The sequence below is a fragment of the Ekhidna sp. genome (assembly GCF_039960695.1).
GTDB lineage: Bacteria > Bacteroidota > Bacteroidia > Cytophagales > Cyclobacteriaceae > Ekhidna.
Map to the genome: position 1 here is coordinate 518,682 of NZ_JBDVKP010000018.1, position 115,343 is coordinate 634,024.

Here is a 115,343-nt window from a genome sequence, read left to right on the forward strand (position 1 = left end):
GGATTTCTTTGATCCTAAGCATATTAATTTCGAAATAATTTTCACCACCGCATACAGTGAATATGCTATTAATGCTTTCAAACTAAATGCTATTGATTACCTGTTAAAGCCACTGAGGGATGATCAAGTGGCAAATGCTGTGGCAAAAGTGGAACAGCAAATTGGCAAGTCCAATTTGAACGAACGACTTGAGGAACTAAAGGCAACATTGAGCGCATCCAATGTGAAAAAAATAGGCTTACCGGTTGCTGATGGAATATTATTCGTGAAGTTTGATGATATCATAATGCTCAAAGCTGATCGAATGTATACGCATGTTCATACCATTAACAACGGCAAGATACTAGTAAGTAAACCCATGAAATTTTTTGAAGACATCCTTCAGGAACTTAGAGAATTCTACAGACCTCATCGATCATACTTAATCAACTTGAAGCACATCAAACAGTATGTAAATCAAGATGGAGGTTATATCATAATGGATAACGAAGAAACAGTAAGCATTTCTCGAGAAAAGAAAGATGAGTTTTTTGAAGTGATGCAAAGCGTCTGATTTTATCGAACTAGGGTATGACTAGTCGACAACTCTAACAATGTTGTTTTTTTTCGGAAAGTCAGATTACCGATTCGGAAGCTGAGACGATCAATGATTTACTATAAGCACCACATTCGTGATAGGAAAACAAAATACTATCATGAAAAAGTTATTACTGCCTTTAGTTTTTTTCGCCAGCCTGATATCGCACGGACAAGTACCAGCGACGAGTCAGGAGCATTTATTTACCAGCGGAGATTTAACTGGAATCACCCAAACCGGGACAGCACTTACTCCAGAAACGGACAGAATGAATGTAAGCACAGATGCCATCAGCTTAAACGGTGATCACCTAAGCAGAGCATCAGTTAATTCACCTTATATATCCGTAAGCTTTTGGATAAAAACAACCACTAATGATGCAGTTGTAAGAACCATTGTTGATCATACTGAACGGACCTCTTCGGCAAATAATACTAGTGAAAGAGGTTGGTATACCTATTTGGAAGACGGGAACATAAGCATGGGAGGAAACTTCTATTATGCCTACTACTACGGCGTAGCTCCCAACGGGGAATACAGAACATTTCACAGTGGATACAGATTTGCCACGAGTACAACTGATGTTTCTGATGGAGAATGGCATCATGTAACAGCTACTGCTGAGCCGACATATTCTGGAGGTACATCTCTAAAGTATGATTATAAAATCTACATCGATGGAGTTTTAGAAGACACGGAAAGAGCTGAAGTATTGGTGTCTCCTAATACACTCAGCTATACACTTACCCCATCGAACTCAATTGCAATTGGAAATAATAGCAACGCCAATTTAGTAGACAAATATGAAGATGGATTTGACGATATCAGGTTTTATGGCAGAAAGCTAACCGCAAATGAAATTGAGGAGCTAGCCAAAGAGGGAGTTTGTTCATTTCCCCGAACAATAAATGTGACTAATGTTCAGGAAACTTCTGCTTCAGTAGATTGGATTTCTAATGACCTACCATCCTCGTGGGAAATAAGCTATGTTGAAAGCGGTGGACTGCCCAATAATGGTACAATCATTTCAAATATTTCAGAGAAAGATTATGAAGTAACGGGATTAAGTTCAAATGTTACCTACGACTTATATGTTAGGAGCATTTGCGATGGATCAGCTACAGACTGGTCGGCGGCAACCTCATTTACTACTTCGAATATCGTATATGTGGACAAAGATGCTATCGGCACCAACGATGGATCTTCCTGGGTTAATGCATACACGGATTTATCTACGGCGATATTTTACGCATCCGCAAGCGATTTTATCTGGGTTGCTGAAGGCACTTATCTACCCAATCAAAACGGGAGAAATGCAGCCTTCATATTAACAGATGATAAGCTATTTGGTGGATTTGATGGAACTGAAACTTCGCGAACCCAAAGAGACCCTGTAAATAACAAAACAATTTTAAGTGGCGATGTACAAGGCAACGATTCTGGAATCATTACAGATACAGAAACATCACGTCAGGATAATTTATATCATGTTGTGATATTTTATGGAACTACAACCAATGTAGTTGTAGATGGATTTACTATTAAAGGAGGAAATGCAAACGGCCCAATCAATAGTAATTGTGGAAGCACAGGCTTTAGTCAATACTATGGGACAAGAGGTGGGGCTATTTACGCGCAACCAACCCAAATTAACCAAACTCTCACCGCAACTTTTCGTAATTGCACGATAGAAGAAAATTCTGGAACTAGCGTAGGCGCATACACCACTTTTGTACCATGCGGGATCACTGGCACCACAGTAGATGTTGATTTCGAGAGTTGTGTGATAAGAAACAACTATTCTAACCAATTAACTGCCTTCTTTTTTGCGGGCTCCAGTGGCTACGCTAATTTCAGCAAAGGCAGCATTGTCAATAGTTTATTTCACGACAATGTTTCAAATACAGGATCTTCATGTTTGTATCTGGGCACAAGTACAGCGAATGGAGGCAACGCTTCAGGGATTGATGTTGATATATTTAATTCAACGTTTGCAGATAACACCGGAGCAAGTGGTAATGTAATGACGATGATAGGAGCATCTAATTCGACCATTAGAAACTCAATCATTTATGATAATGGAAGCGCTACTCCTTTTGTTATTACTGGCTCCGGATCTACTGTTTCAAACAGTATTGTGGAGGGAGGGCAGCAAAGCGGCACAAATTCCGACCCTTCTTTTAGCGATGTGAGTGCGGATGACTTTACACTAACATGTGCTTCTGTTGCCATAGACGCTGGAGACGCTAGCGGTCTTACTTTACCTACAAAGGATATAGCAGGAAATGACCGAGAAAATGGAACAATTGATATGGGGGCTTTTGAGTACAATGATCCCATTTATGCTTCTATAACGGCAATAGCAAAGAATTTAACAGTTGCTTTAGACCCCACCGGAAATGTCGTAATTGCACCCGAAGACGTTGACGATGGCTCTGGATCTACATGTGGTACCGAAATATCTCTTTCACTGGATATAACTTCTTTTTCCTGCACTGACATAGGACCCAATACTGTAACACTGACAGCTACAGAAATAATAGGTGGAGCATCAGCGAATGTAACAGCTACAGTTACTGTCATAGATGATAGTGCACCAATCGTAAATACTCAAGATATCACAGTATCCCTAGACGCAAATGGAAATGCAACCATTACTCCTTCTCAAATTAATGATGGGAGTAGTGATAATTGCACTTCTCTTGCAAATCTGATAATGGGCCTCGATCAAACGGCTTTTGACTGTGGAGATATTGGTCCCAATCAAGTGAACCTTACACTTGAAGATGAAAACGGGAATACTGCTTCAGCTACCGCTACAGTTAATATTATTGATGCAGCTGCACCGACTCTGATTGGCCAAAACATTACATTGACACTTGATGCAAACGGAACAGTTGGTTTGACAGCTGGCCAATTAAATAATGGCTCCTATGACAATTGCACATCGGCAGGGAATTTGATCCTATCAACAAATACATCAAGCTTTTCATGTGCTGACATAGGAACCAATCAGGTAGAGCTGACAATCGCTGATGAGTCTGGTAACCAAGCCTTTACTATGTTACAAGTAACCATCGAGGACAATTCTGCTCCAACAGTTTTAGCCCAAAACATAGTAGTTCCGCTCGATGCAAGTGGCGAAATAGTAATTGATCCGCAATCTTTGGACAATGGATCCACCGATAATTGTGAAATTAATTTTTCATTGGATAAGAGCGCCTTTAATTGTTCAAATATTGGAGTCAACAACGTAATACTTACTGGTACTGATAATGCCGGAAACCAAGCCTCCGTCTCCGCAACCATCACGATTGAGGATGATATTGCTCCAATTGTCATTACGCAAAATCTAACAGTACAGCTTGATGCATATGGACAGGCAAGTGTGAACCCAGGATCAATGGACAATGGCTCGACAGATAATTGCAGTGGGGCACTAATTTTTTCATTGAGCCAAACTGATTTCACATGCTCAGATATTGGAGTAAATACTGAGGTCTTGACAGTGACCGATGACTATGGAAACCAGTCTTCAGCACAGGTTAACATCACAGTTGAAGATGTAACCCAACCAATTGTTGTCACTCAGAATATTTCTGTCCAGCTCGATTCGAACGGTGAAGTTCAGGTAGCGCCACTTTCTTTAGATAATGGATCTTCGGATAACTGTACAGGTCAGAGTTCGCTCATTTTTGGCCTGGATCAGAGCAATTTTGACTGTAATGACTTGGGTGAAAATTCAGTGACTCTTACTGTTACTGATGCCAATGGAAATAGCAGCACTACGAATGCTACAATCACTGTTATAGATGTGAATAATCCAGTTGTTTCAGCGCAAAATGTAACTATAAAACTGAATCAAAATAATGAAGCTACAGTTTATGCAGACGACCTGGACAATGGATCATTTGATAACTGCGGTTTAACCTTGAGTTTAGAGCGAGTATTTAACAACTCAAGTGCGTCAAGACTTGTTGCTCCGACTGGACCGTCTTTGACTTTCACAAATGCGGATATTGGGAGCAATACTGTTGAATTATCCGCAACAGACCTGTCTGGAAATAGCACTTCAGTCACAGTGACAGTGACAGTAGAACCTTATAAAATGGATCAAACGATCAGTTTCGGTACCATTGCTGATCAGGTATATGGTAATGCAGATATTACTTTATCCGCAGATGCTAGCTCTGGACTATCTGTGCAATATTCTATTGTGACTGGGACTGCAGTGCAACTTAGTGGAAATGTGTTGTCAATAGTAGGAAGTGGTGAGGTGACAATTGAGGCATCTCAAGCTGGAGATGATGATTACTTCGAGGCGAATTCTGTTCAGCAAATATTTACTGTCAGTAAAGCAATGTTAAGTGTAGCAGCTGGCAACCAGACAATTACTTATGGAGAAAACATCCCGGCGCTTACAGTAAGTTATAGTGGCTTTGTAAATGGAGAAAATGCAGAAAATCTTGACGGTGAGCCTTCGGTCACGGCTGATTTTGGAGGTCAAGTTGAGGCACCAAACGCTGGCGTGTATGATTTGATTGTTTCAGGGGGCTCCTCAGATAATTATGAATTTCAATTGATCGATGGGATTTTAACCATAGATAAGGCTGATCAGGTTATTAGTATTGATCCTATTTCTGATAAGCAACCATCAGATGATCCGTTTAGTATAATAGCAAGCGTAGATTCAGATTTACCACTTATTTATTCAGTAACCGGGCCGGCAACAATTTCGGAAGAAATAATCACTTTGGATGGAACAGAAGGGACAGTGACGGTTTCTGTAGAACAAATTGGTGACATCAATTACAATGCCGTCTTAGACACTGAAACTTTTGAAGTTGCTGTCCCTCTAGCAGCTGAAGATATTGAAGATGAAATAAGCGTTTACCCAAATCCAACGTCGGACTTCCTGAATTTTACTGTGCCAAACGTCTCTTCGGTGAGAATATTTTCTTTGAATGGAAGTGTGGAGAGGTCTGAATTAAATGTGAGAAGTAAAATTGACATATCAGACCTATCACCAGGGAGCTATTTGATTGAACTTATTATCGATGAGAAGAAAGTCATTAGAAGAATATTAAAAGCAAACTAAGGCAGCATAAGCTTAGGCTCATGCAAAGGCGGCTCCAAGGGAGTCGCTTTTTTTGTTGGGAAACTCAAAAACGTTATTCGGAAGATTATTGTACAAGAATGATTAATAACGGCGCAGTTTTGATAAAAACAACTAAATAATCATTATGAACACATTTAAAAAAGCATGGACACTAATTATTGTACTTGCAGCTTTCTCATGTCAAGAGCAGGAGATTAAAAAAGAACCAAGAGATGCAACGCATGAAATCATTCATAATTATGAATATGGATCGGAGTTCTTTACTATAATTTTCGAAGTGGATGATCACTATCAGGTCCTAAACAAAAAAGGAGACTTAGCGCAATACGAAATTTTACAAGAACTAATGGTAAATGAAGAGGGAATATTGAGCATAGATGAGGTGAGTACAGACGGACTTGAAATAACATTTACTGTAATTGATTCAGAGGACAGACGTACTTATGAAACTGGGCGTGTTGAACAGCAGTGTACCAACTGGCACAGTCCTGGGGGAACAGCTTCATATTTCTTCTACAGGGACATCAATTACAATCAGGAGTTTGTCGACCTGAGACAACCAAATTGCTCGTACTTCCAGGATCAATGGTTGGATGGTGCAAATGATCAAATTTCCTCTTTCCAAATTGTAAGTACTGGCGGTAATGGAGCTCTTCTGGCGATTTTTACTGATTCATGTTTTTATGGATGGGAGTTTCAGTTTACCACAAGTGTGCCGAACCTACATGCGGTTTTTATCGATTGGAGAAATAATTCGTTTCTAAATCCTCGAGAATGGGGAATCAATAATCTGGGAGATGTCACTTCTTCCTTAAAGGGTTGGTCACTTTAATCCATTAGAATATTTTTAATTGCAGCCCACTTCTTAAGGGAGTGGGCTTTCATTTTTTAATAATTAGAATTAGCTAACTTTAGTTTTCAAAGATATTCTTATGCCTAAAATTAGAATCAAATCGGTACAATGTACTACTCCAGACGAGATAGATAAAGATGAAATGTATCTCAAAAAAGATGGTCACAAAATATGGCCTGAGGGTGAGCTTTATCATAGGGTGGATACTGGTGACGTTGAGAAAATAGATTTAGACATTGAGGTGAAAGAAGGCTGGAATGAGATTGAGGTTTGGGACTTTGATTTTGTGACCTTAAATGATAAACTAGGCGTTTTCAAGTTTAAAGTGGATGACAATCCGGGTAAGTATTCCACAACAATGACATTACTTGAAAGAGACAGTACAGCTAGTTACATGTTGTTTTGGGAGATTCTAGATAAGGACGGAAAATCAATTGATGATTAAACCGGAAGGCGATAACCTTTTATTGTCTTATATAGTCTTACTGCGTGTGAATCTGTAAGTCCGCTTACAAAATCAATGACAATTTGAAGTGCTTCATACACGGTTTCTGCACCTTTTAACTGAACTTCATATTCTTCAGGGAGAAGTCTCAGTATGGATTTATGCTTCGGGAGTGGGTGATCAAATTTATCTGCATAAACAGAAGTAGCAAATGCCTCGATCAAATTATCAATAACTTCATACCCGCCTGCTTCCTTTTCCAAAACGAGTTTTGAACGATAAATTTTTTCTATTGAAAGATCAATGATTTTTTTCATCGCAGCAGCCGATGGAATCATGCTGGTAAGATCTGAATCAAAGCTACCATCTAGCATAGCTTCTTCATTTGTGATAAAAGCATCGGAACATTCAAGAATGAGCTGACCTATAGCCATTGCTCTTAAGGTCCCTAACCGCTCATTTTGAGATTCGATTTTTTGAACCTTTTCTTCTGAATAAGAATCTCCAATGATCTCGGCAAGCAGACTTTTAACTTGCTCAAATGGGACTAACCCCAACCTGCACCCATCTTCTAAATCAATGATATGATAGCAGATATCATCAGCCGCCTCTACCAAAAAAGCTAGTGGGTGCCTTGACCATGTAGAAGATCCAAGAGAGACTAGACCCATTTCTGTAGCCATTTCTGCAAACAAGTCAGCATTACATTGATAATACCCAAATTTCTTTTGACTTTTCCTTCTATTCTCTTTTTCACTTGAAGAGGAGAGGGGGTATTTTGTAAATGCTCCTAGAGTGGCGAAAGTCAACTTTAAACCTCCGTTTCCTTTGCTGTTCAAAATCCTAAGTCCTTGGGCATTGCCTTCAAATGTGGTGAGATCTTTCCATTCTTGCTCTGTCACTTTATTCTTGAAAAACTGACCCTTCGCATTGGTTAAAAAGAACGATGAAATACTGTCTTCCCCTGAGTGACCAAATGGAGGATTACCCAGGTCATGAGCAAGGCATGCCGCCCCTACAATTCCACCAAAGTCATGGGTTGTATATCCAGCGGCTCGAAGCTCAGGGTACTTGCCTAATAGATGAGTTCCTGCGTTTTTTGCGAGCGATCGTCCAACCACTGAAACTTCTAGACTGTGAGTTAATCGCGTGTGAACAAAGTCATCCTCTGGCAGTGGAAAAACTTGAGTTTTGTCCTGAAGTTTTCTGAATGGATGCGAGAAAATGATTCGATCAAAATCTTGCTCAAACCGACTTCTGGTTTGATCATGAGCTACAGTGTTAGTTTCTCCCGGACGTTTATGTGATAACAGTTGAAGCCAGTTCATTACGAAAAATTAGGTGTTTTCCAGCAATAGCGGATCTTGTCGAAGCAATTGGCACATGGTTCGAAAGGTTTTTGGGTGCTTCTGATTGAATTCACTTGGTCGTTCGAAGAAGTTCTCAACAGCAACTGCAAAGAATTCTTCATTATTAACCGCACCATATTTTCTAAAAAAGGTCTCAGAACCTTCTGTAATTTCACCCATGGTTTTTTTTGCTCTATGTTCCTATTCTTCCAATATTTCCTGATCCAGAAAATTATATTCCTCATTCATGATTCTGTTTTCAAGTCTTAATGCATGGGCCATTTCATGCAATCCCAAGTTTCTACCATCAGGTTTTAAATACCCTTCAACAAAGTATTTCCATGAAAGTACAATCGTTTTTGCTTTAGGATTGACTTCACCCTTGTGATGTTGCTGGTTTGCTCGACTAAAGAATGTATCTGGAAATACAAGAATGTACTTAAACCAACTGAGGTTAACCTTAGGGAAGCCAAATGTGAGTTGAATTGCGGCAGCTGAAATAAGCACTTTCATTTCTGAGGTTACATGATCCATCTGTCTGGGGATAAATTTCTTAGAACTTATGAAAAGCGCCAATCTACGCTCAAAGATTTGTTTTGATTTAGGCGGTAACCTTTGATAGAACTCAAAGTTCTTTGCTAAAAAGGCTTTATGTTTCGTACTTAAGAAAAAGGCAGGGAATAGACTTCCGGTTTGATGAAAGCGAAATATCCACCTGGCGATAAATGGTATTAATAGGAGTAGAAGTAATTCCAAATCAAATCTTTTTCAGAAGATGTTTCATGTCTACCTTATCATGAAGTTTTTGGATCAGCTCACCTACTGATACTCGTTCTTGACTCATGGTATCTCGCTCGCGGATAGTAACTGTATTATCTTCTAATGTTTGATGATCAATAGTCACGCAATAAGGAGTACCTATAGCGTCTTGCCTTCTATACCGCCTTCCAATGGCATCTTTGGCATCGTATTGGAATGAAAAATCGTAACGAATTTCATTCAAAACTTCTTCTGCCTTTTCTGGAAGACCATCTTTATTGACAAGTGGAAGTATAGCTACTTTATTTGGAGCAAGAGCTGGAGGTATTCGAAGTACTGTTCGCTCGCTTTCGTCTTCTAGTTTTTCCTCGGTGTAAGCGGAAGCCATAATAGCCAAGAACATTCGATCCAATCCAATAGATGTTTCTACAACATAAGGTACATAACTTTCATTTGTATGCTGATCAAAGAATTGCAGCTTTTTGCCTGAATGCTCTTCATGAGCTTTGAGGTCAAAGTCCGTCCTGGAATGGATTCCTTCAAGCTCTTTGAATCCCATCGGGAAGTTAAATTCTATATCTGTAGCAGCATTTGCGTAGTGAGCCAGATTAATATGATCGTGGAATCGATAATTCTCCTCTCCTAACCCCAATGCTTTGTGCCAGTTAATTCGCTTTTGCTTCCAGTGGTTATACCATTCCATCTCTTCTCCTGGCTTTACAAAAAACTGCATTTCCATTTGCTCAAACTCCCGCATACGGAAAATGAATTGACGTGCAATGATTTCATTTCTGAATGCCTTGCCTATTTGGGCAATACCAAATGGTGGTTTCATCCTGGAGGTTTTTTGGACATTCAGATAATTCACGAAAATACCCTGTGCTGTCTCAGGCCGAAGGTAGATTTTATCAGCCCCATCTGCCAATGATCCCATTTCTGTAGAAAACATTAGGTTGAATTGACGCACGTCTGTCCAGTTCTTGGAGCCAGATACTGGATCGGCAATCTCAAGTTCTTCAATGAGGGCCTTTACATCAGCAAGATTTCCAGACCCAAGTGCACCACCAAGACGGTCTTCAATGGCTTTGATTTTTTCCTTATATCCTACTACTCTGGGGTTTGTCGAAACAAATTGATGGCTATCAAAAGTATCTCCAAAGCGTTTCGCTGCTTTGGTAACCTCCTTATCTATCTTTCCTTCCACCTTGGCGATGTATTCTTCTACTAATACATCTGCCCGGTATCGTTTCTTTGAGTCTTTATTGTCAATCAAGGGATCGTTAAAAGCATCCACATGACCAGAGGCTTTCCAAGTGGTTGGGTGCATAAAAATAGCGGCATCAATACCTACAATATTCTCATGCATCCGCACCATCGCCTGCCACCAATATTCTTTGATATTATTTTTTAGCTCAGATCCATTAGGACCGTAATCATAGGTAGCGCCAAGCCCATCATAAATGTCGCTCGATGGATATATAAATCCATATTCTTTGCAGTGAGAAACAATGTTTTTAAGGGATCCTCCGTCAGGTGTATTGCTCATAGTCCGCAAAGATATGTTTAGCACTTTTCTTTTGCCTTTACCGACAAGAATTTTTGTTCCGTATCAATTTTGAATTACAACTTAATCAAGCTTGATTGATCCTTAAACCGGATGGGTATTTCGGTGTGCTGAGTTCATGATTCTTATTCTAAACAGTTCTTCAGCTCTTTTCTAATAGTTGCGAATATTCACTATTTTATATGAATCGGTTATTATTTTACAATCCATAGGATACTTAGTAAATGGAAACTGTACCTAAAAAAGGCTTTCAAGGATTGATTGAAAATTGGCAGAGTGATTTGATCGCTGCGGTCAGTGTCGCACTTATTGCTTTACCACTTTCATTGGGTATTGCTTTAGCCGCAGGGGCGCCTGCCATGGCGGGTATCATTTCAGCAATTGTTGGTGGTATGGTCACCACCTTTTATCGGGGTGGTCATGTATCCGTTAACGGACCCGCAAAGGGAGTCATTGGGGTGATCCTATTGGGTATTGTATTGATGGACGATGGTTCAGGCCAGGCCTTTAATTATATATTGGCTGCAGTAGTTGTTTCAGGTGCAATTCAAGCTGTTTTGGGGCTATTGAAATTGGGACGACTAGCGGATATCTTCCATACTTCCGTCATTCACGGCATTTTGGCGGCCATTGGGATCATCATAGTTGCAAAACAGATCCATGTGGCGATGGGTACTCAATCTGATAGCCCAAATATTATCCAAAACCTCATTGATGCCATTGTATACTTACCTCAAGTCAATCCTTTTGTGTTGATTATTTCTTTGGTGGGCTTATTTCTATTATTGTTTCATTCCAAAATTAGTAACCGGTTTTTCCATTTTTTGCCTGCCCCGATGTGGGTTATCGCTCTATCCATTCCATTTGCTTATGCTTTCAATTTCTTTGACCCACACACGCTTTCATTCCTTGGTAAGGCTTATGAGGTTGGCCCTCATCTGCTGCTGGACATTCCCGATTCTTTCAAGGATTCAATCATGCACCCCAACTTCAGCAAAGTTGATACGCTGGAATTCTGGACAACCGTCTTTTCCATTTTAATTATCACAAGTATTGAATCCTTAGCCATTGCGAAAGCCGTTGACAAAATTGATCCTTATAAGCGAAAGACGGATTTGAATAAGGATCTGACAGGCATTGGATTGAGCACAATGGCAGCTGGTTTCATTGGAGGTTTGCCAATCATTGCTGTGATTATTCGAAGTACGGTCAATATCCATAATGGCGCAAAAACCAAGTGGTCTAATTTGTATCAGGGACTATTACTGCTGCTTTTTATTGTGGTATTGAGCCCAATCATGAGCCAGGTCCCATTATGTGCTTTTGCTATTCTACTTGTTTATACCGGATTTAAATTGGCATCCCCTGCGGTCTTCAAACAAGCGTATGACCAGGGAACTGAGCAACTCATCTTCTTTATTGGCACGATGATCATGACCTTATATACCAATTTATTAATTGGTTTGCTTGGTGGATCATTATTGGCACTCGTTACCCATATGTTATTGGCGAGGATGTCCATAGCTCAATTTTTTAGAATGATTTATCAATCACGTACAAAATTGATAAAGCGACCAGATGGCGGTTTTGATTTGAAAATTAGAGGAATTGCAAATTTCTTAGGCATATTGAAGATCGACAAATTAGTTGCTCAAATTCCTTCCGGTACAGACGTCAATATTGATTTATCAGAAACAAGATTGGTAGGTATGACCTATATGGACTACCTGGTGGAATTCTTAAAGATGCAAAGGGAATCGGGAGGCAAAGTTTTTATCATAGGATTGGATTCGCATGTTTCATCTTCCTCATATAATAGGGCTTTAAAACTTAGCTTGACCAGTTCTGCTAAGTTATCGCAAAGGCAAAAACGATTACGAAATCTAGCAACTAAGAAAGATTATCAATTCAGTAGTCAAATGGATTGGAATACGATTTATCTGCAGAAATTCCACTTTTTTGAAATTAGGCCGATTGAAGGAAAAACCAATACGCTCAAAGGGACCTTTGATGATTTGGATGTGTCATGGGAGATTGCCGATGTAACCTTTAATGAGGGCCATGCTTTTACAGCTGAGACGTTTAATACGACACTAATGATCTTAAAATTGAATAGGAAAATACCTGTTTTCACCATTGAAAAGGAGGGAGTATTTGAGAGAATATTTGATCGTGTGATGGCTTTTACCGGCTATAAAGACATTGATTTTAAGATGTATCCAGATTTTTCTAAGAAATTCCTTCTTATGGGGAATAACGTAGCTGAGATTCGGGCATTTTTTACAGATGAAATCATTCGCTTTTTTGAGAACCATCATATTTATCATTTAGAAAGCAATGGTGAGGCGCTTCTCATTTTTAATAAAATTAAACTAGCACGGACTGATGAAACCCTTGTGTTTATAGATTATGGCAAAGAATTGGCCACTCTATTAAATGCAAAAACATCCTAACAATTCCGTTCTAGCATGCAAATAGCAATCACAAAAAGTCTGCAATGAGCATTATTAATTCTTTTGTTGGCGGTGTTGAATTCAAATGTTTGTCATTTGGCCTACATCTTGCAATCTTCTTTTTGAATATGGAATCCATTATCTTAATTATGTCGTTGTTTAAGCATTATAAATGAAAGAAATGAAATACTTGTTGACAATAATTTTCGCTTTGATGATAACTTCCATTGCAATTGCTCAAGATGAAGTGACTCACGATTCGTATGATCAGTTACTACAAAAATATGTTGATGATGATGGCATGGTTAACTATAAGGGGCTTAAATCTGATAGATCCAGGCTTAAATCATATTTATCAATTTTAGAAAATAATTCACCTAAAAAGTCTTGGACAAGAGATCAAAAGCTTGCTTACTGGATCAATGCGTATAATGCATACACGTTAGATTTGATATTGGAGCACTACCCAGTAGCGAGTATTAAAGATATTGGCTCAGCTATCAAAATTCCATTCGTAAGCACTGCATGGGATATAAAATTCATTAAAATTGACGGAAAAGAATACGATCTTAATAATATAGAGCATGGGATTATTAGAAAGGACTTTGATGAACCCAGAATCCATTTTGCATTGGTTTGTGCAGCAGTTTCGTGCCCAAAACTCCAAAACAGAGCATATACTCCAGGAAAACTAGATGAACAATTGACTAAGGCAGCAAAAGAATTTTTATCAAATCCCGCAAAGAACAATTTTAAAAATTCTAATCAAGCAACTTTATCTAAATTATTTAATTGGTATGGGGGAGACTTTAAGAAAGAAGGATCACTTATCGATTACATTAATCGTTATGCACCGACTAAACTTAATAAGAATGCGGACATTGATTGGATGGAGTATATCTGGAAATTGAACGAACAACAATAAAAAAGGCCTGGTTAAATTCAACCAGGCCTTTTTTGAGGATTAAAGATGGATTCTATTTGATAATCCGCCTCCCTACGCTGTGATACTCAAAGCCAAGCTCTACCATTTGATCAATATCATAAAGATTTCTCCCATCGAAGATCACTTTATTTTTTAATACTGATGTGATCTTTTCAAATTCTGGTGTTCTAAATATAGGCCACTCAGTCATAATCATTAGTGCGTCAGCATCTTTGAGTGCATCATATTGATCTTTTGCGAAATAAATGGATTCCCCAAATATTCCTTTCACATTGTCCATTGCTTCAGGATCGTATGCTTTCACTTTTGCACCTTCATTAAGTAAAATTTGAATATTCTCTAAAGCTGGTGCCTCTCGTATATCATCCGTGTAAGGCTTAAACGCAAGGCCCCAGATGGCAATCGTTTTTCCTGATAGATCTCCACCAAAATATTCCTTTAGTGGATTAATTAATTTTTGTTTTTGATGTTGATTGACATCCATTACAGAATTCAGAATTCTAAAGTTGTAATTAACTTCATTGGATGATTTTGCTAAGGCTTGAACATCTTTTGGAAAACAGCTCCCACCATATCCAATCCCAGCAAACAAAAATCTGTTTCCAATTCGTGAATCTGTTCCAATACCTTTCCTAACCTTATCCACATCTGCACCCATGAGTTCGCAGAGATTTGCGATCTCATTCATAAATGTGATTTTAGTAGCTAAAAATGAATTTGCGGCATATTTTGTAAGCTCAGCCGATCGGACGTCCATGAAAATTATTGGATTACCTTGACGAACAAACGGTGCATAAAGCTTTTCCATAAGCTTTACTGATCGGGGTTCTTCAGCTCCAATCACAACTCTGTCTGGTTTCATGAAATCGTCAACAGCTACGCCTTCTCTCAGAAATTCAGGGTTAGAAACAACCTCGAAATCCACTTCAGCTCCCATTTTCACTTTGGCTGTTACCTTCTCAGCTGTCCCGACGGGAACGGTGCTTTTATCTACGATCACCGTAAAATCTTTTAGCATAGGGCCAAGATCTTCTGCAACTTTTAGTACATATTGAAGGTCTGCAGAACCATCCTCTCCAGGTGGAGTGGGTAATGCCAGAAAGATGATTTGTGCATCCTTAATACCATCTTTCAAACTTGTTGTGAACTCAAGCCTTCCTTGTCTTATATTTCTTTCGAACAAAGCTTCTAGACCAGGCTCATATATGGTTATCTGCTTATTGTTAAGTTTTTTTACCTTTTCTTCATCTATATCAACACATTTAACATGGTTTCCGGTCTCTGCAAAACAAGTTCCTGTTACTAAACCAACATAGCCTGTTCCAACAACTGCAATTTTCATTTCTAAATAAATTTTATTCTAAAGGCGGCGCAAAGCTAAAGCTTGTTTTTTAATTCAAATTAGAGCTATTCTATTTTTTCGTGAACAAGATTAGTAATTTTGCGTTCCCAACAAGAGCAAACGATTTAAGTATGTCGACAACAGCAATATCCTCCCCTGAAGAAGTGACTGAAAATAAAGAAATGATCGCGAAGATGATTCGTGACTTTTGTGTTAAGGAAATTGAACCACATAAGATGAAATGGGATGAGTCTCAGGAGTTCCCTAAGGACTTATTTCACAAGATGGGTGAATTGGGGCTTATGGGAGTATTGGTGCCGCAGGAATATGGAGGAGCAGGATTTGGCTATCATGAATATGTTACGGCTATCGTCGAGTTATCTAAGGTGGACGGATCAATAGGGTTGTCCATGGCAGCTCACAACTCGCTCTGCACTGGTCATATCCTTCAACATGGCAGCGAAGAACAAAAGAAAAAATACTTACCTAAGTTGGCATCTGGAGAGTGGATAGGTGCCTGGGGACTTACTGAACCCAATACAGGATCTGATGCGGGTAACATGAAAACTGTTGCAGAAAAGGATGGAGATGAATGGGTTATCAACGGGGCTAAAAACTTTATTACGCACGGGAATACTGGCAATGTTGCAGTAGTAATTGCAAGAACAGGAGAAGCTGGTAAGTCTAGAAATGGGAGTGCTTTTATTGTAGAGAGAACTAACCCTGGATTTAAGCAAGGAAGAAAAGAAGATAAACTTGGAATGCGAGCTTCGGAAACATCAGAAATGATTTTTGAAGATTGCAGAATCCCTGCTGGGAATTTAATTGGGGAAATTGGCGATGGTTTCGTCCAAGCACTTAAAGTTTTGGATGGTGGGCGAATATCAATTGCCGCTTTAGGTTGTGGTATTGCTGAAGGAGCGCTCAATGCTGCGCTGGCATATTCCCAAGAACGTGAACAATTTGGTAAATCAATTTCAAAATTTCAAGGAATATCATTCAAGCTGGCTGATATGGCTGTAAAAGTTGAAGCTGCGAAATTGTTAACATATCAATCGGCAGAATTAAAAAATCAAGGAAAAAGTGTAAACAGAGAGTCTGCAATGGCAAAGCTATACTCCTCTGAAATAGCTGTAGAAGTAGCAAATGACGGGGTTCAAATCTTTGGTGGTTATGGATATACAAAAGATTATCCTGCTGAAAAATATTATAGGGATGCAAAGCTTTGCACCATTGGAGAGGGTACATCCGAAATTCAAAAGATTGTGATATCACGTACCTTATTGAATCAATAATTGTAATGAAATAAAATAGCTGCTATATTTGCGGCCCATTAAAAATTCTGAAATGTTAATAATAAACGTTAAAGAGAACGAGTCAATAGACAGAGCGCTTAAAAGATTTAAGAAGAAGTTCGAAAAAACAGGTGTACTTAGAGAATTGAGATCTCGCACTCACTTTAAAAAGCCTTCAGTGGCAAGAAGAGAAGAGGTCATTAAAGCAAAGTACATCCAGCATTTGAGAGACGAGGAAAATAAATAGTCCTATCTCCTTCTTCTTCACCTAAGATTTTAATAAGTTAGTATTCACCTCATTTCTAAGAGGTGAAGCTGCTTATGGTGGAAACCTTCCTTAAATATCTTTCCTTCGAAAAACGCTACAGTAAACACACTATTGAAGCTTACAGGAAAGACCTCCAACAGTTTACCGACTTTCTTATATCTGATTTTGAAACCAGTGAATTAGATACTGTAAGGCATATTCAAATAAGAAATTGGATTGTTGCCTTAATGGATGATGGACTTTCACCTAAGTCCGTAAATAGAAAAATTGCCACGCTCAAATCATTTTACAAGTTTCTGCTTGCCAGAGAATATGTGGATGCAAATCCTACTTCTCAAATAAAACCATTAAAAACAGAAAAGGATTTACCATCTTTTGTTAAAGAAGAAGAGATGACTGAATTGCTTGATAGAGTTGAATTCTCATCTGATTTTAGTGGTCAGCGAGATAAGCTATTGCTAGAGTTGTTATACTCAACCGGTATACGGCTTGCAGAATTACAAGGACTTGAAGAAACAGATATTAATATTTATGAAAAAACCATTCGTGTACTCGGAAAAAGGAACAAGGAGCGAATCATACCGATCGGAAATTCGTTAGTACAATTGATAGAAACCTATCGAAACCTGAAGCGAAGTATGGAGATGACAGAGCCGAATTTATTGCTAACCGATGGCGGTAAATCTTTATATCCTATGTTCATTTACCGCAAGGTTAAAAAGTATTTAACAGCGGTAACCACCCTGAGTAAAAAGAGCCCTCATGTGATGAGGCACACTTTTGCTACTCACTTATTAAATAAAGGGGCAGATTTAAATGCGGTAAAGGATTTACTGGGTCATACCAGCCTTGCTGCAACTCAAGTCTATACCCATAACTCGATTGAGAAGCTAAAGGCAGCCTTTGATCAGGCACATCCGAAAGCTTAATGTATAACCTTTAAACGTGACAAAGATGAAGTTACAGATGCATTCCATTCACTTCGACGCAGACGGCAAGCTGCTCGATTTTATCCAAAAGAAACTTGATAAGTTGGAAACCTTTTATGACAGGATCATCGATGGGGAAGTATTTCTCCGTGTAGAGAAAGATGATAATAATGAAAACAAGATTGTAGAGATTAAATTGAATGGACCTAAGAATCAGTTCTTCTCCAAGGAGAGGGCACGATCTTTTGAAGCGGGCGCGGATGCAGCTGTAGAAGCTTTGAGAAGGCAGCTAAAAAAGCATAAGGAAAAAGCACTTGCCCACTGAGGTACGCAAGTGGATATAAAAAAGCCCCGTGCTCATGGAGTACGGGGCTTTTTATTGAAAATCTTGATAGCTTTAGCCTACACTAACATTATATGCTATGAAAAAAATATTCACTTATTTAGTAATTTCGTGACAGCTCTAGCATGTCAAGAACAGGAAGAACATATTACAATATTTGATTTAGAATCACTTAAAGTTGACTTAATAGAGTTCTACAACTCTGAATCAACAAAGAACATGAGTGCTGTTGAAATGCATCAGGAAGTTGAGGCTATATTTCATCGAAATGGAGGAGAATTTAGAGATCCAACAGAACAGGAATTCCGATACTTCAACTCAATTCCACGAACCGAATCTTCATGCGTAACACCAGGGTCAACCATAGTTGATAGTGAAATGGTTGATCATGGTGATGGTACTTGGGGTTTCGTAACTAGGTGGAGTGATGGATCAATAACTTGGTATGTGGGTTCTAACGGAAGTTACGAAAGCTATTGCTTTGGGCCAAATGACTAACTCTTCCATTTAATGGTACACCCAATGGCTCTCTTTTCAGTTACAGTAGGCTTGTTGCCTGAAAGGAGGGCTTTAACTGCATCTTCAACATAGGCCTCTGATACATCGGAGGCATCATTTGGACTATCATCAATTCCTCCAATAAATTCAACTTTATACTTCCCAGTAGCTTCCTTATTTAAAACATAAGTGTGGGGTGTTTTAGTAGCACCAAATGCTTTAGCCACCTCTTGACTGTCATCTCTTACATACGGGAAGCTATAACCTTTGTCACTCGCTCTTTTCTTCATTTTTTGCATAGAGTCATCAGGTTGTTGAGTAATGTCATTTGGATTAATTGCGATAACAGGAAACCCTTTGCTGGCATATTTCTTGTCCAGTTCCAAAATTCTTGATTCATATGCGTTTGCAAAAGGACACGTATTGCAAGTAAATACAATAATTATTCCTTTAGCATTACTGAAATCAGACATAGATACCATTTTGCCATCGACATTGGGCAAGCTAAAATCTTTTGCATATTCACCTACCTGATATCCTTTCTGAGGTAGAGAAGAGTTGGTGAAAAGTGCGGTAATAACGGCTACTACACCGATCAATAAAATAAATGTTCGTTTCATGGTTTTGGACATTTTTAATTCAAATATTTTTCAATGGTTTTCTCTAATTCCTCCTTAGTAAACGCTTTTTCATGGAAATACGTTTTCCCAAGATCTGTAACAAATAACGTAGCGGGGATTGCACCTGACCAATCAGCACTAACTTTGCCCATATAATCGTCAGGATCTTTTTCATCTAAGAACAATACATCTGACTTTAATGCCTTTTTAACAACAAATTTTTTCACACGATCCAGTTCGCTTTGAAAGTCGATGCTAACAAGATAGACTTTTACATTCCTATTCTCAGATTCCAGTGTGTCGAAGTGAGGAAGTTCCTTTATACATGGCCCACACCAGGTGGCCCAAAAATTAAATACAGTAAGAGGGGCGTCCGTATAGAGCATCTTCTTTTGAAGGTCTGAAAATTTCACCACTTCCACCTCTTGGGCAGAAAGATGAAGTGAAACCAAGATGCACAAACCCAGGGCTATTTTTTTCATCATAGGAAATACGAAATTACATCAATCAGGGTTTATGCATTTATTTATCGTTTCGATGATTTTGTACAATTCATAGATTAGCTCTTGGAGTTGCATTCATTCCTACATATTACTGGTAATATTTAAATAAAATGAATATAAAAGAATGATTAATCAGTAGTACGACTTATTTATAAACTTGAATACTGTCGAGGGCATTTAGCTCCATGTCATAATTGAATCCAAATGATAAGAGTATTTTTTATCCACAAAAGAGGAAAGTTATCCACATTAAAAATGAAAACAACCCTATTGACCTGAAAATCAAAAGGTTATAAGAAATTTCCAATCAATTTAATTTGTTGATAACTATAAATAGAAGACTTTAAAGTGCTGTAAATCAGGGATTTATCATTTGATAATTATTCAGCTGTTTGACGAATGAGTTTTTTTCGATAAGCATTGAAAATTCTAGACTTTGATATAAATCCGACATATTTTCCATTGTCAATGACAGGCAAATTCCATGCTTGAGTGACTTCAAATTTATTCATCACGGATTGCATTTTTTCCTGAGGAGAGACACTTGCAGGAGGTTTTTGCATGATTGTCTTAATTATCACATTAGTGCGTGATTCATCATCAAACATCATTTCTCGAATGTCATCTAAAGTGACTATTCCTTGTAATTCCCTTTCATCATTTACAACTGGAAAAATGTTTCTCTTACTTTTCATCACAAGTTTCACCAGGTCATTTAAAGTTGCCTCGGGCTTAATAGTTAGTAGGTCCCGCTCTACTATTTTCTTTAAATCGATTAAGCTTAATACAATTTGGTCTTTATCATATTGGATCAGGTCCCCTGTTTCTATTAACCGTTTGGTATAAATACTGTGTTTTTCAAAATAAGAAATAGTGCTAAACGAAATGGCGGAGACTAGCATCAATGGTACGAAGAGTTCATAGCCACTGGTGATCTCTGCAATAAGGAAGATAGCAGTAAGTGGAGCATGTAGAACACCGCTCATGACTCCACACATTCCAACTAAAGTAAAGTTACTTGTACTGAGTGAAGTATTGAGAATTGAATTGGAAGTAGAACTGAAAACAAAGCCAGATAGTCCACCCATGAATAAAGATGGAGCAAAAATACCACCACTACCACCTGCACCAATTGTCAGTGCAGTAGCCATTGGTTTTACTAGGAGGATAAAGAAAAGAAATATTATTAAAGAGGCATGATTTTCTGAAAGACCATTGAAAAGTGTGTTTTGGAATACCTCCGCAGAACTTCCTTGAAGTAAACTTTTGATAGTTTCATAACCTTCGCCATAGATTGGAGGAAAGGTCAGAATGATTAGTGCTAGCGAGATTCCTCCAACTGCGGCTCTGCCAAAATCATTTTTAATCTTTTTTATGCTCCCCTCAAATACATACATAATTCGAGTGAAGTACAATGAAATTAAACCACAAACAGCTCCAAAAAGTAAGTAGTATCCAGTTTCTTTTGCGATGAAATTCTCCGTGAGACTAAAGGAAAAAAGAATATCCTCTCCGAGTAAAACTAATGCTACCAGCTGTCCACATACAGAAGCAATCAAAAGCGGGATGAACCTGCTAATTTTTACTTCTGTCAAGATCACTTCCATCGCAAAGATTACACCAGTAACTGGCGAATTGAAGATAGCAGAGATGGCTCCAGCGGCCCCACAACCTAGCAATACCGTTCTTTTCTTATAACCAAGATGAAATAAGCGTCCCAAGTTTGACCCAATGGCTGATCCAGTAACCACAATTGGTGCCTCCAATCCCACAGATCCTCCAAATCCAACTGTGATGGCACTGGTGACCATTCGTGAATACATCCGGGTTTTACGAATAACGCTCGAGTTCTTTGATATGGAATACAATATCTGGGTAATGCCATGACCCAGATTCTCTTTAAAAAGATATCGAGAGACGAGGACTGTAAGTAAGATTCCAAGAAGTGGATATCCAAGATAGAAATAGTTAAAGCTAAACAAGGTGTGATTTAGCTCGAGATACTGAATGATTATATGAACAGTACTCTTTAGTATAACCGCTGCTAGACCTGAAAATAGACCGATTAGCCCTGCAGTTATCAGTAAAAAATTATTGTCACTAATGTGCCTAATGCGCCACACCAGGAACTTCATCATGACCGTGCTAAATGTACTCTTACTTTGGTTTGCCATCTCAAAAAGTAAGGCAAAGGTATGTCTTTGTACCTGCTAGTAGAGTAAAAAGGACTAGACAATCACAGCGTTTTTCTTTTCTAGTGCTTCCTCTACGTATTTAAATGTAGATAGAACCTCTGGTTTACCATCCACAACAGCAACATCGTGCTCAAAGTGAGCAGATGGCTTCTTATCAGCAGTTACGATTGTCCAACCATCAGTAAGTTGAATGACCCTTCTGGTCCCCATGTTAATCATAGGTTCAATTGCTACAACAAGTCCTTCTTGAATTTTACTTCCTTTTCCTCGCTTTCCAAAGTTTGGAACTTCAGGAGATTCGTGCATTTTTCTCCCTAGTCCGTGCCCAACGAGTTCTCGCACCACTCCATATCCATGACTTTCTGCGTGCTGTTGTATGGCAAAGCTTAGATCTCCGATTCTGTTTCCAGTGATTAATTGTTCAATTCCTTTATCTAAACACTCTTTTGTAACACGCAAAAGCTTTTTGACATCATCATCAATTTCGCCTACAGGAAAAGTATAAGCATGGTCACCATAATATTCATTTTTTAAAACACCAATATCTACTCCAACCACATCACCTTCTTGCAAAGGACGATCTGTTGGGATACCGTGTACTACCTGCTCATTAACTGAAGTAATAATAGATTTTGGATAATCGTAGAGGCCTAGAAATGCTGGGACACCGCCATGGTCTCGAATAAATTCATCAGCAATTTTATCCAGCTCCAATGGAGTAACTCCCGGCTCAATTTTTTCAGCCATGAGACCTAAAGTCTTGGAAACGATGAGAGCACTCTCTCTCATGATCTCGATTTCTTCTGGTGTCTTATACTTTATCATTTGACTGCAAAAATACAAACAAAAAAACCCTGGTTCCTATTTAAGAAACCAGGGTTTTCATTAGAATGTTTTAAGCTTATGACTTCTTAGTCACGCCTTCAAGCACGTCCTTAATTGGCACTCGAACACCATCTTTGTAGGAAACAACCCAAGCGTCTTTAACGCCCATTTCTCTCAAATACTTTTTGAAAGTATCTGCTTCCCAGTAATCTCTGAATACCCCAATGGTGTATTTCTGCAGTCCATTGACGTCTTCAGCACTGAAGTTTGGAGAGTTGTCATATTTCTTGAGGTCTTTTTTCTGGAAGGCTCCAAGCTGTACTTTGAATACGACTCCTTTACTCTCATCGATACCGCTACCAGTATTGCTGGTAGTTACGTTCTCAGCTGGCTTAGCATTTTGCAGTCTTGAAAGCTCTTCTCTTAAATCACCAACCTGAGATTGGTACGTAAGAATTTGCTGATCTTTATCAGCAATTCTGTCATCAATGTTTCCAAGTTCTGTCTTGAGGCTGGTTACTTGCCCTTTAAGGGATTTGTTTTCATCCAGTAGCTGCTTGTATTGCTCCGGCTCAAGTTTTTTAATCCTTTTTTTCCACTCTTTTTTCTCTTTTTTATCCATTTGAGCGTTTGCCTCAAATGCAAAAACACAGCAGAGTGCCAGCGCGATAAGTGATATTGTTTTTTTCATCATCCTGTGAAATTGGTTTTTTACGCAATCTTTAATGTTACTAAAGTACAAAAATCTCTTGATAATGGATAATCAATCAACTTTTTAGCGACCCAATCATATCTTCAGGTTTAACCCATTCCGTGAACTGTTCATCCGTAACAAGTCCAAGTTCGATGGCAGCTTTTCGTAAAGTTGTACCTTCCTTATGTGCTTTTTTAGCAATTTTAGCCGCATTTTCATATCCAATGTGGGTATTCAAGGCTGTCACAAGCATCAATGAGTTTTCCAGTTTTTCTTTGATTACACCCTGATTTGGCTCTATTCCGATGGCGCAGTTATTGTTGAAAGATTCGCACGCATCACCAATTAATCGTGCTGAGTTAAGCAAATTGAAGACCATCATAGGTTTAAACACATTCAGTTCAAAGTGCCCAGTCATACCACCAGTAGAGATCGCCACATCATTTCCGACTACTTGTGCACATACCATAGTTAATGCTTCACATTGTGTTGGATTAACTTTACCTGGCATGATAGATGAACCTGGTTCATTTTCTGGAATGATGATCTCACCTATACCGCTTCGAGGACCAGAACATAGCATTCGAATGTCATTGGCAATTTTCATAAGACTTACAGCAAGTTGCTTTAATGCACCATGGGTTTCTACAATTGCATCATGTGCAGCCAGGGCTTCAAACTTATTCTCAGCTGTTCGCATTGGCATACCGGAATACTTCGATATTTTTTCTGCAACCAATTCAGCATATCCTCCCGGAGTATTTAGCCCCGTTCCAACTGCAGTCCCTCCAAGAGCCAATTCAGATAAATGGTCTAGCGTATTACTCAATGCCTTTAATCCATGGTCTAACTGTGAAACATAGCCTGAAAACTCCTGACCCAAGCTAAGCGGAGTTGCATCCATGAAGTGAGTACGTCCAATTTTTACTACACCTGTAAAAGACTCAGCTTTCTTGTGAAGTGTGTCTCTTAGTTTTTTCACTTTAGGAATAGTATTTTCAACTACCATTTTGTAGCTGGCGATGTGCATAGCCGTAGGAAAAGTGTCGTTTGAGCTTTGGCTTTTGTTTACATCATCATTTGGGTGGATGATTTTTTTATCATCAGAAAGAGAGCCGCCGTTCAATACATGAGCTCGGTTAGCAATTACTTCATTAGCGTTCATGTTAGACTGTGTTCCTGACCCGGTTTGCCACACAACTAGTGGGAATTGATCATCAAGCTTACCTTCCAGAATTTCATCACATACCCTTCCAATCAATTCAGACTTTTCTTTAGCAAGTACGCCCAGGTCCATGTTCGTCTCAGCAGCAGATTTTTTGAGAATGGCGAATGCTTGAATAATTTCAAGTGGCATCTGATTTTTCTCACCACCAATTTTAAAGTTGTCTCTGGATCGCTGAGTTTGTGCACCCCAATATTTTTCGGCAGGTACTTTCACCTCGCCCATAGTATCATGTTCTATTCGGTATTCCATTGGATCAAATTTTTCTTCTTACAAATCTAATAACGTATGGTGCTTTTGGATTTCAATTATGGATGGTTTTTTGTGTAATCAAAATTAGCGGCATACTTTTGTTTAGAATCATTCTAAATAATAAGCTCTTTGGCTACTTCAATTCTCTTAGCTGATTTTCAATATCTGACTCGACAAGGGATCGCTTCTCTTATTAAAGCAATGCCTGGATTCGATTTGGTCAAGATGATTGACTCACCAGATAAATTGGTTGAAGTTGCCATTGATGTCAATCCGGATTTAATTGTTATAGATATATCTGATAAAGACCGAGAACTTCTTCCCAAACTTAGTGAGTTGAGAAAAATGTTGAATTCGAGCTTTCTGGTTATTTCAAACAGCCAGACAAAAGCTTCTATTCAGCAAATGTTGACTATGGGTATAAAAGGGATTCTTACCAAGAATTGCAGTGAAGAAGAAATCATTAATGGTTTGAGGGCCGTGGCCCAGGGCAACAGATTTTTTTGCAACAATATCCTCGACCTTGTTGTCGAAAATCAGGAGGATACAGATGATTGTGAACCCACCAATCTATCACCGAGAGAGTTTGAGGTACTGGAGTTAATCACAAAAAGCAAAACAACTGCTCAGATAGCTGATGAATTGCACCTTAGTGTTCACACGATAAATTCACACAGAAAAAATATCCTCAAGAAATTAAATCTTGGTTCTCCAGCGGAACTAATCGTGTATGCACTTGAGACCGGTCTGGTAAAAAATTAGCCTACTTTGGAATCGCGGTAGGTTTTCTATTCTCATTTATGGCAACAAAGGAGAATTCACCTTCAATTGCCTGCTCTCTTTTTTCTGAATACATCTCCTCGATAAAAATCTGTACGGAAACTTTTAAGCTGGTATTGCCTACTTGTGTCACTCTTCCTATTAACTCCACAATGGTACCTGCCGGAATTGGCTTCTTAAAATCTATTTTACTACTACTTACAGTCACCATTCGCTGTCGGCTAAAACGTGTGGCTGTTATAAACGCCACTTCATCCATGGCGTGCATTGCAGTACCTCCAAACAAGGTGTCGTAATGATTAGTGGTATTAGGAAACACAGCTTTGAATATGCGTGTCTCTGATTTTTCTATTCGTTGATCAAGTGTCATGATTTTCTGATTTCAAAAGGGTAACTGCCAGATGGATGAATTTGTTCTTCTATATGTGATGACTCGCCAGTTCTAGCGAGTAACTCACTACTTCTAGTGATGTTTATAGCGAATGGTAGTGATATAAAATTTCGCCACGCATAGCGATTGTGAGATAAGTGCAGCAAAATCAATTTTGCATTGTTTAGAATGATTCTAAACAGTCAATCAAAACATATTTTTGCAAACCGAAATAACAATGAATAAGATTAAACTAATACTGGCCCTTTTTATAGGGATATCGATATCTCTTGTCAGCTGTGGAGATGATGACGGTGGAACACTATCGATTATTGATCCGGAAACTTATGTTTTCGAGCGAGATGGTGTTTCCACCGTTTCTTTCAGTGGGCAGTCTACTCGAATTTTAATGGCTGAGGAAATTGTCAGTGCTCTTTCTGACAAGACATTGAATGAAGATAACATACATTCAATGTATTCACATGTTGAAGGTGCGAATGACTTTGAAGATGCTACTAACTTTGGACTAAATGCATCAGATAAAAGTGTAAGAAATAAAACGGCTGCTTCTACTGATTTCTTTGCTGCAAACACAACTGATGCAACAGCTATCAAAGAAGACTTTGATTCATGGATTGCCGGTCAGGTAGTCGAGGTTTTCCCCAATTGGGAAACAGAAGCATCTGAAGGTCAGGCGGGATTCATTCAGGAAGCAGGTGGTGGATCTATCAGATATGTGAATGCAAAAGGATTGGAGTACAATCAGATGTTTGGCAAGAGCCTGATTGGGGCGTTGATGGTTGATCAAATTTTAAACAATTATGTAAGCACATTAGTGCTTGATGCAGGGACAAATCAAGAAGATAATAATGCTCAAACTGTTGCTGATGGCAAGAGTTACACCAATATGGAACATAAGTGGGATGAGGCGTATGGTTATGCATATGGCACTGCGGTAAATACGACAACTCCCAATACTACAATTGGTGCTGATGACAGTTTCTTAAATAAATACATTGGTCGCGTAGAAGGAGATGATGATTTTGAAGGAATTGCTGATGATATCTTCAATGCTTTTAAGCTTGGAAGAGCAGCCATTGTAGCCGGAGATTACTCGACTAGAGATGTTCAAGCAGAGATTCTCAGAGAAAAAATTTCAACAATTATAGCAGTTCGAGCTGTTTATTATTTGCAGCAAGGTAAAAACGGGTTAGAGGCAAGTACAGTGGATTATGCGTCTGTCTTTCATGATTTGTCTGAAGGCTATGGATTCATTTATAGCCTCCAGTTCATCAGAATTGCGAATAGCGAACTGCCTTATTTTTCAAGAGCAGAAGTAGAGGATCTGCTAAATGATTTAATAGGTGGGACAAACGGACTATGGGACGTCACTACCACCACTTTGGATGATATCTCAAACGAGATTGCAGCCAAATTCGCCTTTACTGTGGAGCAGGCCGGCAGTTAAAAATTCATGAGCAAAAGGAAGGGATTGAGACATCCCTTCCAGTGTTTAAAAACGGATGAAGAAGATGAGGAAAAATGAACTATTGTTATTGTTTATCACACTTGGCCTGTGCGCAGTGTCGATCAGCTGTTCGGAAGACAATGCGGTAGAATCCAGAGATAATTTTGATAGAGAATCAATGCTTCAGAACTGGGCAGATAATATCATCATGCCTGGTTATATAGCGTATGTTTCGAAGTTGGCGGAATTAAATAACTCAGTGGAGGCATTTACAAATTCGCCATCCATTGAAAACCTATCCGTTGCGAGAGCATCTTGGCTCTCAGCAAATACTGCATGGCAAAAAGTGGCGATGTTTGAGATTGGAAAAGCTGAAGAGCTCAGCTTAATCAACTACACCAATATTTATCCAACAAATACCTCAGACTTAATTCAAACGATAGAATCAGGATCGTATGACTTGACATCTGTAAACAAGCAGGATGAACAAGGATTTCCTGCAATTGAATATCTCATTTATGGAATCAGAAATACAGATCAGGAAATCGTTGACCTGTATTTACAAGAGACTGCTAATCAGCCATATAAAACTTATTTGATCGATCTTGGAGATCGACTTGAATCGATGGCTCAATCTGTTTTGCACGATTGGCAAAATGGCTATCGGGAAACGTTCATAGCTAACTCTGGCTCCGAGTCAACTTCATCAGTAAACAAACTGGTGAATGATTACATCTTTTATTATGAGAAGCATTTGAGAGCTGGTAAGATTGGAATTCCAGCGGGCATCTTTTCCAGTGAAAAGCTGCCAGAAAAAGTAGAAGGATATTATAGTGGTAAATCAAAGGAGTTATTTATTACAGGTCTAGATGCTGTTCAATACTTCTTTAATGGCAAATCTCCAGACTCCAACCTTACTGTAGAAGGAGAAGGACTCAAATCCTATCTTGATTTTGTAAATACTGTGAGTGGGGGAGAAGATTTGGGAGCACTAATCAATGCCCAGTTTGTAAAATCAAAGGAGAAAGCTGAGGCCCTGTCAGAAAACTTCAATACTCAAGTCAAGACTGACAATACCTTGATGCTTGAAACATATGATGAGCTACAGAAAAATGTTGTAAATATGAAGGTAGACATGCTGCAAGGGCTGAATATCCGTGTAGATTTTGTAGATGCTGATGGCGATTGATGCGATTGTTTGATTCACCATATTTTTCGAAGACTTCCAAGGCTGCCCCACTGGCAGTCTTTCGTATTTTCTTTGGGCTAATGATGCTAGTGAGTATCATTCGATTCTGGGTGTACGGTTGGATCAATAAGCTATACATTGAACCCGACTTCTTCTTTCCGTACTATGGCTTTGAATGGGTGCAGCCACTCGGCAACCTCACCTACTTTTTATTCATCATCTGTGGACTTTCAGCATTAGCAGTTGCTATAGGATTTCGCTATCGAATATCCATCATAATGTTCTTTCTCAGCTTCACTTACATCGAGCTGATGGATAAAACCACTTACCTGAACCATTACTATTTTATTAGTATTCTTAGTTTTTTAATGATATTCCTTCCAGCAGAAAAGTATTTTTCCTGTGATGCCGAAAAAGAATCTGGAGGTTTTGTCCCACAATGGAGTATTGATAGTATCAAACTTCTATTATGTATTGTCTATTTCTATGCCGGTTTAGCCAAGCTTAATTCAGATTGGCTGGTGAAAGCCATGCCACTAAAAATATGGCTGCCAGGAAAATATGACGTACCATTTTTAGGTGATTTCCTACATCAGGAATGGGCCATTTACGCGTTCAGCTGGGGGGGAGCAATTTATGATCTCTTTATACCATTTTTACTTCTATGGAAGCGAACTAGGTGGTTGGCATTTGTGTTTGTCGTGGTTTTCCATCTCATTACCCGAATACTGTTTCCGATAGGGATGTTTCCATATATCATGATCGCAAGTGCAATGATTTTCTTCGACCCAAAAGTGCATGAGAAGATCATTGGTAGAATTGAGTCACTCATTCAATTCATATCAACTACCATAAGAAATCTACCTCATTTAGAAAGCAAAACAACCAGTAGGAATGGTTTTCTTCCTTCGGGAGAAATGGCAAATAAGGAGCTGCAAGTCACTCCAAAATGGAAATTGAAATTGTTGACATTTTTCTTCTTGATTCAGCTGCTACTTCCCTGGAGATACCTAACGTATCCCGGAGAATTATTTTGGACCGAAGAAGGGTTTCGATTTTCATGGCGCGTGATGCTGATGGAAAAGACAGGCTATGCAAATTTCAAAATTGTAGATCGAACAAATAATGAGGTTTTCTATATCGAAAACAGTGATTTCCTCACCTCATTTCAGGAAAAACAAATGGCTACTCAGCCTGATTTTATTCTGACTTATGCCCACTACCTATGCGATCATTTCTCAGCTCTGGGAAAAGACGTGGAAGTATATGTAGAAAGCTATGTGGCTTTGAATGGAAGAAAAAGCCAGCCATATATCAATCCGTCTGTGGACTTGTCTAAACTCAACGAATCATTCAAACATAAGACGTGGATATTACCATTTGAAGATGAAATTAAGGGGATATAGCATAGCTGTAATATTGTTCATACTTCTGGCTGCACCAGCAATGGCACAGTATACCTTGTCTGGAAAGATCATTGACGCAGAGACCAATGAGCCAATTACAAATGCAGAAATTTACGATCGGAACAGCAGTCAACTGACGGCTACCAATAACGAAGGGTATTTTGAGTTTAGTAACCTGGCGGAAGGTAAACATCAGGTTGTTATCATGTCACTGGAATATCAGACGATTGAGCAAGAGCTTGAGATCACTGAAAATCGTAATATAATCGTACCGATGGAAGAGTTTCAGCAGGAGCTTTCTGAGGTAGTGATAAGCCAGAAACGTGAAGAAATATTCGCTTTGACGAGGCTACAACCTGTAGAAGGGACCGCAATATATGCCGGGAAGAAAACGGAGGTAGTACTACTAGATCAGATGGTAGGAAATTCAGCAACTAACAATGCCCGACAGATTTACTCGCAAGTAGTTGGCTTAAATATCTATGAAAGCATTGATGCTGGTTTACAGCTCAATGTGGGTGGTCGAGGATTGGATCCTAACCGTACCTCCAATTTCAATACCCGCCAAAATGGTTACGATATCAGCGCCGATGTTTTAGGGTATCCTGAAAGCTATTATACACCTCCATCTGAAGCATTGAGTCAAATTCAGGTAGTCAGAGGAGCAGCTTCCCTTCAGTATGGAACACAGTTTGGCGGTTTGATCAACTTCAAAATGAAACCTCCCTCTGCAAAACCAGCCGAATTCACCACCCGTCAGTCTGTTGGCTCTTTTGGTTTGTTCAATACATTCAACGCTGTGAGTGGGACCGTTGGAAAGCTCTCATACTACACGTATTTGAACTATAAAACCGGTGAGGGTTTCAGACCAAACGCTGGCTTTGAGTCAACTAATTATTTTGTAAGTTTAAGATATGCATTTTCTGAACGAACCTCCGCTACGCTCGAACATACTTCCTTATATTATCTAGCCCAACAGCCCGGAGGATTAACGGATGCTCAGTTCAACGTGAATCTCAATTTCAGCAATCGAACACGCAATTGGTTTGAAGTGAATTGGAAGCTCTATGCACTGAAATTAAAGCACAAACTATCTGCTAGGAGTGATCTTAGTTTTACAGTTTTTGGTTTGAATGCCCAAAGAAATGCAATAGGTTTTAGAGGAGATCCACGAGAGCTCAATGTAAATCCAATTACACAAATAGATGAACAAGAAAGTGGTGGCAGCTATTTCTATTCAAGAGATTTAATCAAAGGGGCATTCAAAAACTGGGGAGCAGAAGCGCGATATCTCACTCGTTATTCTCTTAGAGGAAAGGATGCTGTATTACTGATTGGCACCAAATATTACAGAGCAAAAAATTCAAGTATTCAAGGCCCGGGCAGTAGAAATACAGATGCCAACTTTGATATAACACTAAATGAAAATCCGAATTACATTAACCAATCTGACTTTAAGTTTCCAAATAGAAATTTGGCAGTCTTTGGGGAAAATATTCTATTTATCAATGACCGATTTTCAATTACGCCAGGTTTCAGATTTGAGTACATCAAAACGGGTAGTAGAGGAACATATAATAGAGAAGGAATTGACCTTGCAGGGAATGTGCAGCCCTTAGGGGATACCACGGACAATCGAATGTTTAATCGTTCTTTTCTATTGTTCGGAATAGGCGCCAGTTATGAACCCTCTCAGAATATTGAGATCTATGCCAATCTTTCTCAAAATTATCGGTCTGTTACATTTAGTGATATTCGCGTAACCAACCCAACCTTCATCATTGATCCTGAAATCTCAGACGAGAGAGGATTCACTTTTGATTTTGGGGCCAGAGGAAAGTGGAGAGATCTAATCTCCTATGATATTGGTGGATACGGTATTTTATATGATGATAGAATTGGGATCATTCTGGATGATCGTGCAAACCGAGTACGAGGTAATATTGGAACAGCATTGATTGTGGGGTTTGAGTTCTTTACAGATTGGAATTTGGCTAAAAGCCTTCAGCTACCTTTAGCCAACTATAAATTCAATTGGTTTATAAACGCCGCATTGACAGAATCAACATATCTGGAGTCTGAGGAAAATAATGTTGAAGGCAAGAAAGTGGAGTTCATTCCCCTGGTCAACTTTAAAACAGGTCTTCGATTTGGCTATAAAAACTTGTTGGGTAGTTTTCAGTTCACTCATCTATCAGAGCAATATACGGATGTAGAAAACTCATCTGTTGCTCCTGACACAGATAATCGGAACGGTGTGATTGGCGAAATCCCGGCATACTCGATTTTGGATTTATCGCTTTCATACAGCTACAGGAGTTTTAAGATTGAAACCGGAGTGAACAATTTGCTTGATGAGAAATATTTTACTCGAAGAGCTACTGGATATCCTGGCCCCGGGATTATCCCATCTGAGCCCAGAAACTATTATTTGACCTTACAATTCAAAATCTAATGAGATACTTTATTCTAGTCTTAGTACTTGTTGCCTGCACTTCAAAAGAAAAAAAGGAAGTAAAAGAGTACCCGGTTCTCGAAACTATGGGATACTATCAGCGATTTTCTCAGAAGTTGTGGCTTGCAGGGAAAAATCAAAATTGGGAACTGGCCGATTTCTATACTCACGAATTAGAAGAAGTGACAGAAAATTTAATTGACGGTGATGTCATTCATGACAATTATAATTTGAGTAACCTTTCTGAGGACATATTTCTACCAAAAATCGAGAAAGTGGAGGAAGCGATTAGAAAGAAAGACGAAGTGCTTTTTCTAGAGAATTATGAACTTATGATCGGTTCGTGTAATCTATGTCATAACACCACAAAACATAATTTTATTAAGATTATGGTGCCCAATGATACCACGATTTGGAATCAGGATTTTTAGAGCAATAATTAAATGCCTGTCATTCACAAATGACCTGATAAAAATCATTTAGAATTAGTCTAAATAAGCTTGCTCAAATCACTATTGGGCATTACGTTTGCATTCTATTTAGAATCTATCTAAATAAGGAGAATTGATGAGTAGAGTCCCTGTGCAACTTCCGATTTCTAAGCTTTATGAAGAGCATCTTCAAAAGAAGAAAAAGGGGGGTAAAAAATTGAAAGACGAGTGTTGCTTCAAGTACATGAAGAAAAAAGGGAAATACTGCAAATCATGTCCTACCATACACACAATGTGCCAAAATGCAGGAAGAGATTTATAAAACCAAAAGTGCTTCAATCGCCCAGTGCGAGCTTACGGATAGCTTTCTTCTGACATTTGATCAGGAGGAAATTCAATTCAAGTTGTGCGATCTATTTGCTTTTCGTAAAAAGATAATGGCATTTGATATCATTGAGCTTTTAGAAAGTTCAGCTCCCGATGTAGAAGTTGTACATCTTCCTCACTGTGATCGATTCTTACTACTCAGCCTTCGTGAGATACTGGAATTTAGAGAGCTTCTAAACGGAACCTTCGATACCTTAGCACTTAACAGTGCCATTCAGAAGATTTTGCGCAAAAACGTTTTCAACTTTTGATTGGTGATTTTACAAGCCAATAGAATAGAACTTGACATGAAAGATATTTTAAGAAGACATCACGTACTCAAAGATGAGATTGTCGACATCATCAATCGACAGATAAAAATGGAAGCTCACTCTTCTGCATCTTACCTTGCCATGGCTGCATGGTGTGATGTACGAGGATATGACAACAGTGCTGAATTTTTCTTTCAGCAGTCTGAAGAGGAGCGCAAGCATCAACTAAAACTTTTCCACTACCTGTGTGATATGGAGTGTGACGCAGTTTCTCCAACTGTGGGCGAAAGTCAGCATGATTTTGGTTCATTGAGAGAAGTGTTTGAAAAAGCATTAGAGCATGAAATCGCAGTTTCTGATTCGATACATGAGATCGTTGGCGAGTGCAGAAAGTACAACGATATAGCCACTGAAGAATTTATGCGCTGGTTCGTTCAAGAACAAATCGAAGAAGAGTACATTGCAAGAAGAGCTCTCGAGCTATTTGATGTACTCGGAGAGGATAAGATTGCGCTTGGAATGTTCGAAGAGCGTATTCTGGGGATAGAATACGAAGCAGGGTAATTACCAAAGTAAGATATTCAATGTACGGCTTCTCAATCAGAGGAGCCGTTTTTGTTTACTTACAAAATCCCAAAGTACTACTCCGATACTTACCGAGATGTTTAGTGAATGTTTGGTGCCATATTGTGGTATTTCTAAAACAACGTCTGCTGTTTCCACCGCCTGATCATTAACACCAAATACCTCATTGCCAAAAATAAAGGCGTACTTTGAGTCTTTCTTAAGTTGAAAGTCAAGAAGTGAAGTGCTTTCATCCGCCTGTTCTACGACAATAATTTGATAACCCATTTTTTTCAACCCATCAATACACGCTGCAATGTTTTCTTTATACTCCCATACCACAGAATCTTGGGCACCTAGAGCAGTCTTATTTATTTCACGATGTGGAGGTTGTGCGGTTATGCCACACAAGTAAATCTTTTCCAGACAAAAAGCATCAGAAGTTCGAAATGCAGAACCCACATTCATGGCACTTCGCACGTCATCCAGCACCAAAACCGCTGGTAATTTTTCAGCTACTTTAAATTCTTCCGGTGATAGCCGGTTGAGCTCCTCGTTCTTAATTTTCCGCATCAATTATTCGAGTTAATATTGCAATCTAATAGGCAAAATTAAACCGAACTATCTGCATGGCAGGCACCAAGACCAAGGCGAAAGAAACCCCACTCATGAAGCAGTACAATGCGATCAAAAGCAGGTACCCGGGTGCGTTGCTTTTGTTTAGGGTTGGCGATTTCTATGAAACCTTTGGTGAGGATGCAGTCAAGGCAAGCAGAACCTTGGATATTGTGCTTACGAAGCGAGCCAATGGTTCTCAAAAAGAAATGGAATTGGCAGGTTTCCCTCATCACGCGATGGATACGTACCTACCTAAGCTCGTACGTGCCGGATACAGAGTAGCCATCTGTGATCAACTTGAAGATCCAAAGTCAGTAAAGGGAATTGTAAAACGTGGGGTTACTGAGCTGGTTACTCCCGGTTTATCCTTAAACGATAATGTGCTCGATCAGCGCAAAAACAACTTCCTCGCTTCGATCTACTTCGATAAGGATAAGTGTGGTGTAGCATTCCTTGATCTTTCTACTGGCGAGTTTATGGTTTCTGCTGGTACCGAGGATTACGTAGATAAACTAATTCGCGGCTTTCAGCCATCTGAGATCATTTATCCCAAGCAAAATCGGGATTTGTACGGGAGCAGATATGGTGAGCACTTCTCTTCTTTTCCACTGGAAGAATGGATATTCAGCAAGGATTATGGCTACGAAAAGCTTACGGGACATTTCAATGTTCCTAATCTGAAAGGATACGGAATTGAAGAACTCACAGAAGGTGTTCTTGCTGCTGGTGCCATTCTCTATTATTTGGATGAAACGGAGCATAAAGAAACCAATCACATCAAATCTATCTCCCGAATTGATGAAAATAAATACGTATGGCTTGATCGCTTCACTATACGAAATCTGGAGCTGATTCAAGCTGCTCAACCAGATGGAATATCATTAATAGATACCATCAATCACACACTTACCCCAATGGGTGGTAGGCTGCTCAGGAAATGGATGGTTTTGCCATTAAAAAGCAAACCAGAAATAGACCAACGACTGGATATAGTGGAGACTTTGGCAGATGATGAAGAACTTCAGTCAGCGCTTTGCGAGCACCTGGAAAAAATCGGAGATCTGGAGCGATTAGTCGGAAAAGTGGCTACAAGTAGAGTCAATCCGAGAGAGTTAATTCAACTTAAAAAGAGTTTAACTCAGATTCAACCGATAAGGGAATTATTGAATGTCAAAGAAGCATTCAATGCATTTCATGATCTTTTAAACCCTTGTGATAAGCTGATCGAAAAGCTGGCCAATATGCTGAAAGAAGATGCTCCACTACAGCTGCATCAGGGAGGGGTGATTGAAACTGGTGTGAATGCTGATTTGGATGAATTGAGAGCAATTTCTACCACCGGGAAAGATTTTCTAGCAGGAATCAGAGAGCGTGAAATCGAACGAACGGGTATTACTTCACTGAAGATCGCCTACAATAAAGTGTTTGGTTACTACCTGGAAGTCTCGAATGCTCACAAGGATAAAGTGCCGGAAGAGTGGATCCGAAAGCAAACACTGGTTAATGCCGAACGATACATTACCGAGGAGCTAAAGCAGTATGAAGAAAAGATTCTCAATGCAGAATCCCAGATTGCGGTCTTAGAACAAAAATTGTATGGTGAGCTTGTTGCTTTCGCTCATACCTATATAGATGCCATTCAGCAAAATGCAAAAGTGATCGCACAATTGGATTGCCTTTCATGCTTTGCGCAGCAAGCACAAGCTTATCATTATTGTAGACCTAATATCTCTGAAGAAAAAATCATTGACATAAAAGAAGGTCGGCATCCAGTTATTGAGAGAAATTTGGTCCAGGGAGAAGATTATATTTCGAACGACCTCTACCTCGACAATGATTCACAACAGGTGATGATTATTACTGGACCTAATATGGCTGGTAAGTCTGCCTTATTACGTCAAACAGCTTTGATTACACTTATGGCGCAGATGGGATCCTTTGTTCCAGCAGGGTATGCAAAGATTGGCTTGGTTGACAAGGTCTTTACAAGAGTAGGAGCATCAGACAACCTCTCACGTGGTGAATCTACATTCATGGTGGAGATGACCGAAACCGCCAGTATTCTTAATAACCTGAGCGATCGCTCGCTGGTGCTCATGGATGAGATCGGGCGAGGAACGAGCACATATGATGGAATCTCTATTGCCTGGTCTATCGTGGAGCATCTACACAATCATCCGAAAGCGAAAGCCAAGACGCTTTTTGCCACACACTATCATGAGTTGAATGAGTTAGCCAAGGATTTGCCGCGAGTGAAGAACTTCAATGTATCAGTAAAGGAGCTGGAGAACAAGGTGATTTTTATGCGGAAGCTAGTAGAAGGAGGAAGTGAGCACAGCTTTGGTATTCATGTGGCGCAAATGGCCGGCATGCCCAATGAGATTGTGATTCGGGCAAATGAAATATTAAAGCATCTGGAAAAAGAAAAACTAACAGACTCTGATCGTCAGAAACTAGAAGAACTGCCTACTCAGCAGTTCCAAATGAATTTGTTTGAAGCCGACCCACGAATGGATCGGATGTTAGATATCCTTCGAAATATTGATGTAAACACGACCTCACCTGTGGAGGCTTTATTGAAACTCAATGAATTGAAGGAGATACTAAAAGGTTCTTAAGCAGCAAGCACTTTGTTCTGCATGGAATCAGCTTCCATGATCAGACCGTTTACGTACTGAAGTTGAGCTTCCAATTCAGCGTTGTTGTTCCCCTCGAGAATTCTTACTAAGTGCTTTCTTACTTTCACAGCACATTCTAGTGTCATTTCGATTTCTTCTTTGAACATTTTCTTTAGTTTTTCGTGGTTTGTACTTTCTAGTTCTATATGAACAATACAAATGTGAGAAAAATCAGGGCGTGCAATTCCTCGGTAAATCACGGATTTAATGTAGGTCAAATTACTAGTCAATTTCAGGACTTTTTTACCCCTCGACAAGCAAGAGTCTTTCGTCTATCTCTAAGTGTAGATTGATCGAAACGAGGCGTTTTTGTTTGATAATTCGGAATTTAATTATTTGGTAGAAATAGACTTAAAACGGATTGTTAGCTGGCAACTAGCTTTTTACATGGCAGATAATATATTCAGCCGGTCAATTTTGTCTTAGATATAGTTGCAATTATTAGAGCTTCATATAAATTTGCATTCCTTTTCAAAGGAGAAGCAAGCACAGCTTGGCTTTTAAAAGCGAGAGTAGCTCAGCTGGTAGAGCACAACCTTGCCAAGGTTGGGGTCGCGGGTTCGAATCCCGTCTCCCGCTCAGAGACAATGTCATGCCGCACTAGATGCGGCATCTTTGTTTTAGAAAAACTACCTGCCTCGGTGGTGGAATTGGTAGACACGCAGGACTTAAAATCCTGTGACCATTGCGGTCGTATGGGTTCAAGTCCCATCCGAGGTACAGAACGGGAGACATTAATTTTTTTGTCTCCCTTTTTATTTTTCATACCTTCTAACTTTTTGATTTTAAGATAAATAGCTTGAAACCCTTTCTTGAATTTAGGGGTTCGATACTTTTCATTCTCAAATACCAGTTTCTCTTCTAATATCGAACTCAAAAGTTTCTGCTTTGTCTGGATTGAGCTTTTTTCATAGAGCTCAACAATGTTTTTTAGAAGAAAGACACCAAACTTTACAAAATCTCTTGTATCCTTTTTATGCCCTCTCATTCTGTCTTTCTCCAACTGAAGTTCTCCCAATTTTTCAGCGATCTTGGCTTTAGCCTCTTTAAAATCCTCATCATCAATAACACCACCTAATAGCTTATCTGTTAAAACTGATTTCAGTCCAATGTTCCTTTCTATTTCTTTATCCACCTTTATTAACTGGGCATGAACGCTCTGTTTATCGGTTTGATATCTCTCTTCAAGGATTAGCTCGAACAAATCGCAAACTTCTGCAGGAGCCTGGAGGTCACTTAGAATATCTTCTAGTTTGCTATGAGCTTCCTTTAACTTAAATCGCTCATTACAACCCTTTCTTGGGTTGCAATGATAGTAGTAATGTTTTGCTCCGGTTTTACTTTTAGATCCACTTCCGGTTAGGTTACCTCCACATTTAGAGCATTTTAGAAACCCCCTTAGCGGCAGACAGGGATTGAGTTTTTTTGGTTTTTGTTTGTGCCTCCTTCTTTGCCCCAATTGATATTGAACCTTGTTGAAAATACCTATTGTCACAATTTCATTGTGAAGTCCATTTACCAATGTTTCAGGTTCATTCTTATATACAGGAACTCTTATCTGTCCTACGTATAACATATTTGTGAGCATTCGACTAAGTGTACTCTTGGTTAAATCAAGAGGTTTGTATTTTGGAGATTTTAAAAGCTCATTTTGAGAAATAGTTCCTCTTGAAAAATCTTCAAACAATTGGGTAATCAAAGGAGCTAACTCAGGGTGTGGTTCTATGGTGACTTTGCCTAATTCATCTCTTGCCCTTATGTAGCCTTTGGGTGGCCGGTGAATCCATCTACCGTCTAAAAGCGCTCTTCTGTTACCCTCACTTACTTTATCGCTCTTAACCCTATTTTCAGTCTCTGGCATGCCCAGATAAATTAGGAGCATTAACAAATGGCTTGGGTTATCATGCTCTATCCATTGCTCAATTGAGTTGATCTCTATCCCAAAGGATTTGAACGTTGCTATTACCCCTAAACCTTCATGGACGTTTCTGGAGAACCTATCCCATCTATGTACCAATAAGTAATCAATATTATTTTTATTGGCTTTGGCGTGTGATTCAAGTTTCTTGAATTTTGGTCGATCAAATGTCTTGGCAGAAAAATCCTCTTCAAATTCGGAATTAATATTAATTGAGTTTTTCTCACAAAATTCTTCAAGTCTAGCTTTTTGATCACTTAAACTATGACCATGATCTTTTTGATCGGTTGTACTAACACGACGATAAAGAATTGCCGTTTTTCCTTCAAGATTCTTCATCATCAAGCTTATTTATCTCTAACATTAAATCTGCCATTTGGTACAAGAAGTCACGAATTAATGCCACTTCTTTCTGCTTATATTTTTTACCTTTTTTATTTAGTATCTCTTCACATTTTTTAGTTGAGAGCATTTAAACATATCAATGCACATATCCTTTAGTATTTCCATTTGAACATGTCAATTTCAACTGCCTTTATTGGGGGCATCCCTTTTCTTATTTCTTTACTTTCTTCTTTTCAAATAGTTTATAAATGACTTGACTGGGTGTTTTTAGTTGGTGATAATCAGCGTACTCCAATTTTCTGAACAAGGGCTCTAACTCAGCTTTTGAAGTCTTATTGAACTGTTTATTCAATAGATATTCCTTCCCCTTAGTTTTAATGGAAAGAGAATGAACATCTTCAAAATCAAGAGCTTGACGGACTTCTTTTTCAATCGGATTTAAGGAATAGTTCAGGTAGTCTGTTTCTATATCCCCCAATTTGAATTTATCCTTAACAAGGGAATTTAAGTCAATTGAGATGTAGTCTTCTATTATTGATCCAAAATGCCTTGACGTATCGATTGCATTCTGTCTAGCCAAAAACGCTTCTCCAGAATCAAATACCATAAGGGTCACTGGTTCTTTAGAAGTCAAAACATAGATTATGTAGAAGTCGAGAAATGGAAACTTAGATTGTTGATCTTTTGATGAATGTTGATCAAAATACTCTTTTACCTTCTTGATCTTATTTAGTTCTAACCCAAATTCACGGAGCTTCATGATAATCGAAAGCCATATAATTTCCGATAGACTTATTGCTACCCATCCTTTTCCCGATGGCCTATCATCATCCATTAATCCAACTTCAACCCAGTGGCCATAAACCCTCGATGATACTCCTACTTTTGATATTCGATGTCTTTTATCATTTAAGGCAGCCTTCAACTCTAACTCTCTACCAAGAAAGTAGCCAGTAAAGTTTAGAGCCAACCATTCTGTATCTAGTATGTAATTCCCTTGCTTTTCCAAGTTGCTATAAATGTTACTAACACTAAACGTAACATTAATGTTACGTTTGTAAAATTAGTATTCAATTCACTCATTTCCAATTGTGATGAAGTGATGTCTACTTATCCCACTAAATATTTTAATTTCTAACTTGCATTGCTCCTAATATCACTACCGTATGAAATACACAATTTTGGGACTAATCTTTCTAACTCTGAATTGCTCCACAACTAATCAAGAGGAAACGAAGGCATCAACCATTGATACACTAGCCACCATAAATCAGCAAGACACCCTGGTAGTTCATAATGCTCAAGTCTCATTGAAGGAAAAGGAAGTTGAGAATGTCATTGAGTCCACTGACTTGAAAGTGGAAAGTGATTCTACAAACATCTTAATAACCAAGGTCTACAACTTTGTTCCCACATCAGAAACCTATGTGTTTTTGAATTTCAACAAAGGCTATTCGTTTGACTCGATTGCGGAGATCAAATCACATCTTGATTCTGTCGTATTCGATGACTTGGAAACCAGACGGCAAAGGCTTCCAATTGATAAAGCTAGGGTCTACCTAGACCTGAAACTCTTGGATTCAATTTCAGTCTTCGACTACTCTCATGAGCTTCTGGCGACCGCTCCACTTAAAAGAGTTGAGCACTTAGATGCTAATATAACTGGTGGTTTTGTTGCTGTATTTGATACACCTGGGATCACAGAATGGGAACTGTAAGGAACCACTTGGTATAAGCATGATATTTGGCCGGGATTTTACTGGAAACAATGGTCAGATTATATCCTCCACAAAATTCACTTTAGGGTGCTGAATCACATCAAAGAGGAGGTGGAGAAGAAATGAAGTGGCTCAAAGGGATCTTGATTTTTACTGTGGTTATCACAGTCTTGTATTTTGCATTTGTCTCGTTAATAGTTTTTGAGGGAGATATTGCAAACTATCAAAATAGAATTGAGTTTGATTCTGGTGTGTGGAAGAATTGGGAAGAATCAGAAGCTACAATGTTCTTGCGGTGGGATATGAGGCACAGTTTATTAGATAAACATAAATTAGTCGGTATGTCAGTATCCGAAGTTTTTGAGCTACTTGGAGAACCATCCAGACGATCTTCCTCCGAAATGTCCTACTACCTTGGAATGGCTAGAAGCGGAATAGAAACAGGCTCATTAAATCTAACCTTAGAGAATGGGATCGTTACTGATTATCGCATTTGGCAAGGATAAGTTTATGCAATGAGAAACCCTACGAGACGAAATAGAAATATTGGAACCTCCAAGCAAGGGCATGGTCAAAACAATGAACTCAGAATACCATACCCAGCTCTGGTTCAAAAGGAGTTTTATGAGCGCTTAGAGTCATATCAGAAAATCAGCAAGAGCATCAATGGGAAGGATTTTGATTTTGTCATTGAAGAGACTAGGAAGGGTTCGGTTCACGCTTGTTCAATTGATGACCTAGTGAGAATAATTGAACTTATTCCCGAACAAGATCATGAGGGCTTAAAACTCATAATACTTAGACAACCTAAGAGAAAAGAAGAAACAATCTCACCAGTGTGGGGGAGACTGATTTATTCATTTGAATTTGAAGGTGAATCAGAGCCGGCAATAATTTTAGAGGCTGTTGACAAGACCAGAAAATTCAAGTGGTCCAAGAAGTTGACTCCTGATGAAAGAAAAGAGCTTGATCTACTGAAAATAGATGGGCATAACATCCAAGAGGATCAAAGGAGTTTTCAATTTGACTATGAGATAGAGAATGTAAGAAATACACAGTTGTTTAGAACACTACCTCACGAGTTCGGTCATTATGTTCACTATCTCGAAGTAGTAGAAAGGCTAGGGTCTGAGGATGAAGATTTTGAACAATGGGAAAGCAGGCACGATTCCTACTTTAAAATTCCGAATACACAAAAAGAGAAGTTCGCTAATAGCTATGTCAAGAAGTTGTCTTTAAAAAGATTCTAAACTTGATACATACCCTCCAATCATTCTTCCTTTAAACAATTCCTTCATTGATGATGCGAATCAAACAATCTGCCGCTTGACGCTTTCTTTGGAATCATATCTAATCGAATTATGTCACCTAACAATTTCAAATTAGCTATCTCTGGAATTGATAAAGTAAAGGAGTCAGTTTTAACCTTTTCTCTTAACTCCATCAAGAGTCTTCCTAAAGCATTTGTACCAGTGTAGTAATCTCCCTCGAGGGTAGCACCCCAAACTTTGTCAGTATTTGTATATTCAACGATAGGTTGATTTCCGGTTTCTAAAAGAAATTTGGAGAATGATTGGTAATTCTGATACAGTTTTACCTCCAAGCAAAATCTCATAATCAAAAATCGCTGCTCCATCCAATCACCTCTAGTCTTGTCTAGGACCGATCGACCATATTTTTTAGCAGAAATTGGACTTGAATACGAGAAGATTTTTCTCTGTACTTCTGGAAATTCAGGAAATCGCAATGATTGATAAAGTGCTTCGGAAGTTTTAATACTTGCTCCGTTAACCAATAAAGGAAATCCTGGAGCCATATTTGAAAGAGCACCATAAGTACCTTTAGTACTTTTAAATGTAATGCATGAATTTTTGTGATATGATCTTGTGCTCAAGCTCATGATTAACCATTACCTCTATTTTTTACTGGGAACAATGGTTGCCAATCATTTGCCCCCCACCAGAATACTAATGGGCATGTGTTTGATATATTTCTCCAAGTAAAGAAATGGCTTCCTGTTCCAAGTGTCTTGTAACTTGAGGGAGCCATCCCTAATGGCCTTATTCCTCGAGCCCTTAACTCATCTATTGATTTTATTATCTCAATTCCCTTGTTAAGCAGAATGTTCTCGTACCTAATCCTGTTTTCTTTAGATGAGTAAAACTTTTCCTCCTTTGGGTAGTTCGGATCTCTGAATGCAAATTGCTCTTGCCCCATCGGGTACTGTCTATCAAATGCTGCCTCGATGAAATCCAAAAATTCTTCACCTTCCTGACCCTTTAATGGATATACATGGTTGAACTTTGGGGAAGGATTATAAGCGTTAATTCTGGGATTATTCTCTATTTCAGAAACTCGATAAAAACTTATTCTCTTTTCTTTTTCAAGTTCGACTCCTACAGATTGAGCGATTGCGTATGGGACATTCACAACTGCCCAAGTATGCAGGATAAAAAAGGATGCTATAATTCTAATTCTTGACTCCTTAAATTCTTCATTACCATATTTCTGTATTTCTTCAATAATATCGTCTTTGAAGGTCTTACCTGAAGCAAGTACATCATCTATATACAACCAATTTTTGATTTCTTTCTTGCCACAATCTTTTATCCTGTAACCATATTTTTCAAATAGCACCTCGTCAATAAGTCCCAATAAAACCTTTTGACTCTTCAACTCTTCTTGGCAATCCAAAAACCGTGTCTCATCTAAAAAATCATTGACAGTCTCGTACCCAAAGTCCTTTCTTAATACTTCAAATTCACCTCCAAAGGTCTCCAGAGTATCTTCCTTTGATAGATAGCTCTTTGGTAAGATGTGTTTTAATTCATTGAGTAGGAACTCTCTATCCTCCTCATCAAATTGATTTATCCAATTCTTGACTCTCTCAGCACTCATCCCCTTGAAAGCCCAATTCACATCTTCTTCCCGATAGCCCCCAATTGTTTCGAGTATGTCTTCAATGAGTTCGTCCATCGTCTTATTATCCTACATTTCTTAATACTCTCAGCTTTGGTCTTTCAGTGGTCATAAACCGATTCTGAAACTCATCAGGAAGTAAATGAATGATACTTGCGAGATCCTTTTCGGAATAAGCTAAATCATTCAAATGCATTTTTATGATTCTATCAATTATGAATGGTTTTTCTTCTGCAAGCTGAATTGGTTCGCTCTTTGTCATTCCCTTTTTTGAGAAGTTTATCATCAGGTTTCTATATTGACGATCATCAATTGCTTTGATCATCTTTGCTCTGTAAACAAGTGATTTCATAGACACCTTCCAATAACGTTTCAATTCTCCGAGTTTAGGAAAGTTCAAAGCCCTTAGTGAGTTGATAACTTCATTTCTTGGCATTAAAAATTCAGATGCGAAACGATTCGCTTCATCTTCAACATCCTCGGTAATTGTAGGTATATCGAAATGCATAAGCATGTGGCCAAGTTCATGAGCCAATGAGAATCTTTGACGATCAGCTGGCATTCTCTCATTTAGGAAAATAATACGATTTCCCTTATCACTAACTGATGAGATACCATCAATTTTTTCCGAAAGAAGATCAGTTTTAACAACAATTACTCCATTGGTTTCTAGGAGATTTACCAAGTTAGGAACAGGGCCCCGAGAGATATTTAAAATATATCTCACCTTCTCTGCAATTACCTCCGGAGATTCTATATCTGGATTAAATGTTGGCAACCTAAACTCTGGGAGTTCAACGGCATCTGTCAAAGAATCTATGTTTTGACGGAAAATTTTGACAACAGACTCTACCTGCATTACAGTCTTTTGGGGAATAGTAATTCTTTTCCTGTAATAGTAATGGCTGACTGGTGCACTAGGAGATTTCTGATAAAAGAACTTGGGTGGATATTCCAACACCTTACTCAGTTTAACAAAAGCATCATCAGGGAGCCCTTGTTCTCCTTTTTCGGCTTTAGACAGTTTGCCTTGTGAAACTCCTATCTTTTTTGATAATTCAGACTGTGATATTCCCCTCGATTCTCTTGCTAAAGTCAACATACTAGGATTTATGTCTTCTAGTATCATTTCTTATTGTGCTTGTTTAGGAATGTTAATATTGTCTTTAAGTTGAACATTTGGCGTAACAATTTCTTCCTCTACAAGTTCCAGAACTGGCTCTACCAAATATCCAGTTATATCATACTTGTAGCTTACATTTCCAGGTGAGCTAAAGTATTGAAATTCCAGAGTAGAAATAGAACTCCAAAATTCATCAACATGATAAACTATGAAAAGAATATGTTTCCCAAGTTCTTGATTTTTTATCAAATCATCCTGATTCGTCTTGACATTTGAAACGGGCGACTTCTTGAAGAACAGAATGTATTTATCTTCCAGTACAGCAAAACTTCTACGTGTGTTTGTAAGTTTAGGGTGAAATATTAATTGCTCAGATTCAATTTTCCCAATCTCACTTGCTACTAAGTCATTAAGAATATTAGAACGTGTCGTATTGCAAAGATTGGTGATATCGTACTGAGCAAAATCGCTAAATGCATTAGAAACACCCTGCCCAATTAGTCTAAACACCTCATCATTTGAGGAGGATTCAAAGTCACTAGAATTGAAAGAGCCTTTATTCCCAAATAATTGTAATTGCTCGATTCTCATTATTGTTGTATTAAGTTTTTAACCTTGGCAACAAATATATGAAAATTATTCCAATTCAATTCTTTTATTAGTACATATTAATTCCTTAATCTACAATCAATCTGCAATCCTTCATTCCTACAGTCCCCAACTTACCATCGCACTTGCCATAAAACGTTACCTTCACTCCCTTTCTTAGCTTGGCTACTACTTCTTCATCGTCGACGTAACATTGAACTCCAAACATCAAGTTATTAGTTTTTAGAACTACATAAATATCATCAAGAATGTCCTTCCCGATATTATCAATAATTCCTTCAACGTAGAGGTACTTTCCTTTGTAGTTACGATCAGCCAGAACCTCATTTTCTTGGTACTCCTGGAAGAGTTGCCTAGCGGTAATAGTTGACTTTCTACGCCTTTCCAGCTCCGCCATTCTTTTTACTTCCTCTAGACTGTCCAGTTGACTTTGAGTTAGAGGTCGGGTTTCAGGAGCTATCTTAACTTCCTTTTTAGAAGATTGACTGTCCGTACCTAGGCTAGGCAGGAAGATTATAGCAACAAGAATTGTTGCAGTTACTTTCCACCACTTCGCAATAGTTCTTGATTTCCAAAGTGCATAGAGTCCGATTGGGAAAATGAAAATGAGAAGTATGTGTGTCAGGATCTGATTATTGTACCACTTTCTGTCTTCCATAGTAATAATTCTTCTTCATCTCAAATGTAGATATAATTTCAGAAACGCTATACGAACGCATGACACTTTGAATTAGGAATGTTGCTTGATTGCATCAGTGGCAGATGATGAATCAAACAATGAAACTCTTGATGAACTATTAATTAGGTTCGGTAAGCACCTTAGATCAAAAAGAGAATCACTTGGACTCACCAGTGCTGAAATGGCACGTAAATCTGATATTGGTAGAGGCAACTATGCTAATATTGAATCAGGTAAAAAGGATCTACAATTGAGCACAATTATGAAATTGTGTAAAGGGTTTGGACTTTCGTACTATGAATTGTTTGAAGGATTTAGAAACAATCCTTAACCACCCTGTTTCACATCGTTAAGAAGCCCTTCTACTCTATTGTACTCTTCCATAAGTTCTTCTGGAGTCATTTTCTCTAATTCAACATCAAGGGGATCTCTATTTCTGTCCGAATGGGTAATAATGGGTTGTCTTGAATTTAGAGGCTTAAATTCATCTTTCATTTTATTAACCAGCCAGAATTGAATGGCATTAAGATTCGGAGAGATATGTTTAGTTGTTTCTCTTTCTGTTACTAAAACCTTGTAGTCTTCGCCATTCTCTTCTCTCTTAATATTGTAGTTACGAGTTACAACTTTTGTGTTATAACCTTCTGCTAATTTCATGAGCCATGATTGATACTCTTCTGACATTGTTTCCATTATCTCTCTTTCTCTGGACACTTTAGCTCGTTCATAAACGTGTGCGATTGGTGCGATTTTATTACACCACCTTTTGAATTTGAATCTATTTGTTCCATGGTTTTTACAACATTGATCCAACGTTAGAGGAGTGTAGATGTAATCATTCAGAATCTTGAGACAATGTTCAAAAATGATTCTTTCATCTTCAGTACTAATTTGATTGTATAGCTTCTCTGTTTCTTCATCAAGCGACATGAAAACAGGTTTATCTAAGATGTCCTGGATTGATTCATTTGCCTTTTGCGTTAATGGCCTGGGTTTCTGATTTTTGGTTTTCTTAGCTGATTTAGAAAGAGGTGCAATTACTTTCTTAGCCACCTTGTTTACAGGTTGCTTGATAAATTCTATAAATGCTGGGTCATTGAATTGGAATGGTTGCGAATCTTCTTTGACCATTTTAATATAGAGTTCAGGCTTTCTTTCCTTTAATGCTCTTAATCTTCTTTTTGCTGTAGTCCTATGGACTCCTGCCTTTTTATAAGCTTCTGTAAATGATATCCAGTTCATAATTGCTGTGAAAATGAATTTTGCAACTTTCCTCCCCTCTTTTAAGTCCCCCCTTGCAGTACATATTGATTAGAATTATGGCCTATATGGCTCATCAAACCCTCATTTATCAGTAGATCCTTTAAATCATAAAGCTCCACAATGTCATTATAGGAAGAGTTCGAGAACTGGATCGTTAGGGGTACTTATAAGCCTGATAATCGACTGATTGTCAGGCTTTTGTATTTTTTAGGTGGCAGAAATGGTGGCATAATTAATTTTTATTAAATATTCTGAGTCGCCGTATGCCTCAAAAAACCTTTCCGGAAAGCGGCCGTACCGGCCGCAGGTTTTCTTAGGTATTGAGCGAAAACGAATACTGGACTTATTCATTAGATTTACCATATTGAATATATGTACTATATCAAGATTTTGTACACATAGAAAAAGATATGAAATAATCGTAAATTGAATAAGAAGAAAATAGTACATCGAGCTCCAACACCAACAACAAAAAAACAAATTTTAGCAGCAAGCGGAAACCAATGTGCATTTCCGACTTGCAATGATATTATTGTGGATAGAGAGCATGGTGTATTAGTAGGTAAGATTGCACATATAAAGGCAAGACGAGAAGAAGGTCCAAGGTTTGATTATAACCAATCGGAAAAAGAAAATCGATCTGCAGAAAATCTGTTAGCCTTATGTGGAAAACACCATGACATTGTAGATGACCGAACTGATATCTACAATGTTGAATCTCTTATATCAATGAAACATAACCATGAGGAAAAAATAGAAAACTCAGCAGATCGGTCATGGATAAGATTCCCCAACTTTGCTGTCCAGCAGATTGAAGGAGTCGGCCCAATCAAGATAGATTTTTGGGTAGACAGGGATGGAAGGGCACAGGTATACAGTGATAGAAAATTGGCTATTGCGAGAACTGTATTAGATATTTATGATGATTTAAATAAGATTTGTAAGTTATATGAAATGGCAGAGCAGAATCCAGAAGTACCTTCTAGAAATCTTTTTCAAGGTAACACAAGGTTAAATAAGGAAAGAGTAAAACTTGATCCAGAAACCAAATGGAGTGCGATAGCCCATCTTTTTGTACAAATGGCGGAAATTCCTGAAATAACTTTTGGAGAGCTTTTAGCATACAACATTTTAGGAGGAGATGTGACACCTTTGCTTACTAACAGAGCTGAGATTCTCGAAAACAAAATCAAAGAAATCCGATCCGAACAAGCTAAATGATTTTTGTATAAGATTTACTAACACTCATCAGTAGGTATTTTCTCTAAGAACCTACATAATTAGGCACCCGAATATGATCGTGTTGGGTTCTCTACATTTATTGTAAAAAAGTTTAGCTAATCAAAGTCATCATGGATGAAACTATTAAACGAATAAAGTCGGCAGTCGACTCATTTATATTAGAAGATTCTGAACTCCTCGAACAGGACGCTCACGAGGCTTCAATCACAGGACATCTTATGGAGCATTTGGCTGTTGAATTTGATGATTTTGAGTACAATATAGACACGCAGTACAATAAAATGATTCTTGAGAATGTACTAATCAAGAAGGAGGCAGAATTTCTCATTTCTTCATTACCATTGAACAAATGGCCTGAAAATTGGGAAGACGACCAAGAGCGTGCGTTGAAAGCTATTCTTCCAGACATTATCTTTCATGACCGAGCCAGTAGTAATGAAAACTTCATAATTATTGAAGTCAAAAAATCCACAAACAAATCAAAAGAAGATAGAGAATGGGATATCCTCAAATTAAAAGAAATGACGGCAGGGCAACTCAACTATCAATTTGGCGTTTTTATTGACTTTTTTACTGGAGCAGAATTCACTACCGACAATCCATATGTTCTTCAACTCTTCCAAAAAGGACAATTAATAATGTAATTCCAACAAAGACATTCTTTCGATGCTAAAACCTGCAGCCAATTTAGACTGCAGGATTGTCAATCAACCTAATTTCATGCAGCCGATTTGCTTAGTCCAAATAAATTTAGGAATGGACTTACTCTTCCTTTGCCTACATAAGATTTCAATGCTGAACAAATTTGATATTCAGCTTCTGAATCTATTGTATTCTCACAAAAATCAATGCAAAAACCTAGTTCGCTTTTATACTTAAATGGGTGAATTCGATTCAAAAAATCAGTGACTCCAAGTGAAGAAACTGTTGCATTCAATGAAATTACCGGAGGACTTTTTTCTTTAGCTCCTTTAATATATTTCTGGTCCATTTTCTTCTTAAACTCAGTTGGATTTTCCTTCATGAGAGATTCTCGTTCAAGATCTTGAGAGTCATACATGCCCCTGGTGAAAAGTGAAGATCCTCCTGGAACCATGTACCTTACCCAACCTACAATGGAATCAATCCCCCCTTGTCCATCAGCACTTAATCCAATTGATAAATCCGTATATCCAATAATGTAGTATGTAGCCAATCGATTAATAACATCTCTAGCTAAATACTCATCTGTCGCAGTAAAAATATGATCGCAATAACTGAGTGTTTCCAAGCCTTGCATATCCTCTGTTATGTCTGCTTTAATTGCAGTGACTTTTATATCCAGTCCATATTCAGATAGCTTTTCTTTGAAGAAATCGACCTTGTACTTTCCTATATCCTTGTGTGATGCACCAAAGATTCTGTTTAAGTTTTCAACTTCAATTTTCTCTCTATCAATCAAAATCAATTCTCCAATGCCGCTTCTTGCTAACTCAAGAATTGTTGGTGTGCCAAGGCCACTACACCCAACAATTCCAATTTTTAGGCGCTGCAATAATTGGGTGGTTCCTTTTCCAAACGTTTGCTGATTTCTAATAGTAAATTCAGGTGCCACTTTAGTTGCTAGTTCGTCAAAATAGTATTCGTGTTTTGAACCAATCACTGAGATTTTGTTAACAGTTACAAAATCTCCATCTGGCACAATAACTCTCCCGAATAACGATTTATCCGGCACCATAACAAAGCTTCCTACTGGCCTCCCATCATAAAAATAGGCATTGAAATAATCAAACAATTCTGAGTCAGAGGAATCATCAGTTGCAGAGAACTTCTTATAATTGGAAGGATGACAATGGAACTTGACAATTGACAGTCCTTCCTTTTTTGCCTCTTCTAATGCAGACTCTGCAAAATCCGCTGGCCAACTCATGAAGTTTGGTTGTCTTTCACAAATTTCATAAGGCACCGGAATCAGTTTGTGAACTAAAAGAAGTGTCTCTCCTTCACAAGAATCAAAGCCGCATAAAGCCAACATTGCACTTTCATTTTCATCAACGAAGAGATAACTATATAGCTCCTGTTGTTGATTCTCAGTTAATCTCAACGTGTAATTCATCGCTCAAGCTCCTTTCTCAGAAAAAACCTGATTAATTCAACGTGAGTCTCAATACAATCAACACCAATTGTCCACGGATTATCATTTTCTCTATGCCTACTCCATTGCTGATAAATATCGCTTCCAAATTTCCTATCTGTTGCTTTTGGTATTGCTTTTCCATCTAACCTTGAAAGGTGTGGTTGAAAATATGCCATATCCAGTTGAACAGAATCATACCTCTTGGGAATGATAATAATCATATTCATAGCCTTCTGATTATATCCATTCGGGGGATCAAAACCTTCAATCTTAAGAAGCTTCAGGTTATCCTGGCTGACTATTTTCCACCGATTTGGGAATTCTTCATTTAAGTATTCAACATCCCGTAAAGGAAGGGGGCTCTCGCCCCCCTGAAATCCATCTTTGACCTTCTTCGGCCGAGCTCTAAAGCGCTCAACACCCGGATCGGTTAAACATACTGATTGATCATTCTTGATAAGTTCATCCTTGCCTCTTCTGACCAAGATTAAATCATAGCAAGAAGGATCGTTAAATCCAGCTATTTTCAAAATTTGAGCACTAGTTGGGCACTCTATATCTGTTTCATATAGTGAGTTATTCACTTGAAACTTGAATTGGGCTTTCGCCTTATTATTTCCCATGATAAAAACGATTTTAGGGATTAAAAAAATATGAATGGAACTTGATATAGTAAGGACAATGAAAGTTCCAGGAGATCTTCTCTCATCATTGTCGAATCGTTCACATGTATAAGGCTGAGCTACTTTATTTAGTGGAACTTCAGAAGCCACTCATCACATTAGAATTGTGATATCTACAGAAATGTCTATTTTTAAGTCGCTAAACTTGTGTCTTCAGGTCAGCCAACCTGTGGAGCAATTAAAAACATCTCGGCAGATCAAGGGGCTTCATTGTCCCTTGGTTTTATATATTATTAATCTTCAATTTCATTTTTTTTAATTTTTTGTCCATTGATATTCAATAGGTATCTCATCCAATACATTGCTATTGTATAAATGGATATGTCTATAACTTACCTTGTCTTCCTTAGCAAGCTTTCCGATAATAACTGAAGGGTGTATAGTCAACTCTTCAGAACACTCTTCCACTTTATCGGTAGTCAAATAATTTAAGTGCGGTTCCAGATACTCTAGAATCTCATTATGCTTGAGTTTATCTCCGGCCAAATCATTAGCTTCAACCTCTCTTGGGTCTTGACTGTCCTCTTTATCCTTTAGATTATCTAGTATAAAGTGTTTCTTAGAATCAAGGTGCTTCAAAACATGGGCGATTTCATGAGCGATAGTAAACCAAAAATTATCTATTCTTTTATAGCGCCCAGTATAAACAACCACGGGATTTTTCTCATTGAAGAAAGCAGCACCATCTAGATAAGTTTTTTGAAGGTGTGGCAGTACAAAAAAAATCACCCCTACATCTTGGAGTTTTTTCAGGAAGTTAGATATCCCATTATCCTCGATTGTAAATTCATTTATTCGATTGTACAATTCAGTCAAAGCCTTCTTATTGTATTTTGGAACTGAGTAACTTTTTGAAACCACCTTAGCCATTTGATACCAAGTAATCTTGTAGTATTCATTAAACTGTGAGAATGCCTCTGACTTTCTTGTCAAGCAGAATTCTGATTCAATTAATTTATCAAGCTCACCAAAGTTTAGCTTATCCCACCCCCAAAAATCCAAGATCACTGCTTCCATTTCTGACTTGGTCTTAAATGACTGTATCCATCCTTTATTTACCATGTCCTTAATTGGCATTCTCTCAAAAGCATCAGCCTTCATCTCAGCAAAAACCTCTTTTTCACTTTTGGTTTGGTCTAGCCATAATCTGTAAGAAGTATCAAGATTGATCCAGTATTTAGCGTCTGTATCAAAAACCTCACCCAATATTTTAGCCATTTCTAAGCTTATACTTTGCTTATCATTCAAGATCTTATTTACATGTTTCAACGTCACACCCAATATATCAGCAAGATCTGTTTGAGTCCACTCTCTGATATCCATCTGTTCTTTGATGAAATGACCAGGGCCGAACTGTTTTGCAGGCTTTAGTTGATTTAGCTTAATCATGTTTTGTTTGTCAGTCGTCGTAATGGTTCGAAATAGTCTTTAAAATGAAAGTCCCAATAGTCTTTTCGTCATTTTCCCACGTCACTTCCATTTCTAACCTGTACTTCGAGTTTAACCGCATTGAGTATATGTCTTCTCCTTCTAGCTTCTTAAACCGAAGGCCTTTGTCATGCCAAAAATCATGAATGCTCGTTGCTGCGTCAATTTTTTGTACAGTGCCTAAGAACTTGTCTACAACATGTACCGGCAACTTTAATTTCTTTGACCGGCCAGTTGTATAAAGTTTTTCAAGTTCTTTATCATCTATGTATACGTCCAATTTTCGAAAATGTTAAAGCAAATATAACTAATTAGTATAAAATTACAAATTACATTATGTACTACAAGTACTAAATTGATTATACGATTTGATCTGCTAATCAAACTAATGTGATGAATTTAATAATTATAATTAACGGAACAATTAATCTTATGAAGTAAAATCCAGCAACTCCCTCGGATGCACACCTAAACCATCCGCCAGCGCTTTGATAGTGCTGAGCGTCGGACTTCTCTCTCCACGTTCGAATCGGCCAATCTGACTGAAAGCTAGTTTAGAGTTAGCGGCAAGTTGCTCTTGGGAAAGATTATGCTTCTTTCGTAACTCTCGCAAATGATTGCCAAATGCATTAATGTATTCCTGATCACGTGTAGGATTCACTAATGCAAGCTGGAAAATCAAAGTTTTCTATAATAGAGCCAATTGGCTCTATTTTGAATAAATATGGAAACTAAAAAAGGTGATTACTGCGAAACTGAATTGGTCTTTGAGGAAGGTGAGCTCCGCGACTATTGGAATTGTGATTGCTGTGGAAGTACATCCTTTATGGATTATAGCAATTGCGAAGGGAATAGCTGTTGTAAGCAGCCTGAACTGTTGAGTGACTCAAATGAGATCTTAATTTTTTTCTCTTTTTGATAGTCCTTCAGAAAATTAAATGCTGTCCTAGATCCGGTAATTGTTCTATCAGCTTTTACACCTTTAACAGATCTGAGGTATTCCTCTGTCACACTAAAAAAATCTCTACTACTGATCTCAATACACTCCGGATTTTCAATTCTTGACAAAATGTATTCTTCACTAAGATGTATGTCAAACTTCAAAACAGTCTTATTGATTTTGTGAACAGTCTCTTCAATTGACTCCAGCTTTGAGTTGAGTGATTCGTGAAGCTTAAACTCATCTTTGCTTGGTCTAACTCTTCCCTTCTTTGCGTTCCAGTCTCGCTTTTTTAATTTGAAGTTCTTTAGTGATTTTCGAATTCTTTGACCATTAAAGGTCAATAACATATATACTGGGATGAGGCCATTCTTATCAATCTTTGATGATTCTGATAGAAGCTTACATTAATTATGCAAATATCTTTTGGTGGAAAAAATGGTGTCAAGAAAAAGATTTAACTCAATTAAAATTGAGTAAACTTCTTTCTGTTAACCTGACAGATGCCAATTTAAGCTGATTAATGTGGACTTTGGCGAATTAGGGAAAAATGGTACTCCCATCCGAGGTACTCAAGCCCTGATAGCGAAAGTTGTCAGGGCTTTGTTTTTTCAGAATTTTATGAAACTCAGATTATTTAATGCATCCGATAATTTTTAAACTGAATTGCAGAAATTTGACCGCATGGAGGATCTGTTTAATGATTATCAGTATAAAAAGGCAAAGATAGATTCCGATTTAGGAAATGGCAATGAGAACTACGGTCACTTAGTCAGTTCAGATGGATCCAACACTTTCCCATTTATCGACAATCTTTTTTTCCCTCATTTGGAGAATAGTCACCATCCTGATTTTTTCTCTTCATTTTTCAAAAGAGCAAGTGAGTATTCAAGCTTTTTACAACAAAAAAGCCAACGTCCTTTTGTAGACATTTATGCTGCATTTCAACCATTTAACGAAGCATTCAAAGCGCTTTATCCATTCTTGGATTTAGCAAATAAAGTATTGCAGCCGAATTCAGTCATTCTTAATTTATGGGATCGAAGTGGGTGGACCACAGCGCTGCTGAGCAGTATATTTCCTGAATGCAGAATTATTACAGTTTGGGAAGGAAACAAGGATGTTTTAGGGTATCATGGTTATTACTATTGGTTTGGTCATGAGCCTCTGGTTAGTATTCTCTTCTGTGAGATTGATCAAAAACTGCCATTAAGTGATCATTCTGTAGATATGGTAGTAGGAATGGATGCCTTTCACAGGTATGATCAAGTGCGACTTTTGGATGAGATGGATCGATTGGGCAAGAAGCATGCGAGCTTTGTTTTTCCACATGTACATCTTACTAATTCGGAGCCTGAACCGTATTTTGACAGGGGATGTATTCAAAGACATGGATTGGAATACCAATCGACCTTTGAAGGATTAGGTGAAAGAGAGGGTTATGTGTTTTCTGAACCGGAGCTCTTTAAATTCCAAGTTGGAGATGGGAAAAAATTTACAATCAAGTCAGATCCTGAAACAGCAGATTACAATTCATTACTAGCGATCCTATCAGCAAAATGGAAAGACCATAAGAGCCTTTCTAAATTGTCATTTAATTCTAAGGACGTATTAGAAAAAGGTTCAGTGAGAGTGCTTATGAACCCTCTATACAAAATCAATGATAGTTTTAAAAGGGCAACATTAGATACAGAGAATTCGGAAGTAGAAAGATTGCTAGAGCGACATCCGGTGTATCTCAATCAAGTATGCCGTTTGGTTGAATTGAGCTTGAGACAATCCATGATCTTATTACTAGCCAGTCAGGGAAATACCTTAGGTGAGATGAGTGTGAAAATCGGGATTGATTTGGAGAAGATTAATGCAGAATGCGAAGAACTAGAAAGCAAAGGATTAATTCATTGCGTACCCATAAAGGACAGATTTTTCGAATTTCAAACTTTCATGGGGAGTCAGAAGATTTTGTGGAGGCCTATGAATTTGTCTACTATGTGGTCTCATTACAGTTCTATTAATAGCGACAGTACATACTTAATTGACAGTGACGGAAATGAGCTCACTTATGGAGAAGCAGATGAAGTCATCACACAGGTAAAGAAAAAACTTCAGGCGATCAATGGATTAGCGCCTGGTGACAAAATAGCTATCCTTTCAAGTCTCAATATCGAAAACATCGTTTTATTCTGGGCAGCGGCATCGTGTGGATTAACTGTAATTCCGTTGACTACCTCAATGGCTGACGTAAACGTGGAAAGAGTAGTAGGATCAGGTGTAAAGCTATTTTTTACTGATCAAGATGAGTATATGCGAGTGAAAAAAATTTTTGATGGAGAACTTATAGTTTTTGATTCTGAAAATTCAGACAATGAAGATTGTACGAATTTTTCAGAGTGGATTTATGATGGTGCTAATGCAGAGGTCATAAATGTTGAATTACCTGAAGATCATACCGCAGTTATACTTCATACCTCTGGCTCTACCGGCACTCCAAAGGGCGTTGCCTTATCTCATTCGAACTTGATTTCAAGTGGACGCACAATGAACCATCATTTTGGCTGGAAATCTGAAGACGCTTTTCTTGCTCTGGGAGGTATGGAATATATGAGTGGATTAAGAAATTCAACCACGTGTCCTTTGCTTAGCGGTACATCAATATTGGTACCGAGTAAACTTCATGTGTCGAACGTCTTTGCTATTCTGGACTTAATTACTGCTTATAGACCGACCATTATTGCAGCGAACCCAGCACTTTTCAATCTCATTTCAAAAGTAGATGGCAAAGTAAATCTTAGCTCTTTGAGGCTTGTGTTGTGTACGGGCAATTATTTGTCCAACCATTTAAGAAGTTTGTTTTATGAGAAGCATGGCATTGTAATTCATAACTATTACGGATTAACAGAAACCTGTGGGATTTGTGTCGCACAAGATCCAAAAAGGTCAGATCTCAGTGATAACAATATTGGTATTTCGGTTGAGAGCCTCGTTAGAGTAATTGACTGCACTCAAGAGGGAGTAGGCTTACTAGAAGTATGGTCTGATAATCTCGCTGAAGGAATAAAAAGTAAAAACACTTCCGAAATCGACTGGTTTACTACAGGAGATCAAGCATTTATTGATAAGGAAGGCAAAGTACATCTTGTCGGACGAGCCAAAGAAGTACTAAAAACCAAAGGAGAGCAAATAATTTACCTGTCTGGTATCGAAGAAATTCTTAGATCATTATCTGAAATAGATGAGGTAGTTGCACACGCTACAAACCAAAATGAGGCTGAACATTTAGTGCTCTTTCTAAAGTTCAATCGAGCTGATGATGTGGTAGATATAAAACATAAAATAAGAGAGGCAATTAAAGCTTCACTCACAACAGAAAAAATCCCATTAGTTTTATACGCGATGGAGGATATATCCTTCGTGAATGGAAAAATTAATAAGGAAAAACTATTAGATGAAGCATTCAAAAATAGAGAGCCTCTTTAATGCTGAAAGGAAAAGTTCACAAGAAATTTTCGCTGTACTTCACAAAGAGAAGTGGACTTATGGAGATCTCTTAGGTAAGATTGATCGTATCAATGGGCATGTGGATTCAATTGGACTTGAGGTAGGTGATAGAGTGCTTATTTCTACGGAAAATGATTATTCAAAAATGCTACTCTTTCTTTTTTCCTTAAGAAAAGGTATCGTCCCCATTTTACTTCACCCTGATGTGAATGTAGCAAGAGCAAAAAAAATTTTAGAAGAAACAACTCCTGCTATGGTGATGCTTGATGAAGCGCTATTTGATAAGTGGAGCATTGGCTGTTGTTTTATTAAACATTCCATTTCAGTCAAAAAAGAATCTGTTCAACAAAAAGGAAAGCTTTTAAAGAAGCTTCTAAAAAAAGATCCAATCAAGCAAGAGAACCTTGATACATCAAGGATACACTTTGATGATATAATTGATGGGACTCGTCAATCTTCCAATTATCCTTCAGAAATAAAAGGAGATGACATTGCTTATATACTCTACACATCAGGAACCACCGCAAACCCCAAAGGGGTAATTATAACCCATAAAAACCTTTTCACTCATTTGGAAACTATGAGTCGAATATATCAGCTTCAACAGTCCAGTCGAATTATGAACGTTTTGTCATTGGAACATGCTGATGGAATGATCATGGGACCATTGCTTGCTCTTTTCAGCTCCTCAACATTGATTCGACCGCTGAAGTTTGAGATAGGGTCAATACCGCATGTTTTAAGTGCAATGTATAAATACCGCGTTTCTCATTTCATCGCTGTTCCAGCAATGCTCTCGTTGATTGATCGGTTTTCTGATGACGCCTATGATGATTCTTTTGAAAATGAAGAGTTTAAAATGATTATTTCCGTTTCTAGCCATATTGAAGAAAAATTATGGACAGATTTCACCTCCAGATTCGGGGTTCGAATTGTCAATGTATATGGTCTTACAGAAACGGTAGGAGGATCTTTTTTTTGTGGGCCGGATGATGCCTCATATAAACTGGGAACAATAGGCAAGCCTATTGATACAATTGCCAAAATCGTTGATGAAGACTTCAGGGAATTGGGCCCTAATCAAGAAGGGGAGTTGGTGATGAAAGGTGATCACATTTCTCCAGGGTACTTTAAAAATAAGGAAGCCACAAAAGAAGTCTTTCGGGAAGATTGGTTATTGACAGGTGATCTTGCAGTTCAGGATGAGGATGGCTTTTATCGTATTACAGGGAGAAAGAAAAATCTGGTGATCGCTGGCGGATTTAATATTCATCCTGAAGAGGTAAATGAAGTTATTGTTTCACATGAAGGAATTCTTGACAGTTGTTGCGTAGGTATTCCAGACTCTGTTTTCGGTGATAAACTAGTTGCAGCGGTAGTTAGCACTGATTCTTCAATTGATAAATTCACATTGAGCAAATTCTGCAAGGATCATCTTGAGCCCTACAAAGTACCATCGGCATTTTATTTTTTTAATGAACTACCTAAGGGGATTTCAGGCAAGCATAATTTGCCAAAATTGAAGGAGCTAATAGTACAAAGTAGCCTCCCAGAGAGTCATGAAAATCAACTTGAAAATCGCATTGTCAACGTTGCATCTGAAGCGTTTAATATTACACCTGATAAAATCACATTAAACAGTAATTCTCAAAACTTAGAGGGGTGGGATTCATTAGCACATCTCGATTTTATTACTCGATTGGAAAAGGAGTTTAACAAGTCTTTCAATACCGCGGAAATTATCACCATGAACTCAATACGAAGAGTCGTATCTATCCTTACAGAGCATGAACCATGATTTTAACAAGAGATCGAAGTATGCACCATTAAATATTTGGGTGATCAGTGCTGTCACTTTTATTGTAATTAATGTGATTGTATATTCATACTGTGCCATCTTTTTAGATACGCGGGCAAAGAGATTCGAGAAAGAAAATCTAAAAGCGCTTCAGGAATTGAAAGAGAATATAGAAGAATTTCCTCTTGAAAGGCATGTTGTAGTTGTTGGTAGCTCGGTTATTCGAAATGCGCTATGGTGTCACGATGCATTTATTGACTATCAATCACGTAAGGCAGAAGAAGGATCTAGGAAAATAAATATTTATAAAATATATGAATCAGGGTTTCAACTACCGTATTTCACTAATCAGCTTCATCTCTTTGACTCGCTTATCAAGTATCAACCCGATCTTATCTTACTTGAAGATCATATGCTGCTCACTGATTTCAAACGCTTTAAAAGAGGAACAGTAAGTGATGCCTATTATGATTACAAAATCACATTGAAGCGTGGTAAGAATTCGATTTTTAGCAAGCCCAAAGAAAGAGATTTTTGCTTTAGTCCCAGTGTAGTAAATACAATGGACTCCTTAAACGTACAAGTGTCGTATAGAAGAGCCCTTTCTTTAAGCGAAAATGAATTTTTCTTAGAAGTATTAAATGCAGGTAAAAGAAGGGAAGTACACATTGGTCTGCTGAGCTCACCAAGACCTTCACTTTTCATAGAAGCGCTTAGTAAGACTGCTGCTAATGCTGAAATTAATAACCTGAGAAACTACTACCTGGATCAGTATGGTTTGGACTACATACCATTTGAAGAAGAGTTTTATTGGTCATATTTTTTAGATGAGGGCCACATGAACAATATAGGTCAGAGACGCTACAGCATTTGGCTACTAGATAGGCTAGAAAAGCATTTTTCAAACCAATGAACATTATTTTACTGATCTTATCTGCAAGCTTACCTGTTCTGGTTTTGTACTGGATCTTCCCGCGATATCAGTCATTATTGATCAGCTTAAGTGGAATATTGCTATTAGCTATTCATTCTCCTATTTCGATTCTTCCTCTTGCATTGACCTCAATTCTTCAATACATCCTCATTACGAAGGTCACAAATAAAAGAAGCTCAACCATTCTGTCAATCGTAATTATAGTTATAGTTCTGGCTAGCTATAAAATAGCTGAGGCAGTAAATGTGTGGAGTATTGCTTTTGTGGGATTGTCATACTATTCATTTAAGCAAATCCATCTTGCAATAGAAAACTATAAAGGAACGCTACCCATTTTTGGCTTTTCCGAGTATACTGGTTTCCTTTTTTTCGCCCCCACATTTGTAGTTGGCCCAATCAACAAATTCAATGAATTTATAAAAGATTACAATAGGCTAAGGTGGAATCCAGACTTATTTTCTTATGGATTAGAAAGGATTGTATATGGTTTGGTCAAGGTCAGTTTCATGGCCAACTATCTCGTAAATACCAAATTGAATGAGCTGATCTATTATTTAAATAGTTCAGGAAGCTTAAAGGCAGCACTCTACACAGATATTTTTGCATTTGTAGCGAACTCCTATCTACAATTCAGCGGATTTTCAGATGTAGCAATAGGTCTTTCTGCCTTATTTGGATTTAGGATAATAGAAAATTTCAATTATCCTTTTCTTGCAAGAAATATTTCCGACTTCTGGAATAGATGGCATATTTCATTATCCAATTGGTGTATGAATTATGTGTTTTATCCATTGCTTGCTAAGTCAAGGAATGCACTTATTTCTATTCTTATTACTATGATTGTTCTGGGGCTTTGGCATGAGATAAGCATGAAATATATCGTATGGGCTTCCTTTCAGGCTGGCGCCATCTTCATTTGGAATCGGTATAAGAAAACCACATTACATGCCTGGCTAAATAGATATATCGCTAACAAATATTTGGGAATTATTATCACTCTTCATTTTGTAATGTTCAGCTTTTATGTCTTGAAAGAAGAGTCCGTTTTAGACTATATGCGTGCAATTAAATCGTTACTCATACCATGATGTATAATTTGCTTAGAAGGAAGTTCAATAAAAGGCTAGCAGGAATACTATTTGTATTGTGGGTTACAATATTGCTAACTCTGGCTTTATACTTTCTGTCTCACAACGATGGCAGATTCAATTATGTGTATTATTAGATCAATTAATAATTCACGTGGCGATCAATCACTTCCTCATGAATGTCCTCGATCGTTACGAGAATAGCAGTTTCCTCAACGTCACCAAAATCTGGATTTTGTGCGGTACCAAATGTCATCATAGTAGATGACAAACTCATGTAGATATTGATTAATGGAGGCACGAATTCACCTCGTTCTTTCAGAAGTTTATTCAGGAGCTTAAAACCCTCCGGATAGTCCATTCCTTCAGCAAAGTTTTCTTTGAAAAGTGAGTCGTCAAACCTTGAAAAAAGTTCTTCCTTCGGGTGGCATAGATTGAGTTTGTTTGGAAAGTAATGCTGCATAAAGGAGAGTAAAATATCCCTTGCCTCCTTGTTGTAACTTGTATACATCGTCACCTTCCCAAAGAAGTATTTAATGTCCGGATACTGTGTAGTCAAACAACCCAGACCATCCCAAATGTTCATTAATGCAAACAATCCTTTCCTGGGATTAATGGAAGGCTGATAGTTGGGTTGTACCCATGAGCGTCCCAGCTCAATTGAATGAGGAAGAAACTCCACTTTCATTTGTTCTGAGAAGTCAAAGTAATGAGCGGTTGACAATTCAAATTCTCCAGACTCAGGATTTAGCGCTTGTTCCCCGGTAATGAAACGATAACCACCAATGATCTCGTGATCTTCCGGGCTGTACACTACCAACTGTTCGTAGCAGCGTTCGCCAGTGTCAGCTTCATCAATGTCTACTTCTTCACCTGTTCCACCCCCTGCATATCGAAAAGAAACTTCGCGCAATCGTCCGATCTCTTGCATGGTATGCGGCGAGTTATGATGATTGACGATATAGATCTTATTGTTCCCCTTATTGGTATCGCGAACAAATCGATCGGCATTAAGCTCTTGCTCAATCAACTCTCTCTCTACGGGCGGTATGATATCTACTTGGTTGTGCATTTATGCTTTTTGACTTTCTTTCAAGTTATAAACTTCCTTCTTCATCCATTGTGCCCACTCAAGATCTGATTTATCCCGAGTAAACTTCTCATGTAAAACAGGAGCACCGATTACAATGTTTACCTCCTTGTTTTCCTGCTTGAATAGCTCGTCAACAAGGAAGAACATTTCTATATTCAATTTAATGCCTAAAAACTTCCGTATCCTTGCCAGGCGATAAAACCGCTTCGTAAGGCGTCCGTCTATATGAACCGGGATCACCGGTTTCTTATATTTCCTGGCTTTGGTCACAAACGTCTTCTTCCATTCCAAATCCATAATCTCACCAGCTATCTTTCGACTCACCAACCCTGCGGGGAAGAGAAATGTAGCAGTGCCACTTGCGAATTGTTCCTCGACTTTCTGTAACGATTCCGCCGCGCTGCGTCCTACCTTATTTACACCTACAAACTTCTCCTTCAGATTGGTCAAGGCCATAAGCAGATCGTTGACAATGAAGGTAATGTCCGGACGTACGTCTTTTAGCAAATGAAGGATGGTGAGGGCATCCATGCCACCAAATGGGTGATTGGAAACAAATATGCAGCTCTCAGGATATGGAGGGATGTTTTCTACACCTTTAATGCTCAGCTTCTGATTAAGTTCCTTCACGGCAGCTTCGCTAAACTCAAAAGCGTTGGTGTCACGGTTGGCCCACATAAATGCGTTGACCCGGTTCTGATGAATGATTCTTTCAACCCATTTAATAAGAAATCCAGGCAGCCACTTGAGTAGTGTGGGATTTTTATCGGCAATTAACTTACGAACTTCTACAAACTTTTTCATGGCCAAAAGCAATGATAAATTGGATTATGGGTTTGGACAAAAGGAATGTTAATCTGTTGCGAGAATAGTTGTATCCAGATCAAAGGTTAGAATTACAACTTTTCCTGTCATTGTTTCTAGCATAGGTCGCAAGACAATGTGAGCATTTTCCCTGGTCTGTTCTATAATACCCGATTGAAGTGACGCATTTTTAATTTCCTGCTCAGCTACTTTGTAGAGTTCTTGCACAAATTTTTTACGGTCATCTGATCTCATGTAATCGATTTGCAGATCGTACAATCGAGACTTTTCAAGGTCAATTTTGAAATAGCAGATTTCTGGTGATGGTAGTCTAAGGAAAATAGAGTCACCTGATGCCGAAATGTTTGATGGGGTGATTTTCTTAAAGTCTATGCAACCAACCGCACTGCCCTGACTGATGAGCACGCCTTTTGAGTCTGGGACTGGTTTATATTTAAAAAACTTAAAATCAATTTCTCCTGCTATCTTTCTAACCTCGGTTACTTCTTGAAAATTATACTTTACGAGCTCCATCTTTCCGATCTGCTCAACTTTGGTCAAAAGAGTATTTGCCTCTATTTGTGTGATACGTTCACGCGAGAAATTCATTTTCTCTTGAATTAGCATCCACGCGAGCAATCCCACAGTGAGTAACCATGGTAAAATCTTCAAAATCAGCTTTGCAAGATTGATCATAGGTTTAAGTTAAGAAATTTTCACTCCTCAAAGTGTTATCGTAATATTGCGATAATGAAAAAATACCTGGCAGAATTGGTTGGTACGTTTTGTTTGGTGCTTGTTGGTGCCGGATCAATTGCGATCTCACTTCCACATATATGGATATCAATCGCATTCGGAGCTATTGTCACCTTAATGATCTTATGCTTTGGTCATGTTTCTGGTGCTCATATCAACCCAGCTGTGAGTGTCGGGTTTTACTTATTCAATGGTGAGAAGCAGGCACTTGTTTATATCCCATTTCAATTGATAGGCGGGTTACTTGCGGGCATCTTTTTATCGTTGGTACTTCCGCAAAATCCAACATATGGAGAAACCATGCCATCAAGTGGCATAGGGGCCACTATCCTAATCGAAATCTTTATCACATTTGCTCTTATGCTTTCAATTTTACTGATCGTAGAAACCAATAACCTGCGATCCATTGCTGTCGTGGTTGGGTTTGTCGTGTTTTTGGCAGCCTACTTTGCCGGACCATTTACCGGTGCATCAATGAATCCTGCTCGTTCGTTTGGCCCAGCTGTAGTTTCTAATACATTGGATGTGCTATGGATTTATTTTTTGGCGCCCGTGATTGGATCAGCATTATCGGTTCCTTTTTATCATTTTTTTAAAAAAATCAGAACTAAATAAATTATTCATCGTAATATTACGATATGGGAGTTAGTAAAACAGATTTATTCACAACACAGCAAAATGAACTGGCATTAGTAGCCAAAGCATTTGCTCACCCGGCAAGGGTTGCAATATTGGAGCATCTGATTAAGGCTAACCAATGTATTAACAGTGACCTGGTTGAGGAATTAGGATTGGCTCAGGCAACGATTTCGCAGCACCTTAAGGAATTGAAAAGTGTAGGCTTGATCAAAGGAACTGTGGAGGGGACATCCATGTGTTATTGCATTAATTCGGAGGTATGGAATGGAGTGAAGGAAAGATTACAAGGACTTTTGGATAGTTATAGTCCAGAAAGTTGCTGTTGAAAAATTTTATTCAAATTAATCGTAATAATACGATATAACGATAATGACTTTACTATAAATACAATTAAAATGGAACAATTTAAATTTCACGTCGGGCTCAATGTCAAGGATATCGAGCAGACCACCAACTTTTATCAACGACTGTTCGGACAGGAGCCTGTTAAAGTTGAGAAGGGATATAGCAAGTTTGAACTTGAAAATCCGGGCTTAGTCATTTCATTTATAGAATCGAAATCACCCAGTCCGAAATTTGGACACATGGGTATTCGTGTCAACTCTCAGGAAGAACTCGCTGAAAAAAAGAAAGAGCTTGAAGCATTAATGAAAATCGAACTGGAAGAAACCAACACTTCATGCTGCTTTGCTGTTCAAGATAAGTTTTGGGTGAAAGACCCGGATGGATACGAATGGGAAGTATATCATTTTCTAAAAGACGATGACAAAATGGGAGGTCGTGATGACATCTCGGAAGAGAAAAAAGATCTTGTTGGATGTTGTTAATTTCGAGGGCCGTAAGGCCCTTTACTTATGTACCAGAAAATCAAAGACTATATAGCATCGCTGGATTCACATATAGATGATTCGCGCAAACCAATTTTGGATCAACTGACCTCCTACATTCGAGACAATGAAAGTGCGAAGCTAAATTTCATTTGCACGCACAATTCGAGAAGGAGTCATTTGAGTCAGGTTTGGGCACAAGTATTGGCAAGTCATGTCGGAATTGAGATATCTACTTTTTCTGGTGGTACTGAAGCCACCGCCTTTCATCCCAATGCTGTCGCAGCACTAAGAAGAGCTGGATTTGAAATCCAGGCTGGCGAAGGGAAAAACCCAAAGTATAAGGTGTCATTTTCGGAGGATCAAAAACCGATGATTTGCTTCTCCAAAACGTTTGGTGATTCAGTCAATCCGAAAGAAAACTTTGCAGCGATTATGACCTGTTCCGAAGCTGATTCTGGTTGTCCGATTGTGCCTGGCGCGGAGGCTCGAATCCAGCTTTTCTATGAGGATCCGAAAGTGTCTGATGGAACGCCAGAAGAGTCAAAAACATACGATGGCAGATGTGCACAAATTGCAACAGAAATGCATTACGTTTTTTCGTCCATTTAAATGTTAACAAATAGAATTATTCTGAGTTGAAGTTGTTTATTAATTAAATAACACGATCATGCCAATTCCCGCTCATCTCTTGCTAGCCATTCCTGATGTAGATCTACCTAGAATTGTGGTTGTAGGTGGAGGCTTTGCAGGACTAAATTTGGCTAAATCCTTAAGAAAAAGTAAAGCACAGATTGTCCTTTTAGACAAGAATAACTTCCACACATTTCAACCTCTTTTGTATCAGGTTGCCACTGCTGGATTAGAACCTGATTCCATAGCAGGGCCACTTAGGAAAACTTTTGAAGGGAATCCTAACTACTTTTTTCGTATGGTCAAAGTGACCGGAGTTGATGCAAAGAAAAATGAAGTAGTGACTAGCATAGGCAACTTGTCCTACGATTATCTGGTGTTAGCCAATGGTTCTGTTACCAACTATTTCAACAAGAAAGATTTTAGGCCGAAAGTACTGCCACTCAAGCGAATCGTTCATGCATTGGATGTAAGAAGTCATATTCTGCAAAATTTTGAGCAAGCGGTAATGACTCAGGATAGAAACGAGTTTGAGAAGATGATGAACATCGTGGTAGTGGGTGGAGGCCCTACGGGTGTAGAAGTAAGTGGCGCATTAGCTGAACTCAGAAAACATATCCTGCCTAAGGATTATCCGGATTTGGACTTCTCTGAAATGAAAATTCACCTGATTGAAGGTTCGGATCGTCTACTTAATGGAATGAGTGATTTTGCCGGCAAAGAGTCGCTCAATTACATTAAAAAGATGGGCATAGAAGTACAACTCAATACCTTTGTGGAAGATTATGATGGAGATACAGTAACCTTAAATAATGGCACAATTGATACAGCGACAGTGGTTTGGTCGGCGGGGGTAAGAGGAAATGTGGTTGATGGATTGGACGCTACTTCGGTAGAGAAAAGCAGAATATTAGTTGATGAATTTAATAGGGTGAAAGACTCTGATAACATTTTCGCCATTGGTGATGTGGCCATGATGCAATCTGAAGAATTTCCTCAAGGACACCCCATGGTGGCAGCAGTCGCTATGCAGCAAGGTTGGCATTTGGCAAAAAACGTCAAAAATATCATTGCCGGGAAAGAAATGGAGCCTTTCAAATATTTTAATAAAGGATCAATGGCTACCATCGGGAAGAATAAAGCAGTCGTAGATATGCCCAATGGTATGCACTTCAAAGGGTTTTTTGCCTGGATGATTTGGATGTTTGTTCACATTATGTACCTAATTGGGTTCAGAAATAAACTCATCACCCTAAACAACTGGATTTGGAGCTACTTTACCTACGATAAGGGAACAAGACTCATTATTAGAACATTTAACAGGAAATTTATAAGGAGGCCGGCCGACGTTAACAAGATTTAACACCGAAAATCCTTAGTTTTTTCCTTACTTCAAATCGTTCTTTAATATTTGAATGCAAATCATATTTTTGCAAGCGAAACTCAAATGAAAAAGCATGGAAGAGCAAGTACTAGATAAGGACCTTCGAAAAGAACACCAGGAGAAGATACAAAAGGTGATTTCTGAAGTGGGCAAAGTGGTAATTGGTCAGGAGTATATGGTCAACCGATTATTGGTCGGACTCTTCACCCAGGGTCATATCTTATTGGAAGGTGTGCCAGGCCTGGCGAAAACCTTGACAGTAAATGCACTTGCTGATGTTCTGAAATTAGATTTCCAACGAATTCAATTCACGCCGGATCTACTACCTGCTGATTTAGTAGGCACCATGATATACAATCAGCAAAAAGCTGAGTTTGAAGTAAAGAAAGGACCAATTTTCGCCAATCTGATTTTGGCTGACGAGGTAAACAGATCTCCGGCTAAGGTGCAATCGGCACTCTTGGAAGCCATGCAAGAAAAGACAGTGTCAATTGGAGAAACAACCTATAAGCTTGATCGTCCATTCCTAGTTTTAGCTACCCAAAACCCAATCGATCAAGAAGGCACCTATCCGCTTCCAGAAGCCCAGGTGGATAGATTTATGCTTAAGGTGAAGGTGGATTATTTGAGCAAAGAAGATGAGATGGAGGTGATGAGAAGAATTTCCAACATGAGTTTCAATCCTCAGCTTGAAACCGTATTAACTAAAGAGGACATCTTCTCAATCCGTAATGAAATTAATCAGGTCACCATTTCAGAATCAATTGAGAAATACATCATTGAGCTCGTATTCGCGACAAGAAATCCTCTAGATTATAAACTCATCGACGAGGCGCAATACATCCAGTTTGGAGCATCACCAAGAGCTTCGATCAATCTGAACCTTGCAGCCAAGGCCATGGCATTCTTCAATCAACGCGATTACGTACTACCTGAGGATATTAAGGAAATTGCTGACGATGTACTCAATCACAGAATTTTGCTAAACTACGAAGCTGAAGCAGATGAAGTGACTACCCACGATATCATAAAATCGATCCTCTCTAGGGTCAACATCAGCAAATAGTCAGCATATTAAGTAGAAAAGCCCATCAGAATCATTCTGATGGGCTTTTCTATTTATAACGATCCATCTGATAACACTCGCTTAATATTCCTAATCGCTATTTAACAGATCAGCGCATTCTTTAACCCATTCATAACAGCCAAACCGACCGCAGGTAACATCTGAATTTCAAATTTGCGATAGAAATTGATCTATCAAGAACATTTAAATCGCAAAATGAAATGAAAAAATTATTTGCTAAAGCAACACTAATCACTGGAACATTAATGATGGTTTCATGTGATAGCGATGATCCTGTTGAACTTTCTACTACAGAGCAGCAAGAAGCAGCTTTGGTAGCAGTTGCAACGGCAGTTGGTGAAAATGTATCTACTGATGCCACAGCAGCTGGCATAGATGTAAACGACTCAAATTTTGACTGGACGCTTACTAAAGGGTCTTCAAGAACTCAGCAAGTATTAGATACTATTAAGTATACAGCCAATATCTCAGAAGATGTCACATGGTCTGCTGGCGTTGTTCATCAACTCGATGGGAGAATCACCGTCCTTGATGGAGCAACTCTAACGATTGAAGCAGGAACTATAGTTACAGGAAACAAAGATTTAGAAGGTGTAAATGCGTCCGTACTAATGGTGGCAAGAGGTGGAAAACTTATGGCCGTGGGAACAGCTGCAGATCCGATCATCATGACAACTACTGCTGACGATGGCAGTCTTACAGCAGATAATAAAGGACTTTGGGGTGGACTGGTACTTTTGGGCAATGCACCAATCTCAGAAGAAACGGTACCTGCGCAAATTGAAGGTGTACCTGCAGATGATACAAACGGTCTTTACGGGGGCTCAAACGCAAGCGACAATTCGGGCACAATTCAGTATGTGTCTATCAGACACGGTGGAGCAGTTATCAACGCAGCGGCAGGAGACGAAATCAACGGATTCACACTTGGAGGTGTTGGTTCAGGAACAACGATAGATCACATCGAAATCTATGCAAATAGTGATGATGGAATCGAATTTTTCGGTGGCAATGTAGATGTGAATTACTTAGTAGTAACGCAAGTTGGAGATGATGCAATTGATATCGATCAGTCATACTCAGGCGAAGTTTCGAACTACCTGGTTACTGTGGATGAAAACTCAGATGAAGGTCTTGAAGTAGACGGAAGAGAAGGAGATCTGCTGGGCGGTACCGCCGATGATTTCAGACTTACGAATGGAACCATCCAGGCAGCTAGCGGAGCTTCAATCACTTGCGATTTCAAATCTAAGGCCAGAGGTATTGTAAGCAACCTAAATGCAAATGGAGGCCAAATTAAACTCGCTGCTTCTTTCGATACTGGGACTTTGGAATCAGAGGAAGATGCAGCACAAAATGTCATTGACGGAAACCTCGTATTCACAACTGTGAACGCAACATTCGCAATATATACCGACGATTTTGACCAATAGATTAGGCGGACATACATTTTTGATCAGTATGCATCTTGATTTAAACCAAGATGCATTTTCCTGTTTCAAATTATTTGACATATAGAGGAATCACATTAATCTTTTTGAAATGAAAAACAAAACGCTCTTTACTTTTCTCCTGCTTTGTATAGGACTTTCAACATTCGCCCAGCAAGGATATTTGCGAGGGAAGATAGTAGATGAAACGACTGGCGAGGCACTATTTGGTGCTACAGTAGTTAAGCAAGGAACCACAGTTGGAGCTGTAGCTGATTTTGATGGAAACTATAATTTATCATTACCTGGCGGCACACATACCATCGTTTTCCAATCTGTAGGATTCCAGAACATCGTAATCGAAGATGTTGCAATTGAAGACGGAGAATCAACCGTTTTGGAAATTGTAATGAAAGAGGATGTCCAGCAACTCGGGGAAGTTGTGGTAACAGCACAGGTTGTCAGGGACAATGAAGTAGGAGTCATGCTGGTTCAGAAAAAATCAATCAACACATTGAATGGAATTTCTTCTGCCACTTTCAGAAAAATTGGAGATAGTGATCTTTCTGGGGCAATGAAAAGGGTAACTGGTGTTTCCGTTCAGGGAGACAAATATGTTTATGTCAGAGGTTTGGGCGATCGTTACACAAAAACATCAATCAATGGGATGATAATTCCAGGTTTGGATCCGGATAGGAATGATGTTCAGATCGACATCTTCCCAACGGGAATTTTGGAAAACGTACTTGTTTACAAGACTTTCACACCTGATTTAACCGGCTCTTTTACCGGAGGTCTTATTGACATCCAAACGAAAAGTTTTCCAGAAGAAAAAAGCTCATCAATCTCTTTCAGTCTCGGCTTTAATCCAGACATGCACTTCAACTCAGACTACCTGAGCTATAAAGGATCTTCAACAGACTTCATTGGTTTTGATAATGGACAGAGGGAATTGCCAGTGACTTCAAGTTTAGAAATTCCACAGGATAATCAAACTACCAATCTCTTTGACCCAACACTTGCTGGAACAAGAAATACCAGTCCTATGAACACCAGCTTTTCGTTTAGTCACAGGAATCAGATCGTTGGTAAAAAATTCACTTGGGGATACAACGCACTCTTCACCTACCGAAACAGAATCAACTATTTCGAAGGATTCGAGAGAAGAAGGTATGAAAGAGATGGCACTGGAGAGGAGGTTGAGCTTGTAAGAGATTACACTGCCAAAGGCGACCTTTCTACTAACGAATCACTTTGGAGTGGTTTGGTGTCCCTAGCAGCCAAAACGCAGAAGTCTACGATTGGAACAAACTTTCTTCACATTCAAAATGGAGTAAGTTCAGCCCTTGACAGAACCAGAAGTAATACGTCGCTAAACAATCCGACATTCCTATACAATGATATCCTGACGTATGTTCAGCGTCAGATGACCAACAGCATCCTTTTCGGTAAACATCAATTGAACAACCGATTAAAGCTTTCATGGACTAACTCATTGATTTTCTCGAAGCAGTATGAACCGGATTATCGAGAAACAGCCATTAATGAAGATGAAGGTCAGTTAGGTTTCCGAAATGGAGGATTGATCAATCGTTTCTGGAGAAATTTATCTGAAGTAAACGAAAGCTTTAGAGTTGACATTGAGTTCGTGCTTAACAAGAAAAACAAACTCAAGTTTGGTGGGACCTACACATATAGAGATAGAGATTTTGATGTTTATAACTATTCGTATGGCAATCTGTTGACAAGCAATGTCGATAGCACAGATCCTAACGACCTGCTCCCCGAAAATGCAATTAGCCCTGAGCGTCCGACTGGCTTGTTCATCCAAAATGCCACAGATCCAAGTAATGCCTACGATGGAAAGCAAAACCTTACCGCCGGATACCTGATGAATGAAATGTCGATTTCAGATAAATTAAAATCAATATACGGTGTGAGGCTGGAGACAGTCAATATGTTTTACACTGGAGTAGTAGAGCAAGATGACGGATCGCAAATTTTTGTTGAAAATCAGAAAACATTAAGCGAAGCAAATCTTTTGCCTTCATTGAGTCTGATCTACAACGTGAATGACGATATGAACTTACGAGCTTCATTCAATAAAACATTGGCGCGTCCGTCATTCAAAGAAAAGTCAGAAGCATTTATTGCCGATCCAATCACGGGAATATTCTTCATTGGAAACATTGATACCAAGCAGGCAGAAATTCTAAACTATGACCTACGATGGGAATATTTCTTCACTCCAGGCGAGATGGCTTCACTTTCATTCTTCTATAAAGATTTCACCAACCATATCGCAATTGTAGCTTTCGAGGTAGCCCCCAATCAGGTAACACCTAGGAATGTAGGTTCTGCATTAGCGTATGGTACAGAGATCGAATTCATAAAAAGGCTTGGTTTTATCAATGACAGATTAGATAATCTAACGATCGGAGGAAATTATTCATACACTATTTCCAAGGTGGACAGAACCACAGTTACCGTTAGCGAAACAGGTGAAAACGAATTTCAAAGTGAAGTAAACTTCAGGGGAACAGAGCAAGGAGTGGATCGATACAGAAACCTGAGTCTACAGGCTCCTTTCTCAATCAATACATTCTTGAACTATGAAATACCTAACCTGGACCTGTCCGCAAACCTCTCATACAATGTTCAAGGCGAAACATTGACTTACATAAGTGCCGCTAGAGTACCAGAAGTTTTCACAAAGCCATTTCATTCGCTAAACTTCAAGGTGTCAAAAAATATCAATGAAAAATCGATGGTAAGCCTTGGAGTATCCAATGTGCTTAATGATGCCAATAAACTGGTGTATAAATCAGATAATCAGGAACAATTGTTCTCTAGACAAAGCCCAGGCAGACTCTTCACATTGAAATACACGTACAGTTTTTAATCAAAGTAGGTTTTTTAGAGTAAAAGTAGCCTCGAGAGAGGCTTACTTTTTGACCTAACTTTTCTCAATCTTCTTTATCTGTTCCTTCAGTTCTTGATTTATACTCTCTAAATCAGCGATCTTTTCAAGAAGCTCCTGCTGTTTACTTTCAATGACAGAATCTCGATATTCTACACTTAACTTTTCAGACTTTGATTGATTATTTTCAATCTGTGCTAAAAGATCATTGATGTAAAATTTCTTTTTGAAATCTAAAATCATGGTTAAAGCCTGATCCTTATATGTTTTGTTTTCCAGACCGAGAAAAAACATTGTACCTCCATTACCGTCATTACTTTGCGTATAGATGACCAGATCCACATTGCCATCTGTTCTTTCCGAAGGGATCGTCACTTTGTAGTAGGTCTTCATATTGAGAGGACTACCAAATTCCCTGGCAAACTTCCACCAACCTTTTCTTACATCTTCACGTGCGAAATCAAAACTTGTTGTGTAACCAGTTAATGTTTTACCTTCCAGTGTCAACTGGGAAGAAGCAGCCTTGGAAGAATACTTTTTTTGTGCAAAAGTCAATGAGAATACGAACAAAAGAACGTATCCAAGAGTATGTTTATAAACGAAATTTCTCATGTCTTCAGCAAATCTAAACGACCCAATCAAAACGGTACTTATCACAGGTGGAACAGGCCTTGTAGGAAACCAGCTAAGTGATCTACTAACCTCCAAGGGATACAAAGTCACCCATCTGTCAAGGAACCCAACGCAAAAACACTACCAGACATTCTATTGGGACATCAAAAAAAATGAAATTGATGAAGAAGCTGTCACCTCCGCAGATGCGATTATACACCTTGCCGGAGCTGGCGTTTCGGACAAAAGATGGACTGAAGAATGGAAAAAAGAGATATACAAGAGCCGAATTGACTCAACAAGATTATTAAAGAGCAAAGTAGCAGAACTTAATCCCAACTTGAAGCACTTCATATCGGCTTCAGCTATTGGCTACTATGGTTGGGACACGGGAGACCAGCTCATGGATGAGACAAGTCCAAAAGGGCCGGGATTCTTGGCCGATGTTGTTGCCGATTGGGAAAAAGAAGTAGATGTGTTTAGTGAATTGAACATCAAGGTATCCAAAGTGCGAATCGGAATCGTTTTAAGCGAAAAGGGTGGAGCTTTGATTGAGCTAATGAAACCAATAAGGTATGGGGTTGGCGCACCACTTGCATCAGGCGATCAATACATGAGCTGGATTCACATGCAGGATTTATGTGGAATATTTGCGCACACCCTGGAAAAGTCGAGCGAAGGTGTCTTTAATGGTGTATCACCAAATCCGTATACGAATAAAGAATTCACAAAGCGTGTTGCATCTATTTTGAAAAAGCCACTTTGGCTGCCGAATGTTCCTAAATTTGCGCTCCGATTGATTGTAGGGGAAATGGCAGATATATTGATAGGAGGCAATCGTGTGTCGAGCAAAAAAGTAGAAAGCACAGGATTTAATTTTCAATTTTCAACGTTAGACGATGCTCTGCAAGATTTACTACACTAGACTATGGAAGAAAAGAAAAAAATAAGCAAGGAAGAGGAAGCTCGTATTTTGGAAGCCTTCAAAGAAAAAGATTGGAATGAAATCAAAAGTGCAGACTCATGGGTGATTTTTAAAGTCATGGGAGAGTTTGTTCAGGGGTTTGAGAAAATGGGTAAGATTGGCCCATGTGTCTCTATCTTTGGTTCTGCTCGAACTAAGCCTGACAATAGGTACTATAAGGTGGCCGAAGAAATTGCGGCTAAAGTAGTACGACATGGATATGGTGTGATCACAGGTGGTGGGCCAGGTATTATGGAAGCAGGTAATAAAGGAGCTAATGCTCAAGGTGGAAAATCTGTAGGTCTTAATATTGACCTTCCATTTGAACAAAGTAATAACATCTATATTGACATAGACAAAAGCATCGATTTCGATTATTTCTTTGTGAGGAAAGTAATGTTCGTAAAGTACTCGCAAGGATTCATTGTACTTCCAGGAGGTTTCGGAACCATGGACGAACTTTTCGAGGCATTAACACTTATTCAAACCAAAAAAATTGGACGTTTCCCAATCGTACTTGTTGGCAGAGAATATTGGACCGGTATGGTAGATTGGCTTAAAAAGACGATGCTCGAAATGGAAGGCAATATAAGTCCGGCAGATCTCGAACTTTTTAATGTAGTGGACACTGCAACTGAGGCAGTAGAAGTGATTGATGACTTCTACAGTAAATACAACTTAAGCCCGAACTTCTAATTACATATAGCACATTGAAGAAGCGAGAGGAAGTCATTGAAATAATAGGTGCGCGGGAGCATAACCTTAAAAATATAGATGTGACCCTACCACGGAATAAGCTGATCGTAATTACGGGTATCAGCGGCAGTGGCAAATCATCTCTTGCATTCGATACCATCTATGCCGAAGGTCAAAGGCGATACATGGAAAGCTTCAGTGCTTACGCCAGAGCGTTCATTGGTGACATGGAGCGGCCTGATGTCGATAAAATAGATGGACTTAGTCCTGTGATCTCTATTGAGCAAAAAACCACGTCGAGAAACCCAAGGTCTACAGTAGGAACTGTCACTGAAATTTATGATTTCTTCCGGCTGCTCTATGCGAGAGCAGGTGAGGCTTATTCCTACCTGTCTGGTAAAAAGATGACTCGTCAGTCAGAGGATCAAATCATAGATATGATTCTAAAGAATCTTGATGGACAAAAACTCATTCTCTTAGCTCCTGTCGTCAAAGGAAGGAAAGGTCATTATCGTGAACTTTTTGTCCAAATTCGGAAGTTAGGATTCACCAAAGTCAGAGTCGATGGTGCAGTTCAGGATTTAGTTCCCAAAATGCAGGTTGATCGGTACAAGACCCATGATATCGAAATTGTAACCGATCGAATCAAAGTGTCTGATAAGGATAAAAAGCGAATTAGAGAATCAGTAAATATCTCCTTACGTCATGGAGATGGCGTGATGATGATTCAGAAGGAAGATGATGAAATCTCACACTTTTCCAAAAATTTGATGGATCCGGAAACTGGTCTGGCCTATGATGACCCAGCACCAAACACATTCTCATTCAACTCTCCATATGGAGCTTGCCCTGAGTGCAATGGCTTGGGCATTATAGAAGAAATTTCAAGAGAATCGGTAATACCTGATGATTCATTGAGTATAAGCAGAGGAGGCATTGCACCTCTTGGAGAATATAGAGATATCTGGATATTCAAAAAGATTGAAGCTATTCTTAAGCGAAACAAAGTCAATCTTTCTACACCAATCAGTAAGATTTCTAAAGAAATAATAGACGTATTGCTATATGGCGATAGTGTGCCTGTTGCTGTTAGTTCGGTCAAATATCCAGGTACTGATTGGCATACCAAGTTTGAAGGAATCATCAACTTCCTTGAAAAGCAAAAAGATGGCGGTACCGAAAAAATTCAAGCTTGGGTTAAAGAATTCACTGATACCAGGACCTGTCCCGCATGTGATGGGTTCCGATTGAAGAAAGAAGCACTTCACTATAAAATAGCAGATAAGCATATTGGTGAGCTTGCACAAATGGATATCAATTCACTTGGAGAATGGATTGAAAATGTAGAAGAGAAACTGAATGAACGACAGCTTCTAATTGCAACCGAAGTGTTAAAAGAGCTGAGAAAACGCGTTGGCTTCCTCCTGGATGTAGGCTTAGATTATCTCAACCTGAATAGACCGCTCAAAACTCTTTCCGGAGGTGAAGCACAACGTATTCGATTGGCAACACAAATAGGAACTCAGTTGGTCAATGTGCTATACATATTGGATGAGCCAAGCATTGGCCTTCATCAGCGAGACAATGTAAAGTTAATTCAAGCATTAAAAGACCTCAGAGACCTTGGTAATACTGTCATTGTTGTGGAACACGACAAAGACATGATGATGGAGTCGGATGAAGTTGTAGATATTGGGCCAGGAGCAGGGCGGCACGGAGGTCAGATCGTTGCAAAAGGGACTCCCCAGGAATTTTTGAAATTAGGTAGCTCTACTGCTGATTACCTAAATGGGAAGAGAAGAATTGAGATTCCGCCAAAACGCAGGTTGACAAATGGAAAATGGCTGGAACTCTACGGAGCGACAGGTCATAACCTAAAAAATGTAGATCTGAAATTGCCACTTGGAAATCTTATTTTAGTTACTGGAGTTTCTGGAAGTGGAAAATCTACACTTATCCATGAGACGCTCTATCCGATCATTAGAAAGCATTTATACAAAAGCCGCCAGGAGCCCCTCCCTTTCAAAAAAGTAAAAGGAGTTGATCATTTTGATAAAGTGATTGAAGTAGATCAGTCGCCTATTGGAAGGACTCCTAGGTCAAACCCAGCTACTTATACGGGTGTTTTTTCTGAAATAAGAAGTCTTTTCGCTCAGCTTCCAGAAGCGAAGATCAGAGGCTACAAGCCTGGGCGTTTTTCATTCAATGTGAAGGGGGGGAGATGTGAGACGTGCGGCGGAGGAGGTATGCGGCTCATCGAAATGGATTTCTTGCCCGACGTTCATGTGCCTTGCGAAACATGCAAAGGGAAAAGATACAATCGAGAAACTCTGGAAGTTAGATTCAAGGGAAAATCAATATCGGACGTGCTAGATATGACCGTATCCCAGTCTGTTGGCTTCTTCGAGAAGCAACCCCGTATCGTGCGAAAACTGAGAACACTGGATGAAGTTGGGCTTGGATACATCTCCCTAGGCCAGCATGCTACAACGCTCTCAGGTGGAGAAGCACAGCGTGTGAAGTTGGCTACGGAGCTATCGAAAAAAGATACAGGCAAGACTTTCTACATCTTAGATGAGCCGACAACTGGATTACATTTTCAGGATATAGAACATCTGCTTGATGTACTACAAAAGCTTGTAGATAAGGGCAATACTGTTCTCATCATAGAGCATAATATGGATGTTATCAAAGTTGCAGATCACATCATCGATCTGGGTCCGGAAGGAGGTTATGCCGGTGGGCAAATTATTGCCCAGGGCACTCCTGAAGAGATCGCCATGGTGAAAAAAAGCTATACTGCCAAGTTTCTAAAAGAAGAACTTAATTAACAATTGCCTGTATATATTCGGAATCCCCGAAGTAGTAATAATCACCCTGATAATCAAACGCAAAGTCGCTCTCTTCCAAGATCATATTATCGATTACAGAAACATCATTTTTAGCTACATCTGTTAATGGGATTTCTATTACAAGCGAGCCTTCATAATTATATACTTTGACCATTTTTTCGAAGACAAGGTCGGTGTCCAATTGCATGCGCAATCCTTGATTGGCTTGCTCCGATACTTCTGCAGACCCAGCTATTGTGGACACTGCAAGTGCTATTAGCAACAGTAGTGATTTCATTTTAGTCCTTTTAAAATTTGAGTTTAGTCCTGTTCTACCATACGACGAATAACTGTGCAGGTTTGTTAATTATCATTAATTATGATAAAAGGAATAGTTAAAAATTTGTTAAAACCATTCATCCACATTTGATCTCTTCCATGAAAATGTGCCAACAAAATCAACCGACCTTGTGTAGTTTTAGCTGCAGATGACCAAAGCAAGGATTTATTGGCTATGTCAAATATTGGGATGGGGATTCTATGGCTTCATCCAAATATTCTTTTATACAATAGCGGAACGATTCGACTTTATTCAAGCCATTGGCATACTATATCAGGTTATTTATTTTGTTGCCACAACTCACTTTTTACGCGGGATAATCATAAAGCTCGACTGGCTTGATCTTCGTTTACCTCATTTAATTCCTAGGTTACTTATGGTCACGCTTGGACTTAGTGGATTGAACTATGTCTACCTCATAATACTTGACTTTTTCACCAATACGGTCTCAGGTAGTGACCTGATGCTGGTCACTGCTCTGATTAATACAGTAATTTATTGGGTTATCTATTTTATCTGGTGTCTGTTCTATTTCGCTTTTCACTACGTACAGCGATATAACAAATCACTCAAAGCAGAGACCGCTGCCAGAGAAGTTGAACTAAAGAACCTGAAAGCCCAACTAAACCCACATTTTATTTTTAACGCACTCAACAGTATCCGAGCATTGGTGGATGAAAACCCAAGAAAATCTAAGGAATCGATTACTCAACTATCACACATTTTACGAAACTCCCTCATCAGTGATCGTAAAAAGCTCATACCTTTTATGGAGGAGCTAAAAACCGTAATGGATTATCTTGCCTTGGAATCAATTAGATATGAAGAACGATTGACCACAAGCTTTGATATTGATCGCAATTCTGGAAAATTTAGTATTCCACCATTGATGCTACAGACACTTGTGGAGAATGGAATTAAGCACGGAATATCTAACTTGAAGTATGGAGGTGAAATAAGTATCACTACAATAGTCAGAAGAAAACAACTTCATCTGCATATTCGTAATACGGGACAGATATCTAAGGATGTCAAAGTAAGTGAGGGTTTTGGTCTGGCAAATACGAAAAAACGACTGGTGTTGATTTTTGGAGAATCTGCCAAATTTGAAATTAAGAATGAAAATAAAATCACAGTTTTAACTACCATAATTCTACCTCTTAGAGATGGTTCAACAATAGAGCTGGATGAATAAACCAATAATTAATGAAAGCGATCATAGTAGATGACGAACGATTAGCTCGTAAGGAACTGATGTCACTGTTGGCAAGTCATCCTGAGATAGAAATTGTAGATGAAGCCGCCAATCCTGATGAAGCAGTGGAGAAGATCGAAAAGCACGACCCGGATGTAGTGTTTTTAGATATTCAAATGCCAGGTAAAACTGGCTTTGAAATGCTGGAAGAGATGGAACGTGTGCCGCAAGTGATCTTTACGACAGCATACGATGAATTTGCACTTAAAGCTTTCGAATACAATGCACTCGATTATTTACTAAAACCAATTCAACCTGAGCGACTCACTGAAAGCCTCAATAAGGTTTCTATAAAGGCTTCGAAAAAGCAAGCTAAAGATCAGAAACTCAGCAGTAAAGATCAGGTCTTTGTAAAAGATGGAGATAAATGTTGGTTTGTAAAACTTGAAGACGTTCGTTTGTTTGAGTCAGACGGGAACTACATCAAAGTCTATTTTGACAAGTTCAAGCCAATGATTCACAAATCGTTGAATGCGCTGGATGAGCGACTGGATGATCGCCATTTTTTCCGAGCCAGCAGAAAACACATTATCAATTTAGGTTGGGTAGAATCGATCGATACCTGGTTCAATGGTGGCCTATTGGTGCAGCTCAAAGGAGGTGAAAAAATTGAAGTGAGTCGAAGGCAGTCGGCGAGATTTAGGGAGATGATGAGTTTGTAGCGTACTGAATAAGCTGAAAAATAAGGATGTAGGTAAGCACTGGAATCTATAAAGCTCGGTTTCTTAATTTTCTCCTTCGTGATAATATATTTATTGAACCTTTTTGTTTCCTTACCAAGGACTTAATCCTTCACCGCTTCCAAAAATTCCTTCTCAACGTGCCAGTCTTTAGATAACGTAAGGATGGCTGTGGTCTCCATCTCAGTTACATAACCTTTTTTGTGAGTCTCTTCCCACACTTCCATCAGGTATTTGATTCGATCGGAAGAACTCATCTTGGTAAAAATCTTAGATAAAAACTCGCGTGAGCGCTCGAACGCCGAGAGATAATCTTGCGAAATAAAGTTGTTGGCCCATTCCATCTCCTCTTTGCCTTGAATCTTGGATGCAGCATGCTCCAGCATTTCTCGCTCTTCATCATCCAATCCATGATAGTGGAAGATGAGAGACTTAAGTAAAAGGAGAGCTTTTTTTGTTGTGGCGTCCATAGCGTCTGCAAAAGTAGGGCTTAACCCTCAGTATCCCTAGAGGGGAGTGGGTGATGAATTTAATTTTCTAGAAGAACCTATTCAGAAAAATAGTCTCAATGCAATTTCATCTGCGACTAGAAATCCTTTGGGTTTTAAACTCAGAAACCCATTCTTTATTTCGGCCAATTGCCGCTCGCTGATCTCAAGAATAAAATCTGCATGCAATTCCTCAAGATTTACACCCATGGCATTTTGTGGCACTGATAAATTCAACCCTTTGGCCGTTCGCAACTGCGTCAGGATTTGTTCGTTTATTCGCTGAATTCTAGAAAGCAGCTCTGTCTTATGATATGAATTGCTATCATGAATAGCTTTCAGATATTTAGAATTATTCCGAACATTGAACCTTCTTGATTGACCGTCGAATGAATGTGCACCTGGACCTACACCTAAATAGGGGACACCCGACCAGTACGCGTTGTTATGTCTGGAATGAAATCCCTCCTTACCAAAATTTGATACTTCATATTGAACGTATCCTCTGCTTTTTAAGAAGTCAATGGCAAATAAATATTGACCGGCAGCTTCATCTTCAGGTACCTGTACCAGCTTCTTTTGTTGTTCCCACTTATGGAAAACAGTTTTATCTTCAATTGTCAAGCCGTAGAGAGAAATATGCTCTGGATCTAAGTCCGTGATAGCTTTCAAGTCAGCTTCCCATCTTTCATTACTATGATCAGGAATGGCATAGATAAGATCCAGGGAAATATTCTGAAACCCGGCAGTTCTGGCATTTTCAAACGCATTGATTGACTCATTTGAATTGTGAACACGATTCATCCACATTAGCTTTGATTCATTAAATGTCTGGATACCAATACTTAACCGATTGATTCCCAACTCAAATAGCTCGACAGTCTTCGAATGAATAAGATCTTCAGGATTAGCCTCCAGCGTGATTTCTGCATCGCTATCAATAGTGTGGTTTTCTCTAACAGCATCCAATAAGAGCATTAGTTGTGCACTTGAAAGAATAGATGGCGTGCCACCTCCGAAGTAAATCGTTTGAATGCTTTCGCCTAGATATTCCTTTCGGTCAATGATTTCCTGAGCAATCGCTTCCACCATTTCATTTTGTGTTTTCAGATTTGTGCTGAAATGAAAATCACAATAGTGGCACGCTTGCCGACAAAAAGGAATATGGATATAAATACCTGCCATTATTTGAAGCTAAATTGCAAAGACCCATGCAAAGAATCCTGATTCCATTGTTTTTTGTGTTTACGCTTTACTCAAAGGCCCAGATTCAGGCGCAATTGTACGTGGATGGTAAGTTGTATGATGAGATCCAGTTTGCAGATTCACTTAAGCTAGCTAATCATGTAAATAAACTACATATAAGCTGGATCAATCAAGGTTATTATTTTGTCGGAATAGACTCTGTGATGACTAATGAAATACTTACAGATGTCTACCTGCACAAAGGAGAAAAATTCAGAGCTAAGCTATCCTCGTTCACAGGTAAAAAACTTCAATTCTACCTTTCACAGCAATTAAAATTCCATGCCAATGGAGGATTTCCATTTGCTTCAGTCCAGTTAGATTCTATTGACCTGGAGGATGAATTTATAACAGGGAAATTGTTGATTGAGACAGGGCCAGAGATAAGATATGACTCTTCCTATTTCTTTACTGAATTGAATACTAATCATTCGTATATCTATCAGTTGTTGGATATTGTACCGGGTGATCCTTTCAGCGAAAGAGATTACAGATTTATAGCTCAGAAAGTAGAAAGATCATCATTCCTCAGCCTTCAGCGCCCTACTGATCTTTCCTTCAAAGACAATAAAGCCAAAGCATTCTTGGATATTAAGGAAGAGACTTCAAATACTTTTCAGGGAGTCGTTGGGTTACAACAAGTACAGAACGGTAAAACTACAGCTGTAGGGACATTAGAATTAGATATTCAAAATCTATTTCGATCAGGCAAGCAGTTTAAATTTTCCTGGGAACGTTTTGCGGTAGAGTCTCAGAATTTAAGTGTTTTTTATAAACATCCATTTTTTCTGGCATCCAAGGTTTCTCCTTCTTTCAGTCTTGATTTATTAAAACAGGACACAACTTTCCTTACCAGAAAGACAGGTCTTGGAATCCATTCATTCATTACGTCACGAGTAGAGATTTTTCTAGAATATGAAGCCATTAATGGGACATTATTAACTACAGATATACAATCGATTAGCGAATCTGATCTAGCAGATTTTAAGCGCAAAATGTATATTGTGCAGCTATCAAAAGGGCATCTTTCATCTCTTGGCAGATTACGTAAAGGAATGGTTTGGAACGTTTCTGCCTCAGGTGGCAGAAAAATAATCCAACAAAATTTAAGCCTTCCAGATTCATACTATGACACCATCCAATCGCAAACCAACTTTTATCAGTTTGAAGGTTCCATTGCATACCAACTCAAATTATTAAAAAGGCAATCTTTCTTTCATCAAATTAAAGGAGGAACTTTGCAAAACGACGAGTTACTTGTCAATGAATTATATCGTTTAGGAGGCCTAAGTTCTCTACGAGGATTTAATGAGAAAGAGATTTTTGCAAAGAGTTACATTTTGAGCCGAACAGAATTCAGATCTTTTTTCGAAAATAGAAGTTATGCCTACATATTCTATGATCATTTATTTTCTAGTCGAGAATCGCAATCAGACCAACCCTTTGGAGTAGGTTTGGGCTTTGCACTAGCTACTTCAGCGGGTCAGTTTAGTTTTGCGCTGGCTATGGGTAAATCAGACGTTCAGCAGATTTCTTTTTCTACAATGAAAGCACACTTCGGATACATCTCAAGATTCTAAATGAGGATACTTCTAATCATAATTGGTAGTTTTTTTTGCATGAGGGCAGTCGCTCAGCAAGACACTATTGTTGTCATAGATTACACAAAAGTTATGGTTGGTACCGATCAAGAGGGTGAACTTTTTCCAGTCACGTCGCTCGAAAAGATTCAACAAGCTGGCTTTTTTGTGAATGGAATTCCAGAGGGTATAATGAAAATATGTTCCTCAAATGAGCTATTTATTTGGGTTGATGGAAAACTCTTAGATGTTATTAGGGATTGTAGTTTTTATTCACCTCAGAAATTTTTCCAGAACGCTCAATCGGATACCATTTTTGTTTCATTTAGCTCTGAGAATTCACTAGCAAGTTTAAAATGCGAATTAGTAATTTTTGAGCAGCTAATGGTGATAAGAGATCAGATTCCCATCCACCGCAATTTGAGAAGTGAGTTTAGGGAGTTTGTCATCATTGTCTTATTAGCTCTTCTTTTCTTTCTGGGGATAATCGTATCCGCATACCCTTCTCGCATTGCGTATTTAGTAGAAAAATCTTTTACGCTAAAAGCGAGTGCATATGAATTTGTCAATACTGGGTTTTTTACCGGCCCCAGCATGTACGTACTCACTTTTTACTCTCTTACACTGGCCTTTGTTGGAATATATCTGGATTCACTTCTATCATATGGAGTATTTGATAAGCAAAATACACTTCCTGAATTCTTCAGAATTTGGTTTGAGATTTCTGCCGGAATCTTCCTTTTATTTATAGTTAAGTGGTTGGTTATTTCAATTGTTGCCGGACTGTTTCGCTTCCGCGACTTAAAAAATTATCAACTTTTTGATTTCCTAAATTTCAATTTAGTACTACTAACCCCCATGTTGCTTTTATTGGTAATAGATTTTATTTTAAACGACTTCTCGCGCACATGGATATCTTCTGGATTTATGTTGCTGTTCCCACTGATGCTGATTCTGTTTGTACTATGGTTCACTTTAAAATTTGTTAATAATTCTCCACGTAAAAAACTTAGTATTATTTCCTACCTTTGTGCCACGGAAATCATACCTGTCATTATTTTGCTGGGTTGGTTCTTCAAATAATCACAAAAAGTAGAGACTTACATGAGTGCGACTGATGATCTTTTAGTAACAGATAAAGAGCGTTTGAAGAGTGTAAAGAGTATTTTAGTATCTCAACCTGAACCTTCTGACCCTAACTCCCCATATCATAAATTAGCGGAAAAATACAATTTGAAAATTGATTTTCGCAAGTTTATAGAAATTGATCCTGTGGATATTAAGGAGTTCCGAAAGCAAAAAGTGAACATCCTTGATCATACTGCTGTAATTTTTACCAGCAGAAATGCCGTTGATCATTTCTTCAAACTTGCTACAGAAAGCAAGATCGAGATTCCAACTGACATGAAATATTTCTGTATCTCGGAGACTACAGCGAATTATTTGCAGAAGTATATCGTAATACGTAAAAGAAAAATATTCACCGGTGAACGTACTGCACAAGATTTATTGAATGTGATTAAAAAGCATAAAAGTGAGAAATTTATTTTCCCATGTTCTGATATAAGGACAGATCATATTCCTGATTTCCTAAGCGAAAATGGATACGAATGGTCTGAAGCAACAATATATAGAACAGTAGCCTCTGATCTTTCCGATCTGGATGATGTTACTTATGATATCATTGCATTTTTTAGCCCTTCGGGTATAGAGTCCTTATTTCAGAATTTTCCTGATTTTAAACAAAATAAGACACGGATTGCAGCATTTGGCCCAACAACATCGAAGGCTGTTAAAGATGCTAATCTAATATTAGATATACAGGCACCTCTTCCTAATGCGCCATCTATGACAGGCGCTATTGAAGTTTATATCAAAGAAGCGAATAACATTTCTTAGGAAATAAGGGTATATAGTTTGTAAGAGTTATACTTACATACAAATGAGCGTCGATGTTTTGCTTTACTCACAGCTTCGCACACTCTTTATTAAATAGCCTTTGAATAAGATACAACATATGAAACGTAGCGTAAAGATTTTATCATCTGCGCTGATGATTTTCGTTTCTTATATTGGGTACGGACAAAATGATTTCTTTTTCAATCATTATATGTTCAACCCATCTTACTACAATCCAGCATGGGTTGGTACAGAAGATCAGGCATTCGCAGCAGCACACCATAGAAGCCAATGGGCTGGATACGATGCAACGTTTGATCCCGGAGGCGCACCAACCACGCAATTGATTTCTTTGGTAGTTCCAGTTAAATCTACATTCTCAGGATTTGGAATATCTGTTTCAAATGATAAAACAGGGCCACTAAATTCAATACAAGCCAGAATTTCAATTTCCGTCAAGAAAGAATTTTCATTTGGTGAAATTTCTTTTGGTTTAATGCCAGCGATTAATGCGGCTTCAATAAACACAAATTATAGATTTGTTGATCAGGGAGATAACTTCATCCCAAGTGGAAGTGAATCTCAACTAAAACCAAACTTACATGCAGGCATCTATTACCAATCTAGGAAAGACTATTTCGTTGGAGCCTCAATTGAAAATATTCTTCAACCCACATTTGATTTTGGCACTCAGGCGAGTAATCAAATTCCTGTCAATTACATTCTAATGGGTGGTACCACACTAGGTCTAATGAGAGATTTAGTTTTAAATCCAACTATAATGGTTAGGTCAGATTTAAATACGTACACATACGATATTAGCGCAGTTGCCGTTTATCAGGAACGGATGTGGGGTGGCCTTGCTTTTAGAAGAGCAGAGTCGTTGAGCCTTCTTTTAGGATATTCTTTTTTAGAAGGTAATAAGTTGCGGATAGGTTATTCGTTTGATTATGTGATAAAGGATAAAGATGCTAAAGAGCCAACCTCACATGAGGTGTTCATTCGCTACGATTTGCCCAATTTAGTATTTGGCGGACGGAAGGCGGTGAAAACCCCAAGGTTCACTTTTTAGTCAAATAAGTAAATGCCTTCATCCAAAATTGAAAGGAAAACTTGTTCCGAATCGATTTATGATTATATATTTAGGCAGAATATCGTGCAATAATTCTTGCTAAAGTTTGTTTATTTTACATACTTGCATGTTCAATAAAGGTGTTATGAATAAAATGCGTGTTTTTACAATCTCAAATTGTATTGTCCTTTGCTGTGCCATAATTCTCACAGGATGTGGGCTTTTTGGTGGTGATCAAGGTGACAAAGGTGAGCTTATAGGAGCTCCTGACAGACTTGGATGGGAGATGACCAGACCTTACGGAATGGTGTCAGTTCCATCAGGTACTTTTCACATGGGGCAGGCTGATGAAGATGTAGCAGCTACCCAAATAAATTTTAATAAACAGGTGACGATTGGGGCGTTCTTTATGGACGATACTGAAATCACCAACAATGAGTACCGACAGTTTACACAAAATCTTCAAGAAAGTTCTGAAATTGATTTGCCTACAGGGTTCTCAATTGCTGACTTAATGCCGGACACTACTGTTTGGACGAGAGACTATACGCACCACATGGGTGATCCATTGGTAGTGTATTATTGGTCTCATCCTGCATTTGATGATTATCCTGTGGTTGGTGTTGATTGGAATTCAGCAAAGTATTTTTCAGAATGGCGAACTCAATATTTAAATGATTACAGATCTAGTGTTGGCCTTCCTGTAATGCCGAATTTCAGATTGCCATCTGAAGCAGAATGGGAATATGCTTCAAGAGGAGGAAGAGATATGGCTAAGTATCCTTGGGGTAACCCATATATTAGAAATGCAAAAGGTTGTTTGCTTGCAAACTTTAAGCCAGGAAGAGGAAATTATTTCGATGATGGGTATGCGTACACCTCCCCAATAGGAACATACTTTGCGAATGAATACGGTCTTTATGATATGGCTGGAAACGTCGCAGAGTGGTGTGAGGACGCTTATAATCCATCTGCAATGCCACTTACTTGGGATTTAAACCCTACATATTTTGATGACAACATTCCTTATAAAGTTATAAGAGGAGGTTCTTGGAAGGACATTGCCTACTATCTCGAAACAGGTACTCGTTCATTTGAGCATCAGGATACTACAAGAGCATCCATAGGATTTAGATGTGCAATGACTTATCTTGGGAGATCATCAGGATATGAATTTTAATAATCAATAACGAATAAATTACTAACCTAAATATTATCACAATGAGCAAAAAAGGCGGATTTCAGGAGCTACTCTATTCCACTATAATGCCGAAAATTTATGGAATAGGAGCTGCAGTTGTAATCGTGGGAGCGATGTTTAAAATTCTTCACATGCCTGGTGCAGCCCTCATGCTTGGGGTTGGTCTCACCACAGAGGCTGTTATTTTCTTTTTAAGTGCATTTGAACCAAAACATGCTGAACCAGATTGGGCAAAAGTGTATCCGGAATTAGCGGACGACTATGATGGACCTTCAGCTGCTCCAAGAAAAGCAGTGCCACAGGCAACAGGGGCATCAGCTCAAATGGACAAAATGTTGGCGGAAGCCAAGGTTGGCCCAGAGTTAATCAGAAGCTTAGGTGATGGAATGCGTAATATGGCTGAGTCAGCGAAGAAAATGTCGAACCTTAGCGATGCAGCAGTAGCTACTAATGAATATGCCGGGAATGTAAAGTCTGCTTCTAAATCTCTTTCTGAGATGAATAAATCATACGCTTCGGCAATGGAAGCCATGTCAGGAATGGCTGATGCAACAAAGGACACTAAGGAGTACCATAGCCAAGTTCAAAATGTGACGAAAAGTTTAGGTGCTTTGAATGCTGTGTATGAAATGGAATTAAAAGATGCTCAAAGCCATACCAAGGCCTTAAATAAATTCTATTCTAATATCAGCGGTGCACTAGAAAGTATGGCTGATGCTGGCAAGGAAACTTCTGCATTCCAGGCCGAACTAAACAAGCTTACTTCGAACATTTCTGCTCTTAATAAAGTATACGGTAATATGCTTACCGCGATGAGAGGTAGTCAACAATAAACCCTTAAAAAAAATCTATTATGGCAGGAGGAAAAGAAACACCACGGCAGAAAATGATCGGCATGATGTATTTGGTGCTAACTGCATTGCTGGCACTGAATGTTAGTTCCACAGTTTTGGACAAATTCGCCTTTATCAATGAAAGTTTGGAACGTGCAAATGCAGAAACATCAGATCGAAATATTCGAACTATTCAGGGAATGGAACAAGCTGTCAAGGATAAGGGTGATCGTCCAGATGACAAAAAGGTTGTTTCAGATGCAGAAGCTTTAAGAGCCGAAACCGAGCGAGTTCTTGTAGAAATGAAAAACTACAAAGAGAAGTTTATTGATATCACTGGAGGCTATGAAAACCCTGAAAAGAAAGACGCACGATTCATCATTGGAAAAACTGATTATGACAAGGTGGGGCATTATATGATGCCAGTTCAAGAAGGAGGAGAAGGTCATGGAGCTGCTATGAAAGAGTTACTTAATGGATACGCTGATTACGTGAAAGAAGTCTTAAAAAAGAACGGAGCAGAAGATAAATCACTTCGACCTTTCCACAAGTTGGCCAAAGACGCTGATGAGGATGAATATTACAGTAAGGATGAAAACCAGAAAGGAAAGAAATGGTCACAATTGGCATTCGAGGGGTCACCGACACACGCAGCACTAGCTACAGTTAGTGAATTTCAGGCCAATGTTTTGGGTTTTGAGACAGCTGCTCTTGATTTCTTAGTTAGAAGAGTCGGGCTTAAGGATTTGACATTTGATGATATTAGACCAGTCGTCATGCCAGAATCTCAATATGTTGCTGCTGGCACTAAATACAAGGCAGACATGTTTATTGCGGCTTCTGCCTCAGGATTGAATGATAAAATGGTCATGAAATACAATGGTGAGGAAGCTCCGGTTGTTGGTGGGGTTGGTAAAGTAGAATTTACGGCTACTCCTGGAAACTATGATAAGAACGGTAACGCCAGAAAGCAAATCATTGCTGAAATTACAGTACCGCAGGGTGGTGGAACTGACACAACTTTTAGAGATACAATTGATTATTATGTTGTAAGACCTGTAATTCAGATACAGAGTCAATCAGTAAACGCACTCTATTATAATTGCGGTAATGCTTTGGATGTTCAAGTTCCTGCCTTAGGTACGGCATACAGTCCATCTTTTTCGGCAAAGGGTGGTGATGCTATTAAGGGATCCCAAACAGGTCAGGTAACAATTGTACCAAGAGCACAAAAAGTGACACTAACAGTCTCTTCAAATGGTAATGTTATTGGGTCTAGAGAATTTGGAGTTAGAGCAATTCCTGCACCGGACATTAAAGTATTTACAAGTGCTGGTGAGGTAAACCTGAAAGAGGGTATTGCAGCAAGGACCCCTGAATTGTTCTTAAGAGCCATACCTGATGAAAGCTTTGCCCAATTCCTTCCGAATGATGCTAAGTTTAGAGTTTCGGAAGCTGAAATCACCTTGGTTAGTGGTGGTTTAGGAAGAGGATCCATAAGAGCTGGTGAACAAATTAATCTACGAGGAATGAATGGAAGGAAGGGTGACCAGTTAGTTATTGAAATAAAGAAAGTTCAGCGACAAAACTTTAGAAAGCAGGTTGAGGACTTTCAAAAGTTCCAACGTTTTATCAACATTTCGTTGAAATAAACTTGTTAGAAAAAAAGTGTTATGAAAAAATTAGGTTATGTAATTGTGTTTGCTCTCGCTGTTTCAGGGGGATACGCGCAAGAAGAACTCGCTCCCTTGGTTAAACCAGAGGTTGAAGAGTCTCAAGTGATGTTTAAGAAAACAGTATGGAGGCGCATGGATATGAAAGAAAAGCAAAATAGGCCTTTCTTTTCTTTAAATGGCGAAGTTTCAAGATTGCTTATTGAAGCAGTAGATGAAGGATTACTCACCCCATATAGATCAGATTCATGCATAAACTTTATGCCTGATATCATTTTTGTTTCAAACGTCTCTGTAGAAAGAGAGCAAAATCCATTTGTTGGTGGAGGATTCAATTCAGGAGGATTTGATTCATTTGGAGATGATTCTAGTGCTGATGCAGCCACTGAAGAACAAGGGGAAGAAGCGAGACAAGAAGCCATACCGGAAGATTTGTTTTCGGTTCTTTATATCAAGGAAGACGTTATTTTTGATAGAAATAGATCAAGAATGTATAACTATATTCGTTCTTTTAGTCTCGCTTTACCAAGAGATGCTGGGTCTTTATATAATCCTGGTGGATTTGAACGACAGGTTGCTCACTTCAGATATGATGATGTAGTTGCGCTGTTCCGAGGACCATATGCAGATAGAGCTAAATATTATAACCGTTTAAACTCTGGAAAGCATATGAATATGAGTGACGCTTTTGAGCTAAGACTGTTTAATGCTCCAATTGTTAAAATATCTAATCCACAAGATTTAGATATTAGGCAATTGTACTCTGATCAAATGGCGGAAGACCCTATGAGTGTCATAGTTATTCAACAAAAATATGAGTATGATTTAATGGAGTATGAATCAGAACTTTGGGAATATTAAATTTTTATGACTTGAAACCTAACCTAATCCACCGTACGATGAATATTAGAAATTTACTCTCGTCTCTTTTTCTTATTGTTTGTGTTGTAGTCTCCGCACAAGAATTTGGAGAGTTAACCGATGCAAGAGATGGGAAAACTTACAAAATTGTTACCATTGATATAGAACTTGAAGGCGGTGTTTTTGTGAAAAGAACATGGATGGTAGAAAACTTGGCTTATGAAGTGCCTGATTCGTTTTGTTATAAAAATGAGGAGGCTTATTGTGAAGCATTCGGAAGATTATACACTTTTAAAGCAGCACAGGCTGCCTGTCCTGATGGTTGGCATGTTCCAACAATTGCAGAATGGAAATTGCTCTTTCAAACTTTCGGAGGAATTCATAACGCAGGTATTGCACTTCAAAAAGGTGGAGAAAGTGGAATCGATCTTGCTTTAGGCGGATTCGGAGATCCTGGACGTGTATTCAAGAATATTGGAATTAGCGGTAATTACTGGGATGCAGAAAAAAAATCAGATAATACTTCTGGACTTATCTCCGTTCAAAAGGGCTCTAAAGAAATATTCCATAGTGTCATAGGCGACTGGCATAGAAACAGTTGCAGATGCGTGAAAGACAATTAAACTGAAAATAATTTTGATTGAAAAAGGAGACTACAAATCTCCTTTTTTTATTGCCTTTAAAATATGATCTGCTCTAGCTTTACCAACAAGTTTGACTAAGTCTTTCACAGAAGACTGTTTAAGTCTTTTAACACTACCAAATTCTCTCATCAATTTTTCTCTGGTGGTTTCCCCAATTCCAGGAATCGAATCAAGTGCTGACTGAACTGAAGCTTTACTTCTTTTTTGTCTGTGAAAGGTTATTGCAAAACGATGTGCTTCATCTCGTAAGCGCTGCAATAATTTGAGTGATGTTGATTTTTTACTAATATAAATCGGTATGTCATCTTCTGGAAAGTAAATCTCTTCCAATCTTTTAGCAATTCCAATTATCGGTATTTCTCCATATATACCTAGCTCCTTCAAAGCGTCACATGCAGAACTTAGCTGACCTTTTCCACCATCGATAACCACTAGATTAGGGTATTTAATTCCTTCATTCTTAAGATGCGCATATCTTCTTCCTACTACTTCTTTCATAGATGCAAAGTCATCAGGTCCAATAACAGTCTTTATGTTGAATTTGCGGTAGTTTGATTTTGATGGTTTTCCATTTTTAAAACATACCATAGATGCTACTGGATTTGTTCCTTGAATATTGGAATTATCGAAGCACTCAATATGTACTGGTAATTCTGGAAGTTTAAGATCTTCTTTGAGGTACTGCAATATGGTTTCATTTGGCTGAGTGCTCTTTTGTGATAGTCTTTCCTTTTTATAATAGAGTGCATTCTTGAATGATAATTCGATTAGTTTTTTCTTGTCACCAATTTTAGGAACACTAACTTCAACACCTTCCCAAGGTTCTACCTCAGTATTAGTAAGTATAAATTGATTGGAACTGCCATACTTTTTTCGCAAGTCAAATATGGTAAAGCGAAATACTTCAAGATCGTTTTCTTCGATTTTTTTCCTGACTTCCAATGTTTCAGAATTTACTATGGCGCCATTTTCAATCCGCATGTAGTTTATGAAAATTGATTTCTGAGATTCAGATTGGGTCATAGAAAATACGTCCGTACTTGTAATTTTTTGATTTACAATAAGTGAGCGAGTTTGAAATTTTTCTAGAAGATCTAGTTTTACCTTAAAGGATTGGGCTAATTCATACTTTAAGTCAGTTGCCGCAGTATGCATTTTTTCTTTGTATGATTTGCTGACAATACCGACTTTACCCTTCAAAATCTTTTTAGCCTCCTCAATATCCTCTAAATAGTCTGCTTCATTTTGCAAACCTTCACATGGACCTAAGCAGTTGCCAATATGATATTCTAAGCAAACCTTAAATTTCTTTTTTTGAATATTTTCTTCTGATAGGTTGTATTTACATGTTCTAATTTTATGAATCTTTCTAATTAAATCTAGAACACCATTCATAGCTTTTACGCTTGTATATGGACCGTAATACTCACCTTTTGAATGATCAATTTGTCTTGTGGAAAAGATCCTTGGGAAGCGCTCGCTCGTGATACATATGCTTGGAAAGCTTTTGTCATCTTTGAGAAGAATGTTATACCGAGGCTGATTCTCCTTGATGAGATTGTTTTCTAGCAATAAGGCATCAAATTCAGAGGAAACAATGACAAACTCAATGTTTTTTATCTCGGAAACTAAGCGATAGGTCTTTCGATTTTCGAGATTAGTTTTTGTGAAGTAGCTACTTGCTCGTTTTCTTAAACTTTTGGCTTTCCCAACATAAATTATCGTTCCATCAACGTTTAAAAACTTATAAACGCCTGGTTTATCCGGGAGCTTTAGATATTCCTCTCTCGAAAATCGTTGAAATTGCATTTACATAAAGTCGTCCTCGTCAACAACATCATAATCAACAGTATCTGATGGACTAGAGTTCTCTTCATAGAGTTCACAATCAATTACAGTTCGCAAGGGCTTGGTTGGCTTTTCGAAATAACCCTTTTCGTATCCCAATGTTTCATCATTATACACCTTCATCATATATTTCTCCCAAATTGGAAGCGCTGTTCGGCCTCCTTGTCCCATCGCCCAATACCTAAATCGAATGCTTCTGTCATCGCCTCCAACCCACGCGCCTGAAACCAAATCTTTCGTGACACCAATAAACCAACCATCAGAAGCGTTTTGTGTGGTTCCTGTTTTTGCACCTAATTCATTATCTAATTTTAATGAATAGTCTAAAGCTCTACCTGTCCCCAACTCTACAGTTCCTTTTAGCATATGAAGCATTAGATAGGCGGTTTCCTCATTAATAGCTTCTTGTTCATCCGGTACAAATTGTTGAATCACATTACCGTTTTTATCTTCTATTCTCGAGATGAAAAACGGTTTGATGTAAGTTCCTTTGTTTACAAATGTTGAATAGGCTCCTACCATTTCATAGATAGAGACGTCTCCACCTGCACCAAGACAGAGAGATGGAACCGCTTCCAATCTACTTTCAATGCCAAGTCTTTTTGCATAGTCTACCACTGTAGAAGGTCCTATTCTGTTCATCATAAAAGCAGTAATGCTATTTACTGAGCGAGACATTGCTTGTCTGATTGTCATCACTTCACCAGTAAATTTCCCACTAGAATTTTGAGGAACCCAAGTAGGCGGATCTTGACCGGGCAAACTAAAAGAGACAGGTGCGTCAACTACTGGGAAGCAAGGTGAGTACCCGTTATCAATTGCAGCAGTATATACAATCGGTTTAAATGTTGATCCGGGTTGTCTCTTACCTTGTTTTACATGATCAAACTTGAAATATTTATGATTGATGCCACCTACCCATGCTTTGATATAACCCGTTCTAGGATCCATTGACATGAATCCGGCTTGTAAGAAGCGTTTATAATAATTGAGAGAGTCATATGAGCTGAATACAGTATCAATTTCACCTTCCCATGAAAAAACTGCCATCCTCTTTTTCTTGTTGAGGTAAAATTCAATCGAGTCAGACTGATCTCCAAACTGGGACCGAAGGCTTTTGTAGACCTGAGTACGTTTAATAGCATTGTCTAGAAATTCAGGAATTTCATTATTCTCATCATCGATCCAGGGGTTTTCACCAACCCAATGTTCATTGAAGATCTGCTGAAGTGTGTCCATACTTTCAGCAACAGCCTCCTCTGCATATTGCTGCATCCGGCTATCAATTGTAGTGTAAATTTTAAGGCCATCATCAAAAAGATCATAACCATTTTCACTGGCCCAACGCATTAGATAGTTTTTAGCTACCGTCCTGAAATAAGTCGCCAATCCTTCGTTTTGATTTTCAACTCGATAGTTTAATTGAATGGAATCACTTTTTAAAGTATCGTATTGCGTTCGATCAATTAGGTTGTATTTGTGTAGGTTCCACAGAACTTCGATTCTTTTTCGATGAGCATTATCTGGATTTAGGATTGGACTCCATCTTGTCGGTGCATTTATGGCTCCTACGAGGACTGCAGACTCAGAGTAGTTTAGTTGAGATGGCAACTTATTGTAGAATGTTTTGGCAGCTACTTTTATTCCATAGGAGTTACTGCCAAATTCTACTGTGTTTAAATACATGGCGAGAATTTCTTCCTTGGTGTAAGATTGCTCCAGCTGCACGGCGATAATCCATTCCTTAAGTTTGGTAATTATTTGGCCCAATGTCCTTGACTTGTACAGCGAACCTTGTTCAGCACTATTAGTTTTGAATAGGTTTTCCGCCAATTGCATGGTAAGTGTACTTCCTCCTCCTTGAAAGGAGAACGTTAATTTTCCCGCGATTGCTCTTGCCAGACCCTTTAAATCTATACCTGAATGATCTTTAAATCTCACGTCTTCAGTTACTAGGAGTGTGTTTACTAATTCTGGCGACAACTCTTCATAGGTAACAGGTGTTCTGTTCTTTCTGAAATATTTACCTAATGATACTCCGTCAGCACTGATCAATTCTGAAGAAAGGTCAGGATCAGGTCTCTCCAGTGCCTGCAAACTAGGCAAGCCGCCAAACCAACCAAAGGCATCATTTTTGACCATTATAAAAATAGATGGAAGACCAATAACTCCCAGAATGAATAAAATCCAGATGATTCTTAGTGAGATTTTAAGTATTTTTTTCATTTATAATGCTTTTCAAAAAATGTCAGATAAGCGGAGACGTCTTTTGTACGATAAAGTATATCAAAGTTATCTTCTGTGATTACAAAAACATCAAACTTTATACCCTTAAATGTGTCTTTTAGAGATGTCTCTTCTTCAAATGACTTTTGGAAATTAACAGCAGTGCCTTTTCCTGGAAATACATTTACTAAAAGCATTGACTTTTCATCACTAAGAATGAGGTTGCCGGTTTTTAAGTTGTTCAGATTCTTGTTCTTTAGGTAATCATCTACTAACGGAGCCAGTTTTGTTGTCATATCAGATTTAATGTCATAGACAATTATGAATAAATGTTTCTGACTAAAATCTTCTATGAATCTGGCTTTCGCGCTATTATACCGTTTTTGTTGAAAATTTTCGGAAGCTGATAATAATGTTTGTGCGTAGCTTGCTAATTCGCTTTCAGGATAGCTCCTAATAAACTCACCCAACACATATTGGTACTTATGATCTTCCTCTGTTTGACCAACACATAATGCCTTGAGAAGAGCAATATTGTCGCTAAACTCACTTTCAGGATGTTGAGCCAGCGCACTATCTGCAGAATACAAAACCTCCTTAAATGATCCGGATTTATATTTTCCGTACAATTTTTTATAAAGCTTTTTGAGCTGCTCACTTATTGCGAAACTCTCTTCTCGATAATTAGGATTATCCACCAACTTAGCGAAGATAGTATCTGGATATTTTTGCTTTAGTAGCTTCCCTTTTTCTTTAGACCTATCAGGATTTAGTTCCTTATAAAGAAGATATAGTTGATAGAGGACCTCAGCCTCATATGCAGTTTCAGGAAACCTAACAAGTAATGTTTCAAAGGATTCAGCAGCATTTGCATCCTCCTGTAATCGCAGGCTATAAATATTTCCTAAGTTGTAGAGTGCAACCTCTATTTCACTTAAAAGAGCAACTTGCGCTTCGGCCGTTCGCGGTATTTCAGCCATCAATTTTTTCGCCTCTTCCTCAACTGATTCTTCTTCCTTTTCTTCACCGGTTGATTCGGAAATTTCCGATATATAATTGACTTCAGTTTCTTCCTGATCAATAACCGGAGTTTTATTCTTCCGCCTCCAATTGTCTTCTAAAGCTCTTTCTCCCCATTTCCTTATGAAATCATTCCGCCCTCTACTTAAAGCATTAGAATTATCGAAATACCAAACGGAACCTACAGATGCAGTAGTGATGAGATTATCCCCATTACTTTGGGTGATGCTCCTGGCTCGATTTATTGCTTCTTGTCTTTCTTTTTTCTTACGTTCCTTTTGTGCAGTTCTTTCACTTTCAATTTTAGTAGTAAACATTGCAAGTACAGAGTCTTCTGGCAACGAAGCAAGATGGAGTAGGCTGTCATTTTTTTGTATAACTACAACATTCTTAACAAAGTCAACTAGAATTTCTTGCCTTTCCTTTATGACTTGATAGTTCTCTTCATCCTGTGGCATTGAGCTGACAGTGCTGTCATAATAGTTCTTTGCTAGAACAAAATTCCTTAATGTATCATAGTAGATTTCTCCTAAACTCAAGTAAGAATATGCTTTTTGCCTGTTATTATTCTGGCTTGACCTAATGGAGAGTTTGTAATTCTGGATAGCCTCTTCAATATTCCCATTTTTAAGTTCAAACCCTGCAAGTTCATAATAGATCTTATCCTGATATTCCTTATTCTTAGGGTCTCTCAATAAATTCTTAAAATATTTCTGAATCTTTTTTAAGTCACTATCATCTGCAAGCTCCGTAACTCGAGCCATATAAAGTTTAGAGTAGAATTCGAGTTCATAGTTTGGATGATTTTTTAATACGTTTTTGTAATATCTAAAGGCCTCACTTTCAAAACCCAATTCTTGATAAATCTGACCAATTATGAAGTTAATTCTAGCTTTATCAGCAGTATTAAGCAATTCTTCGGCTTTCACAAGACTACCAACCATTTTGCTTTGATCACCTTTTCTCTGATAGAGATATGCGGCGTTAAGATGCATCCTCCGCTGATTTTCCTTGCTCAGCTTCTCCTTTGCTAAATAATCGGTAACTGCTACAGCATTCTTATATTCATTGAACTCTGTAAAACTGCGAATCAGTTCGGTAAGTGCATAATGTCTCGCATTGTCATCTTCACTGTGTGTGTTTACATATTTAAATGTTTCTATTGCATCGGGAAATTCTGAAGCGTAATGCCTGGCCTTTCCTACTAGTATATAGCTATCATCTTCCCATTTGCTATTTGGGTGCCTTTGAATGGCAATTGAAGCTTTTTGAATACAATCTTCAATTTGTATTTTTAGTGACGCAGAAGTAGTGGTGTCAAATTGTGCATAGATGGGCAAAACCTTATTATAATTCCATTGCTGACCTTCAAATATGGTTTTCTCTATTTCATTCATTCGTTCATTTGCAATGAAATAAGCGTTGTAATGAGCAGTTAAGTCATGAAATGAATTGCTTAAAGGATTGTTTTTATAGGGAGAACAACCTGTTACAATAAAAAATACGATTATGGGAAAATAATTCTTCAAAATAGATTTAGCCTGGTTCAATTAATAACGCAATGAAATTGATATTGGTGTAAAGATAAAACATGGGTTGATTGCATACCTTTGTGCGCTTAATTTGCAATTTTTTATGGCTGCAAGAAAAACATTTAGCAATTGGCTGACGAATAAATATCTACTCATTATCCGTAATGAAGAGAATTTTGCTGAAAAGACAACTTTTAGCTTCAACTATGCTAGGCTTTTCCTTATTCTAGCGGCGGTAGGCCTATTGTTACTTTCCCTGGCTGTGTACTTAGTTACTGTTGCTTTGGAGCAATGGCTTGACCCAAGACATGCTCAAATGGAGGCTAATCGTCAGGTTTTAGAACTATCCATGACAATTGATTCACTAGAGCAAGAAGTCAGCAATAAGAATATTTACATTGAAAATGTTAGAAGAATTATAGCCGGAGAAGAAATAGATCAGACTTTAGAAGTGAGCCTGGAATCTAATTTGCAGCCAGCAGAGTTAAGTGAAACAATACAGCCATTAGATTCTCAATTTAGAGCTGAGTTTGAAGACTCGGAGTTGGCTGATATCACGGCGCTTCCCATCGCAGTATCATCAAATATTTATGAATTAAGGGATATTTATCTATTTAGTCCACTGGACGGAATAATTACCGATGCTTTTAACCCTAAAAGCGATCATTATGGTGTGGATATGGTTGCTCAAGAGAATGAACCTGTTCGATCTGTTGCTGACGGTGTTGTAATAATGTCTTCATGGACACTGGATGGAGGTTATATTTTAGCTATTCAACACCCAGGCAATTTAATTTCTGTATACAAACACAATTCGGAATTATTTAAAAACGTTGGTAATTTTGTGGCTGCTGGGGAAGTAGTAGCCACTATCGGGAATACAGGCGAACTTACTTCAGGGCCTCATTTGCATTTAGAATTATGGCACAATGGTAACCCTGTAAACCCACAAGAGTATATTGCACTATAAAATCACGCTATGTTGAACAAGAATCAAAAAGAAGTAGAGGAGTTAAGTAACTCTAGTAATATTATTGGGAAAGGCACGATCGTAAATGGAAGTATTGAAACTTTTGGTAACATTCGTGTAGAAGGAAAAGTGGTTGGGGATATTAAAACCAAATCCAAAGCTGCTTTTGGTCATTCCTCTCAAGTTGATGGAAGTGTACTAGCTCAGAACGCTGAGGTTGCTGGACACATCACTGGTACAATTGAAGTAACTGAGCAATTAGTACTGAAAGCCACAGCAACTATTGATGGTGATATCATCACAAATAAATTGCTTGTTGAATCAGGTGCTACCTTTAATGGAAAATGTAAAATGGGCGTTAAAAGCAAAGAGATAAAAATTGGAAAGCCCGAAGAAGCAGATCAACCTCAAGCCCTCAAAGCCTGACAACCACTTTAAAAAAGAGGATAGGTCTTTCATGAGGTATTATGCCTTGGTTTTGGAACTTATCGTCTTGAACCTTGTCTTAATTATGGGTGGGTATTATTTGGACGATTACCTTTCTACGAGTCCCGTCATTATTTTGATTGCCACATTTCTTGCAATTGCGGGTACTATTTGGCTCCTATTAAAGTCTTTAAAATGAAAATGAAATGGCTTGCATTAGTTGCAATAACTACCGCACTACTATTAGTTGAGTATTTCTTTTCTGAAAGTATTGATTTTCATCCGGCCTTTCAATTGATGGTTTTCTTCTTTGCCACGCAAGCTTTTGTCCTGTTTAGACTCGATAGATGGGCTCCTAAAGAATGGCAGGTGCAGATGTCCATGGTGAAAATTGTTGTCAGGCTGTTATCCTCCATGGTTTTAGTACTTGTGCTTATTTACTCACAGCCTGATAAGCTCAATCTTGTAGTCCAGTTTATTATCCTCTATTTGATATACATGATCTTTGAAATAGTTGAGGCATTGACTAACTTGCGCCGAAATTGAGGAACGAACTAATCTCCGATGAAAATAGGCGCAATTTTGAGGCAATCTAACTTTCTGAAAATCAACAAGTTTTTAGCATTATTGCTACTCATTCTGCCAGGTCTGGTTTGGGCCGATAGTGGCTCTAAAGGCGATGGAGAAAATGAGCAATTCGATCCGAGTGAGTTGATCAACCATCACATTTCAGATTCTCATGTGTGGGAAATATATCACGGAATGACCGTGCACCTTCCGGTTATTGTGTATTCGGAAGAAAAAGGTCTTGATATCTTCTCATCATCCAATTTTTATAATCATGAGGAAGTAGTCCCATTTAATGGTTACATAATGGATCATGATCACATAACGCTAGAGAGTGGTGCTCATGTTTTTGACATCTCAATTACGAAGAATGTATTATTCCTATTCATTGATGCGGCACTGTTGATATTGGTATTCACCGCTGTAGCAAGGGGATACAAGAAAAATGCAGGCAGAGCGCCGCGTGGCATTCAATCATTTTTCGAACCTATCATCATGTTTATCAGGGATGATATAGCCAAAGAAAACATCGGCCCTAAGTATGGGAAGTTCATGCCTTTCCTACTAACTGTATTTTTCTTTATCTGGTTTGGAAACCTTCTAGGCTTATTGCCAGGAGCGGCTAACCTTACTGGAAATATTTCGGTGACGCTTACGCTTGCTGTAATTACGCTTTTAATAACGACATTTTCAGGTAGAAAAACCTACTGGCTGCATATTGTGGATCCTTTAGGAAAATCCATGCCGTGGGCAGGTAAGATTCTACTTTATCTTATTCTATGGCCGGTAGAAATCATTGGAATTTTCACCAAACCATTTTCATTGATGATTCGACTATTTGCGAACATCACAGCAGGTCACATACTAATTCTAAGTATCATAAGTCTAGCTTTCATTTTTGAAAGTTTGTCGATTGGTATAGTTGGGGCAGTTTTTGCCACAGTGATGAATATGTTAGAATTATTTGTTGCCGTGTTGCAGGCATATGTGTTTACGCTTTTATCTGCATTATATTTTGGACAAGCAGTAGAGGAGCATCATTAATTTTTTAGAACCAATTTTTAAACTATAAATAATAAATCATGGGAGCAATTGGAGCAGGTATAGCAGTATTGGGAGCAGGTCTTGGTATCGGTTTGATCGGTAAAGGAGCTACTGAAAGTATTGCAAGACAACCAGAAGCAGCTGGTAAAATCCAAACAGCAATGATTATTGCAGCAGCCCTTATTGAGGGTGCGGCTCTTTTCGGCGTTGTAGTTGGACTATTGGCTGGATCAGGAAATTAATCCTTATCAAACTTGGCTATGACCACATTAGGTGGCATGGCCAGGTTTTTAAAAAAGACATTTACTATTAAATATTATATATCGTGGCATTAGTTACCCCCGACATTGGACTGATCATTTGGCAACTGATCATTTTCCTAATAGTACTATTTATCCTACGAGGCTTCGTATGGAGGCCAATCTTAAGTGCGCTTAAGGCACGCGAGCATCAGATTGAAGATTCTCTTAGAGCTGCTGACAATGCAAAAGAAGAGATGGAGCAAATCAAAGCTGACAATGAATACCTCCTTCAAGAGGCACGAATAGAGCGAGATGCTATTCTAAAAGAGGCTAAAGAAGAATCTGTTCATATTATTGATCATGCTAAGGCTGAAACATCAGACATCACTTCTAAGATGATCCAGGATGCAAGAGAAGCTATTGAAGTGGAGAAAAAAGCTGCTTTAACTGAGGTAAAAGATTTGGTTGCTTCATTATCTCTGGAGATAGCAGAAAAAGTTCTTCGAGAGAAACTTTCGGATGATAAGTCTCAGAGAGCTTTGGTTGGCAAGTTTATCAAAGACGTAAAAGTTAATTAAGGATGTCTGTAAGCAGAATAGCGGTTCGATATGCAACACCAATCTTAGAGTTGGCTGAAGACAAGAAAATCCTCGATGCGGTTAAAGCAGACATGGAATCTTTCAAGGCCGTGTGTGAAGAAAGCAAAGATTTCTCGCTAATGCTTAAGAGTCCAATTATACCACACTTGAGAAAAGCTGATATTCTCAAGAAGATTTTCTCAGGTAAAGTGAATGAGCTCACACTTCAGGCTTTTGACATTATCACGAAAAAAAATCGTGAGAGTCTGCTGGAAGATATTGCCGAGGAATTTTTGCATCTGTATAATATCAAGAAAGGATTGGCTGAAGTATCAGTAACGACAAGTATTGAATTGGATGCTGAAATGAAAAAAGCATTCGAGAAACTAGCAAAAGACATTACGGGTAAAGAGCCTCTATTGAAGGAAAAAGTAAATCCTGAGATAGTAGGTGGATATATTCTTAAAGTTGGAGATCGGCAGATTGATGATAGCGTAAGCGGCCAATTGAAAGAACTCAAACTGAAGTTTTCGAAAAATAAATAACACTAAAGCCGACAGGCTAAACAAATAAAATTATGGCACAAGTAAGACCTGATGAGGTTTCAGCAATTTTAAGAGAGCAACTTTCTGGTCATAAAACCGAAGCTGAGCTCGAAGAAGTAGGTACAGTACTGCAAGTAGGTGATGGTGTAGCTAGAATTTACGGACTAGCAAACGCACAAGCTGGAGAGCTTTTGGAGTTTGAAAATGGTCTGAATGCACTAGTACTAAACCTGGAAGAAGATAACGTTGGAGCTGTACTTCTTGGTGATTCAAGTAATGTAAACGAAGGCGATACTGTAAAAAGAACAGGTAAGATCGCTTCGATCAAAGTTGGAGACGGTATGTGCGGTCGAGTAGTTAATACCTTGGGTATCCCTATCGATGGAAAAGGAGAGATCACTGGAGAAACATTCGAAATGCCACTCGAGAGAAAGGCACCAGGAGTAATCTTCAGAGAGCCAGTAAGTGAGCCACTTCAAACGGGTATCACCGCTATTGATTCAATGATTCCTGTAGGAAGAGGTCAAAGAGAATTGGTAATCGGTGATCGCCAAACGGGAAAGACTGCTGTGGTTATTGACACGATCATTAACCAAAAAGAATTTTTCGATAAAGGAGAGCCAGTATTTTGTATTTACGTAGCGATTGGACAGAAAGCATCAACAGTTGCAGGAATAGTGGCACAGCTGGAGAAAGCTGGGGCAATGGAATATACAGTAATCGTTAATGCGTCTGCTTCTGATCCTGCTCCTATGCAATTCTTCGCACCATTTACGGGAGCTGCGATTGGTGAATTTTTTAGGGATACCGGTCGACCTGCTTTGGTTGTTTATGATGACCTTTCTAAGCAAGCAGTTTCGTATCGTGAGGTTTCGCTTCTACTAAGAAGACCTCCGGGACGTGAAGCATACCCAGGAGATGTATTTTACCTTCATTCAAGACTTCTTGAGCGTGCCGCAAAAGTGATCAATGATGATTCTATTGCTAGCCAAATGAATGACCTTCCTCCATCGTTGAAAGGAAAAGTAAAAGGTGGTGGGTCATTGACTGCACTTCCAATTATTGAAACGCAAGCAGGTGACGTATCTGCATATATCCCTACCAACGTAATCTCGATTACTGATGGTCAAATCTTCCTTGAAACCAATTTATTTAACTCGGGTATCAGACCTGCAATTAACGTTGGGATTTCAGTATCTAGAGTAGGAGGTAATGCCCAGATAAAGTCAATGAAGAAAGTAGCAGGTACATTGAAGCTTGATCAAGCCCAATTTCGTGAACTAGAGGCATTTGCCAAATTTGGTTCTGATCTAGATGCAGCTACTCAGCGTACGATTGACAGAGGTAGAAAAAATCAGGAAATATTAAAGCAACCTCAGTTTTCTCCAGTTCCGGTGGAGGAGCAAGTTGCTATCATTTACGCCTCTACGAAAGGATTTCTAGATCCAGTGCCAGTAAACAACGCAAAAGAGTTTCAAGTAGAATTCATAAATACTATGCGAACAACTGGTAAAAGTGCATTGGCCGACTTTAAAGCGGGTAAGTTGAGTGAAGAAGCTGTTGCCAAAACAGAGGAAATCGCTAAAGATATTGCTTCTAGATACAAAAAATAATAAGAACAGATGGCCAATCTTAAAGAAGTAAAAGGTAGGATTCAGTCGGTTGTTTCAACACAACAGATCACTAAAGCCATGAAAATGGTGGCGGCTGCGAAGTTGAGACGTGCCCAGGATCGTATCATTCAAATGAGGCCATATTCTCAGAAGCTTTCTGAAATTATTCAGAATGTATCAGCGGGAGATGCAGACTCTGGTGATAGTCCTTATTCAGAAGAACGTCCTATCGACAAAGTATTGATTGTGGTGGTCTCTTCTGATAGAGGATTGTGCGGAGCTTTCAACAGTAGTGTTTTTAAAATAACAAAAGCACTAATTGCTGAAAAGTACAGTGAATCTGAAGCAACTGGGAATTTGGAAATCTTACCAATAGGGAAGAAAGCCTTCGAGCATTTCTCTAAAAGGAAGTACCAAGTGATAGGTGAATTTTCACACCTGATAGAGAAGCTGAACTTTGCTGATGCTATGGAGGCAGCTGAAATGATCATGGCAAACTTTATCGATGGGAAATATGATCGAGTGGATATCGTTTATAACGAGTTCAAGAATGTGGCTACACAAATTGTAAATAAAGAGCAATTCCTACCGATTCAGGAAATAGAAGTTGAAGAAAGTGAAGAGAATTTTGGAGGTGTGGATTACATCTACGAGCCTTCAAAAGAATTCATCTTTGAGGAACTAGTTCCAAAGTCTTTAAAAATTCAGTTTTACAAAACATTGTTAGAATCTAATGCATCAGAGCACGGAGCAAGAATGACAGCAATGGATAAAGCGACTGAAAATGCTGATGAGCTTCTCAAAGAACTAAGATTGACTTACAACCGTACGCGTCAGGCTGCCATTACTAAGGAAATCCTTGAGATTGTTGGCGGAGCTGAGGCATTGGCTCAATCGTAATGATTGGCCGAGCATATCGGTTTGCTCAAATCTTATCCCTAGATATTGTAATCGGAGTAGTAATACTGCTCCGATTTTTTTGTGCCCAATTTCAGGTCAATCCAGGTTGGGAAGTGTACGTGCTTTTAGCCGCCACAGTCTGGCTTATTTACACTGCGGATCATTTGCGAGATGCAGAAAATTCAGCATCCTCCACTCGCGAGCGCTATGTTTTTCATAGAACGCATCGAAAAACACTGATAATTGTTTTTGTCCTGTTATTAATCGGAATCACTCCACTAATTTTCTTTATTCCGGTAGTTATTTTTCTCGGTGGTTTAGCTCTCGCCATTTTTTCCTTTATCTATTTATTGGTTCAGCAAAGATTATCCAGATGGCTATCTAAGGAGTTATACGTGGCATTAGTTTATTCAATGGGTATTTTAATGGTGCCAATGTTCTTAAGCTGGACATTTCATTTGACTAGTTTTTTGCTTTTATTCTTATTGACATTCGTCAACTTGACGATATTCAGCTGGTATGAAAAAATCGAAGATGAAAAGGATGGATTTCAGTCAATTGCTACCCAAATGAATGCAATCAAACTTGAGAGAATGATGCTATTGTTGATATCAATAGGCCTGGCTTTATCATTCCTTTTAATTGATATTACGCATATCTATTTCTTCATTGGTTTTAGCATTTATGGATTTATGATTCTTTTTTCAGGGTATTTCGGAAGGAATAAGCTGTATCGTGCTGTTGGCGATGGAGTATTTTTAGTACCAATTCTCTTTGAATGGCTGTGAATGATTTTAATTTCATTGCAACTTTTTATGATGAGCTTGCCAAACTGGTTTTTGGCAAGTCTTTGCTAAAAGCTCAATTGGTACACCTTCAGAATATTAGGGATACTGATCATGTGTTGATCATTGGGGGAGGCACGGGGGAGCTTCTTGAACATTTACCACTGTGTGAGTCAATTGACTATGTTGAGAAATCTCGAAAAATGATTCACCAAGCCAAAAATAGACAAGTAAATAGCGCGATCAATTTTATTCAGGAGGACTTCCTACTTTTTAAAACAGATGAAAAATATGATGTGATCATTTGTCCCTTTTTTCTTGATTGTTTCAATAGATACAATCTTCAGAATGCAATTGTAAAATGTAAGAAGTTCATGAAGAACAAAGGTAGATTGGTAATCGTAGATTTCGATAATGAGCGCACAAACCAATTCCTTTCAAAAATTATGCTCTGGTTTTTCAGACTTTCCACCAGGCTGGAGACTCGTAAACTACTTAATATTCGTGGTAGTGTTTTAAGTTCGGGCTTTTGCGAAAAACAAGTCAAAATTTTTAAAAAAGGAATATTTAATGCGGTATATGTTGAGGCAAATAAAAAGTAACGTTGGTTCCTTTATCAGTACTAATTTCAAGTTTTCCTCCATTCTTTTCGATGAAATCTTTACACATTAGCAAGCCAATACCTGACCCTTTTTCTTGCTCTGTTCCAGTACGCGTAAAGCCTTCTTCTTGTTCTAAAATTTGACGAATCATGTCTTTAGTCATACCAATGCCAGTATCAATGATTGATATGCTGGAGCATTTACCTTCATTTTTGGCACTCATTTTAATTCGACCATTCTTAGGAGTAAACTTGATAGCGTTGTGAATTAAGTTCCTCACCACAAATTCAGTCATATCTTTATCCGCCTGGAGTACAATTTCATCAATAGCAGCGTCTATTTCAATACGAATCTTTTTCTGTTCGATCATAAGCGAAAACAACTTAATTGACTTGTCAATTGCCTTTCTTAAATCAACTTTGATAGGATTGAAACTAAGGCTATCCTGCTGCAATTGGGACCACAAGAGTAGATTATCCATTAGTAAGGTTAGATTTTGCAGTGAAAAACGAGTTTTGTCACTAAGCTCTGAAATCTCTTCTGGAGATAGTTTATTGTAATGATTGATGAAAAGGTTAAGGTAAGAATCTACAGTAGTGAGTGGACTTTTGAGCTCGTGAGAAATGATAGAAAATAGTTTGGATTTGAGCTGATTTAGTTCTCTTAATTCACCTTCTGATATTTTTAACTGACGGAGTATGTCTTCTAATTCACTAGTTCTTTCTTTCACCTGAGTTTCCAATTCGTCTTTTTGCTTCTCCGCCAATTTTTTCTTTTCCATTTCCTTTTCCCTCGCTATTTTTTCTTTTTCAATGGTTTCCATCGCTAGCATTTTTCTCGTTCTATTCAATCTGTCAGAGAGCCCCAAAGAAAATAAGACAACCTGCGCAACGGCACCAATTTGAACAATATACCTTGTAAGAAAATTGTCAGATAGGTAGTGTAATTCGCGTAAAATGAAAAGGATACCGCCGATATTAAATAGTGCGAACGCAACTAAAAACCAAAGAGCTGGCTTGTACCCTCGTTTGTAAACAATAATACTTGTTAGCGTGATAGCAGTCATCGTTACTGCACCAAGTAATCCGATGACATAATTGGTTTCAACTAACCAATCCCTTAATTCGAACCAGCTAACCCACCACATGAGTATCGGTAGAAGATACAGAATCAGAATGACCTTAAAGAAGGTATTCCATTTAGGGACATATTGATCAGTGTGGAGATATGTCTTTGTAAATAGTATTCGACTGATGTTGGTCAAGGGAATTATCAAAGCAAAAAAGTATGCATTCCAATACGGTTTCGAAGGCCAGAAATGCTCATACGAAAATCCATAGTAGAAAGCCATATAGAGACCAAAGCCGATAATGGACAATACATACCAGAGATAACTCTGATCTTTTACTGCCATATAGATCATTAAATTATAAAGAGCCATCACTATCAAAATCCCGAAAAATAGACCATGAGTAATCAACCTTTGCCGTTCCTGCATTCGCCAAGAGGCTGATGTAAAATGTGAGATCGGCGAGTTTTCCAATTCGAAAAGCGGATGGTCCCCTCTTAGCTTTATTAACAATAAATCATTTTCTGTTTGTATGATATTCTTATAAGAAAAATAGCTTTTGTTCTTTCCTTGAAGCAGTGTGCCACTCCGATGAACTTTATCTCCATCATAAACAATTATGTGACTCCACCCAGGGATTTCTACAAAACTATTTTCTTCTTCCAGAGCATAACTCGTCCAATACCAATTTTCGCTATTAAACTCGGAAGAGTCAATTCGCTGTTTCAATAGGCTATCCAGGAAAAGTCCTTGTGTATAAGCACTCTTGAAGATGAGAAGAACGAATATGATTATTGCAAGTCTTTTCACATTCAAAGTCAATATTAACCTGCAATATAATCTCGACAGCCTTAGTTGTGAATTTGCGATTACATTTGAAGAATGTCTGAGGGAAAAACTAAGATACTCATCGCTGAGGATGACTTTGTGGTAGCAAAGAACTTAACTATCACACTTGAAGAGCGAGGCTATGAGGTTTTAGGGATCAGTGAATCCGGGGAGGAGCTGCTGCAAGCACTCACCCAACAACCAACTGATATAGTGATTATGGATATCAATCTTGCTGGTCTCATGGACGGCATTGAGGTAACATCCTTAATCAAGAACAAAACCAACACGCCAGTTCTCTATCTGACTTCTGACAGAGATCAAAAGACGCTGGAGCGCGCCAAGCTCACCAATCCGGATGGATATTTGATTAAGCCATTCGACGATGATGAGCTGGTATCGGCAATCGAAATTGCCTTGCATAGACATCATCTGGCTGCAGGAAACCATAAAGAAGACACGGTGGTTAGCGAGTCGCACTTATTCGTGAAAGTGAAAAACAGGCTGGAAAAACTCCAATTTGAAGATGTGAGATACATTGAGGCTAATGATATTTATTCCATCTTGATGACAAAGCAGAGCAACTATATCTTGAGCTATTCACTAAAGACGCTTGAAGAAAAACTTCCAGTGTCAAAATTTATGCGAGTGCACCGTTCATACATTGTTAATGTTGAGCACATTCAGGCCATTGAGGATAACTATATTCAGATTTCGGATAAGAACATCCCCATCGGAAAAACCTATCGAGAGGATCTCATGAAACGACTCTCAATAATATGAATTTCTTAATTTCTGCGGCTTAACGAGAGTTTGTTTTGTTTTTTGCGTAAAAATCCAGCGATTTATTGAGGATTTTCCCTTCACCACGACAAAGGTTCTGTTCACCTTAAAAAAATCTTCTTTCACCTGAGTTCAGTTGCCAAACCCATCGAATAAACAAAAATTGGTAGCTGGATTAAGTGAAAAAAATGGCTTCAGAGAGTTTTGCTGAATATGTTTGGATAGCAGTTATCGCCTACATGGCGCTTATTCTCTTCTTTGTGATTAGAGGTGCTATTCAGACGAAGAACATCTCGGATTACGCTCTAGGCAATATAGCTTTTTCCCCAATTGCAGTAGGACTTGCACTTGCGGCTTCCATGACCAGTGCAGCGACTTTTATTATTAATCCTGGATTTATCGCGTATTATGGAATCAGCGGATTTCTTTCATTTGGACTAGTTCTTTCCATATCAGCACTGGTTTCACTAATCGTAATCACCAAAGGTTTCAGGAAGGTTGGGACTACAGTAAAAGCACTAACCATGGCACAGTGGATTGGAAGTCGATATAAGAATAAAAATTATGCGCTCTTTTTCGGTTTCGTTTCATTGTTACTCATCACATTCATTGTATTGATATGTGTAGGCCTTAGTAAGCTCTTGTCAAAGGCATTAAATGTAGAAGAAATATATGTTCTCATTTCGGCGGTGGTATTTGTGTTTGGATACATGATGTTTGGTGGAGCTAACTCCATGGTGTATACCAATATGATTCAGGCCTCATTGATGATTGTGGTTGCCTTCATTTTGCTCACGTCTGGTTTTGAGCATTTCTCAAATGGCATTGATGGCTTTTTGGCAAAACTGAAAACAATAGACCCAGTATTGACACAAGGGACCAACCCAGCTAGCCCCATGTTTAGGGATTACTTCGAGATAATTTTTTGTCAAATCGTTGTGGGTATTGCCATCGTTTGTCAACCACATATCATAACAAAATCACTCCTACTAAAAAAGGACAATCAGGTAAATACTTACCTGATTGTAGGTGTAATTGTTGAATTCCTTTTCTTCCTCGTAGTTTTTGTAGGTCTGTATGCCAGACTTGAATTTCCTAATCTAACTGTAGACGGCAGCCTGCTCAGCCTCGATGGAGTACTTTCAGCATATGTAGTTAAAAAGTTCACAGCTGGGATTGGAATTATTGTAGTAATGGGATTGATTTCTGCGGGTCTATCTACTTTAGAAGGCTTGATTCAAAGTCTAAGTACAACCATCACGCAGGATGTGATTCAGCCCATTTTTGGTGAGCCTAAAATTCAGCCTGTGATTCTAAATAGACTTACCATAGTGTTTCTTGCGGTGGTATCGTTTTCATTTAGTTGGCAACAGTTGATATCTCCAGATTTAAGTGTAGGAATTTTTGCTCAGAATGGTGTTTACGCCTATTTCTCTGCAGCTTTTGTTCCCGTCCTTTTTGGGACGTTTTTAAAGCAGGTGCCCGTACATATTCCATTTATAAGTTCAATCTCGGCCATTGTTATTCACTTTTCAGTGTACTATGGAAGGCTCACTCCTTATATGCAAGAAGAGGTGAGAAATCCAGCTATCGCATCGACGCTTGCTATTTTAGGATCCTTGGTTTTAGGCCTGATATTGTATGCGTATGCTAAGTCAAGAAGAGAAAAAGTATTGATCGCATGAAAATCAGCCTGATCACTTTATCGATCCTATGTTTAGCGCAGTTCACTATTGCTCAAAAAGATGAATTCATGCCAGACTATAAATATGCAGTTAAAAAAGAAACCATCTTCGATAAAATACAAATTGCCTATGTGGATGAAGGGCCTGAAGATGCACCCGTTATTGTCATGGTACACGGTCTGGGTGGTTACATCAAAAACTGGTATCCATCTATCGATGGGTTAAGCGATACATATCGATGCATAGCGCTGGATCTACCCGGATACGGCCAGTCTACTTTGAGAGATTTTGATGAGGAAGATTATATGGACTTTTTTGCTCGCTCGCTCGACGCGTTTGTAAAAAAACTGGATCTGGATAATGTAATTCTGATGGGACATTCCATGGGCGGACAGGTCAGTATAGTGGCTGCACTAAAAAGCCCACGATGGCTGAGCCAATTGATATTAGCTGCTCCGGCAGGATTTGAAACATTTTCCGAGGAAGAGGCCACAACGCTGAAGCAATTCTCAAGTGCCACAGTTTTAATGAGTCACACAGAAGATCAAATACGTGCTGCTTACAAGTTCAACTTTGTGAATATGCCACCGCTGGCTGAGGAAATGATTCAGGACCGGATCAATGCCAAAGAAGCTTCATGGTTTAAAGAATATACCAAAGTAAGAGAAAAGGGAGTCAAAGGAATGCTATCGCATCCAGTCTTTGATGATTTGAATCAAATTAAGGTTCCAACCTATGTACTTTTTGGTGAAAGTGATTTTTTGATTCCAAATAGATACCTACATGCGCGAATGACCACACAGAATGTGGCTGAGGTGGGAAATAAAATACCTAATGTGAAAATTAAAATGATTGAAGCCGCCGGACACATGTTACAAATGGATAATCCGGCGTGCTTCAATCGAGCTGTTAAACAAATGCTAACAAACTAAAGTTATGAAAAACCTGTACTTAACCCTCGTTTTAACGCTGCTTTCTGTGAGCATATTTGCTCAACGGGGAAGCATTACCGGTACTGTCACCGACAGTGAGACCGGCGAAGCACTCATTGGAGCTAATGTGGTCATCAAAGGGACTACAACTGGCGATGTTACTGACCCAAGTGGGAAGTTTGAAATCAAAGGGCTGGCAAACGGCACGTACGTGGTGGTTGCAAGTTTTGTAGGCTTTCAGGCTACTGAACAATCAGTATCCGTTAGCGGATCAGCTGTAACAATCGATTTTCAACTGGAAGAAGGAACCGTATTCGGTGAAGAGGTTGTGATTTCAGGTAGCCGACAGCCTGAAAAGATTACAGAAACACCTGCAACGATCGAAATCATCTCAAGCAGAGACTTGCAACAATGGGGTTCATTTAACACAGGTGAGTTACTATCAAGATTAAAAGGAGTAGATTATATCCGCTCAGGTGTGGTTGGAACTGGTATTAATGTTCGCGGTTTCAATAGCAACTTCAACGCAAAAAATACACAGGTGACCGATGGTCGATTCTCTAGTTTGGTAGCTACTGGACTCCCGTTTGGTCCATTGAGCCCTCAGATTAAGGAAGACATTGATCGTGTAGAAGTAATCCTTGGACCAAACTCGGCACTGTATGGGCCCAATGCTCACAATGGATTAGTGAATATCATAACCAAGGACCCGAGAGCTTCTGAAGGAACAACTGTTGCACTTGGTGTCGGAAACCAAAGTGTTTTTACCAGTCGTTTACGTCACGCTCAGATTTTAAATGACAAGCTAGCTTTCAAATTGAATTTTGAATACACCCGAGGTGACGAGTTCCAGTTTGCAGATTCTGTATATATAGACAGAGATGGAAACCCTGGTAAGGAAGGATACGAAGAACTTGACCTGGATAATGGTTTTGAATTCATCAAAGGAGGATTGGGTATGTACTACTCGCTCAACGATGACTCTGATCTGATCTTCTCATATGATGCGAGCAACAGTACGTACCTATCTCCAACGAATGTTGGACGAAACGAGATTGTCGATTGGAAAATTCAAACATTCCATATGAGATACGTATCGCCAAGAATTTTTGCTCAAGCATACCTAAGCTTAAGCGACACCCGTGATACACATTCATTGGATGATCGAACAAAGGCGTATTATGCTGCCAGAGATGGAGGAGCTACCCATGATCAAGCTTTTTCAACGTCATTGGACGGTGGGGCAAGATTTATCGATGACTCCAAACGATGGAACGGAGAAGTTCAGTACAATAACAACTGGGGGGCGTTCAACCTTGTAACAGGAGTTCAGTATCAAAAGGATTTTGCAAACTCTCACGGTACTTACTTACTGGATGAAAATGAAGATGATTTTATCACTGTAAGCCAAATTGGCTGGTACGGTCAGGGACAATACAGCTTTGGCTCAGGATTTAAAGCAACAGCTGCCCTTAGAGCAGATAACCATGAGGTGTATGGGTTTAACCTTGTGCCTAAACTAGGCTTGACCAAGACGATAGCAAGTGGGACATTCCGAGCGACTTACGGTCAGGGAGTAGCAGCTCCTACCATTCTTAACATGTATGGAGATCTGTTTGGTGGATTGATCCTTGGAAACGCTGAAGGATTCACTTTAGCTGACGGGTCAGAAGTGGAAAAACAAACCATTGAAAAGCTTCAGACTTACGAGATTGGCTACAAAGGAAACATTGGATCCAAAAAACTTTATGCAGATGTTAATGCCTACTATAATATTTCTGAGAATTTCTTGAGCCCTGTAACAGTGGTTGGGGTAACAACACATAGAGGAGATACTCCAATTGAAGATGTTCAGTCGGCTTACGGAGTCTATGGTGGATTAGTTGCTACCTATATCAACTTTGGTAAATTCGATACTTATGGTTTTGATGTTGGGTTGAATTATCTGGTAAATTCAAACATTACCTTGGATTTCAATTATTCGTATTTTGATTATCCGATAGATGAAAATGATTTGGAGAATGATTTTAACGGTGATGGAACAGTAAATAAGCTTGACCTTCTTGTAAATGCACCTAAGAACAAGGCAAGTTTTGGATTCAACTACAATAAAGATAGAATCTTTGGAAATGTATTTTTTCGATGGGTAGAAGAATACGATTATTTCTCCAGCTTCCAGATTGCTGCTGAAACTCAGGATCTTACATACAGAGGTACGCCGATTGTAGAAGATGCTCGAGGTACAGACTCTTATAACTATGGTCCATTAGCGGGTTTTGTGAATGTTGATTTAGGCCTAGGCTATCGAATAACAGATACATTAACAGGATCAGTAGCTGTGACCAATTTATTTGATACCGAGTATCGTGAGTTTACTGCCTCACCATTCATTGGAAGACTTTACAGCATAGAATTAAAACTAGACCTTCCAGGAAAATAAGTAGTAGAGTTGTGCAAAAACAAAGGCCGGTAGCTTTTTGCTATCGGCCTTTAAATACTGAGATAAATGAAAAGACTTGAAAATAGAGTAGCCATCGTTACTGGTGGATCAAATGGTATTGGGAAAGCCACTTGTCAAAAAATTACCGCTGAAGGTGCTAAAGTGATTATTTGGGACCTGAATGAAGAGGCGGGTAATACGTTGGCCAGCGAGATTAATGGGGAGTTTTATACAGTGAATACCGCAGATTATGAAGCTGTAGGTAGGGCCACAGAAGCTGTCATTGAAAAGCATGGGAAAATTGATATC

Annotated in this window: 106 protein-coding genes, 2 tRNA genes and 1 pseudogene (2 of these 109 cut by a window edge); 71 read left to right on the plus strand and 38 right to left on the minus strand. The window is 38.6% G+C overall.

What is annotated here, in order from left to right; translation table 11 throughout:
* From ABJG98_RS12405 to ABJG98_RS12420, 4 genes are all read left to right on the plus strand, one after another.
* Positions 1 to 553 carry the 3' portion of a LytTR family DNA-binding domain-containing protein gene (locus ABJG98_RS12405; RefSeq protein WP_348279841.1) on the plus strand. 197 nt of this gene lie to the left of the window's left edge, so the window shows 553 of its 750 coding nt (coding positions 198-750); its start codon lies off the left edge, out of view; the stop codon is at positions 551 to 553.
* Between the two features lie 142 nt (positions 554 to 695).
* A complete protein-coding gene (locus ABJG98_RS12410) occupies positions 696 to 5,675 on the plus strand; it encodes an MBG domain-containing protein (RefSeq protein ID WP_348279842.1) in 4,980 nt (1,659 codons plus the stop codon).
* Between the two features lie 145 nt (positions 5,676 to 5,820).
* Positions 5,821 to 6,528: a hypothetical protein gene (locus ABJG98_RS12415; RefSeq protein WP_348279843.1), complete on the plus strand. Its 708-nt coding sequence runs from the start codon at positions 5,821 to 5,823 to the stop codon at positions 6,526 to 6,528.
* A gap of 100 nt (positions 6,529 to 6,628) precedes the next feature.
* A complete protein-coding gene (locus tag ABJG98_RS12420; RefSeq protein WP_348279844.1) occupies positions 6,629 to 6,994 on the plus strand; it encodes a hypothetical protein in 366 nt (121 codons plus the stop codon).
* Here the strand turns inward: ABJG98_RS12420 and ABJG98_RS12425 are convergent.
* From ABJG98_RS12425 to ABJG98_RS12435, 3 genes and pseudogenes are all read right to left on the minus strand, one after another.
* Positions 6,991 to 8,322, minus strand: coding sequence for a deoxyguanosinetriphosphate triphosphohydrolase (locus ABJG98_RS12425; protein WP_348279845.1), 1,332 nt, complete (start codon positions 8,320 to 8,322; stop codon positions 6,991 to 6,993). The two genes, ABJG98_RS12420 and ABJG98_RS12425, sit on opposite strands and share 4 nt — an antisense overlap.
* A 9-nt stretch (positions 8,323 to 8,331) precedes the next feature.
* A pseudogene (locus ABJG98_RS12430) lies at positions 8,332 to 9,099 on the minus strand (zinc-dependent peptidase).
* 1 nt (position 9,100) lies between these two features.
* On the minus strand, positions 9,101 to 10,648 hold the full coding sequence (locus ABJG98_RS12435; protein WP_348279846.1) for a glycine--tRNA ligase: 1,548 nt from the start codon (positions 10,646 to 10,648) through the stop codon (positions 9,101 to 9,103).
* A 242-nt stretch (positions 10,649 to 10,890) separates the two neighbouring features.
* On the opposite strand from ABJG98_RS12435, the gene ABJG98_RS12440 reads away from it, so the two are divergent.
* The gene (locus ABJG98_RS12440; protein WP_348279847.1) at positions 10,891 to 13,119 is read left to right on the plus strand and encodes a SulP family inorganic anion transporter; all 2,229 of its coding nucleotides are present in this window, start codon (positions 10,891 to 10,893) and stop codon (positions 13,117 to 13,119) included.
* Positions 13,120 to 13,291: 172 nt separating this feature from the next.
* Positions 13,292 to 14,044 carry a DUF547 domain-containing protein gene (locus tag ABJG98_RS12445; RefSeq protein ID WP_348279848.1) on the plus strand — a complete coding sequence of 251 codons (753 nt, stop codon included), beginning with the start codon at positions 13,292 to 13,294 and terminating at the stop codon, positions 14,042 to 14,044.
* 52 nt (positions 14,045 to 14,096) lie between these two features.
* Here ABJG98_RS12445 and ABJG98_RS12450 read toward each other — a convergent pair whose 3' ends face one another.
* Complete coding sequence (locus ABJG98_RS12450; protein ID WP_348279849.1) at positions 14,097 to 15,407, minus strand: UDP-glucose/GDP-mannose dehydrogenase family protein; 1,311 nt, start codon at positions 15,405 to 15,407, stop codon at positions 14,097 to 14,099.
* 131 nt (positions 15,408 to 15,538) lie between these two features.
* On the opposite strand from ABJG98_RS12450, the gene ABJG98_RS12455 reads away from it, so the two are divergent.
* The 5 genes from ABJG98_RS12455 (at position 15,539) to ABJG98_RS12475 (ending at position 18,740) form a co-directional block, all read left to right on the plus strand.
* A complete protein-coding gene (locus tag ABJG98_RS12455) occupies positions 15,539 to 16,702 on the plus strand; it encodes an acyl-CoA dehydrogenase family protein (protein WP_348279850.1) in 1,164 nt (387 codons plus the stop codon).
* 52 nt (positions 16,703 to 16,754) lie between these two features.
* Positions 16,755 to 16,949 (plus strand): 30S ribosomal protein S21, encoded by a 195-nt coding sequence (gene rpsU / locus ABJG98_RS12460; RefSeq protein ID WP_348279851.1) that lies wholly within the window; start codon positions 16,755 to 16,757, stop codon positions 16,947 to 16,949.
* A 62-nt stretch (positions 16,950 to 17,011) separates the two neighbouring features.
* Positions 17,012 to 17,899: a tyrosine-type recombinase/integrase gene (locus ABJG98_RS12465; protein ID WP_348279852.1), complete on the plus strand. Its 888-nt coding sequence runs from the start codon at positions 17,012 to 17,014 to the stop codon at positions 17,897 to 17,899.
* Between the two features lie 25 nt (positions 17,900 to 17,924).
* Positions 17,925 to 18,224, plus strand: a complete 300-nt coding sequence (raiA, locus tag ABJG98_RS12470; RefSeq protein ID WP_348279853.1) for a ribosome-associated translation inhibitor RaiA — start codon at positions 17,925 to 17,927, stop codon at positions 18,222 to 18,224.
* Positions 18,225 to 18,353: 129 nt separating this feature from the next.
* Positions 18,354 to 18,740 carry a hypothetical protein gene (locus tag ABJG98_RS12475; protein WP_348279854.1) on the plus strand — a complete coding sequence of 129 codons (387 nt, stop codon included), beginning with the start codon at positions 18,354 to 18,356 and terminating at the stop codon, positions 18,738 to 18,740.
* Here the strand turns inward: ABJG98_RS12475 and ABJG98_RS12480 are convergent.
* From ABJG98_RS12480 to fumC, 6 genes are all read right to left on the minus strand, one after another.
* Positions 18,737 to 19,360 carry a thioredoxin family protein gene (locus ABJG98_RS12480; protein ID WP_348279855.1) on the minus strand — a complete coding sequence of 208 codons (624 nt, stop codon included), beginning with the start codon at positions 19,358 to 19,360 and terminating at the stop codon, positions 18,737 to 18,739. The two genes, ABJG98_RS12475 and ABJG98_RS12480, sit on opposite strands and share 4 nt — an antisense overlap.
* A gap of 14 nt (positions 19,361 to 19,374) precedes the next feature.
* Positions 19,375 to 19,845 carry a TlpA disulfide reductase family protein gene (locus ABJG98_RS12485; protein WP_348279856.1) on the minus strand — a complete coding sequence of 157 codons (471 nt, stop codon included), beginning with the start codon at positions 19,843 to 19,845 and terminating at the stop codon, positions 19,375 to 19,377.
* A gap of 398 nt (positions 19,846 to 20,243) precedes the next feature.
* Positions 20,244 to 22,037: a chloride channel protein gene (locus tag ABJG98_RS12490; RefSeq protein ID WP_348279857.1), complete on the minus strand. Its 1,794-nt coding sequence runs from the start codon at positions 22,035 to 22,037 to the stop codon at positions 20,244 to 20,246.
* 54 nt (positions 22,038 to 22,091) lie between these two features.
* Complete coding sequence (map, locus tag ABJG98_RS12495; RefSeq protein ID WP_348279858.1) at positions 22,092 to 22,883, minus strand: type I methionyl aminopeptidase; 792 nt, start codon at positions 22,881 to 22,883, stop codon at positions 22,092 to 22,094.
* Positions 22,884 to 22,959: 76 nt separating this feature from the next.
* Positions 22,960 to 23,574 (minus strand): Ezrin/radixin/moesin family protein, encoded by a 615-nt coding sequence (locus ABJG98_RS12500; protein WP_348279859.1) that lies wholly within the window; start codon positions 23,572 to 23,574, stop codon positions 22,960 to 22,962.
* A 76-nt stretch (positions 23,575 to 23,650) separates the two neighbouring features.
* Positions 23,651 to 25,054, minus strand: coding sequence for a class II fumarate hydratase (gene fumC / locus ABJG98_RS12505; RefSeq protein WP_348279860.1), 1,404 nt, complete (start codon positions 25,052 to 25,054; stop codon positions 23,651 to 23,653).
* A 129-nt stretch (positions 25,055 to 25,183) separates the two neighbouring features.
* Here fumC and ABJG98_RS12510 point away from each other — a divergent pair, with 129 nt between their 5' ends.
* Positions 25,184 to 25,816: a response regulator transcription factor gene (locus ABJG98_RS12510; RefSeq protein WP_348279861.1), complete on the plus strand. Its 633-nt coding sequence runs from the start codon at positions 25,184 to 25,186 to the stop codon at positions 25,814 to 25,816.
* Between the two features lies 1 nt (position 25,817).
* Here the strand turns inward: ABJG98_RS12510 and ABJG98_RS12515 are convergent, their stop codons facing one another.
* Positions 25,818 to 26,204, minus strand: a complete 387-nt coding sequence (locus ABJG98_RS12515; RefSeq protein ID WP_348279862.1) for an acyl-CoA thioesterase — start codon at positions 26,202 to 26,204, stop codon at positions 25,818 to 25,820.
* A gap of 238 nt (positions 26,205 to 26,442) precedes the next feature.
* Here ABJG98_RS12515 and ABJG98_RS12520 point away from each other — a divergent pair, with 238 nt between their 5' ends.
* The 8 genes from ABJG98_RS12520 to ABJG98_RS12555 all read left to right on the plus strand — a co-directional run bounded on the left by ABJG98_RS12520 (position 26,443) and on the right by ABJG98_RS12555 (position 34,355).
* Positions 26,443 to 27,672: a DUF4856 domain-containing protein gene (locus tag ABJG98_RS12520; protein WP_348279863.1), complete on the plus strand. Its 1,230-nt coding sequence runs from the start codon at positions 26,443 to 26,445 to the stop codon at positions 27,670 to 27,672.
* 64 nt (positions 27,673 to 27,736) lie between these two features.
* Entirely contained in the window at positions 27,737 to 28,861 is a 1,125-nt protein-coding gene (locus ABJG98_RS12525; protein ID WP_348279864.1) for an imelysin family protein, read from the plus strand.
* Complete coding sequence (locus tag ABJG98_RS12530) at positions 28,861 to 30,267, plus strand: HTTM domain-containing protein (RefSeq protein ID WP_348279865.1); 1,407 nt, start codon at positions 28,861 to 28,863, stop codon at positions 30,265 to 30,267. Before ABJG98_RS12525 ends, ABJG98_RS12530 begins: the two co-directional genes overlap by 1 nt.
* Positions 30,248 to 32,722 (plus strand): TonB-dependent receptor, encoded by a 2,475-nt coding sequence (locus ABJG98_RS12535; RefSeq protein WP_348279866.1) that lies wholly within the window; start codon positions 30,248 to 30,250, stop codon positions 32,720 to 32,722. Before ABJG98_RS12530 ends, ABJG98_RS12535 begins: the two co-directional genes overlap by 20 nt.
* The gene (locus ABJG98_RS12540; protein ID WP_348279867.1) at positions 32,722 to 33,153 is read left to right on the plus strand and encodes a hypothetical protein; all 432 of its coding nucleotides are present in this window, start codon (positions 32,722 to 32,724) and stop codon (positions 33,151 to 33,153) included. The genes ABJG98_RS12535 and ABJG98_RS12540 overlap by 1 nt, the downstream gene beginning before the upstream one ends.
* Before the next feature lie 136 nt (positions 33,154 to 33,289).
* A complete protein-coding gene (locus tag ABJG98_RS12545) occupies positions 33,290 to 33,475 on the plus strand; it encodes a hypothetical protein (protein WP_348279868.1) in 186 nt (61 codons plus the stop codon).
* A complete protein-coding gene (locus tag ABJG98_RS12550; protein WP_348279869.1) occupies positions 33,456 to 33,791 on the plus strand; it encodes a hypothetical protein in 336 nt (111 codons plus the stop codon). The genes ABJG98_RS12545 and ABJG98_RS12550 overlap by 20 nt, the downstream gene beginning before the upstream one ends.
* 36 nt (positions 33,792 to 33,827) lie before the next feature.
* A complete protein-coding gene (locus ABJG98_RS12555) occupies positions 33,828 to 34,355 on the plus strand; it encodes a ferritin (RefSeq protein ID WP_348279870.1) in 528 nt (175 codons plus the stop codon).
* 36 nt (positions 34,356 to 34,391) lie between these two features.
* Here the strand turns inward: ABJG98_RS12555 and ABJG98_RS12560 are convergent, their stop codons facing one another.
* Positions 34,392 to 34,928 (minus strand): TrmH family RNA methyltransferase, encoded by a 537-nt coding sequence (locus ABJG98_RS12560; RefSeq protein ID WP_348279871.1) that lies wholly within the window; start codon positions 34,926 to 34,928, stop codon positions 34,392 to 34,394.
* Positions 34,929 to 34,984: 56 nt separating this feature from the next.
* Between ABJG98_RS12560 and mutS the strand changes: the two genes are divergently transcribed.
* Entirely contained in the window at positions 34,985 to 37,591 is a 2,607-nt protein-coding gene (gene mutS, locus ABJG98_RS12565; protein WP_348279872.1) for a DNA mismatch repair protein MutS, read from the plus strand.
* Here the strand turns inward: mutS and ABJG98_RS12570 are convergent.
* Positions 37,588 to 37,758: a hypothetical protein gene (locus ABJG98_RS12570; RefSeq protein WP_348279873.1), complete on the minus strand. Its 171-nt coding sequence runs from the start codon at positions 37,756 to 37,758 to the stop codon at positions 37,588 to 37,590. The two genes, mutS and ABJG98_RS12570, sit on opposite strands and share 4 nt — an antisense overlap.
* Before the next feature lie 399 nt (positions 37,759 to 38,157).
* Between ABJG98_RS12570 and ABJG98_RS12575 the strand changes: the two genes are divergently transcribed.
* A tRNA-Gly gene (locus tag ABJG98_RS12575) sits at positions 38,158 to 38,230 on the plus strand.
* Between the two features lie 56 nt (positions 38,231 to 38,286).
* Positions 38,287 to 38,371, plus strand: a tRNA-Leu gene (locus tag ABJG98_RS12580).
* Between the two features lie 1,523 nt (positions 38,372 to 39,894).
* Here the strand turns inward: ABJG98_RS12580 and ABJG98_RS12585 are convergent.
* Positions 39,895 to 40,041 carry a hypothetical protein gene (locus ABJG98_RS12585; RefSeq protein ID WP_348279874.1) on the minus strand — a complete coding sequence of 49 codons (147 nt, stop codon included), beginning with the start codon at positions 40,039 to 40,041 and terminating at the stop codon, positions 39,895 to 39,897.
* Between the two features lie 84 nt (positions 40,042 to 40,125).
* On the minus strand, positions 40,126 to 40,923 hold the full coding sequence (locus tag ABJG98_RS12590; protein ID WP_348279875.1) for a hypothetical protein: 798 nt from the start codon (positions 40,921 to 40,923) through the stop codon (positions 40,126 to 40,128).
* Between the two features lie 157 nt (positions 40,924 to 41,080).
* Between ABJG98_RS12590 and ABJG98_RS12595 the strand changes: the two genes are divergently transcribed.
* The 3 genes from ABJG98_RS12595 (at position 41,081) to ABJG98_RS12605 (ending at position 42,882) form a co-directional block, all read left to right on the plus strand.
* Complete coding sequence (locus ABJG98_RS12595) at positions 41,081 to 41,632, plus strand: hypothetical protein (protein WP_348279876.1); 552 nt, start codon at positions 41,081 to 41,083, stop codon at positions 41,630 to 41,632.
* A gap of 122 nt (positions 41,633 to 41,754) precedes the next feature.
* Positions 41,755 to 42,138 carry a hypothetical protein gene (locus ABJG98_RS12600; RefSeq protein WP_348279877.1) on the plus strand — a complete coding sequence of 128 codons (384 nt, stop codon included), beginning with the start codon at positions 41,755 to 41,757 and terminating at the stop codon, positions 42,136 to 42,138.
* A gap of 9 nt (positions 42,139 to 42,147) precedes the next feature.
* A complete protein-coding gene (locus tag ABJG98_RS12605) occupies positions 42,148 to 42,882 on the plus strand; it encodes a hypothetical protein (RefSeq protein ID WP_348279878.1) in 735 nt (244 codons plus the stop codon).
* 44 nt (positions 42,883 to 42,926) lie between these two features.
* Here the strand turns inward: ABJG98_RS12605 and ABJG98_RS12610 are convergent, their stop codons facing one another.
* From ABJG98_RS12610 to ABJG98_RS12630, 5 genes are all read right to left on the minus strand, one after another.
* Positions 42,927 to 43,532, minus strand: a complete 606-nt coding sequence (locus ABJG98_RS12610; RefSeq protein WP_348279879.1) for an NADAR family protein — start codon at positions 43,530 to 43,532, stop codon at positions 42,927 to 42,929.
* Positions 43,533 to 43,534: 2 nt separating this feature from the next.
* Entirely contained in the window at positions 43,535 to 44,608 is a 1,074-nt protein-coding gene (locus tag ABJG98_RS12615; protein ID WP_348279880.1) for a hypothetical protein, read from the minus strand.
* 7 nt (positions 44,609 to 44,615) lie between these two features.
* Positions 44,616 to 45,680 (minus strand): XRE family transcriptional regulator, encoded by a 1,065-nt coding sequence (locus ABJG98_RS12620; protein ID WP_348279881.1) that lies wholly within the window; start codon positions 45,678 to 45,680, stop codon positions 44,616 to 44,618.
* Between the two features lie 3 nt (positions 45,681 to 45,683).
* Positions 45,684 to 46,265 carry a hypothetical protein gene (locus ABJG98_RS12625; RefSeq protein ID WP_348279882.1) on the minus strand — a complete coding sequence of 194 codons (582 nt, stop codon included), beginning with the start codon at positions 46,263 to 46,265 and terminating at the stop codon, positions 45,684 to 45,686.
* 85 nt (positions 46,266 to 46,350) lie between these two features.
* Positions 46,351 to 46,941 carry a hypothetical protein gene (locus ABJG98_RS12630; protein WP_348279883.1) on the minus strand — a complete coding sequence of 197 codons (591 nt, stop codon included), beginning with the start codon at positions 46,939 to 46,941 and terminating at the stop codon, positions 46,351 to 46,353.
* 85 nt (positions 46,942 to 47,026) lie between these two features.
* Between ABJG98_RS12630 and ABJG98_RS12635 the strand changes: the two genes are divergently transcribed.
* Complete coding sequence (locus ABJG98_RS12635; RefSeq protein ID WP_348279884.1) at positions 47,027 to 47,293, plus strand: helix-turn-helix transcriptional regulator; 267 nt, start codon at positions 47,027 to 47,029, stop codon at positions 47,291 to 47,293.
* On the opposite strand, the gene ABJG98_RS12640 is transcribed toward ABJG98_RS12635, so the two are convergent.
* Positions 47,290 to 48,204 carry a hypothetical protein gene (locus ABJG98_RS12640; protein ID WP_348279885.1) on the minus strand — a complete coding sequence of 305 codons (915 nt, stop codon included), beginning with the start codon at positions 48,202 to 48,204 and terminating at the stop codon, positions 47,290 to 47,292. The two genes, ABJG98_RS12635 and ABJG98_RS12640, sit on opposite strands and share 4 nt — an antisense overlap.
* Positions 48,205 to 48,651: 447 nt before the next feature.
* On the opposite strand from ABJG98_RS12640, the gene ABJG98_RS12645 reads away from it, so the two are divergent.
* Positions 48,652 to 49,446: a hypothetical protein gene (locus ABJG98_RS12645; protein ID WP_348279886.1), complete on the plus strand. Its 795-nt coding sequence runs from the start codon at positions 48,652 to 48,654 to the stop codon at positions 49,444 to 49,446.
* A 131-nt stretch (positions 49,447 to 49,577) separates the two neighbouring features.
* On the plus strand, positions 49,578 to 50,111 hold the full coding sequence (locus ABJG98_RS12650) for a hypothetical protein (protein ID WP_348279887.1): 534 nt from the start codon (positions 49,578 to 49,580) through the stop codon (positions 50,109 to 50,111).
* Positions 50,112 to 50,185: 74 nt separating this feature from the next.
* On the opposite strand, the gene ABJG98_RS12655 is transcribed toward ABJG98_RS12650, so the two are convergent.
* From ABJG98_RS12655 to ABJG98_RS12680, 6 genes are all read right to left on the minus strand, one after another.
* Entirely contained in the window at positions 50,186 to 51,562 is a 1,377-nt protein-coding gene (locus ABJG98_RS12655; protein WP_348279888.1) for a ThiF family adenylyltransferase, read from the minus strand.
* Entirely contained in the window at positions 51,559 to 52,356 is a 798-nt protein-coding gene (locus ABJG98_RS12660) for a multiubiquitin domain-containing protein (protein ID WP_348279889.1), read from the minus strand. Before ABJG98_RS12660 ends, ABJG98_RS12655 begins: the two co-directional genes overlap by 4 nt.
* Before the next feature lie 165 nt (positions 52,357 to 52,521).
* Positions 52,522 to 53,655 (minus strand): HigA family addiction module antitoxin, encoded by a 1,134-nt coding sequence (locus ABJG98_RS12665; protein WP_348279890.1) that lies wholly within the window; start codon positions 53,653 to 53,655, stop codon positions 52,522 to 52,524.
* Positions 53,656 to 53,665: 10 nt separating this feature from the next.
* Positions 53,666 to 53,974, minus strand: a complete 309-nt coding sequence (locus ABJG98_RS12670) for a type II toxin-antitoxin system RelE/ParE family toxin (RefSeq protein ID WP_348279891.1) — start codon at positions 53,972 to 53,974, stop codon at positions 53,666 to 53,668.
* 150 nt (positions 53,975 to 54,124) lie between these two features.
* Positions 54,125 to 54,376 carry a helix-turn-helix transcriptional regulator gene (locus ABJG98_RS12675; RefSeq protein ID WP_348279892.1) on the minus strand — a complete coding sequence of 84 codons (252 nt, stop codon included), beginning with the start codon at positions 54,374 to 54,376 and terminating at the stop codon, positions 54,125 to 54,127.
* A 149-nt stretch (positions 54,377 to 54,525) separates the two neighbouring features.
* Positions 54,526 to 55,014, minus strand: coding sequence for an Arm DNA-binding domain-containing protein (locus ABJG98_RS12680; RefSeq protein ID WP_348280097.1), 489 nt, complete (start codon positions 55,012 to 55,014; stop codon positions 54,526 to 54,528).
* 304 nt (positions 55,015 to 55,318) lie between these two features.
* Between ABJG98_RS12680 and ABJG98_RS12685 the strand changes: the two genes are divergently transcribed.
* From ABJG98_RS12685 to ABJG98_RS12700, 4 genes are read left to right on the plus strand one after another with little or no spacing between them, the layout of a single operon-like run.
* The gene (locus tag ABJG98_RS12685) at positions 55,319 to 58,111 is read left to right on the plus strand and encodes a class I adenylate-forming enzyme family protein (protein WP_348279893.1); all 2,793 of its coding nucleotides are present in this window, start codon (positions 55,319 to 55,321) and stop codon (positions 58,109 to 58,111) included.
* On the plus strand, positions 58,080 to 59,930 hold the full coding sequence (locus tag ABJG98_RS12690; protein WP_348279894.1) for an AMP-binding protein: 1,851 nt from the start codon (positions 58,080 to 58,082) through the stop codon (positions 59,928 to 59,930). The genes ABJG98_RS12685 and ABJG98_RS12690 overlap by 32 nt, the downstream gene beginning before the upstream one ends.
* The gene (locus ABJG98_RS12695) at positions 59,920 to 60,843 is read left to right on the plus strand and encodes a hypothetical protein (RefSeq protein ID WP_348279895.1); all 924 of its coding nucleotides are present in this window, start codon (positions 59,920 to 59,922) and stop codon (positions 60,841 to 60,843) included. The genes ABJG98_RS12690 and ABJG98_RS12695 overlap by 11 nt, the downstream gene beginning before the upstream one ends.
* Positions 60,840 to 61,952 (plus strand): MBOAT family O-acyltransferase, encoded by a 1,113-nt coding sequence (locus ABJG98_RS12700; protein WP_348279896.1) that lies wholly within the window; start codon positions 60,840 to 60,842, stop codon positions 61,950 to 61,952. Before ABJG98_RS12695 ends, ABJG98_RS12700 begins: the two co-directional genes overlap by 4 nt.
* 142 nt (positions 61,953 to 62,094) lie before the next feature.
* Here the strand turns inward: ABJG98_RS12700 and ABJG98_RS12705 are convergent, their stop codons facing one another.
* The 3 genes from ABJG98_RS12705 to ABJG98_RS12715 are packed head-to-tail and all read right to left on the minus strand — an operon-like array spanning position 62,095 to position 64,545.
* Positions 62,095 to 63,024: a GNAT family N-acyltransferase gene (locus tag ABJG98_RS12705; RefSeq protein WP_348279897.1), complete on the minus strand. Its 930-nt coding sequence runs from the start codon at positions 63,022 to 63,024 to the stop codon at positions 62,095 to 62,097.
* Complete coding sequence (locus ABJG98_RS12710; protein ID WP_348279898.1) at positions 63,025 to 63,849, minus strand: 1-acyl-sn-glycerol-3-phosphate acyltransferase; 825 nt, start codon at positions 63,847 to 63,849, stop codon at positions 63,025 to 63,027. It lies immediately after the preceding gene.
* Between the two features lie 48 nt (positions 63,850 to 63,897).
* Positions 63,898 to 64,545: a DUF4230 domain-containing protein gene (locus tag ABJG98_RS12715; RefSeq protein ID WP_348279899.1), complete on the minus strand. Its 648-nt coding sequence runs from the start codon at positions 64,543 to 64,545 to the stop codon at positions 63,898 to 63,900.
* Between the two features lie 51 nt (positions 64,546 to 64,596).
* Here ABJG98_RS12715 and ABJG98_RS12720 point away from each other — a divergent pair, with 51 nt between their 5' ends.
* The 8 genes from ABJG98_RS12720 to ABJG98_RS12755 all read left to right on the plus strand — a co-directional run bounded on the left by ABJG98_RS12720 (position 64,597) and on the right by ABJG98_RS12755 (position 73,507).
* The gene (locus ABJG98_RS12720; protein ID WP_348280098.1) at positions 64,597 to 65,220 is read left to right on the plus strand and encodes an aquaporin; all 624 of its coding nucleotides are present in this window, start codon (positions 64,597 to 64,599) and stop codon (positions 65,218 to 65,220) included.
* Positions 65,221 to 65,243: 23 nt separating this feature from the next.
* Positions 65,244 to 65,570, plus strand: coding sequence for a metalloregulator ArsR/SmtB family transcription factor (locus tag ABJG98_RS12725; RefSeq protein ID WP_348279900.1), 327 nt, complete (start codon positions 65,244 to 65,246; stop codon positions 65,568 to 65,570).
* Positions 65,571 to 65,639: 69 nt separating this feature from the next.
* Positions 65,640 to 66,071, plus strand: a complete 432-nt coding sequence (locus ABJG98_RS12730) for an ArsI/CadI family heavy metal resistance metalloenzyme (RefSeq protein WP_348279901.1) — start codon at positions 65,640 to 65,642, stop codon at positions 66,069 to 66,071.
* A 27-nt stretch (positions 66,072 to 66,098) separates the two neighbouring features.
* On the plus strand, positions 66,099 to 66,683 hold the full coding sequence (locus ABJG98_RS12735) for a protein-tyrosine-phosphatase (protein WP_348279902.1): 585 nt from the start codon (positions 66,099 to 66,101) through the stop codon (positions 66,681 to 66,683).
* Positions 66,684 to 66,741: 58 nt separating this feature from the next.
* Entirely contained in the window at positions 66,742 to 68,067 is a 1,326-nt protein-coding gene (locus ABJG98_RS12740; RefSeq protein ID WP_348279903.1) for an NAD(P)/FAD-dependent oxidoreductase, read from the plus strand.
* A gap of 94 nt (positions 68,068 to 68,161) precedes the next feature.
* Positions 68,162 to 69,154: a MoxR family ATPase gene (locus ABJG98_RS12745; RefSeq protein ID WP_348279904.1), complete on the plus strand. Its 993-nt coding sequence runs from the start codon at positions 68,162 to 68,164 to the stop codon at positions 69,152 to 69,154.
* A gap of 221 nt (positions 69,155 to 69,375) precedes the next feature.
* The gene (locus ABJG98_RS12750) at positions 69,376 to 70,608 is read left to right on the plus strand and encodes a hypothetical protein (protein ID WP_348279905.1); all 1,233 of its coding nucleotides are present in this window, start codon (positions 69,376 to 69,378) and stop codon (positions 70,606 to 70,608) included.
* A 109-nt stretch (positions 70,609 to 70,717) separates the two neighbouring features.
* Positions 70,718 to 73,507 (plus strand): TonB-dependent receptor, encoded by a 2,790-nt coding sequence (locus tag ABJG98_RS12755; RefSeq protein WP_348279906.1) that lies wholly within the window; start codon positions 70,718 to 70,720, stop codon positions 73,505 to 73,507.
* Between the two features lie 54 nt (positions 73,508 to 73,561).
* Here the strand turns inward: ABJG98_RS12755 and ABJG98_RS12760 are convergent, their stop codons facing one another.
* Complete coding sequence (locus tag ABJG98_RS12760) at positions 73,562 to 74,137, minus strand: hypothetical protein (protein ID WP_348279907.1); 576 nt, start codon at positions 74,135 to 74,137, stop codon at positions 73,562 to 73,564.
* On the opposite strand from ABJG98_RS12760, the gene ABJG98_RS12765 reads away from it, so the two are divergent.
* From ABJG98_RS12765 to uvrA, 3 genes are read left to right on the plus strand one after another with little or no spacing between them, the layout of a single operon-like run.
* The gene (locus ABJG98_RS12765) at positions 74,136 to 75,062 is read left to right on the plus strand and encodes a TIGR01777 family oxidoreductase (RefSeq protein WP_348279908.1); all 927 of its coding nucleotides are present in this window, start codon (positions 74,136 to 74,138) and stop codon (positions 75,060 to 75,062) included. The two genes, ABJG98_RS12760 and ABJG98_RS12765, sit on opposite strands and share 2 nt — an antisense overlap.
* A gap of 3 nt (positions 75,063 to 75,065) precedes the next feature.
* Complete coding sequence (locus tag ABJG98_RS12770; protein WP_348279909.1) at positions 75,066 to 75,797, plus strand: TIGR00730 family Rossman fold protein; 732 nt, start codon at positions 75,066 to 75,068, stop codon at positions 75,795 to 75,797.
* A gap of 14 nt (positions 75,798 to 75,811) precedes the next feature.
* Complete coding sequence (uvrA, locus tag ABJG98_RS12775) at positions 75,812 to 78,628, plus strand: excinuclease ABC subunit UvrA (RefSeq protein WP_348279910.1); 2,817 nt, start codon at positions 75,812 to 75,814, stop codon at positions 78,626 to 78,628.
* Here the strand turns inward: uvrA and ABJG98_RS12780 are convergent.
* A complete protein-coding gene (locus ABJG98_RS12780; protein WP_348279911.1) occupies positions 78,621 to 78,926 on the minus strand; it encodes a hypothetical protein in 306 nt (101 codons plus the stop codon). The genes uvrA and ABJG98_RS12780 overlap by 8 nt on opposite strands.
* A 190-nt stretch (positions 78,927 to 79,116) precedes the next feature.
* On the opposite strand from ABJG98_RS12780, the gene ABJG98_RS12785 reads away from it, so the two are divergent.
* On the plus strand, positions 79,117 to 80,163 hold the full coding sequence (locus tag ABJG98_RS12785; RefSeq protein WP_348279912.1) for a histidine kinase: 1,047 nt from the start codon (positions 79,117 to 79,119) through the stop codon (positions 80,161 to 80,163).
* A gap of 11 nt (positions 80,164 to 80,174) precedes the next feature.
* Positions 80,175 to 80,885, plus strand: coding sequence for a response regulator (locus tag ABJG98_RS12790; RefSeq protein ID WP_348279913.1), 711 nt, complete (start codon positions 80,175 to 80,177; stop codon positions 80,883 to 80,885).
* Between the two features lie 122 nt (positions 80,886 to 81,007).
* Here the strand turns inward: ABJG98_RS12790 and ABJG98_RS12795 are convergent, their stop codons facing one another.
* On the minus strand, positions 81,008 to 81,373 hold the full coding sequence (locus tag ABJG98_RS12795) for a hypothetical protein (protein WP_348279914.1): 366 nt from the start codon (positions 81,371 to 81,373) through the stop codon (positions 81,008 to 81,010).
* An 81-nt stretch (positions 81,374 to 81,454) separates the two neighbouring features.
* The gene (hemW, locus tag ABJG98_RS12800) at positions 81,455 to 82,576 is read right to left on the minus strand and encodes a radical SAM family heme chaperone HemW (protein ID WP_348279915.1); all 1,122 of its coding nucleotides are present in this window, start codon (positions 82,574 to 82,576) and stop codon (positions 81,455 to 81,457) included.
* A 26-nt stretch (positions 82,577 to 82,602) separates the two neighbouring features.
* Here hemW and ABJG98_RS12805 point away from each other — a divergent pair, with 26 nt between their 5' ends.
* From ABJG98_RS12805 to ABJG98_RS12845, 9 genes are all read left to right on the plus strand, one after another.
* Positions 82,603 to 84,216: a BamA/TamA family outer membrane protein gene (locus ABJG98_RS12805; RefSeq protein WP_348279916.1), complete on the plus strand. Its 1,614-nt coding sequence runs from the start codon at positions 82,603 to 82,605 to the stop codon at positions 84,214 to 84,216.
* Between the two features lie 39 nt (positions 84,217 to 84,255).
* Positions 84,256 to 85,299 carry a DUF4271 domain-containing protein gene (locus tag ABJG98_RS12810; RefSeq protein WP_348279917.1) on the plus strand — a complete coding sequence of 348 codons (1,044 nt, stop codon included), beginning with the start codon at positions 84,256 to 84,258 and terminating at the stop codon, positions 85,297 to 85,299.
* A 21-nt stretch (positions 85,300 to 85,320) separates the two neighbouring features.
* Entirely contained in the window at positions 85,321 to 86,115 is a 795-nt protein-coding gene (locus ABJG98_RS12815; RefSeq protein ID WP_348279918.1) for a uroporphyrinogen-III synthase, read from the plus strand.
* A gap of 118 nt (positions 86,116 to 86,233) precedes the next feature.
* Positions 86,234 to 87,187, plus strand: coding sequence for a PorP/SprF family type IX secretion system membrane protein (locus ABJG98_RS12820; protein ID WP_348279919.1), 954 nt, complete (start codon positions 86,234 to 86,236; stop codon positions 87,185 to 87,187).
* 145 nt (positions 87,188 to 87,332) lie between these two features.
* Positions 87,333 to 88,367, plus strand: coding sequence for an SUMF1/EgtB/PvdO family nonheme iron enzyme (locus ABJG98_RS12825; RefSeq protein ID WP_348279920.1), 1,035 nt, complete (start codon positions 87,333 to 87,335; stop codon positions 88,365 to 88,367).
* Positions 88,368 to 88,408: 41 nt separating this feature from the next.
* Positions 88,409 to 89,221 carry a gliding motility protein GldL gene (gene gldL / locus ABJG98_RS12830; RefSeq protein ID WP_348279921.1) on the plus strand — a complete coding sequence of 271 codons (813 nt, stop codon included), beginning with the start codon at positions 88,409 to 88,411 and terminating at the stop codon, positions 89,219 to 89,221.
* Positions 89,222 to 89,241: 20 nt separating this feature from the next.
* A complete protein-coding gene (gene gldM, locus ABJG98_RS12835) occupies positions 89,242 to 90,873 on the plus strand; it encodes a gliding motility protein GldM (protein ID WP_348279922.1) in 1,632 nt (543 codons plus the stop codon).
* A 21-nt stretch (positions 90,874 to 90,894) separates the two neighbouring features.
* Positions 90,895 to 91,755, plus strand: a complete 861-nt coding sequence (gldN, locus tag ABJG98_RS12840) for a gliding motility protein GldN (RefSeq protein ID WP_348279923.1) — start codon at positions 90,895 to 90,897, stop codon at positions 91,753 to 91,755.
* Positions 91,756 to 91,793: 38 nt separating this feature from the next.
* Complete coding sequence (locus ABJG98_RS12845; protein WP_348279924.1) at positions 91,794 to 92,378, plus strand: FISUMP domain-containing protein; 585 nt, start codon at positions 91,794 to 91,796, stop codon at positions 92,376 to 92,378.
* A 30-nt stretch (positions 92,379 to 92,408) separates the two neighbouring features.
* Here ABJG98_RS12845 and uvrC read toward each other — a convergent pair whose 3' ends face one another.
* From uvrC to ABJG98_RS12860, 3 genes are read right to left on the minus strand one after another with little or no spacing between them, the layout of a single operon-like run.
* On the minus strand, positions 92,409 to 94,208 hold the full coding sequence (uvrC, locus tag ABJG98_RS12850; protein ID WP_348279925.1) for an excinuclease ABC subunit UvrC: 1,800 nt from the start codon (positions 94,206 to 94,208) through the stop codon (positions 92,409 to 92,411).
* Positions 94,209 to 96,473, minus strand: coding sequence for a transglycosylase domain-containing protein (locus tag ABJG98_RS12855; RefSeq protein WP_348279926.1), 2,265 nt, complete (start codon positions 96,471 to 96,473; stop codon positions 94,209 to 94,211).
* The gene (locus tag ABJG98_RS12860) at positions 96,470 to 98,890 is read right to left on the minus strand and encodes a tetratricopeptide repeat protein (RefSeq protein WP_348279927.1); all 2,421 of its coding nucleotides are present in this window, start codon (positions 98,888 to 98,890) and stop codon (positions 96,470 to 96,472) included. Before ABJG98_RS12860 ends, ABJG98_RS12855 begins: the two co-directional genes overlap by 4 nt.
* 238 nt (positions 98,891 to 99,128) lie before the next feature.
* Here ABJG98_RS12860 and ABJG98_RS12865 point away from each other — a divergent pair, with 238 nt between their 5' ends.
* The 11 genes from ABJG98_RS12865 (at position 99,129) to ABJG98_RS12915 (ending at position 107,297) form a co-directional block, all read left to right on the plus strand.
* Positions 99,129 to 99,995 carry a M23 family metallopeptidase gene (locus tag ABJG98_RS12865; protein WP_348279928.1) on the plus strand — a complete coding sequence of 289 codons (867 nt, stop codon included), beginning with the start codon at positions 99,129 to 99,131 and terminating at the stop codon, positions 99,993 to 99,995.
* A gap of 9 nt (positions 99,996 to 100,004) precedes the next feature.
* Positions 100,005 to 100,421: a polymer-forming cytoskeletal protein gene (locus ABJG98_RS12870; RefSeq protein WP_348279929.1), complete on the plus strand. Its 417-nt coding sequence runs from the start codon at positions 100,005 to 100,007 to the stop codon at positions 100,419 to 100,421.
* A 201-nt stretch (positions 100,422 to 100,622) separates the two neighbouring features.
* A complete protein-coding gene (locus tag ABJG98_RS12875; protein ID WP_348279930.1) occupies positions 100,623 to 100,967 on the plus strand; it encodes a hypothetical protein in 345 nt (114 codons plus the stop codon).
* Positions 100,968 to 100,985: 18 nt separating this feature from the next.
* A complete protein-coding gene (atpB, locus tag ABJG98_RS12880; protein WP_348279931.1) occupies positions 100,986 to 102,032 on the plus strand; it encodes a F0F1 ATP synthase subunit A in 1,047 nt (348 codons plus the stop codon).
* A gap of 38 nt (positions 102,033 to 102,070) precedes the next feature.
* Positions 102,071 to 102,274: an ATP synthase F0 subunit C gene (gene atpE, locus ABJG98_RS12885; RefSeq protein ID WP_348279932.1), complete on the plus strand. Its 204-nt coding sequence runs from the start codon at positions 102,071 to 102,073 to the stop codon at positions 102,272 to 102,274.
* Positions 102,275 to 102,357: 83 nt separating this feature from the next.
* Positions 102,358 to 102,852 carry a F0F1 ATP synthase subunit B gene (gene atpF / locus ABJG98_RS12890; protein WP_348279933.1) on the plus strand — a complete coding sequence of 165 codons (495 nt, stop codon included), beginning with the start codon at positions 102,358 to 102,360 and terminating at the stop codon, positions 102,850 to 102,852.
* 2 nt (positions 102,853 to 102,854) lie between these two features.
* On the plus strand, positions 102,855 to 103,397 hold the full coding sequence (gene atpH / locus ABJG98_RS12895; RefSeq protein WP_348279934.1) for an ATP synthase F1 subunit delta: 543 nt from the start codon (positions 102,855 to 102,857) through the stop codon (positions 103,395 to 103,397).
* Between the two features lie 32 nt (positions 103,398 to 103,429).
* Positions 103,430 to 105,010, plus strand: a complete 1,581-nt coding sequence (gene atpA, locus ABJG98_RS12900; protein WP_348279935.1) for a F0F1 ATP synthase subunit alpha — start codon at positions 103,430 to 103,432, stop codon at positions 105,008 to 105,010.
* Between the two features lie 9 nt (positions 105,011 to 105,019).
* A complete protein-coding gene (atpG, locus tag ABJG98_RS12905) occupies positions 105,020 to 105,910 on the plus strand; it encodes an ATP synthase F1 subunit gamma (RefSeq protein WP_348279936.1) in 891 nt (296 codons plus the stop codon).
* Entirely contained in the window at positions 105,910 to 106,698 is a 789-nt protein-coding gene (locus tag ABJG98_RS12910; RefSeq protein ID WP_348279937.1) for a hypothetical protein, read from the plus strand. The genes atpG and ABJG98_RS12910 overlap by 1 nt, the downstream gene beginning before the upstream one ends.
* On the plus strand, positions 106,689 to 107,297 hold the full coding sequence (locus tag ABJG98_RS12915; protein WP_348279938.1) for a class I SAM-dependent methyltransferase: 609 nt from the start codon (positions 106,689 to 106,691) through the stop codon (positions 107,295 to 107,297). The genes ABJG98_RS12910 and ABJG98_RS12915 overlap by 10 nt, the downstream gene beginning before the upstream one ends.
* On the opposite strand, the gene ABJG98_RS12920 is transcribed toward ABJG98_RS12915, so the two are convergent.
* On the minus strand, positions 107,263 to 109,176 hold the full coding sequence (locus tag ABJG98_RS12920; protein ID WP_348279939.1) for a sensor histidine kinase: 1,914 nt from the start codon (positions 109,174 to 109,176) through the stop codon (positions 107,263 to 107,265). The genes ABJG98_RS12915 and ABJG98_RS12920 overlap by 35 nt on opposite strands.
* A gap of 72 nt (positions 109,177 to 109,248) precedes the next feature.
* On the opposite strand from ABJG98_RS12920, the gene ABJG98_RS12925 reads away from it, so the two are divergent.
* The 5 genes from ABJG98_RS12925 to ABJG98_RS12945 form a co-directional block, all read left to right on the plus strand.
* Positions 109,249 to 109,977, plus strand: coding sequence for a response regulator (locus tag ABJG98_RS12925; RefSeq protein ID WP_348279940.1), 729 nt, complete (start codon positions 109,249 to 109,251; stop codon positions 109,975 to 109,977).
* A gap of 188 nt (positions 109,978 to 110,165) precedes the next feature.
* Positions 110,166 to 111,662, plus strand: coding sequence for a sodium:solute symporter (locus ABJG98_RS12930; RefSeq protein ID WP_348279941.1), 1,497 nt, complete (start codon positions 110,166 to 110,168; stop codon positions 111,660 to 111,662).
* Positions 111,659 to 112,594, plus strand: coding sequence for an alpha/beta fold hydrolase (locus ABJG98_RS12935; protein ID WP_348279942.1), 936 nt, complete (start codon positions 111,659 to 111,661; stop codon positions 112,592 to 112,594). The genes ABJG98_RS12930 and ABJG98_RS12935 overlap by 4 nt, the downstream gene beginning before the upstream one ends.
* Positions 112,595 to 112,598: 4 nt before the next feature.
* Positions 112,599 to 115,034, plus strand: a complete 2,436-nt coding sequence (locus tag ABJG98_RS12940) for a TonB-dependent receptor (RefSeq protein WP_348279943.1) — start codon at positions 112,599 to 112,601, stop codon at positions 115,032 to 115,034.
* Positions 115,035 to 115,100: 66 nt separating this feature from the next.
* Positions 115,101 to 115,343, plus strand: the start of a protein-coding gene (locus ABJG98_RS12945) for a beta-ketoacyl-ACP reductase (protein WP_348279944.1). Its footprint extends 486 nt past the window's final position; the window shows 243 of its 729 coding nt (coding positions 1-243); its start codon is at positions 115,101 to 115,103; its stop codon lies beyond the right edge, outside the window.

Bases quoted from the DNA above. Each gene is read 5' to 3' on its own strand.
- ABJG98_RS12480 (WP_348279855.1), bottom strand. From the start codon at position 19,360: ATGAAACGAACATTTATTTTATTGATCGGTGTAGTAGCCGTTATTACC.
- ABJG98_RS12665 (WP_348279890.1), bottom strand. From the start codon at position 53,655: ATGATTAAGCTAAATCAACTAAAGCCTGCAAAACAGTTCGGCCCTGGT.
- ABJG98_RS12620 (WP_348279881.1), bottom strand. From the start codon at position 45,680: ATGATACTAGAAGACATAAATCCTAGTATGTTGACTTTAGCAAGAGAA.
- raiA (WP_348279853.1), top strand. From the start codon at position 17,925: ATGAAGTTACAGATGCATTCCATTCACTTCGACGCAGACGGCAAGCTG.
- ABJG98_RS12815 (WP_348279918.1), top strand. From the start codon at position 85,321: ATGAGTGCGACTGATGATCTTTTAGTAACAGATAAAGAGCGTTTGAAG.
- ABJG98_RS12935 (WP_348279942.1), top strand. From the start codon at position 111,659: ATGAAAATCAGCCTGATCACTTTATCGATCCTATGTTTAGCGCAGTTC.
- gldN (WP_348279923.1), top strand. From the start codon at position 90,895: ATGAAAAAATTAGGTTATGTAATTGTGTTTGCTCTCGCTGTTTCAGGG.
- ABJG98_RS12770 (WP_348279909.1), top strand. From the start codon at position 75,066: ATGGAAGAAAAGAAAAAAATAAGCAAGGAAGAGGAAGCTCGTATTTTG.
- map (WP_348279858.1), bottom strand. From the start codon at position 22,883: ATGATAAAGTATAAGACACCAGAAGAAATCGAGATCATGAGAGAGAGT.
- ABJG98_RS12485 (WP_348279856.1), bottom strand. From the start codon at position 19,845: ATGATGAAAAAAATAGCCCTGGGTTTGTGCATCTTGGTTTCACTTCAT.
- ABJG98_RS12795 (WP_348279914.1), bottom strand. From the start codon at position 81,373: ATGGACGCCACAACAAAAAAAGCTCTCCTTTTACTTAAGTCTCTCATC.
- ABJG98_RS12600 (WP_348279877.1), top strand. From the start codon at position 41,755: ATGAAGTGGCTCAAAGGGATCTTGATTTTTACTGTGGTTATCACAGTC.
- ABJG98_RS12540 (WP_348279867.1), top strand. From the start codon at position 32,722: ATGAGATACTTTATTCTAGTCTTAGTACTTGTTGCCTGCACTTCAAAA.
- ABJG98_RS12810 (WP_348279917.1), top strand. From the start codon at position 84,256: ATGAGGGCAGTCGCTCAGCAAGACACTATTGTTGTCATAGATTACACA.
- ABJG98_RS12740 (WP_348279903.1), top strand. From the start codon at position 66,742: ATGCCAATTCCCGCTCATCTCTTGCTAGCCATTCCTGATGTAGATCTA.
- ABJG98_RS12550 (WP_348279869.1), top strand. From the start codon at position 33,456: ATGCAGGAAGAGATTTATAAAACCAAAAGTGCTTCAATCGCCCAGTGC.
- ABJG98_RS12450 (WP_348279849.1), bottom strand. From the start codon at position 15,407: ATGAAAATTGCAGTTGTTGGAACAGGCTATGTTGGTTTAGTAACAGGA.
- ABJG98_RS12520 (WP_348279863.1), top strand. From the start codon at position 26,443: ATGAATAAGATTAAACTAATACTGGCCCTTTTTATAGGGATATCGATA.
- atpB (WP_348279931.1), top strand. From the start codon at position 100,986: ATGAAAATAGGCGCAATTTTGAGGCAATCTAACTTTCTGAAAATCAAC.
- ABJG98_RS12715 (WP_348279899.1), bottom strand. From the start codon at position 64,545: ATGATCAATCTTGCAAAGCTGATTTTGAAGATTTTACCATGGTTACTC.
- ABJG98_RS12420 (WP_348279844.1), top strand. From the start codon at position 6,629: ATGCCTAAAATTAGAATCAAATCGGTACAATGTACTACTCCAGACGAG.
- ABJG98_RS12820 (WP_348279919.1), top strand. From the start codon at position 86,234: ATGAAACGTAGCGTAAAGATTTTATCATCTGCGCTGATGATTTTCGTT.
- ABJG98_RS12845 (WP_348279924.1), top strand. From the start codon at position 91,794: ATGAATATTAGAAATTTACTCTCGTCTCTTTTTCTTATTGTTTGTGTT.
- atpG (WP_348279936.1), top strand. From the start codon at position 105,020: ATGGCCAATCTTAAAGAAGTAAAAGGTAGGATTCAGTCGGTTGTTTCA.
- ABJG98_RS12535 (WP_348279866.1), top strand. From the start codon at position 30,248: ATGAAATTAAGGGGATATAGCATAGCTGTAATATTGTTCATACTTCTG.
- rpsU (WP_348279851.1), top strand. From the start codon at position 16,755: ATGTTAATAATAAACGTTAAAGAGAACGAGTCAATAGACAGAGCGCTT.
- ABJG98_RS12760 (WP_348279907.1), bottom strand. From the start codon at position 74,137: ATGAGAAATTTCGTTTATAAACATACTCTTGGATACGTTCTTTTGTTC.
- ABJG98_RS12440 (WP_348279847.1), top strand. From the start codon at position 10,891: ATGGAAACTGTACCTAAAAAAGGCTTTCAAGGATTGATTGAAAATTGG.
- ABJG98_RS12640 (WP_348279885.1), bottom strand. From the start codon at position 48,204: ATGAACTGGATATCATTTACAGAAGCTTATAAAAAGGCAGGAGTCCAT.
- ABJG98_RS12455 (WP_348279850.1), top strand. From the start codon at position 15,539: ATGTCGACAACAGCAATATCCTCCCCTGAAGAAGTGACTGAAAATAAA.
- ABJG98_RS12615 (WP_348279880.1), bottom strand. From the start codon at position 44,608: ATGGACGAACTCATTGAAGACATACTCGAAACAATTGGGGGCTATCGG.
- ABJG98_RS12930 (WP_348279941.1), top strand. From the start codon at position 110,166: ATGGCTTCAGAGAGTTTTGCTGAATATGTTTGGATAGCAGTTATCGCC.
- ABJG98_RS12625 (WP_348279882.1), bottom strand. From the start codon at position 46,265: ATGAGAATCGAGCAATTACAATTATTTGGGAATAAAGGCTCTTTCAAT.
- ABJG98_RS12705 (WP_348279897.1), bottom strand. From the start codon at position 63,024: ATGCACAACCAAGTAGATATCATACCGCCCGTAGAGAGAGAGTTGATT.
- ABJG98_RS12610 (WP_348279879.1), bottom strand. From the start codon at position 43,532: ATGAGCTTGAGCACAAGATCATATCACAAAAATTCATGCATTACATTT.
- ABJG98_RS12490 (WP_348279857.1), bottom strand. From the start codon at position 22,037: ATGGCAAACCAAAGTAAGAGTACATTTAGCACGGTCATGATGAAGTTC.
- ABJG98_RS12755 (WP_348279906.1), top strand. From the start codon at position 70,718: ATGAAAAACAAAACGCTCTTTACTTTTCTCCTGCTTTGTATAGGACTT.
- ABJG98_RS12865 (WP_348279928.1), top strand. From the start codon at position 99,129: ATGGCTGCAAGAAAAACATTTAGCAATTGGCTGACGAATAAATATCTA.
- ABJG98_RS12745 (WP_348279904.1), top strand. From the start codon at position 68,162: ATGGAAGAGCAAGTACTAGATAAGGACCTTCGAAAAGAACACCAGGAG.
- ABJG98_RS12605 (WP_348279878.1), top strand. From the start codon at position 42,148: ATGAGAAACCCTACGAGACGAAATAGAAATATTGGAACCTCCAAGCAA.
- ABJG98_RS12825 (WP_348279920.1), top strand. From the start codon at position 87,333: ATGAATAAAATGCGTGTTTTTACAATCTCAAATTGTATTGTCCTTTGC.
- atpH (WP_348279934.1), top strand. From the start codon at position 102,855: ATGTCTGTAAGCAGAATAGCGGTTCGATATGCAACACCAATCTTAGAG.
- ABJG98_RS12515 (WP_348279862.1), bottom strand. From the start codon at position 26,204: ATGACACTTGATCAACGAATAGAAAAATCAGAGACACGCATATTCAAA.
- ABJG98_RS12700 (WP_348279896.1), top strand. From the start codon at position 60,840: ATGAACATTATTTTACTGATCTTATCTGCAAGCTTACCTGTTCTGGTT.
- ABJG98_RS12855 (WP_348279926.1), bottom strand. From the start codon at position 96,473: ATGAAAAAAATACTTAAAATCTCACTAAGAATCATCTGGATTTTATTC.
- gldL (WP_348279921.1), top strand. From the start codon at position 88,409: ATGAGCAAAAAAGGCGGATTTCAGGAGCTACTCTATTCCACTATAATG.
- ABJG98_RS12410 (WP_348279842.1), top strand. From the start codon at position 696: ATGAAAAAGTTATTACTGCCTTTAGTTTTTTTCGCCAGCCTGATATCG.
- ABJG98_RS12790 (WP_348279913.1), top strand. From the start codon at position 80,175: ATGAAAGCGATCATAGTAGATGACGAACGATTAGCTCGTAAGGAACTG.
- ABJG98_RS12685 (WP_348279893.1), top strand. From the start codon at position 55,319: ATGGAGGATCTGTTTAATGATTATCAGTATAAAAAGGCAAAGATAGAT.
- hemW (WP_348279915.1), bottom strand. From the start codon at position 82,576: ATGGCAGGTATTTATATCCATATTCCTTTTTGTCGGCAAGCGTGCCAC.
- ABJG98_RS12560 (WP_348279871.1), bottom strand. From the start codon at position 34,928: ATGCGGAAAATTAAGAACGAGGAGCTCAACCGGCTATCACCGGAAGAA.
- fumC (WP_348279860.1), bottom strand. From the start codon at position 25,054: ATGGAATACCGAATAGAACATGATACTATGGGCGAGGTGAAAGTACCT.
- ABJG98_RS12595 (WP_348279876.1), top strand. From the start codon at position 41,081: ATGAAATACACAATTTTGGGACTAATCTTTCTAACTCTGAATTGCTCC.
- ABJG98_RS12910 (WP_348279937.1), top strand. From the start codon at position 105,910: ATGATTGGCCGAGCATATCGGTTTGCTCAAATCTTATCCCTAGATATT.
- uvrC (WP_348279925.1), bottom strand. From the start codon at position 94,208: ATGCAATTTCAACGATTTTCGAGAGAGGAATATCTAAAGCTCCCGGAT.
- ABJG98_RS12785 (WP_348279912.1), top strand. From the start codon at position 79,117: ATGACCAAAGCAAGGATTTATTGGCTATGTCAAATATTGGGATGGGGA.
- ABJG98_RS12805 (WP_348279916.1), top strand. From the start codon at position 82,603: ATGCAAAGAATCCTGATTCCATTGTTTTTTGTGTTTACGCTTTACTCA.
- ABJG98_RS12555 (WP_348279870.1), top strand. From the start codon at position 33,828: ATGAAAGATATTTTAAGAAGACATCACGTACTCAAAGATGAGATTGTC.
- ABJG98_RS12630 (WP_348279883.1), bottom strand. From the start codon at position 46,941: ATGGAAGACAGAAAGTGGTACAATAATCAGATCCTGACACACATACTT.
- ABJG98_RS12710 (WP_348279898.1), bottom strand. From the start codon at position 63,849: ATGAAAAAGTTTGTAGAAGTTCGTAAGTTAATTGCCGATAAAAATCCC.
- ABJG98_RS12730 (WP_348279901.1), top strand. From the start codon at position 65,640: ATGGAACAATTTAAATTTCACGTCGGGCTCAATGTCAAGGATATCGAG.
- ABJG98_RS12765 (WP_348279908.1), top strand. From the start codon at position 74,136: ATGTCTTCAGCAAATCTAAACGACCCAATCAAAACGGTACTTATCACA.
- ABJG98_RS12650 (WP_348279887.1), top strand. From the start codon at position 49,578: ATGGATGAAACTATTAAACGAATAAAGTCGGCAGTCGACTCATTTATA.
- ABJG98_RS12570 (WP_348279873.1), bottom strand. From the start codon at position 37,758: ATGTTCAAAGAAGAAATCGAAATGACACTAGAATGTGCTGTGAAAGTA.
- ABJG98_RS12940 (WP_348279943.1), top strand. From the start codon at position 112,599: ATGAAAAACCTGTACTTAACCCTCGTTTTAACGCTGCTTTCTGTGAGC.
- ABJG98_RS12415 (WP_348279843.1), top strand. From the start codon at position 5,821: ATGAACACATTTAAAAAAGCATGGACACTAATTATTGTACTTGCAGCT.
- ABJG98_RS12750 (WP_348279905.1), top strand. From the start codon at position 69,376: ATGAAAAAATTATTTGCTAAAGCAACACTAATCACTGGAACATTAATG.
- ABJG98_RS12545 (WP_348279868.1), top strand. From the start codon at position 33,290: ATGAGTAGAGTCCCTGTGCAACTTCCGATTTCTAAGCTTTATGAAGAG.
- ABJG98_RS12585 (WP_348279874.1), bottom strand. From the start codon at position 40,041: ATGCTCTCAACTAAAAAATGTGAAGAGATACTAAATAAAAAAGGTAAA.
- ABJG98_RS12735 (WP_348279902.1), top strand. From the start codon at position 66,099: ATGTACCAGAAAATCAAAGACTATATAGCATCGCTGGATTCACATATA.
- ABJG98_RS12780 (WP_348279911.1), bottom strand. From the start codon at position 78,926: ATGAAATCACTACTGTTGCTAATAGCACTTGCAGTGTCCACAATAGCT.
- ABJG98_RS12925 (WP_348279940.1), top strand. From the start codon at position 109,249: ATGTCTGAGGGAAAAACTAAGATACTCATCGCTGAGGATGACTTTGTG.
- ABJG98_RS12530 (WP_348279865.1), top strand. From the start codon at position 28,861: ATGCGATTGTTTGATTCACCATATTTTTCGAAGACTTCCAAGGCTGCC.
- ABJG98_RS12525 (WP_348279864.1), top strand. From the start codon at position 27,737: ATGAGGAAAAATGAACTATTGTTATTGTTTATCACACTTGGCCTGTGC.
- ABJG98_RS12875 (WP_348279930.1), top strand. From the start codon at position 100,623: ATGAAATGGCTTGCATTAGTTGCAATAACTACCGCACTACTATTAGTT.
- ABJG98_RS12860 (WP_348279927.1), bottom strand. From the start codon at position 98,890: ATGAATGAAATAGAGAAAACCATATTTGAAGGTCAGCAATGGAATTAT.
- atpA (WP_348279935.1), top strand. From the start codon at position 103,430: ATGGCACAAGTAAGACCTGATGAGGTTTCAGCAATTTTAAGAGAGCAA.
- gldM (WP_348279922.1), top strand. From the start codon at position 89,242: ATGGCAGGAGGAAAAGAAACACCACGGCAGAAAATGATCGGCATGATG.
- ABJG98_RS12915 (WP_348279938.1), top strand. From the start codon at position 106,689: ATGGCTGTGAATGATTTTAATTTCATTGCAACTTTTTATGATGAGCTT.
- ABJG98_RS12690 (WP_348279894.1), top strand. From the start codon at position 58,080: ATGAAGCATTCAAAAATAGAGAGCCTCTTTAATGCTGAAAGGAAAAGT.
- ABJG98_RS12435 (WP_348279846.1), bottom strand. From the start codon at position 10,648: ATGAGCAATACACCTGACGGAGGATCCCTTAAAAACATTGTTTCTCAC.
- mutS (WP_348279872.1), top strand. From the start codon at position 34,985: ATGGCAGGCACCAAGACCAAGGCGAAAGAAACCCCACTCATGAAGCAG.
- ABJG98_RS12870 (WP_348279929.1), top strand. From the start codon at position 100,005: ATGTTGAACAAGAATCAAAAAGAAGTAGAGGAGTTAAGTAACTCTAGT.
- ABJG98_RS12500 (WP_348279859.1), bottom strand. From the start codon at position 23,574: ATGAAAAAAACAATATCACTTATCGCGCTGGCACTCTGCTGTGTTTTT.
- ABJG98_RS12445 (WP_348279848.1), top strand. From the start codon at position 13,292: ATGAAAGAAATGAAATACTTGTTGACAATAATTTTCGCTTTGATGATA.
- ABJG98_RS12725 (WP_348279900.1), top strand. From the start codon at position 65,244: ATGGGAGTTAGTAAAACAGATTTATTCACAACACAGCAAAATGAACTG.
- ABJG98_RS12695 (WP_348279895.1), top strand. From the start codon at position 59,920: ATGAACCATGATTTTAACAAGAGATCGAAGTATGCACCATTAAATATT.
- ABJG98_RS12425 (WP_348279845.1), bottom strand. From the start codon at position 8,322: ATGAACTGGCTTCAACTGTTATCACATAAACGTCCGGGAGAAACTAAC.
- atpE (WP_348279932.1), top strand. From the start codon at position 102,071: ATGGGAGCAATTGGAGCAGGTATAGCAGTATTGGGAGCAGGTCTTGGT.
- ABJG98_RS12655 (WP_348279888.1), bottom strand. From the start codon at position 51,562: ATGAATTACACGTTGAGATTAACTGAGAATCAACAACAGGAGCTATAT.